Annotated in this window: 83 protein-coding genes and 9 pseudogenes (1 of these 92 cut by a window edge); 38 read left to right on the top strand and 54 right to left on the bottom strand. The window is 69.4% G+C overall.

Annotated elements, in window-relative coordinates; translation table 11 throughout:
• Positions 1–561 precede the first annotated feature (561 nt).
• The gene (locus tag ABZ098_RS38650) at positions 562–2,949 is read left to right on the top strand and encodes a Helicase associated domain protein (RefSeq protein ID WP_356598598.1); all 2,388 of its coding nucleotides are present in this window, start codon (positions 562–564) and stop codon (positions 2,947–2,949) included.
• Positions 2,950–3,191: 242 nt separating this feature from the next.
• Positions 3,192–3,731, top strand: a complete 540-nt coding sequence (locus tag ABZ098_RS38645) for a hypothetical protein (RefSeq protein ID WP_356598600.1) — start codon at positions 3,192–3,194, stop codon at positions 3,729–3,731.
• 88 nt (positions 3,732–3,819) lie between these two features.
• On the opposite strand, the gene ABZ098_RS38640 is transcribed toward ABZ098_RS38645, so the two are convergent.
• The 5 genes and pseudogenes from ABZ098_RS38640 to ABZ098_RS38620 form a co-directional block, all read right to left on the bottom strand.
• A complete protein-coding gene (locus tag ABZ098_RS38640; protein ID WP_356598579.1) occupies positions 3,820–5,247 on the bottom strand; it encodes an MFS transporter in 1,428 nt (475 codons plus the stop codon).
• Complete coding sequence (locus tag ABZ098_RS38635) at positions 5,244–5,900, bottom strand: TetR/AcrR family transcriptional regulator (RefSeq protein WP_356598577.1); 657 nt, start codon at positions 5,898–5,900, stop codon at positions 5,244–5,246. The genes ABZ098_RS38640 and ABZ098_RS38635 overlap by 4 nt, the downstream gene beginning before the upstream one ends.
• Positions 5,901–6,207: 307 nt before the next feature.
• Positions 6,208–6,447 (bottom strand): annotated as a pseudogene (locus ABZ098_RS38630) (DUF664 domain-containing protein); the annotation flags it as partial.
• Between the two features lie 552 nt (positions 6,448–6,999).
• Positions 7,000–7,239 (bottom strand): hypothetical protein, encoded by a 240-nt coding sequence (locus ABZ098_RS38625; RefSeq protein WP_356598575.1) that lies wholly within the window; start codon positions 7,237–7,239, stop codon positions 7,000–7,002.
• Between the two features lie 177 nt (positions 7,240–7,416).
• Positions 7,417–7,698 carry a hypothetical protein gene (locus ABZ098_RS38620; RefSeq protein WP_356598573.1) on the bottom strand — a complete coding sequence of 94 codons (282 nt, stop codon included), beginning with the start codon at positions 7,696–7,698 and terminating at the stop codon, positions 7,417–7,419.
• A 602-nt stretch (positions 7,699–8,300) separates the two neighbouring features.
• Here ABZ098_RS38620 and ABZ098_RS38615 point away from each other — a divergent pair.
• From ABZ098_RS38615 to ABZ098_RS38605, 3 genes and pseudogenes are all read left to right on the top strand, one after another.
• Entirely contained in the window at positions 8,301–8,774 is a 474-nt protein-coding gene (locus ABZ098_RS38615) for a hypothetical protein (protein WP_356598571.1), read from the top strand.
• A gap of 184 nt (positions 8,775–8,958) precedes the next feature.
• Positions 8,959–9,504, top strand: a pseudogene (locus tag ABZ098_RS38610) (Tn3 family transposase); the annotation flags it as partial.
• An 80-nt stretch (positions 9,505–9,584) separates the two neighbouring features.
• The gene (locus ABZ098_RS38605; protein WP_356598569.1) at positions 9,585–9,893 is read left to right on the top strand and encodes a hypothetical protein; all 309 of its coding nucleotides are present in this window, start codon (positions 9,585–9,587) and stop codon (positions 9,891–9,893) included.
• A 58-nt stretch (positions 9,894–9,951) separates the two neighbouring features.
• On the opposite strand, the gene ABZ098_RS38600 is transcribed toward ABZ098_RS38605, so the two are convergent.
• The 7 genes from ABZ098_RS38600 to ABZ098_RS38570 all read right to left on the bottom strand — a co-directional run bounded on the left by ABZ098_RS38600 (position 9,952) and on the right by ABZ098_RS38570 (position 15,999).
• A complete protein-coding gene (locus ABZ098_RS38600; RefSeq protein ID WP_356598596.1) occupies positions 9,952–10,509 on the bottom strand; it encodes a DUF6292 family protein in 558 nt (185 codons plus the stop codon).
• A gap of 76 nt (positions 10,510–10,585) precedes the next feature.
• Complete coding sequence (locus ABZ098_RS38595) at positions 10,586–11,020, bottom strand: hypothetical protein (protein ID WP_356598594.1); 435 nt, start codon at positions 11,018–11,020, stop codon at positions 10,586–10,588.
• A 374-nt stretch (positions 11,021–11,394) separates the two neighbouring features.
• Positions 11,395–11,529, bottom strand: a complete 135-nt coding sequence (locus tag ABZ098_RS38590; RefSeq protein ID WP_356598568.1) for a hypothetical protein — start codon at positions 11,527–11,529, stop codon at positions 11,395–11,397.
• A gap of 254 nt (positions 11,530–11,783) precedes the next feature.
• A complete protein-coding gene (locus tag ABZ098_RS38585) occupies positions 11,784–12,650 on the bottom strand; it encodes an alpha/beta hydrolase (RefSeq protein ID WP_356598566.1) in 867 nt (288 codons plus the stop codon).
• A 27-nt stretch (positions 12,651–12,677) separates the two neighbouring features.
• Complete coding sequence (locus tag ABZ098_RS38580; protein WP_356598564.1) at positions 12,678–13,565, bottom strand: VOC family protein; 888 nt, start codon at positions 13,563–13,565, stop codon at positions 12,678–12,680.
• A gap of 800 nt (positions 13,566–14,365) precedes the next feature.
• Positions 14,366–15,130 carry an IclR family transcriptional regulator gene (locus tag ABZ098_RS38575; RefSeq protein WP_356598562.1) on the bottom strand — a complete coding sequence of 255 codons (765 nt, stop codon included), beginning with the start codon at positions 15,128–15,130 and terminating at the stop codon, positions 14,366–14,368.
• Between the two features lie 227 nt (positions 15,131–15,357).
• Positions 15,358–15,999 (bottom strand): NAD(P)H-dependent oxidoreductase, encoded by a 642-nt coding sequence (locus tag ABZ098_RS38570; protein WP_356598560.1) that lies wholly within the window; start codon positions 15,997–15,999, stop codon positions 15,358–15,360.
• A 296-nt stretch (positions 16,000–16,295) separates the two neighbouring features.
• Between ABZ098_RS38570 and ABZ098_RS38565 the strand changes: the two genes are divergently transcribed.
• Positions 16,296–16,784 (top strand): MarR family transcriptional regulator, encoded by a 489-nt coding sequence (locus ABZ098_RS38565; RefSeq protein WP_356598558.1) that lies wholly within the window; start codon positions 16,296–16,298, stop codon positions 16,782–16,784.
• 24 nt (positions 16,785–16,808) lie between these two features.
• On the opposite strand, the pseudogene ABZ098_RS38560 reads toward ABZ098_RS38565, so the two are convergent.
• Positions 16,809–17,443: pseudogene (locus ABZ098_RS38560) on the bottom strand (4-hydroxy-2-oxovalerate aldolase); the annotation flags it as partial.
• A 637-nt stretch (positions 17,444–18,080) separates the two neighbouring features.
• Here ABZ098_RS38560 and ABZ098_RS38555 point away from each other — a divergent pair.
• On the top strand, positions 18,081–18,935 hold the full coding sequence (locus tag ABZ098_RS38555) for an alpha/beta hydrolase (RefSeq protein ID WP_356598556.1): 855 nt from the start codon (positions 18,081–18,083) through the stop codon (positions 18,933–18,935).
• A 272-nt stretch (positions 18,936–19,207) separates the two neighbouring features.
• Here ABZ098_RS38555 and ABZ098_RS38550 read toward each other — a convergent pair whose 3' ends face one another.
• Both ABZ098_RS38550 and ABZ098_RS38545 read right to left on the bottom strand, forming a co-directional pair.
• Positions 19,208–19,867 (bottom strand): response regulator transcription factor, encoded by a 660-nt coding sequence (locus ABZ098_RS38550; RefSeq protein WP_356598554.1) that lies wholly within the window; start codon positions 19,865–19,867, stop codon positions 19,208–19,210.
• Complete coding sequence (locus ABZ098_RS38545; RefSeq protein WP_356598552.1) at positions 19,864–21,060, bottom strand: histidine kinase; 1,197 nt, start codon at positions 21,058–21,060, stop codon at positions 19,864–19,866. The genes ABZ098_RS38550 and ABZ098_RS38545 overlap by 4 nt, the downstream gene beginning before the upstream one ends.
• A gap of 161 nt (positions 21,061–21,221) precedes the next feature.
• Here ABZ098_RS38545 and ABZ098_RS38540 point away from each other — a divergent pair, with 161 nt between their 5' ends.
• From ABZ098_RS38540 to ABZ098_RS38515, 6 genes are all read left to right on the top strand, one after another.
• Complete coding sequence (locus tag ABZ098_RS38540) at positions 21,222–21,968, top strand: ABC transporter ATP-binding protein (RefSeq protein WP_356598550.1); 747 nt, start codon at positions 21,222–21,224, stop codon at positions 21,966–21,968.
• The gene (locus ABZ098_RS38535) at positions 21,965–23,974 is read left to right on the top strand and encodes an FtsX-like permease family protein (protein WP_356598548.1); all 2,010 of its coding nucleotides are present in this window, start codon (positions 21,965–21,967) and stop codon (positions 23,972–23,974) included. Before ABZ098_RS38540 ends, ABZ098_RS38535 begins: the two co-directional genes overlap by 4 nt.
• 494 nt (positions 23,975–24,468) lie before the next feature.
• On the top strand, positions 24,469–25,077 hold the full coding sequence (locus ABZ098_RS38530) for an ABC transporter ATP-binding protein (RefSeq protein ID WP_356598547.1): 609 nt from the start codon (positions 24,469–24,471) through the stop codon (positions 25,075–25,077).
• Positions 25,074–25,940: an ABC transporter permease gene (locus ABZ098_RS38525; protein ID WP_356598545.1), complete on the top strand. Its 867-nt coding sequence runs from the start codon at positions 25,074–25,076 to the stop codon at positions 25,938–25,940. The genes ABZ098_RS38530 and ABZ098_RS38525 overlap by 4 nt, the downstream gene beginning before the upstream one ends.
• 15 nt (positions 25,941–25,955) lie before the next feature.
• Complete coding sequence (uppS, locus tag ABZ098_RS38520) at positions 25,956–27,770, top strand: polyprenyl diphosphate synthase (protein ID WP_356598543.1); 1,815 nt, start codon at positions 25,956–25,958, stop codon at positions 27,768–27,770.
• A gap of 186 nt (positions 27,771–27,956) precedes the next feature.
• Positions 27,957–30,527, top strand: a complete 2,571-nt coding sequence (locus ABZ098_RS38515; protein WP_356598541.1) for a SpoIIE family protein phosphatase — start codon at positions 27,957–27,959, stop codon at positions 30,525–30,527.
• 47 nt (positions 30,528–30,574) lie between these two features.
• Here ABZ098_RS38515 and ABZ098_RS38510 read toward each other — a convergent pair whose 3' ends face one another.
• From ABZ098_RS38510 to ABZ098_RS38495, 4 genes are all read right to left on the bottom strand, one after another.
• The gene (locus ABZ098_RS38510; protein ID WP_356598539.1) at positions 30,575–31,738 is read right to left on the bottom strand and encodes a substrate-binding domain-containing protein; all 1,164 of its coding nucleotides are present in this window, start codon (positions 31,736–31,738) and stop codon (positions 30,575–30,577) included.
• Positions 31,739–31,805: 67 nt separating this feature from the next.
• Positions 31,806–32,849 (bottom strand): ABC transporter permease, encoded by a 1,044-nt coding sequence (locus tag ABZ098_RS38505; protein ID WP_356598593.1) that lies wholly within the window; start codon positions 32,847–32,849, stop codon positions 31,806–31,808.
• Between the two features lie 59 nt (positions 32,850–32,908).
• Positions 32,909–34,450: a sugar ABC transporter ATP-binding protein gene (locus ABZ098_RS38500; protein ID WP_356598537.1), complete on the bottom strand. Its 1,542-nt coding sequence runs from the start codon at positions 34,448–34,450 to the stop codon at positions 32,909–32,911.
• A gap of 84 nt (positions 34,451–34,534) precedes the next feature.
• A complete protein-coding gene (locus ABZ098_RS38495; protein WP_356598535.1) occupies positions 34,535–37,393 on the bottom strand; it encodes a SpoIIE family protein phosphatase in 2,859 nt (952 codons plus the stop codon).
• An 826-nt stretch (positions 37,394–38,219) separates the two neighbouring features.
• Here ABZ098_RS38495 and ABZ098_RS38490 point away from each other — a divergent pair.
• Positions 38,220–38,492, top strand: a complete 273-nt coding sequence (locus ABZ098_RS38490) for a DUF4265 domain-containing protein (RefSeq protein WP_356598533.1) — start codon at positions 38,220–38,222, stop codon at positions 38,490–38,492.
• An 876-nt stretch (positions 38,493–39,368) separates the two neighbouring features.
• Positions 39,369–40,274 (top strand): alpha/beta hydrolase, encoded by a 906-nt coding sequence (locus ABZ098_RS38485; RefSeq protein ID WP_356598591.1) that lies wholly within the window; start codon positions 39,369–39,371, stop codon positions 40,272–40,274.
• Between the two features lie 26 nt (positions 40,275–40,300).
• Here ABZ098_RS38485 and fxsT read toward each other — a convergent pair whose 3' ends face one another.
• The 7 genes from fxsT to ABZ098_RS38450 all read right to left on the bottom strand — a co-directional run bounded on the left by fxsT (position 40,301) and on the right by ABZ098_RS38450 (position 50,000).
• A complete protein-coding gene (gene fxsT / locus ABZ098_RS38480) occupies positions 40,301–44,308 on the bottom strand; it encodes an FxSxx-COOH system tetratricopeptide repeat protein (RefSeq protein ID WP_356598531.1) in 4,008 nt (1,335 codons plus the stop codon).
• Positions 44,305–45,531 carry an FxsC protein gene (gene fsxC, locus ABZ098_RS38475; RefSeq protein WP_356598529.1) on the bottom strand — a complete coding sequence of 409 codons (1,227 nt, stop codon included), beginning with the start codon at positions 45,529–45,531 and terminating at the stop codon, positions 44,305–44,307. The genes fxsT and fsxC overlap by 4 nt, the downstream gene beginning before the upstream one ends.
• Positions 45,528–46,169 (bottom strand): TIR-like protein FxsC, encoded by a 642-nt coding sequence (locus ABZ098_RS38470; protein WP_356598527.1) that lies wholly within the window; start codon positions 46,167–46,169, stop codon positions 45,528–45,530. The genes fsxC and ABZ098_RS38470 overlap by 4 nt, the downstream gene beginning before the upstream one ends.
• Before the next feature lie 8 nt (positions 46,170–46,177).
• Entirely contained in the window at positions 46,178–46,993 is an 816-nt protein-coding gene (locus ABZ098_RS38465; RefSeq protein ID WP_356598525.1) for an AAC(3) family N-acetyltransferase, read from the bottom strand.
• Positions 46,990–49,242: an FxsB family cyclophane-forming radical SAM/SPASM peptide maturase gene (locus ABZ098_RS38460; RefSeq protein WP_356598523.1), complete on the bottom strand. Its 2,253-nt coding sequence runs from the start codon at positions 49,240–49,242 to the stop codon at positions 46,990–46,992. Before ABZ098_RS38460 ends, ABZ098_RS38465 begins: the two co-directional genes overlap by 4 nt.
• 12 nt (positions 49,243–49,254) lie before the next feature.
• On the bottom strand, positions 49,255–49,470 hold the full coding sequence (locus ABZ098_RS38455; RefSeq protein ID WP_356598521.1) for a hypothetical protein: 216 nt from the start codon (positions 49,468–49,470) through the stop codon (positions 49,255–49,257).
• Positions 49,471–49,817: 347 nt separating this feature from the next.
• Entirely contained in the window at positions 49,818–50,000 is a 183-nt protein-coding gene (locus tag ABZ098_RS38450) for a hypothetical protein (protein ID WP_356598519.1), read from the bottom strand.
• A gap of 164 nt (positions 50,001–50,164) precedes the next feature.
• Between ABZ098_RS38450 and ABZ098_RS38445 the strand changes: the two are divergent.
• From ABZ098_RS38445 to ABZ098_RS38430, 4 genes and pseudogenes are all read left to right on the top strand, one after another.
• Positions 50,165–50,317: pseudogene (locus ABZ098_RS38445) on the top strand (ISAs1 family transposase); the annotation flags it as partial.
• Between the two features lie 615 nt (positions 50,318–50,932).
• Positions 50,933–51,655, top strand: a complete 723-nt coding sequence (locus tag ABZ098_RS38440) for a hypothetical protein (protein WP_356598517.1) — start codon at positions 50,933–50,935, stop codon at positions 51,653–51,655.
• Between the two features lie 125 nt (positions 51,656–51,780).
• Positions 51,781–52,113 (top strand): hypothetical protein, encoded by a 333-nt coding sequence (locus ABZ098_RS38435; RefSeq protein WP_356598515.1) that lies wholly within the window; start codon positions 51,781–51,783, stop codon positions 52,111–52,113.
• Positions 52,114–52,374: 261 nt separating this feature from the next.
• A complete protein-coding gene (locus tag ABZ098_RS38430; protein ID WP_356598513.1) occupies positions 52,375–53,379 on the top strand; it encodes a winged helix-turn-helix domain-containing protein in 1,005 nt (334 codons plus the stop codon).
• A gap of 11 nt (positions 53,380–53,390) precedes the next feature.
• Here ABZ098_RS38430 and ABZ098_RS38425 read toward each other — a convergent pair whose 3' ends face one another.
• From ABZ098_RS38425 to ABZ098_RS38415, 3 genes are read right to left on the bottom strand one after another with little or no spacing between them, the layout of a single operon-like run.
• Positions 53,391–54,014, bottom strand: a complete 624-nt coding sequence (locus ABZ098_RS38425; RefSeq protein WP_356598511.1) for a hypothetical protein — start codon at positions 54,012–54,014, stop codon at positions 53,391–53,393.
• A 14-nt stretch (positions 54,015–54,028) separates the two neighbouring features.
• Entirely contained in the window at positions 54,029–56,260 is a 2,232-nt protein-coding gene (locus ABZ098_RS38420) for a glycoside hydrolase domain-containing protein (RefSeq protein WP_356598509.1), read from the bottom strand.
• Positions 56,261–56,288: 28 nt separating this feature from the next.
• Positions 56,289–56,762 carry a hypothetical protein gene (locus ABZ098_RS38415; RefSeq protein ID WP_356598507.1) on the bottom strand — a complete coding sequence of 158 codons (474 nt, stop codon included), beginning with the start codon at positions 56,760–56,762 and terminating at the stop codon, positions 56,289–56,291.
• A 198-nt stretch (positions 56,763–56,960) separates the two neighbouring features.
• Here ABZ098_RS38415 and ABZ098_RS38410 point away from each other — a divergent pair.
• A pseudogene (locus ABZ098_RS38410) lies at positions 56,961–57,041 on the top strand (IS5/IS1182 family transposase); the annotation flags it as partial.
• Positions 57,042–58,388: 1,347 nt separating this feature from the next.
• Here the strand turns inward: ABZ098_RS38410 and ABZ098_RS38405 are convergent.
• From ABZ098_RS38405 to ABZ098_RS38395, 3 genes are read right to left on the bottom strand one after another with little or no spacing between them, the layout of a single operon-like run.
• Positions 58,389–59,867 (bottom strand): NAD-dependent succinate-semialdehyde dehydrogenase, encoded by a 1,479-nt coding sequence (locus tag ABZ098_RS38405; RefSeq protein ID WP_356598505.1) that lies wholly within the window; start codon positions 59,865–59,867, stop codon positions 58,389–58,391.
• Complete coding sequence (locus ABZ098_RS38400) at positions 59,864–62,740, bottom strand: FAD-binding and (Fe-S)-binding domain-containing protein (RefSeq protein ID WP_356598503.1); 2,877 nt, start codon at positions 62,738–62,740, stop codon at positions 59,864–59,866. The genes ABZ098_RS38405 and ABZ098_RS38400 overlap by 4 nt, the downstream gene beginning before the upstream one ends.
• The gene (locus tag ABZ098_RS38395; protein ID WP_356598501.1) at positions 62,737–64,005 is read right to left on the bottom strand and encodes an aminotransferase class III-fold pyridoxal phosphate-dependent enzyme; all 1,269 of its coding nucleotides are present in this window, start codon (positions 64,003–64,005) and stop codon (positions 62,737–62,739) included. The genes ABZ098_RS38400 and ABZ098_RS38395 overlap by 4 nt, the downstream gene beginning before the upstream one ends.
• 346 nt (positions 64,006–64,351) lie before the next feature.
• On the opposite strand from ABZ098_RS38395, the gene ABZ098_RS38390 reads away from it, so the two are divergent.
• From ABZ098_RS38390 to ABZ098_RS38380, 3 genes are all read left to right on the top strand, one after another.
• On the top strand, positions 64,352–65,917 hold the full coding sequence (locus ABZ098_RS38390) for a PucR family transcriptional regulator ligand-binding domain-containing protein (RefSeq protein ID WP_356598589.1): 1,566 nt from the start codon (positions 64,352–64,354) through the stop codon (positions 65,915–65,917).
• A gap of 694 nt (positions 65,918–66,611) precedes the next feature.
• Positions 66,612–67,418, top strand: coding sequence for an SGNH/GDSL hydrolase family protein (locus tag ABZ098_RS38385; protein ID WP_356598499.1), 807 nt, complete (start codon positions 66,612–66,614; stop codon positions 67,416–67,418).
• A 185-nt stretch (positions 67,419–67,603) separates the two neighbouring features.
• Positions 67,604–67,765, top strand: coding sequence for a hypothetical protein (locus ABZ098_RS38380; protein ID WP_356598497.1), 162 nt, complete (start codon positions 67,604–67,606; stop codon positions 67,763–67,765).
• Between the two features lie 207 nt (positions 67,766–67,972).
• On the opposite strand, the gene ABZ098_RS38375 is transcribed toward ABZ098_RS38380, so the two are convergent.
• Positions 67,973–68,548, bottom strand: coding sequence for a PadR family transcriptional regulator (locus ABZ098_RS38375; protein WP_356598495.1), 576 nt, complete (start codon positions 68,546–68,548; stop codon positions 67,973–67,975).
• Positions 68,549–68,739: 191 nt separating this feature from the next.
• Positions 68,740–71,763 (bottom strand): RICIN domain-containing protein, encoded by a 3,024-nt coding sequence (locus tag ABZ098_RS38370; protein ID WP_356598493.1) that lies wholly within the window; start codon positions 71,761–71,763, stop codon positions 68,740–68,742.
• A 921-nt stretch (positions 71,764–72,684) separates the two neighbouring features.
• Between ABZ098_RS38370 and ABZ098_RS38365 the strand changes: the two genes are divergently transcribed.
• From ABZ098_RS38365 to ABZ098_RS38335, 7 genes and pseudogenes are all read left to right on the top strand, one after another.
• A complete protein-coding gene (locus ABZ098_RS38365; RefSeq protein WP_356598491.1) occupies positions 72,685–74,184 on the top strand; it encodes a family 43 glycosylhydrolase in 1,500 nt (499 codons plus the stop codon).
• 356 nt (positions 74,185–74,540) lie between these two features.
• Positions 74,541–74,910, top strand: a pseudogene (locus tag ABZ098_RS38360) (IS110 family transposase); the annotation flags it as partial.
• Between the two features lie 128 nt (positions 74,911–75,038).
• Positions 75,039–75,170, top strand: a complete 132-nt coding sequence (locus ABZ098_RS38355; protein ID WP_356598489.1) for a hypothetical protein — start codon at positions 75,039–75,041, stop codon at positions 75,168–75,170.
• An 829-nt stretch (positions 75,171–75,999) separates the two neighbouring features.
• Entirely contained in the window at positions 76,000–77,091 is a 1,092-nt protein-coding gene (gene chvE / locus ABZ098_RS38350) for a multiple monosaccharide ABC transporter substrate-binding protein (RefSeq protein ID WP_356598487.1), read from the top strand.
• A 163-nt stretch (positions 77,092–77,254) separates the two neighbouring features.
• Positions 77,255–77,413 (top strand): hypothetical protein, encoded by a 159-nt coding sequence (locus ABZ098_RS38345; protein WP_356598485.1) that lies wholly within the window; start codon positions 77,255–77,257, stop codon positions 77,411–77,413.
• 193 nt (positions 77,414–77,606) lie between these two features.
• A pseudogene (locus ABZ098_RS38340) lies at positions 77,607–77,789 on the top strand (TetR/AcrR family transcriptional regulator); the annotation flags it as partial.
• Between the two features lie 169 nt (positions 77,790–77,958).
• Complete coding sequence (locus tag ABZ098_RS38335; protein ID WP_356598483.1) at positions 77,959–78,549, top strand: TetR/AcrR family transcriptional regulator; 591 nt, start codon at positions 77,959–77,961, stop codon at positions 78,547–78,549.
• Positions 78,550–79,319: 770 nt separating this feature from the next.
• Here the strand turns inward: ABZ098_RS38335 and ABZ098_RS38330 are convergent.
• Positions 79,320–80,228 (bottom strand): SDR family oxidoreductase, encoded by a 909-nt coding sequence (locus ABZ098_RS38330; protein WP_356598482.1) that lies wholly within the window; start codon positions 80,226–80,228, stop codon positions 79,320–79,322.
• On the opposite strand from ABZ098_RS38330, the gene ABZ098_RS38325 reads away from it, so the two are divergent.
• Complete coding sequence (locus ABZ098_RS38325) at positions 80,218–80,544, top strand: hypothetical protein (RefSeq protein ID WP_356598480.1); 327 nt, start codon at positions 80,218–80,220, stop codon at positions 80,542–80,544. The two genes, ABZ098_RS38330 and ABZ098_RS38325, sit on opposite strands and share 11 nt — an antisense overlap.
• A 190-nt stretch (positions 80,545–80,734) precedes the next feature.
• On the opposite strand, the gene ABZ098_RS38320 is transcribed toward ABZ098_RS38325, so the two are convergent.
• From ABZ098_RS38320 to ABZ098_RS38280, 9 genes and pseudogenes are all read right to left on the bottom strand, one after another.
• Positions 80,735–81,214 (bottom strand): MarR family winged helix-turn-helix transcriptional regulator, encoded by a 480-nt coding sequence (locus ABZ098_RS38320; protein ID WP_356598478.1) that lies wholly within the window; start codon positions 81,212–81,214, stop codon positions 80,735–80,737.
• A 7-nt stretch (positions 81,215–81,221) separates the two neighbouring features.
• Positions 81,222–82,283 carry an alkene reductase gene (locus ABZ098_RS38315; RefSeq protein ID WP_356598476.1) on the bottom strand — a complete coding sequence of 354 codons (1,062 nt, stop codon included), beginning with the start codon at positions 82,281–82,283 and terminating at the stop codon, positions 81,222–81,224.
• Between the two features lie 74 nt (positions 82,284–82,357).
• Positions 82,358–83,263 carry an NADP-dependent oxidoreductase gene (locus ABZ098_RS38310; protein WP_356598474.1) on the bottom strand — a complete coding sequence of 302 codons (906 nt, stop codon included), beginning with the start codon at positions 83,261–83,263 and terminating at the stop codon, positions 82,358–82,360.
• Positions 83,264–83,619: 356 nt separating this feature from the next.
• The gene (gene ppk2, locus ABZ098_RS38305; RefSeq protein WP_356598472.1) at positions 83,620–84,630 is read right to left on the bottom strand and encodes a polyphosphate kinase 2; all 1,011 of its coding nucleotides are present in this window, start codon (positions 84,628–84,630) and stop codon (positions 83,620–83,622) included.
• Positions 84,631–84,692: 62 nt separating this feature from the next.
• Complete coding sequence (locus ABZ098_RS38300) at positions 84,693–84,935, bottom strand: DUF6411 family protein (protein ID WP_330262247.1); 243 nt, start codon at positions 84,933–84,935, stop codon at positions 84,693–84,695.
• A gap of 124 nt (positions 84,936–85,059) precedes the next feature.
• Entirely contained in the window at positions 85,060–86,823 is a 1,764-nt protein-coding gene (locus ABZ098_RS38295; RefSeq protein WP_356598470.1) for a thiamine pyrophosphate-dependent enzyme, read from the bottom strand.
• Positions 86,824–86,904: 81 nt separating this feature from the next.
• Positions 86,905–88,488 carry an FMN-binding glutamate synthase family protein gene (locus ABZ098_RS38290; RefSeq protein WP_356598468.1) on the bottom strand — a complete coding sequence of 528 codons (1,584 nt, stop codon included), beginning with the start codon at positions 88,486–88,488 and terminating at the stop codon, positions 86,905–86,907.
• Between the two features lie 140 nt (positions 88,489–88,628).
• Positions 88,629–90,608: an amino acid transporter gene (locus ABZ098_RS38285; RefSeq protein ID WP_356598466.1), complete on the bottom strand. Its 1,980-nt coding sequence runs from the start codon at positions 90,606–90,608 to the stop codon at positions 88,629–88,631.
• A gap of 445 nt (positions 90,609–91,053) precedes the next feature.
• Positions 91,054–91,277, bottom strand: a pseudogene (locus ABZ098_RS38280) (AbfB domain-containing protein); the annotation flags it as partial.
• A 471-nt stretch (positions 91,278–91,748) separates the two neighbouring features.
• Here ABZ098_RS38280 and ABZ098_RS38275 point away from each other — a divergent pair.
• On the top strand, positions 91,749–91,952 hold the full coding sequence (locus ABZ098_RS38275) for a cold-shock protein (RefSeq protein WP_097276311.1): 204 nt from the start codon (positions 91,749–91,751) through the stop codon (positions 91,950–91,952).
• Positions 91,953–92,612: 660 nt separating this feature from the next.
• On the opposite strand, the gene ABZ098_RS38270 is transcribed toward ABZ098_RS38275, so the two are convergent.
• Both ABZ098_RS38270 and ABZ098_RS38265 read right to left on the bottom strand, forming a co-directional pair.
• Positions 92,613–92,999: a hypothetical protein gene (locus ABZ098_RS38270; protein ID WP_356598464.1), complete on the bottom strand. Its 387-nt coding sequence runs from the start codon at positions 92,997–92,999 to the stop codon at positions 92,613–92,615.
• Positions 93,000–93,039: 40 nt separating this feature from the next.
• The gene (locus tag ABZ098_RS38265) at positions 93,040–93,924 is read right to left on the bottom strand and encodes a nuclease (protein ID WP_356598462.1); all 885 of its coding nucleotides are present in this window, start codon (positions 93,922–93,924) and stop codon (positions 93,040–93,042) included.
• A 265-nt stretch (positions 93,925–94,189) separates the two neighbouring features.
• On the opposite strand from ABZ098_RS38265, the gene ABZ098_RS38260 reads away from it, so the two are divergent.
• Positions 94,190–94,744 (top strand): PHP domain-containing protein, encoded by a 555-nt coding sequence (locus tag ABZ098_RS38260; RefSeq protein WP_356598460.1) that lies wholly within the window; start codon positions 94,190–94,192, stop codon positions 94,742–94,744.
• On the opposite strand, the gene ABZ098_RS38255 is transcribed toward ABZ098_RS38260, so the two are convergent.
• Positions 94,728–95,036 carry a hypothetical protein gene (locus tag ABZ098_RS38255; RefSeq protein ID WP_356598458.1) on the bottom strand — a complete coding sequence of 103 codons (309 nt, stop codon included), beginning with the start codon at positions 95,034–95,036 and terminating at the stop codon, positions 94,728–94,730. The two genes, ABZ098_RS38260 and ABZ098_RS38255, sit on opposite strands and share 17 nt — an antisense overlap.
• Positions 95,037–95,180: 144 nt before the next feature.
• Positions 95,181–96,086, bottom strand: a complete 906-nt coding sequence (locus ABZ098_RS38250; protein ID WP_356598457.1) for an oxidoreductase — start codon at positions 96,084–96,086, stop codon at positions 95,181–95,183.
• A gap of 72 nt (positions 96,087–96,158) precedes the next feature.
• Between ABZ098_RS38250 and ABZ098_RS38245 the strand changes: the two genes are divergently transcribed.
• Complete coding sequence (locus ABZ098_RS38245) at positions 96,159–96,782, top strand: TetR/AcrR family transcriptional regulator (protein WP_356598455.1); 624 nt, start codon at positions 96,159–96,161, stop codon at positions 96,780–96,782.
• 267 nt (positions 96,783–97,049) lie between these two features.
• A complete protein-coding gene (locus ABZ098_RS38240; RefSeq protein ID WP_356598453.1) occupies positions 97,050–99,203 on the top strand; it encodes an MMPL family transporter in 2,154 nt (717 codons plus the stop codon).
• A gap of 653 nt (positions 99,204–99,856) precedes the next feature.
• Here the strand turns inward: ABZ098_RS38240 and ABZ098_RS38235 are convergent.
• The 3 genes from ABZ098_RS38235 to ABZ098_RS38225 all read right to left on the bottom strand — a co-directional run bounded on the left by ABZ098_RS38235 (position 99,857) and on the right by ABZ098_RS38225 (position 103,758).
• Positions 99,857–101,305: a HAMP domain-containing sensor histidine kinase gene (locus ABZ098_RS38235; protein ID WP_356598451.1), complete on the bottom strand. Its 1,449-nt coding sequence runs from the start codon at positions 101,303–101,305 to the stop codon at positions 99,857–99,859.
• Positions 101,302–101,994: a response regulator transcription factor gene (locus tag ABZ098_RS38230; protein ID WP_356598449.1), complete on the bottom strand. Its 693-nt coding sequence runs from the start codon at positions 101,992–101,994 to the stop codon at positions 101,302–101,304. Before ABZ098_RS38230 ends, ABZ098_RS38235 begins: the two co-directional genes overlap by 4 nt.
• A gap of 798 nt (positions 101,995–102,792) precedes the next feature.
• Positions 102,793–103,758 carry a glycoside hydrolase family 6 protein gene (locus ABZ098_RS38225; protein ID WP_356598447.1) on the bottom strand — a complete coding sequence of 322 codons (966 nt, stop codon included), beginning with the start codon at positions 103,756–103,758 and terminating at the stop codon, positions 102,793–102,795.
• 380 nt (positions 103,759–104,138) lie between these two features.
• Here ABZ098_RS38225 and ABZ098_RS38220 point away from each other — a divergent pair, with 380 nt between their 5' ends.
• Together ABZ098_RS38220 and ABZ098_RS38215 are read left to right on the top strand one after the other, a co-directional pair.
• Positions 104,139–105,149, top strand: coding sequence for a LacI family DNA-binding transcriptional regulator (locus ABZ098_RS38220; RefSeq protein ID WP_356598587.1), 1,011 nt, complete (start codon positions 104,139–104,141; stop codon positions 105,147–105,149).
• A gap of 119 nt (positions 105,150–105,268) precedes the next feature.
• The gene (locus ABZ098_RS38215) at positions 105,269–105,418 is read left to right on the top strand and encodes a hypothetical protein (protein WP_356598445.1); all 150 of its coding nucleotides are present in this window, start codon (positions 105,269–105,271) and stop codon (positions 105,416–105,418) included.
• 361 nt (positions 105,419–105,779) lie between these two features.
• Here the strand turns inward: ABZ098_RS38215 and ABZ098_RS38210 are convergent, their stop codons facing one another.
• Complete coding sequence (locus tag ABZ098_RS38210; RefSeq protein ID WP_356598443.1) at positions 105,780–106,589, bottom strand: hypothetical protein; 810 nt, start codon at positions 106,587–106,589, stop codon at positions 105,780–105,782.
• Positions 106,590–107,319: 730 nt separating this feature from the next.
• Here ABZ098_RS38210 and ABZ098_RS38205 point away from each other — a divergent pair.
• A complete protein-coding gene (locus tag ABZ098_RS38205) occupies positions 107,320–107,880 on the top strand; it encodes a DM13 domain-containing protein (RefSeq protein WP_356598441.1) in 561 nt (186 codons plus the stop codon).
• Between the two features lie 24 nt (positions 107,881–107,904).
• Here ABZ098_RS38205 and ABZ098_RS38200 read toward each other — a convergent pair.
• Together ABZ098_RS38200 and ABZ098_RS38195 are read right to left on the bottom strand one after the other, a co-directional pair.
• Positions 107,905–108,012: pseudogene (locus ABZ098_RS38200) on the bottom strand (PucR family transcriptional regulator); the annotation flags it as partial.
• A gap of 6 nt (positions 108,013–108,018) precedes the next feature.
• On the bottom strand, positions 108,019–108,261 hold the end of the coding sequence (locus ABZ098_RS38195) for an MOSC domain-containing protein (RefSeq protein ID WP_356598440.1). Its footprint extends 300 nt past the window's final position; the window shows 243 of its 543 coding nt (coding positions 301–543); its start codon lies off the right edge, out of view; it ends in the stop codon at positions 108,019–108,021.

Genomic DNA, 108,261 nt, shown 5'->3' with positions numbered 1-108,261 from the left:
TTCCGATCTGAGCGGGTTATGCAGCGCTGGCGCGCTGCATAAGGAAACGGCTCCGCTGACGCTCCGCCAGCTTCCCGCGCAAGCGCGGGAAGCGAATTCCGCAAGCGGAATTCTGAGTGCGTGTCAATTCGCGCAAGCGCGAATTGATGGAATCCCGCAAGCGGGATTCCTGGGGGCTGGCGGTAAAGGGTGCGTGCATCACGTGCGGGACTGTAGGGCTTGGGATTCCCAGCTACTATCTCTGCATAAGATGTGACGGCCCGTCGGCCTGATGGGGTGTCGACTTTGTTGTAGTGAACGGGTTCCGCTGCGCTCCACCCTGAACCCCTCCCCCATCGTCTACCTGTCCCGGCATGTTCACCTATCACCCTGTCAGCATAGAGGGCAGTCGACTGTTCGTGGGTGAGGTTGAGTCACTATGTCATCCTCGGATGCATCACGAGTGGTGACTGTGTAGAGTCTGGGATCAGATGCTACACCCCTACCGCCGCGCACCTTGCGCCTGGATTCTATTTGCTATTACGCGCCGCATTCCGAGAAAAAGGAAGGAGAGCATGGGGCATGGCCGTGAATCTGCGTGATCACCAGATCGAGGCCGTTTCCGCCATTGTGCGGGGTCTTGATGTCCCGCCGGGCGGTATTCCCTGGAATGGTCTTCGCGGGCAGGTGCACGCGGCGTGCGGCACGGGGAAGACCATCATGGCTGCGGCGTCGGCGAGGCGGCTTGTGCCCCGGGGGCGTGTGCTCGTGCTGGTGCCGACGCTGGATCTGCTGGCGCAGACGGTGAGGGCGTGGCACGAGGCCGGGCACAACGGGCCGGCGGTTGCAGTGTGTTCGCTCCAGGACGATCCGGAGCTGTGGTCGTTGAAGGTGCGCTCCACAACGAACCCGATCCAGTTGGCGCTGTGGCACGGGCAGGGGCCGGTCACCATCTACGCCACCTACGCGTCTTTGGGTGTTCTGGCAGAGGCATTCGAGGGTGTCTACGGGCAGAAACTCGATCCACTAGACCTCGCGGTGGTTGATGAGGCCCACAGGACAAGTGGCTCAATGGGTAAGGCATGGGCGGACATCCACGACCAGAGCGTCATCCCGGCGTTGCGGCGGCTGTACCTGACGGCCACACCGCGGATCTGGGAGAAGCAGCTCAGCCGCGAGGTCGCCGAGGGAGTCCGTGACCCGCTGCCGCGGGAGATGGCGGCCTCCATGGATGACGAGAAGGTCTTCGGGCCCGTCCTGTACAAGCTCTCGCTCGCATCAGCCGTCTCCCGGGGCCTGTTGGCGCGGTACCAGATCATCGTCCTGGAGCTGAAGGACCCCGTCGTCACTCCCGAGCGGCTGATGGGCGAGGAACGGCACACGGAAGAGGTGCGGGGGCAAAGGCTCGGGGCGCTGCAGGCCGCGCTCCTGCACACGATGGCGCAGCACGACCTGTCGACGTGCATCACCTTCCACCACCGCACCATCGAGGCACAGGCATATGCGGAGGGTCTGGAGCGGGTGGCTGCGAAGCTGCACGCGGATCAGCCCGAGACGTACCCGAAGCGGATCTGGGCCAACTGGCTGTGCGGCGAGCACGTCCCTGAGCACCGGCGAGAGGTTCTGGGTTCGTTCGGGACCACGGCGCAGCGGGCCGTGCTCTCGAACTGCCGTGTTCTGGGCGAGGGCGTCGATATCCGCGCCGTGGATTCAGTGGCCCTCCTGGACCCCAAGGGCGCGCCGCACGACATCGTCCAAGCCATCGGCCGGGCACTCCGACAGAAGCCCGGACAGGGCAAACTCGCCTCCCTGATCGTGCCCGTCTTCCTCCAGCCCGGAGAGCAGACCGAGGACATGTTCACCTCCAGCTCCTACCGGCCCCTCGTGAAAGTCCTCGAAGGTCTGCGGGCCCACGATGAAGAAGCCGTGGAACTGCTCGCCATCCCCCAGGAGCCTCAGAAGGACGTCGTCCAGCCGTCCGTGAACATCGGTGTCGTCCCAGAAGAGGGCGAGGACGAGTCTCGCTTGCTGCTGCGTTTTGCCGCTCCACGCGACCCGGTGATGGTCGCCGACTGGGTCTCCTTCAACGTCATCGACACCGAACGCCAGGACTGGGCCCGCGCCTGGGCGAAACTGAAGACATACGTCGAACGGACCGGGAACGCCCGCGTGCCCTACGGACACCGCGAAGGCGCGACCCCCCTTGGACAATGGGTCGCAGAACAACGACGCGCCTACACAGCCGGACAGATGACCGGCCAGCGCGCCCGACGGCTCGAACAGCTCGGCATGGTCTGGTCGGTGGTGGATGAACGCTTCCAGGAAAACCTCGAAGCCGCCAAGGCCTACTACGACCAGCACTGGACACTGTGCGCTCCCAGGTCGGCAGCGATGCTGGACAGGCCGTTGGGGATGTGGCTCGCGAATTTGCGGCGCCCCGGCGCACTGGACGGACACCCCGACTGGGAGAGGGCACTGCGCGAGGTCGATGAGGACTGGAACCCGGCGTGGCCGGCCGAATGGCAACGCCACTACGCGGCGCTGCGGGAGCTGGTCGCCGACGAAGAGGGCCAGGCAGACGTCCTTCCTGGCCTCACGGTCCACGGCATGGACATCGGGAAGTGGCTGGCCCGGCAGCGGAAACCGGAGGTCTGGCAGGCCCTTCACAACGGGCAGCGCGAGCGCCTGGAGCAGCTCGGCATCACACCTCCAGCCCCAGAGCCCGAGGCGCCCGCGAAACCGTCCACCACGCCTGTGGGGGCCTTCGAACGGGGCGTGGCGGCTCTGGCGCAGTACAAGACCCGCACGGGCTCCCTGACCGTCTCACGAGGGCACGTAGAGCGGCTGGAGGACGGGACAGAGATCCGGCTTGGGGTGTTCCTGAGCAACAGCAAGAGCCGACGCGCCAGGCTGACCGCCGACAAACTCCAAGCGCTGGCCGACCTCGGACTCGACTGGGCGGCGACGTGATGGCCGGTGCCGGCGCTGGAGGCGCCTCCAGCAGATGAGGGGCAGGCCAACGAGACGAAGGCATCGTGGAGTTCGGTTCGGCGTTCCCAGCGGACGGTGAGGCATGGCTTCACTGCAAACGCGGTCATGCTCATCTGCCTGCGCGCGCGGCCCTCTTCCAGTCGCTGGCCTCGGGGGCCAGGGCCGACGTACGCAAGCTGGTCGTGACGGCCTCCGGGTGTCAGGCCGGTAGCGTCTGCCAAGTGACCGACGATGCCGTCATCTGGAACTGGCTCGCCGCTTTCCTGCCAGAGGCCGAAGCCCAGCAAGTCAAAGACTGCTGGGACATCGGAGAGCAGGAGGCGGGACTTGGCCTGCTCGTCTCCGGCCTCCTCGACCACCGAGTGCCGATCAGCGAGACAGCCAGGGCGCAGATCTCCGTGCTCGCGGAGATCTGGGGCGAGCGGGAGACGCTCACACCACGGATCCTTCAGTGCCGTAATGACGGCACATCGGGCAACCTGAAGCTGATCGAAGGCGACGAAAGCATCGTCCCCAAGGCAACAGGTGGGGCCGAACAGGACCCGGCCGGTTGTGTCCTCGTCCCCTGGATCGCCTGCACAAGATGTGGCCAGGTCCTAATGCGCGCCCATGCCCGAGAGAACTGGGGAGATCTCTCCTACCTGGCGCGGCACTACGTCATCACGACGCCGAACCGAGCCACCGTCCTGCGGCTGTTCCCTGCCGACTCCGCTAGCGCGGCCTTCGCTGCCCTGCAGCGGACGTGTTCACAAGCACCATAAGAAACGACCTCGTCGACTTCAGCTTGTTCTTTCGACGAAGATCGGTCTGGTACATGACCGGATCAGCGTGGCTGTGTTCGGCGGTTGCTCAACTGTTTGGGTGTCGAGTTGGTGCCGTCTGTGGTGTTGGTTCTTGCTCCGGGCGTGCGGCGGTCGTGTCGTCTCCTTCCTGGTGGGCCGGGCGCCGGGGCAGTCGCGACGCGGGCAGCAGGCCGAGGGCGGCGAGTGCGGCCAGGATCAGCACAGTGGAGCTCATGGTTGACGCAGCGGTGGCGGTTGCGCTGGCCGCGACGGCGATGCCGAAGGTCGGCCCGATGTTCATGGCGGTCTGCTTGAGTCCGCTGACGACCCCGGCGTACCCGGGCGGCGCGTCTCCGACGACGGTCCCGGTGGCGGTGACCATCACGGTGGCGAACCCGGCACCGATGGCGGCAAAGGCTGCAGCCATGGCCATCCCTGTGCTGGCGGGACCGAGCCGGGACAGCCCCGCGATGCCGACCACGACGAGGACCGTACCGGCGATCGCGGTGCGGCGCGCACCGTACCGGCGCAGTGCGGCCACCGCGGCGGGTGAGCCGAGGACCATGAGCACGGTCAGAGGAAGTACCCGCAGACCGCTGTCGAGTGGGTCGAGTCGAAGTACGTCCTGGAGGTAGAAGGTGGCCCTGAACAGCGCGCCGAACAGGCCGGCGGTGGTGACCAGCAGGATCGCCATCGACGCGGTCACCGGTACGGAGCGCGCTACGGCTGCGGGAACGATCGGGTGCGTGGTGCGGCGTTCTTGGCAGGTGAGCACCGTTGCGATGCCGATGACGGCGAGGAGTTCGAGCAGCGTCGGCGCGGCGGTCCACCCCCGGGCGGGTACGTCGGCCAAGGCGTGGACCAGGATGGCGAGCGCGACTGCCAGCAGGCCCGCGCTGGTGAGGTTGACTCGTGGAGAGTTGACACGTTGAGGTGCCGGCGTCCGTACGGCGAGGGCGAGGACGGCGATGATGAACGCGAGGGGCACGTTGATCCAGAACACGGCGCGCCATCCCAGGTGAGCCACGAGAACACCGCCCAGGAGCGGACCGGACCCTGCCGCTACCGCGATCGCACTGGTGCGGATGGCGATCGGCTTGCTGAGCCGGTCCGCGGGATACGCCAGCCGTAGCAGCGCGAGCGTCGCAGGTTGCAGGAACGCGGCGAACGCGCCCTGCACCGCGCGCAGGACGATCACCCAGCCGACGGTCGGCGCGAGCGCGATCCCGGCCGAGGCAGCCCCGAAAACGAGGACGCCGACGAACAGCAGGCGAGGGTGCCCGTATCGATCTCCGAGGCGCCCGGCGATCACGAGTAACGCGGCCACGGCGACCAGATAGCCGGTGCTCGTCCACTGGATCTGCGCCACGCTCGCGCCGAGATCACGCTGCATGCCGGGCTGCGCCATGAGCAGGATGGTTCCGTCCAGTGCGACGATCACCGCGCCGACCACGCTGACCAGAAGTGCGATCTGCCGCTGTGCGGGTGCGGTCATGAGGTCACCGGGCCGAGATGGGCGTCCAGAACTGCCGCGATGAGCCGGTCGCGTTGGGCGTCGCCGGGGTCACCGCCCAGCGGTGGGGCGCCGAGGGCGAGCTGCAGGCTGCCCCAGGCCCATAGCTGGGCCATGCCGTGCAGGTTCGACCACAGGGCGGCGGCGGTCACCGCAGGCGGCGGTCCGGCCTCATTCGGCCCGTCGGCGTTTCGCGCGGTATCCCGCTCCGATACGCATCGGGCGACGAGTCCGGTGAAGTGCCCGAACAGCGGGAGGGTCGACTCGCGCAGCCTCGGTTGGTCCGATGCCTGCGCCGCGCCGTCGAGCAGGTCGTGCCGCCACATGAGCTCGAACATGCCGCGGCGTTCCAGTGCGTACCCGATGTACGCCCCCGCGAGGGCCTCCAGCTGGCCGCGCGGTGTGGTCGTGCCGGCGACCGCGGCCTCGAACATGACTGCGAGGTCCTCGAAGCCGCGACGGCCGATAGCCGAGAGCAGCGCGTGGTGTGTGGGGAAGTACCGGCGCGGCGCCCCGTGCGACACCCCCGCTCGACGGGCTATTTCCCGCAGACCCACGGACGCGGAGCCCTCGGTCAGTACAAGGTCGACCCCGACATCGATCAATCGCTCCCGAAGAGAGCTCCCATCAGTCATAGACAGTGTCTACCGTGAATTCGTAGACACTGTCTACCGATTGGGTGGGTGATCATTGCCCCTCGGGGGAGAACCCGCCCACGGAAAAACAGCGGGAGGCGTCAGGTCATGGATCCTGGCCGAAGACCTGCGCCACTTCGACGCCTGACCGTCAGCCGGGCCGTTTGGCCATGATGACCAGACCGGGCCCGCTGCACTCCGCCGAGGGGAGCCGCAATGCGGCGACCGAGTCCAGGCCGGCTGCTCGATCACGTTGACGAGTTGATCCGGCCGCCACTTGGCTCCGCTCGTGACCAGCCGAAGGGGCCTAGACGCCGGTCCGTCCGTCGACGAGCTCTCGCACGATGTCGAGATGCTGGTTGTGCCGGGAGATCCCATCGGTGACGTGGAGGATCACCCAGCGGAGGTCCACGTGGCGGCCGTCGCTGATGGGCCGCTCGGCCCTCGAGTACAAGTCGTGGTCGGACAGCAGACGACGGTAGCGGTCGCTCTGCTCCTCATACGCGGCGAGCAGGTGAGGCAACGGGATGCCGAGGGCTGCCCGCATCCAGATGCAGGGATGACCGCGGCAACCATCGGAATGCACTACCCAGTTGAAACCCCCTTCACAAACGGAGCCTCGGGACCACATCGGCGGCGTGCCGGTGCGCGGGTATGCAGGTGGGGCCCAGGCGCCACCTGCTCCTAGCTCGGCTTCCAGACGGTAGCCAGAGGAGCCGGGCGGTGTGCATATATTGCGCTCCGCCGGCCACTGAACGCTGACGCCGGAACGTCCGCGTCGTGGACTTGATCCCCGCGAAGTCCTGTCCAGTTCCGGCACATCCGGATGGCGCCTCCCACCTTCTTCCGCACCATGACGGCGTTTTGAGAACGTCATGAACACCGAGCCGACGGAGTTGGGGTCGCCCTCGCCGTTGACGAGGCGTATCAGGGCCGAGCCCACCTTCGTCACCCGGGCGCCTCGTACGGTGGGGTGCAGGCCCCGGCACAGGGTCCTGCCTCCGGGCTCACGCTCTGCTCCACGTTGGCGAGGTCTGGGCCAAGTGCGAGTGGGGGTACGGGCCACCTGCTCGCTACCCGGTGTGGCGGACCGCCCTCTTCACCACTCGGTGTGGCGGACCGCCCTCTTCACCTCAAGCTCCACGCCGGCCCGCGCCGCGCCCTGCTCTTTCGCGTGCACGGTGACCGCGCCCTGCACGTCCTGCGCCAGGTCACGCCATACCTGCCACGCGGTCTCATAGGCGGGAGGGTCGCCTTGGGTGCGCAGCGCTTGGGCAGTCGCGTGCGCCTGGTCGGCGGCGCGTTGCTTCTCCACGAGTTCTTCGAAGGTGTGTGCCACGTAAGGACCTTAAGCCGTGCAGGGGCTGGTCCCTCCCCGCGACGTGCGCAGCAGGTAGCTCGCCCGTCTACGCATCGATGTGGGCCGTCGTCGCTCGCGATCTCGCAGTAACTCCCAAGCAGAACTGGGCCTTTGGGCATGGGCCGCCCATGCGCTGGTAAGAAAAGGTGCAGGTCATCAGAAGTTCACCGGCCAGGTCTGCCCGCCTAGACGTGCTGGTGCTGTCACGGCCGCCGCCCACTTGCGCAGCTGCTCCAGCCGCGCCGCCCACAGGTATGGGCGGTGCGCTGCCGGGCCGCGTCGACGGCCTTCCTTGCGGTCGCGACGGCTGTCCACACCGTTCGGATTGTGCTGGACCCAACGGCGCCCCTGCTCGATCTTGTACGCCCGCCGGGCCTCCGCCTCTGCTTCCTCGGTCCGCACGAATCGTCCGAGGGCGCCACTGCGGTACTCCGACATGGGCCTGCTCCACGACCTGGAGCGCGAGCGCGGACGCCGCCAGAACCGGGTCCGCGTCCAGCGCGCCCGGCTCGAGCAGCTCCTCGCGCTCCGCTCCCGGCGCCGTGCCACCGCGACCCGCCGCATCACGGTAGCCGCACGAGCATGCCGGACCTTGGCACGATCGGCCTCCAGCGTGGTGCGGCTGCGCAGCCGCCGTTCGCAGGCGGCCCGGAGCTCAGCAGTGCCAGCGCCCGACAGGTCCGCGGCGGCCTTCATACGGATCCTGGCCGTGGCTGGCGTTTTGGCCGCATCACGCCCGTATGCGGCCCGCACCGCCGCGACCGCCCGCTCGCAGATGCCGATCGTCAACCGCACACCCGGTCCGTTCCCACTCTCGGATCCGGTGCCGTCCTCTCGTAGCCGGTCCCGCCAGGGTGAGCTGGTGTGGCACCTCTACGCGATAGCCTCAACCGGCCGCGGTGATCGGCCCAGCGCCGTCCCGGACCGGATCGGCCGACATGAGGGCTCGATCTGGTGGTTTCACCCATTTTTCAGGCGTAGACAGTGATGTTCGGGGATCCTGCCGACGTCCTCCGAAATCCTCTGTAAGGAGACCCTCCGTGCGCCCCCCGACCCGGAAAGCCTTCGCCGCCCTCATCGCCGCAGCCGGCCTCGCCCTCCCCTTCCTCACCCCCACACCCGCCTCGGCTGCCACCCACACCAGCCGCTTCGCGAACTACCGCTACGGTGACTGCCTGCGCGAGAACTCCGAAACCGGCCTCAAGGGCGACCGCTGCACCACCGGACGCGGCAGCCTCTTGTGGCAGTGGAACGGCCGCCTCAACACCAACACCACTCTCACGAACAACTTCTGGGACCGCTGCCTCGACAGCAATGACCGGGGCGACGTCTACCCCCTGCGCTGCAACGGCGGCTCATACCAGAAGTGGCGCACCGTCCAGCCCGCCGCCCGCAGCGCCATCATGCTCCAAAGTGTCGGCACGGGCCGCTGCCTCTACCAGCAGGACGACGGCTACTACCGCACTGGCCGCTGCGACCGAGGCGCCCAGAACCAGCGCTTCACCATCGGCTGAACGGATCTCTCGACGGCCTCAAGAGCCGCGGACAAGCAGCTCTTCTTTACGCGAGTCCGCGAGGTGGTCCGTCTCGGCCTCCGAGGTCGCCGCGATAATCGAGAGCGTGCTGCAGCATTGCACGGACGTGGATTGACCGGCAGTACACCGACACGCACGACGCCCCCATCGTGGGTTCGCCTTCGCCCACATGCTCGGCTTCGACCTGGTGCCCCGGCTGAAGAACCTCGGCTCCGCTCGCCTGTACCGACTGGCAGCCGGGGAGGACGAGACGTGGCCGAACTTGGCGCCGGTCCTGTCGACCAAGACGATCGGCTGGGACCCGATCCACCACACGGGCCGGGTGGGACGGGCTGGTGCGGTGTGCGGGTGGCGGCCGGTCCGCCGCACACCCACACCATGGCCGTGCCGTGCAGATTGCGAACCCGATACGGGCGCTCCGTTACTGTTCGCCCACTTTGCTGTGACTCTCGCCTGCAACGTCCATTCATGCGTCGTATGCGCGAAGTTGACGCCCCGCCACACAGACACCCCGTACGGGGCTTGGCCGCCCGCGGCGACCGCCAGGACACGCCCCCCCGGCAGCTGCACGGCCCTCACCCGAAAGTGCGTAACAGCCCCACGGACTTGCGCAGGCCCCGGTGCCTGCCAGCGGCTGGTCAGGCGCGGCCGGCCTGCAGTTGTGCTGGTCGGAGAAGACGATGAGCCGCCGATGACGCCGTCGGCGTGACATCACCCGGCAACCGCAACCGCACACGGCCATCTCGGGCTCTCCTGCTGCACATCCACCCGCTGCTGAAGGAGACCGACGTGAGCATCACCCTCGACCACCACACGCCGCACACCTTCGTCGACCCCTACACCGCCGACCCGGCTGAGACCGCCTGGCCCCCGGCCGCCGGGCAGGACCTGGACTGCCTGCTGCCGCCGCCCAACCCCGCCGAGCGCCTCAGCATCCACATCACCCCCCGCGACCAGCACCGCCTGGCCCTGCACGCCGCGCTCACCGCCGCCGGCATCCCGCCCCGGCCCGAAGACCGCGACGCCATCGACCAGCTCAGCACCCTGCCTCCCAGCATCAACACCACCCTGCAGCGCTGGCTGAGCCACACGTCATGAGTACGTGTGCTAAGGAAGGCTGGCGCCAACTCGTGGTCACAATCCTGGCGTCGCGGACTCACGTCTGTAATCCACTCCCGTACGCGGCCCGCAGCGCCGTGACCGCCTGCTCGTAGGTGTCGGCCCGGGTGTCGATCGTCAACTGCACACCCGGCCCGCTCCCACTCTCGGAGCCGGTGCCGTCCTCTCGTAGCCGCAAGAGACCGAGACCCAGGCGACCGCGGCGGAAGTCGTCCGCGGCAGCCCGCACCTCCCGCCCGCCCTCCCACTCCTCCCGGTACTCCACATCCGGCAGCCGGCGAAAGCACACCAGCTCCTCCGCCACGTCCGCCACCCGCTCCGGGTCCGCGATCGGCGTGCGCAGTGCCGTGACCACGGTGTAGAAGAGCACGTCGTACGCGTGCAGGCCGGTCAGGGCGTAGTACCAGCCCTGGCGTTCCTCCCAGTCGAGCCGGATGCCGCCGCGGCCGCTGGTGCGGGAGACGTCCCAGGCGAGGGTCATGTAGGTGGTCAGGCCGCGCTCGAGACCGTGGTGGTCGGCCCGGACGGTGCCGTCCGGGACGCCGCGTGCGGTGAGGGCGTCGTCGACGGCCTGGACGTAGGGCCAGTGCGGCAGCCCCTGAGGTGCGCCGCGGGGTCCTGGCGGGGCCAGCAGCCGGGTCTACCTCCAGCGGGAGCAGGTCGGCGTGGGGTTATGAGGCGCGTCGGAAAACGGCGGCCGGGCCGATCACCTGCGGCCCGAACTTGTCGCGGATCCGGTCGACGGCGGTCTCCGTGGCAAGGCGGCCCTCGCGGGCGTCGTCGAGGGACAGCTGCCGGGGCGCCTGGTCGGCGTCGAGGAGGTCCTCGGCTTTCAGGACCAGACCGGTCAGGCGGCCGCGCTGCAGGCCTGCTGCGTCCATCAACTGGTGGGCGAGCTGGCGCAGGTCGTCCTCGTGGGCGGAAGGGGCCGTCAACCGGCGGGTCTTGTCCCAGCTGCCGCCGCCCGCGAACGTCAGGGACAGGGCCAGGGCGCGGGCGGCCTGGTCGCGGCCGCGCAGCCGGGTGCCGAGCCGGACCACCAGCTCGAGCAGGGCCGCGCGGACGACGGCGCCGTCCAGGGTGTGCTCAACGAAGCGGTAGCGCACGCTCGCCGTGGCGGGCACCGCGCGGGCAATGACGGGGCGAGGGTCGATGCCGCGGGCCCGGTCGGCGGCCACGGCGCCACGGTGCTGCGGGACTACGGCGTCCACTGCGTGGGCCTGCTCGCCCGCGATGGCGTACGCAGTCTCCGAGATCCGCCGCACGACCGGACGCCTGCTCGATCTCGACAACCCCGACCACGTCAGCCTGAACGACGAGAAGGCCTTCGAGATGATCCGGGCCTCGGACACTGTGGGCCTGTTCCAGCTCGATTCTGTGTCACGTCCCGGCGTGTTGCCCTTCAGATCTTATGGGCGGCGGTCACCACACTTTGTGGCCCCGAGGGCTCGCAAGCCGGAGCCTTTGCCAGGCGGGCCGATCAGAGAGTGGAGCAGTCGCCGACCAACTGCTCGCCGAGGCCGGGCACCGGCTCGGCCGCCCGCGCACCCGCATCGAGCGGGAAATCATCGCTGTCACCGAGGATGCCGACCTGCCCGTTGCCTTGAGCCGGCAAGCCCGCATGAGATTCATGCACGGTGCCGGGTGACTCATCGTCTTCACCGCACCATCGGCTTCAGCCGCATCCGGAGCGTCTCGGCGTGCCCGGTGGTTCGACGGCCCGTCCGGTCGCTTCGCAGATTTCCTTCACCCGCAGCGGCGTGTACGCGCCGGCGGCGGCGCCAAGACCGCTCAGTCGGTTCCAGGACGCCGCCTGTGGTTCCGGCAGGAGCGGGCGGCCCGTCGTGCGGGCCGCCCGCTCCGAGGGGGTCAGTGTGCCGAGATGAACTCGTGCACGACGCGGTTGAACTCCTCGGAGTGTTCCATCTGCGCCCAGTGGCCGCAGTTGTTGATGAGGTACAGCCGGGCAGACGGAATCATCGCCAGCAACCGCAGCGCGTTCTCGAAGTGGACGGCGCGGTCGTTCCGCCCTTGCACGATCAGCGTGGGCACGGTGAGCTCGGCCAGCAGCGGCGGCAGGGCCTGAAACAGCTGCGGCGGGCCATTGAGATCCCCGCTGGACAGTGAAAGCCTCATGTTCTCCAGATGGTCGGGGCGGGCGAGCGCAGCCTCCGACCGCGCGCGAGCGAGGTCGGCGTCCTCGGCGAGCGCCGGGTCGTGCGCGAGCGCCCCGACCATCGCCTGGAAGTTCGCCGGCGACGGGTCGAAATAGGTGCGCACCAAGGGGAGGATTCCCTCCGTCTTGTCGTTGGGCGGGCCGAGCACGTTGACCCCCGGAGCGGGGGCGCCCATCGGGATCAGGTGGCTGACGCGCTCGGGATGGTGCGCCGTGAACCGCAGCGCCGTCCTTCCGCCCAGCGAATTGCCGACGATGGCGACCTGGTCCAGTTCGAGCGCGTCCAGTGCCAGTTCCAGCGCCTCCACGTGGTCCCGGTCGCCCGGCACGGCGGTGTCGCTCTTGCCCCAGCCGGGCATGTCGATGGCGAACACACGGTAGTGGCGTGCCAAGGAGGCGATGTTGCTCGAGTAATTGCTCCAGCCACTGGCGCCAGCACCCCCGCCGTGCAGCAGGATCAGCGGGTGACCGTCACCGGCCTCGTTGTAGTGCAGCTTCCACTTGGTCGTCTGCACGTACTTGCTGGTCGCCGATTCGGTCAGGGCCTCGGTTGTGGGCATGGCTTTCCTTTTGTCTCCGGTGGCGGTTCAGGCGTCGGCCGCGATGTACTTGTGGCCCCAGGCGCTGATCGCGTCGTAGTGGGCGACCTGCCACGTGTCGTCGTCGATCACCACGCCGCCGCTGCCGTACTCGATCTGGAAACCGGACGGCGTGGTCACGTAGAACGAGGTCATGTGGTCGTTCGTGTGCTCGCCCAGCGTGATGATGACGCGGTCGGGATCGCCGCTGATCTGGCTCATGATGCGGCCGACGGTGGAGAAGTCGGAGACTTCGAGCATGAGGTGATCGAGGCCCGGGATGGGGCCAACGCCCTCGCCGACGCCGATGGAGTGATGGCGGGGGTTGCAGTGCAGGAAGTAGGCGTTCTCGTCCGATCCGAACTGAGCCATCGATATCGTGTCGGTCAGCCTGAATCCCAGCTCACGCTGGTAGAACTCGGCCAGCTCGCGCGCGCCACCCGGATTGGTCAGGAGGGCGTGCCCGACCCCCAGATCACCGGTGACGAAACGGACGCCCAGCGGGGACGCGAACGGAGTACCGGCGAGCGGCAGGCCGTGGACGGCCTCGATCGTCTGGCCTGCGAGGTCGGAGAAGACCCGCAGTCCCTCGACGCCCCGGCGGGCTCGCAGTTCCTCGTCCTCGCGGACGGTGATGCCCCGGGCGGCGAGGTGGGTTTCCAGCGCGGCGAGCGTGGCCGCGTCCGGGACGGTGAGGCCCAGTGCCATCAGGGACCGGGGGCCCGCGGGCTCGCCGTCCTCGACGAGGATGCGGTACGCGTACTCGTCGAGTCGCAGGCGCAGCTCGCCCGCGGCGGACGGCGAGGGTTCCGCGCCGATGGTCTGGGTGGCGAAGCGGGCCCACTCGTCAAGTGGACCACGGACCACGACATAGCCCAGCGATGTGAAGAAGTTCATGTGCTTTCTCCTCAGGTTGTCCGGGATGGTCAGTGAGCTGCGGTGGCGAAGGTCTTTCCGGCGGCCCGGCCGTCCTGGGGGGCGGGAATCCCGAGCGTGGGGGCGACTGCGTCGAGCGGCGCGCCGATCGGGGCGCCGACCGAACTGATGACGTTGACGCTAAGGCGGGAGACCGCGCCGACGAAGCGCGTGTTCCGGGAACCGGCACATCGTTCCGCCGGCGCTGCGCGTGTTCCAGGAACCGGCACAACCGTTCCGCCGCGAGCCGGGCCCGGCCTACTCTCTCCCCGCCACCTCAACGACCACGGAGAGGGCCCTTCCATGCACCGGACCGGCTGAATCGACGTCCGCGCCTCCACCTTCGACACCGCGCCCGCGGTCTTCCCGAGGCCAACGACGCCTCACCACGTAGGACACGGTCTTAGAGCACTGCTCAGTCGCGGTCCAGCCACCGGACTTCTGCACGTAGCCTGCCCACGGGTCTGGGTGCCCCCCGGCATCGGTGCACTTCTTATCCGCGGCCTTCTTGGCCGCGGCCGGCGTAGATCCGGTCCCCTGGACCGTCCAGTACCTGGTTGCCGCGCTGGCGGGGAGTGCGGTCGCAGAGCTGAGCGCGACGACCCCCGCCGCTATGGCACCCAGCGTGACCACCCTGGAGCGAATGTGTGGCATGTACGTCGGATTCCTCTCGAAGTGGCTCGTCAGCTGTCGGGCGACGAGCACTTGGTTGCCTTGCGGCTGGGGCGGACGCGGTGGAGACACCGTCAGGGATTGCTGCCGGCCGCCCAGCTCGCCCCCCGTCACGTCAGGACGCCGGGCAGTGCCCTGACGATCGACGACACCGTCCGTCGCAGGGGTGGCAGGAACACATCGGCCGACCCGTGTTCGGTGGGGAATCCGATCGACACCGCCGCCACCGCCTGGTCGCCGAAGACGATCGGCATGGCCACACACGACCGTCCGGGCGCCGCCTCCTCGACGTCGGTGGCGACCCCACGCTGCCGGACCCGTCGCAGCTCACGACGGAGCAGTTCCGGATCCCGCACCGAGTGCGCGGTGAGCGCGCGCAGACGACCCGTGGTGGTCGCCTCGACCAGGTCCGGGTCCGTGTGGGCCAGCAGCGCCTTGCCCACACTCGTGCAGTGAGCGGGCAGAGTCATCCCGACCTCCGTGGCGAACAACCGCGCCCGCGGCGTGTACAGCTTCTCCACGTAGACGACTTCCGGCCCGCGCAAGACGCCCAGATGGATGGTGTGCCCGACGGCCCGGTGCAGATCCAGCAGGTACGGAAGCGCGACGTGGCGGACCGCTCCTTCGGGGGACGCCGCACCGAGGACCATCATCCGGAACGCGATCCGGTAGCCGGTGCCCTCATGCTCCACCGCCCCGACCTGGACGAGCATCCCGAGGACGCGGTAGGCCGTCGACTTCGGCAGACCGGCGCGGCGCGCCACCTCACTCAGCGTCAACACGCGGCCGTTACGGAACACTTCCAGCAGATCGAACGCCTTCTGCATGACCGACGACGGAACGGCCGTCTCCCGCACTGCGGCCCCATTGCCCATGTGCAGTCCCTTCAGAACGCTTGAGAACAATCGTTCCAGGGTCTGTCTCGCAGATCAGTGCGGTGGCGAGCGGCCGTCCGCGTGGATGCCTGGCAAGGCGGCGGAGGAACGCCCGCCAGGGGATCCTCCGTGCGGCGATGCCAGCGCGGCCAGTCCCCCGCAAGCGGGATGTGCCGCGCGGAGGGGGCCCGCAGCCCGCGGTGATCTACGAGACAGGCCCCTGGGGGTCAGACCCTGCTCAGCTTGGCGATGCGCAGCCCGTGCTCAGCGGCATCCTCGTGCCCCGTCTTCATCGACTCCTCGGCCAGCCCTCGCAGGTGCGCCATCTCCGGATTCCAGAACGCGTGGGTCAGCTCTGCCTCGGCGATCTGCAGGTCGAGCCCGAAGACGTCGGCCAGGATCCTGCGCAGGTAGGGCGTGGCGTAGTCCCAGCCCTCCTTCGGGGAGCCGGGCCCGTAGCCGCCGCCCCGGCTCAACGTCAGCAGCGCCGGCTTGCCCTTGAGCGGCTGGTCACCGTGTATCCCCACCTGGTCGTGCTTCAGGATCAGGTCGATCCAGGTCTTGACCTGTTCCGGGACGTTCCAGTTGTACATCGGCACCGCGAACAGGAACGCGTCGGCGGCGAGGAGTTCGGCGCCGAGGCGGTCGAGGAGCTCGTGCGCCTCGGCCGGGGCCGGTGCGGCCGGGTTGACGACTTCGTGGGCGAGCGCGGTCCACGCGCCCCCCGGCAGCGGGTGCACCCCGAGGTCGCGCCGGGTCACGACGCTGCCGGGGTGCTCGGCGAGCCACGCCTTCTCGGCGGTGTCCGCGAGGGCGCGGCTCACCGATCCTTCGGTACGGATGCTCGCGTCGAGACGGAACAGGTTCATGGTGCCGGTACCTCCAACATAGTTCGGCTGCGATGCAGATAGTATGCACAACAGAACATCTGCTTTCAAGAAAAGTGTGGTGGCTAACAGTCCGGCATGAGGCGGGTGCCGGTGGCTCGCGACGAACTCCAGTCAGACCTCGGCTGGGGGCCGGGGGCGTCACCACAGGCGTCCTCGGCGGCCCCGCGGTCACCAAGGGTTCGGAGCCGGCACACCCCTACAAGGACACTAGGCAGACAAGATATTCTGCACACAAGACTATCTGTAGTCACGCCGAAAGGTGCTACGGTGATGTGATGCCCTCTGAACCCCGCGGCCGAGCGAGCGAAAGCGCCAAGTGTCTTGCCCTGGACAACGACCTGGTCTGGGCCATCCGCATGATCTCGGGGGCGCTTCGACGCGCTGCAGCCGAGGCCTCGGAGACGCTGCCCGGAGGATCACGGGCTTACTTGGTGCTCGTGGCATTGGCCGAGGCCGGGGACAAACCCCCCACACAACTCGAGCTGGCCGGCCAGGTAGGTCTCGACCGAACGGTGATGACCTACCTCCTGGACGACCTGGAGGGGCAGGGGCTGCTGTTGCGACGCCCGAATCCGCAGGACCGACGAGCTCGCCACGTGATCCTCACGGACGAAGGCCGATCGCAATTGCAGCGCATGCGAACGGAGGTCGCGGCCGCGGAAGCACGGCTGCTCGGCGAGTTGAGCGAGGAACAGCGGGCCCAGTTTCGAGACCTCCTGACCCAAGTTGCGCTCACCGCTCAACGGGGCACTGCCAAACCCTGAGGGGCGTGCTGTTGCTCTCTGAAATCAACTGCCAAAGAGTGGAACGCAGGCGCCGGCGAATCGGCGATCCCGGCCGCCGACCATGCGCCGTCGGCCGGCCTCGACGAGGATGCCTGCGGGTGTCCAGGCCGTAGCGCGCGGCGGCGGTCTCGGCGCGGCGCAGGAAGCTGGAATACACGCCCGCGTGGACGAGGCTGAGCGACTCGCGGTCCACCCTCACCTCGCGGTCCTTCAGCAGTCGTACGAGATCGTCGGCGGCGTCCATCAGCGGGAACAGGTCGCAGCCGGGCTCGATCCCCCTCAGGTCGGCGACCGCGATGAAAGCCTCGGGTGGGCAGTTGCGACGCGCCTGCCCCCTGACGGGCAAGCGAGGCGTCGACGCGGACAGCGCCGCTCGCGACGGCCCCGACGGTGTTCGCCACACCCAGGGCGAGGTTGCGATGGGCGTGGATGCGCAACTCCGTGACCGGGTCGAAGACGTCACGGTAGGCGCGGAAGCGGCCGCGGATACCGTCCATGGTGAGCCAGACGCCGGATTCGGTGACGTAGACGCAGTGCGCGCCGTACGACTCCATGAGCCGCGCCTGGCGGGCGAGTTCGGCCGGTTCGGCCATGAGGGACATCATCAGGAACCCGGCGACGTCCATCCCCAGCTCACGCCCGCGAGGCGGTGCCGATGACTGCCGGCATCGCCCGACCGCCGAGGCCGCACCGGACTCGACCAGGCCGGCCTGCGGTGTGGAGGCGGTAGCCGGACTCCAGGGCTCGCACGGTCTTCGGCTCGCTGCTGTCCACGCAACTTGCGTCGAGGTGGCGGCAACCACGATCCGACCGTCCACGGCGCGGCGGCGCGGCGGCGGCCGCGCAGGACCAGGCAGGTGGCGGCGGGCTTCTGCGAGCAGGTGTCGGCGGTGGAAGCAGCCGCCGTCGTTCATCACGAACGTCGCAGTGGCGTCGACAGCCGTGCCCGACACATCGGTCCGCGCACCGCGCTCCAATGGTTCCCCTTGCGTGCGCTGGGTGAGTTCAACCGACATGCGTTCCAGCGTCCACCGCGGCTGCGCAGCCCGCAGCGTCACCAGCACCACGGTCCTCCATAACCGCAGCCACGCGATCTCCGTGTCCGGCGCTGTCCGACCTGCGGGTTGTCCTTCGTGTACGTCAGCTGCTCCACGGTGCCCGGCTGCCAACTGTCCATGATTTCCTCACCGTTGACAGCTGCAAGGCGGACGAGCGGCGAGGCGATGGGGCGCTTCCGGAATATCGCACCGCAGCGTCAACCTCGGCCAGACAGACATGCATGTCGCCAAGCTCGGCACCGGCCCTGCCGTGCTCTTCCCGCACGGTTTTCCGACGCTGTGGATCACCTGGCGGCACCGGATCACCGTCCTGGCCGCGGCCGGTTTCCGGGCCATCGCCCCGGATCAGCGCGGCTACGGCGACACCTCCGTCCCGAGCGATGTCTGGACATACGGCATCGAATACCTGTCAGGCAACGTGGTGCGACTGCTGGACGCGCTCGATCTGGAGCATGTGGTCGTGGTCGGGCACGACTGGGGGACGATGGTCGCCTGGTACACAGCGCTCATGCACCCGGAGCGGGTCCGGGCCGTCGCCGGGGTGTCGGTCCCCTTCGTCCCGCGCACTCCCGTACCGCCCACCCAGTTCTGGCGCGAGACGCCCGGCGAGGACTTCTACATGCTCTGGCTCCGGGAACCCGGAGTCGCTGACGCGCTCTTCGACGCCGACGTCGAACGCGCACCCAACGGTCGCTGGGTCCTGGACCACGAGGCGTGGCATAACGGGCCGGCCACTGACAGGCTCACCGCCCCCACCCCCCAGGACCAGGCGCTGATCGACTCGCTGAAGCGGAACGGCTGGACCGGGCCGCTGAACTGGTACCGCAACTTCGACCGAAACTGGGAGCTGCTGGCCCCCCACAGCGGGCGCACCATCGACCAGTCGGCCCTGTACATCGGCGGCGAGAAGGACCCGGTACTGCAGTTCATGCCGCCGTCCCTGATGGACGGCCACGTCACCGACCTGCGCGGCGCCGACATCCTGCCCGGGGTGACGCACTGGATACAGGAGGAGGCTCCTGATCAGGTCAACCGACGTCTGCTGGACTTTCTGGCGGGAGTCTCGAAGTAGACCGATGGACAGGTACGTGCCGTGAGAGGCACGGCAGGAGGACCTCCTCAGACGGCCCCCGCTCCTTGGGCCGACCTGGCTGACCGACCAGGAGGCGTCAGCCGTCACGCCGTGGGCCTTGCACGGCGTCTCGCATCGGAGGCGGGGCAGGCTTCGTCGTCTACCGCCTCTCCCGTACCCCGAGTCGGGCGGTCGACCGCTTTCCGCCGCATCGCCCGCCTCGTGGTGCTCCGGTGCAGGTGCCCTCACCCGTAACGGCTGTGCAACCGCGCCTAGCGCTCCCGCACCATCCCGGTCTCCCACGCCCACGCGGCGATCTCGACCCGGTTACGGGCGTCGATCTTCTGCTGGATGCTGGCCAGGTGCGTCTTCACGGTGGACAGGGACAGTACCAACTGCTCGCAGATCTCCTGGTTGGTGCGGCCCACCGCGACCAGCCGGGCCACGTCCAGCTCCCGATCGGTCAGCGGGCAAGCGGCGTCCGGCTCGGGCCGCGCGGCGGACATCTGCTTCAGCAGCCGGACGGTGACGGCCGGGGAGACCAGCGCATCGCCGCGGGCGGCGGCCCGCACCGCCTCGATCAGCAGGCTGGGCGGGGCGTCCTTGAGGAGGAAGCCGCACGCCCCGTTGCGCAGCGCCGTGTGCACGTAGTCGTCCTGATCGAACGTGGTGATCACAACCACCCGCATGGGGTTGACGACCCCGGGCCCTGCCAGCGCCCGAGTGACGTCCAGGCCGTCCAGTTTCGGCATCCGGATGTCGACCAGGCACACGTCCGGCCGCAGCCGTCGGGCGAGTTCCACGCAGGCGGCGCCGTCGGCGGCCTCTCCGATCACCTCGATACCGGGCTGGGCATCGAGGATCAGCCGGAAGCCCATGCGGACCAGTTCCTGGTCGTCCGCGATCAGTACGCGGATCGCCGTGTCGTTCACGCCGGTGATCCTGCCACAGCGGCCAACACCGGGAAGTCGGCGGTCACTCGCCAACCACCGTCGCCGGTGGGGACGGCGGTCAGCGCGCCTTCCACCGCTTGGACGCGTTCTCGCAGGCCGACCAGTCCGAAGCCGCCACGGCCGCCGACCGGAACGGCGTGGCGTGCGGCCGGTGCCGTGTTGTGCACCTCGACCCGCAGCCGGGGCCCGTGCACGTCGACCCGTACGGCCACCGCGGCGCCGGACGCGTGCCGACGCACGTTGGTCAGGGCCTCCTGCACGACCCGGTGCACGGAAGTCTCCACCTCAGGGGCGAGTCGCACCTCGCGGGCCGCTGCGGCGACTTGCAGGTGGACGTCCGCTTCGTCTTCGGAGAACGCGGAGACCAGGCGGGCGAGTTCCGCCCACAGCTGACCGGGCCGGATGCCCGTGTGGTCGTCCTCGCGCAGGACCCGCACCAGGCGGCGCATCGAGTCCAGCGTCTCCGATCCGGACCGGGAGATGTTCTCCAGCAGCGGCCCGACCTGCTCCGGTGCGGTGTGCTGGAGGGTGAGCGCCGCGTTGGCCTGCACGATGATGCCGGTGATGTGGTGGGCGACGAAGTCGTGCAGGTCGTGGGCGAGTTCCAGGCGCTGACGCTGGCGCACGGCGGCGATGTCCCGCACCCGGTGTTCCTGCAGCAGCCGAGTGCGCAGGCCCCAGGCGAGAGCCAGGCCGACGGCGAGCGTCATCACCAGGCACCCGGTGACGGAGTCGTCGATGCCGTAATACAGGTCGGTCGGCAGCAAGCGCAGCGGGATCGCGATGATCGCCACAGCCAGTGCGGCCGCCACGGCCGCCCCCATCCTTGGGCGCGGCACCGTCCCCACGGCGCGGGAGAGCAGCACCAGCGCAGCGACACTCTCCAGCACTCCGAACGTGTCGTCCAGGTCCGGACTCGCCCAGGTGACGATCACGGTAGTGAGGGCCAGCGAGCCACCCGCGACGAGCGCGGCACGTACCTGCACGTTCGGCCGACGAGCGGGCCACAGCAGCGCCAGGCAGGCAAGCGGGCCGGACACCATCGTTAGCAAGCTCGTCCAGCGGAATTCGGGCACTCCGTGGACAAACGCGTCGAACAGGCCCAGCAGGCCCAGGAGGGTCCAGCCGGCGACGATCAGCGTCCGGCGGAGCAGCGAATTTTCGGAGTACACGCCCGCAGGATACGGAAGCTGCGATTCCCGGCGGCCTCGGCCGAATGGCCGATGTCCGGCCGCCACAACCGGCCATCCGGCCGAACCCGCCGGGTGCCGTACACCCCGATCGTGGACGGCATGCATCCGATGATCACCGTTTCCTCCGGGGAGTCAGCTCGATGAGCATCACCTCCGCCGTCCTGACCGGCACCGGCCTGTTCAAGTCCTACGGCACGGCCCGCGCCCTGGCCGGCGTCGACGTCGACGTGACGGCCGGCCAGTCCCTGGCCGTCATGGGCCCGTCCGGCTCCGGCAAGTCCACCCTGCTGCACTGCCTGGCCGGCATCGAACAACCCGACTCCGGCGAGGTGCTGCTGGACGGCAGGCGCATTGACCGGCTCGGCGAGCCGGCCCGCAGCGAGCTGCGCCGCACCGCGTTCGGCTTCGTCTTCCAGTCCGGCCAACTCCTGCCGGAACTGCCCGCCGACGAGAACGTCGCCCTGCCGCTGATGCTCGGCGGCATGGCACGCCGGACGGCCGTCGAGGAGGCCCGGCAGTGGTTCGGGCCGCTGGGCCTGCAAGGTCTGGAGGGCAGGCGTCCGGGGCAGCTTTCCGGCGGTCAGGCGCAGCGGGTGGCCATCGCCCGGGCCCTGGCCGGCCGCCCGAAAGTGATCTTCGCTGACGAGCCGACCGGCGCGCTGGACCAGGCCACCGGTATGGAGGTGATCCACCTGCTGACGGACGTCAGCCGCCGCCAGGGCGCCGCCCTGGTCCTGGTCACCCACGACGCGAACGTGGCCCGCTGGTGCGACCGCACGGTGCACGTCCGTGACGGCAGGCTGGCCGAGTCTCACGCAGATACAGAGACAGAGGCCGGGACCCGGACGGCTACCGGGACCGACGCGGAGGCGGGGTTCCGGCGATGAGGGCACTGGACCGCACCACCTGGGCACTGACCTGGCGGCTCACTCGGGCCGGCGGCCGTACCGGCCTGCTCGCCACCGGGCTCGCGGTCGCGGCCGCAGCAGTGTCCACCACACTGCTGCTGCTGTGCGTCGCGCTGAACCTCGGCTTCCAGCACCGCGCGGACCGTACCGACTGGCGCAACCCCGTGGCCTCCTCCCGCCCCGTGGCCGTCGAGGCGGTCGGGACCACGTTCACCCGGGGAGCACCCGTCACCGTCGTGGACGTCGCCCGACTGCCCGGCCACACGGCGCCCGCCCCTCCCGGCCTGGACCGCTTCCCCGCCCCCGGTGACCTGTGGGTCTCCCCGGCGCTCGGTGCCCTGCTCGACCGGCTGCCTGCCGACCGACACCCGGTGCCCGGCACACCCACCGGAACCCTGGGCCGCGCTGCCCTGGCCCACCCCGGTGAACTCGTCGCGGTGATCGGACACCGCTCCGGCGACCCGGCGGTCACCGCCGAGCGAGCACCCGACCCTCGCCGCGTCGGCGACATCGTCTCCCCCACTCGCATCGCGTCCTTCACCGGCACGCCGCCGGCGGACGGCATGGGCAGGGCGTACGAGTCCGTGGCCCGGGTCGCCACCGTCCTCGTCGTCGTTCCGCTGCTGGTGCTGGCGGCCTCCGCCGCGCGGCTGTCGATCTCCCGCCGCGACCAGCGACTGGCCGCGCTGCGCCTGATCGGCGCCACGCCGGGCCGTGTCGCCGGAATGACGGCCGCCGAAGCGCTGCTCACCGGAGCAGCCGGGGCGCTGCTCGGCGCTGTGGGATACGCCGTGCTGCTGCCGGCCGAGGCGAGCCTGCCGCTCGCGGGTGGCTCCTGGTACCCGGCCGATCTGTGGATCGGCGCGCGACCGCTGCTGGCGGTGACGTCCGGGGTTGTCGCACTGGTCGTCGTCAGCGCGCTCGCCGGGCTCCGCCAGGTCGTCGTCGGTCCGCTGGGCGTGGCCCACCGCTCCCGCAGTCGCGGCGCGAGCGCCGTACGGGCAGTGGTCTTCGTGGCCGTCGTCGCCGGATACGGCCTGATCAGCAAGGCGTACGGCAGCGACGACTCGATGGCGCTGTACGCGTTCGCCGCGGTCTTCCTGGCGCTGGCCGTGATCGGGCCCTGGGCGGTCCGGATCCTGGGCAGGATCGTCACCGCCCTGGCCAAGCGGCCCGCGACGCTCCTGGCCGGGCGCCGGCTCATGGACGATCCCAAGGCTGCGTGGCGGATCGTCTCCGGGCTCACCCTGGCCGGCTTTGTCGCCGGGTTCTTCGCCTTCCTTACCCTGAACGCCGCCTCCCCGTGGGGAGGACGCCCCGACCAGCTCGCCGTCGCAGCCCCGGTCCACAAGGTGACGCAGGTGCGGAAGCAGGCCGAACAACGTTTGCGCGCCGCCGACGTGAGCGCCGTGGTCGGCGTGGACGACGGCTTCGTGGCCACGGCTCCCTACGACAGCCGCCAGGTCACCGCCACCGTCTCCGGCGGCCCGGCCGAACTGGACCGAGCCCGCACCGCACTCACCGGCCTGGTACCCGATCAGTACCCCACCACCACCACGGACGTGAACTGGTCCGAGAACCTGTTCATCCAGGACTTCACCACCCTCACCCGCGTGGTGCTCGTGGTGACCTTCACGGTCGCCATCACTTCGGCAGGGATCACCGCGGCCGCCGCCGTTCTGGACCGCCGCCGCACCTACGCCCTGCTGCACTTGGCGGGGACCCCGCTGCGGATCCTGGACAGCGCCCGGAACCGGGAGACGCTCATCCCGGTCACAGTGCTGGCCGGCGGGGCCGTCGCGGCAGGGCTGCTGTGCGGGGGCTCGATGGTGCTGGCCGGCGGTGACTCGTCGTTCGACGCCCGCGGCCTGACCGTTCTGGCGGTGTGTTGCGCCGCTGGCGTCGGCGGGATCCTGGCGGCCGGTGGCCTGAGCCGCCCCCTACTGCGATCGGTCACACGGCAGGCGGGGGCGCGCGGCGAGTGACGCCGCAGTTGCGCCCACATTCACGTGTCCACAGCGCGGTGTCGGTGAGCTGATGGTCAGTCGGTAGCCACCCGCAGCCCCACCCCAGCGGCGGACGGGCCGCGCTGCTACGGCAGACCCGCACGGCCGAGACCTGCTGGCACCTGCCCTGCACACCCTCATCCCCAGCCCGCTGTGACCACGCAGCCTTGTCGGCAAGCGTCGACGGCGTGCTGTCCAGGTCAGCGAGCGTGACGCCTTTGAGTTGGCAAGCGCCACGCAGCGCAGTTGGCAGGTTTGTTCCCGCGAGAAGTGTTCCGTCACAGGAGGTATCGGAGTGGCTGGTTGCGGGGCGAGGTGTGGTTCAGCGACATCCCATGCGTGATCTCGGGGTGGGTTGGGCTCGGGCTGCGAGAAAACGGCTACGCCGGAGGCGTGAGGCTCGTGCCTGTTCCACTTTTTGATCGTTAGGCCGTTCGGGCACGGTCGTATCAGGTCGACAGGAGGAGGCAGGCATGGAGGTCGAAGGCATCTATCACGCCTACCGTCGGCGTGTGGTCTTGCGCGGTGTTGACCTACGGCTCCGGGCCGGAACTCTGTGCGGGATTGTCGGGGAGAACGGTGCCGGCAAGTCCACGCTGCTGAGGATTCTGTCCGGCGAACTGCGGCCCACACATGGATCGGTCCGTCACAGCGGCCGGTTCGGCTACTGCCCCCAGCACGTGATCCTCAACGACGCGCTGACCGTCCGGCAGCACCTGACGTTCTTCCAGACGGCCTACCGCCTCCCCGATGTGCGCCACGCCGAAGAGATCATGGATGTCCTGGGCTTCACCAGGTACGCCGACGAGCGGGCCGGGGTACTCAGCGGCGGCACGCGGCAGAAACTGAACGTGACGCTGGCGCTCATGCACGATCCGCAGGTCCTGTTACTGGACGAGCCGTATCAGGGCTTCGACTGGGACACTTACCAGCGGTTCTGGAACCTGGCCGCGCGGCTGCGGGACGCGGGACGCTCGGTCCTGGTCGTCTCCCACCTCGCGTACGACACCGAACGCCTGGACGAGCTGTGGCGCCTGGACAGCGGAGTGCTGCGCGCGGACACGGCAGGGGCCGCCGCGTGAGATTTCACCTGACCCGCTTCGCTGTCTCCACCCGGTTCACGCTCCTCGAACACGGCCGCAACCAATTCGCCGTGGTTCTAGTGATCCTTTTCGTCCCGCTGTGGACCTCCCTGGCGTACCTGGCGATGCCCGACACCCCGGCCCGGATGCGGCTTCGCGCCACCGGAGAAGCATTGACCCCGCACGGCAATGAACTGACCGCGATCAGCGGAGCGCTCAACGCCGTAACCCTCATCACCGGTTTCATGATGTTCGCCGCCACCTTCTCCGGCAGCGGCTTCGACCGCCGGCTGGCCATGGCCGGATACCCCCGCGCCCACCTCGTCCTGGCGAAGGTCACCGCTCTGGCTCTGGTCTCGGCGGCGGTCGCCGCTTATGCCACAGCGGTCATCTGCCTGGCCTGGACCCCCCGCCAGCCGCTCCTCCTCGCCGCCTCCCTGTTCTGCGCGGGACTCACCTACGGCGCTCTGGGAGTCGTCTTCGGGTCCCTGCTGCGCCGGGAAGTCGAGGGGATGTTCGCCATCGTGATGACCAGCATCATCGACCTCGCGCTGCAGAACCCCATCACGAGTTCCGGCGCCGACAACCCGCTCATGCGCTACCTGCCCTCGTACGGGGCCATGCAGGCCAGTACGGCGGCAGGATTCTCCACCAACCCGGTCCCCGGCCATCTGGCCCTCCAGTTCACCTGGTTCGGGCTGGCCGCCCTGGTCGCCCTGCTGGGCTTTCGCCACAGCACCCGCAACTGCCTGCCGACCGCCCCCACTCCGCCGCCCGGGCCAGGAAACAGCAAGGCCGACATCCCCGCACCCCGCCAAACTGCCGGCCCATCGGCCACGGCGTCCGACACGGAAACACACTGAGGGCCCGCTCCCCACATGCGCACCACCACGCACTCCACAACGCCAGACCTCGACGACCCTCTGCCCGCACAACGAGGGCGACCCACCCATCGCCCGCCCACCGGTGAAGACCCGTCTCTGCGGGCGGCGTACCGGCTGTGCCGGCGCACCACACGACAGCAGGATCCCGGGATCTACGCCCTCATCCAGCTGATGCCGAACGTACTGCGGCCGTCCTGCTGGGCCTTGTGGGCGGCAGCGACTGTCCTGGACGACCTCGCCGACCAGCGGGATGCGGAGCCGGCCGAACGTGCGGCCCGCGTCGAAGCGTGGACCCAAGCGCTTCAGTGCGACCTGGCGGCCGGCACCAGCACGGATCCGGTCCGGCACGCCCTGGTGGACACCGCCCTGCGATGGCGTCTGGATCTGTCCAGCCTCCAAGGCGCCATGACAAGCACACGCGATGACACCCGCGGCCGCCACTTCGCCGACTGGACCGCGTGGCGGGCCCGGTGCAGCGAGGAAGTCGTGCCCTGGGTCGACCAGGTACGGCACCTGTTCGAACGGGCCGGAGTGCCCATGACGCTCCGGCTGGACCGGCACCAGGACTACCAGCGGTTCGTCGAGGGCGCCCAGCTCACCGACATCCTCACAGACCTGGGCGCCGACGTCGCCCAGGGCGACCTGCTGCTGCCGCAGGAGGCCCTGGACGCCTTCCCCGGCGCCGAGGACGCCCTGCGGCAAGGGAGCTGGAGCCCGGCCGCAGCGGCTTTGGTGCGGGAGCTGACGGCTCTGGCCCGTCAATGGGTCACCAGGCCCGCCATGACCACGGGTATGCACCCGGGCGCTGCCACCGTGCTCAACACGGCCGCCTGCCTGATGCGCGCCCAGCTCGATGTCGTCGACGCGGCCGGCCACGCCCTGCTCAAGCGGGCCCCGCGCCCCTCTCTCGCGGCCCGCACCCGCATCCTCGCCTCCGCCCGCATCCGCTCGAAACTGGCCTGGAGCCTGACGCCCCTGACCGTGCCCGGACCCCGACGACCAGCGGTGACCGTAAGTGGTCCGAGCCCTGAAGAGAGGACCACCCTGCGGCCCCCGCCACCGCACCCCAACGGCGCCCGGCCCCCGCAGATCGCGGCCGACCGGATGCCCGCCCACGTGGCGGTCATCATGGACGGCAACGGCCGCTGGGCCGAGCAGCACGGTCTGCCCCGCCGGGAAGGCCACCGGGCCGGCACCGCCGCCGCCCACGAGATGGTCTACGGCGCCCTGGAGATCGGCCTGCGCCACCTGACCCTCTACGCGTTCTCCACCGAGAACTGGAAGCGCGACACCGAGGAGATCACCACAATCCTGGAAGCGATCCGACGCGACCTCGACCAGGGACCCATCCGCGACCTCGACGTACGGCAGCGCTGGTTGGGCCACCCCGACAAACTACCCGAGGAGCTCGTCCAGGCTCTCCTGCGCGAGGAGCACCGCACCCGCAACCGCACCGGACTGACCCTCACCGTATGCATCAACTACGGCGGCCGCGACGAGATCACACGGACAGCCGCAGCCCTCGCCCAGGCAGCCCACGCAGGCGCCATCGACCCCCACCTCATCGGTGAAAACGACTTCGCCCGCCACCTACCCCACCCCGACATGCCGGACGTCGACCTGCTGTGGCGCACCGGCAATGAACAGCGCACCTCCAACTTCCTCCCCTGGCACACCACGTATGCCGAGTTGTACTTCACCCCCGGCTACTGGCCCGACGTCGACCGGCGTGACCTGTGGCAGGCCATCACCGAATACAGCCGACGCCAACGCCGCCACGGTGCTGCCCTTTCCGGCCGCCGAAGCTGACGAGCTACCGGAACAGGCAGACCGCAGGCCATCCATCAGTCATCACATCCACTGCGAATTGGCACGCCTCGCCCGGGTCCCACCGGGCCGCCGCGTCGAGCGCGGTTTCGACGACACCAAGCAGACCTGCTGCTACCCGACCACAGCGAGCCGCAAGCCTGTCTAAAATGGAACAAATCTCCCAGGGTGATTGAGGGCAACGTGTCGGCCGACGGTGAGGCATCGAGCTCGTACCCGTTCGGCACCACACGTGTCGGAGAGGCGCCCGAGCGTGACGACGCGCTGCTCGGCGCCGCCGTCAGTGCCGTGGAGGTGACCGGAGCGCATGCCGCGAGTGTGTTCCTGCTCTCCGGCGACCGTCGCGCCCTTGTACTGGCCGCGGCGTGCGGAACGCCACCCTCCCTGCTGGGCGGGTGGCGTCGGATCCCGGTCGACAGCCGCATTCCGGTGGCGGAGGCGTACCGCTCGGGGCGCACTGTCCACCTGGCCGACGCGGAGGAGACGATGCGGCGCTTCCCCCAGCTCTCGGTCGCGGTGCCCTACCCGTTCGGCTCTGCCTCGGTGCCCGTGCGCGCGGGCGGGCGGACCTTCGGGGCCATGGCCGTGGTGTGGACGCCCGGGGCCGACCGGACAGGGCTGTCGAGGGCGCAGCGCCGGCAGCTGCGCTCCGCGGCCGACCGTCTGGGCACCACACTCGCCGGTCTGAGCGCGCGTCGGCTGCTCGGCGAGTTTGACGAGCGGACGGCTCCAGTGGTGGTCCCGATGCCGTCCGCTCCTCTGATACGGGTGGGCCTGTTCGACTGGAACCTCGACACCGGAACCCTCACGGCCGACGACGAACTGTGCGCGATCTTCGGTATCGCGCCCCGCGAGTTCGACGGGCGAATGGCCACCCTGACGGCCAGAATCGAACCGGCGGACCTGCCCGGCTTCCGGTCCGCCGCGCGTACCGCGGTCGAGGAGGGACATGTGCTCGCGCACTGCGTGAGCATCCGGGACGGCGGCGGGAGGCTTCACACTGTCGAGCTGTGGGGCCGGGTGCCCGAGGACCCGCACCACCCGCAGACGGCGTCCCACCTGGTCGGCGCCGTGCTCGACTCCGGAAGCGGCATGGCTGCCATGGCGGCGCTGGAGCGGCTCGCGGACGGCTTCTTCGCTCTCTCCCCGGACGGACGTGTCACCTACGCCAACCACAGTCTCGAGAATCTTCTCCGGGTCCGTCAGGAAGAACTGCTCGGCCGACGCCCCTGGGACGTGCTGCCCTGGCTGGCCGATCCCGTCTACGAGGACCGCTACCGGGCAGCCGTGGTCTCCCAGCAACCGGTCTCCTTCCTGGTCCGCCGCCCACCCGACGAGTGGCTCGTCTTCTCCCTGCACCCCGGCGGGCAGGGCATGACGGGGTGGGCGGCACCCGTGCGGCAGCCGTTGCCCGACGGAGCCGGACCGGGGACGTTCGTCGCGGAGGAGGGCCCGCCCGTCGCCTTGTCACGCGCACCCACGGCTCCCCGCCTGGGAGCCCTCTACCGCGTGCTCCAGCTGGGCAGCGCCCTCACCGGGGCGGTCACCGCGCATGAGGTGTTCGACGCCGTCGCCGACCAGCTTCTGCCCGCTTTCGGCGGCCAGAAGCTGGCGATGGCCGTCGTGGAGGAGCGGCGCCTGCACCTGCTCGCGCAGCGCGGTTACTCGAAGCGCTTCCTCGCCGCGTTCGAAGGGACCCCGCTGCATGTCCGACTGCCCGTGACGGACGCGCTGACCGCCGGGGCCCCGCTGTTCGTCGAGACCCGGGAGGAGCTCCTCGAGACGTATCCCGGAACCCTGGTCGGCCGCTCGAACTCCTGGGCGTTCCTGCCGTTGATCGCCTCCAACCGCCCGGTCGGCGCGTGCATGCTCGCCTTCGACGACGTCCACCGGTTCCCCGACGAGGAGCGTGGCGTGCTCACCGCGCTCGGTGGCCTGATCGCCCAGGCCCTCGAGCGCGCCAGGCTCTACGACGCCGAGTTCGCCCTCGCCCGCGGCCTGCAGAGCGCGCTGCTGCCCCACCGGCTGCCCACACTGCCGGGCCTCCGCGTCACCGGGCGCTATGTTCCCGGCACCAGGGGAATGGACATCGGAGGTGACTGGTACGACGTCATCCCCGTCGGGGACGAGGTCGCGTTGATCGTCGGTGACGTCGAGGGACACAGCGTGGCCGCCGCGGCGGCCATGGGCCAACTGCGCAGCGCGATGCGGGCATTCGCCACCGCCGGCCATCGCCCGAGTGACGTGGTCGCCAGCACCAACCGGCTCCATCTGGATCTCGACCCCACGCTGCTCGCCAGCTGCTGCTACGCCCTGTTCGACCCGCGTTCGGGTATCGCGCGCATCGTCCGCGCGGGCCACTGCCCGCCACTGCTGCGTCTGCCCGACGGACACGCCGAAATCCTGAACGTACCGGGCGGCCCGCTGCTCGGCGTGGAGGCGATGGCCGACTATCCGGAGTCGCGGATGCACCTCCCGCCCGGATCGGTCCTCGTCCTGTACACCGACGGGCTCGTCGAGAGGCGCGGCTCCGACATTGGTGCCGCCATCGGCAGGCTCCAGGCCTCCCTGGCCCGCATGGGCGGGGGCCGCCTGGAGGATCTGGCCGACGGCCTGTTGCAGGATGCCTGCAGGTCCCCCGACAGGATGGACGACATCGCACTCCTGCTCACCGAGTACGCCCCGCCACCGGAGAGGGCTGCGGACCAGCCGTCCCCGGGCGCTGGGTTCGGCCCGTAGCCACGAACTTGTGCAAGCTGGGCAGCGGCTCGGCAATCGCGCCGCTGTCACGTGCCCCAGATCTTCCGGTACGCCTCTCGGTAGCCCGACGGGTCCCAGGTCGTGGCACCGTGGCTGTTGTCGGCCGTGGTGATGTGGACCGGGGCTACGTATCCGCTGGCGGGACGGCCGGAGAAGGCGCGGTTGAACTCGTCGACGATCTGCCAGCCCTGCAGGGACAGCGGCTCGGGCACCGTGGCCGCCTGGTACTGCTCGTTGTTGATGCGCTGGAAGGCGGAGGGGTCGCCGTCCCCTGCGCCGATGTTGAAGGGCGGCCCGGAACCCTTCGTGCCGGCCGCGCGGAACGCCGGGGCGGCATCCGCGAAGTAGAGGTCGTTGATGGCCACGGAGTGGGTCCACCTGCTCTCGAAGCGGGCGAGGAGCGCGGAGATCTCCCGCGAGGTGCGGCTGCTCGCGTCCGGGATGGGGATGTTCTCGTACGCCAGCAGCTTGACGCCCGGGCAGGTGGCGAGCTCCTTCCTGATCAGCTCGGACTTGTTCTTGGCGAAGGGGATGGAGGCGTCGGTGAAGACCACGACCCCGGCGTGGCCGTTGGAGTTCGCGATGACCCATTGCCCGCTGACCCGGGCCACGTCCTCGACGTCGGTGGTGACGTTGGTGAAGAGCCGGGGCCGCCGACTGGGCCCGGGGTCAGCGACCGCGTGCCAGCCGACGAGCGGGATGCGTGCCACGTCGGCCCGCGCGACCTGCTGCGAGGTCGAGCCCGGGTCGAAGCCTCCGATGACGATGCCCGAGGGCTTGAGGGCCACGGCCTCGCTCATCGCCGCCTCGATGCCGGCAGGGGTACCGCCACCGTCGATCACCCGGACGTTCCAGCCGATGATCCGTGCGGCTGCCCTTACGCCTTTCGCGACGCCCGCCACTCCCGGATTGGTCATGGTCTGGGCAACGTAGACGATGGTCTTGCCGGACGTCGCCGACGGGCCGCTGGTCGGTCCGTTCCAGGGCACGGCCGTCTTCTGCGCCTGTCCGACGGCGGCCTGTGCCCTCGCCTGGACCGCGGGACAGCCGCTCGGACCCGTGGTGGAGGCCTGCGGGCCGCTCGACGAGCCGCGTTCGCAGCCGGTCAGGACGGTTGCCGCGGCCAGCAGGGCGGTCGCGACGGACCGGGTCTTGAGCGGGCCGGGGGTGACTGTGCGGTCGCGGTGCACGGGGGCTCCTCGCGGAGTTGAGCGGGAGGATGGGGCGGGAAGCACTCGGGTGGTGCCGTGACGTCGTTCATGGAGAGGCGTCTGTTGCGCCGCCGTCCCGCGTCGGGGAGGACGACGGTGCGGCGGGCGCGTCGCGGGCCCGGACGGCGCCGGTGCGCAGGCGGCGCGCGGAGTAGCCGGCCAGGCCGACGGCGATGAGCAGGGTGCCGCCGTAGAACAGTGGGACCGTCCAGAATTCGGCGCCCATCTGGGCGATGCCGGTGAGGCCCACGGAGAGGACGGCGACGGCGACGAGGGTGCCCATCGCGTTGGGGCGGCCGGGTCTGATCGCGGTGGAGCCGAGCAGGGCACCGACGAAGGCGGGCAGCAGGTAGTCGAGTCCGACGCTCGGATTGCCGATCTGCTGCTGGGCGGCGAGCAGCACACCGGCGAAGCCGACGATCAGCCCCGACGCGGCGAACGCGTAGATGCTGTACCGGCGGGTCGGAATGCCGACGAGGTCGGCCGCGCGCGGGTTCGAGCCGACGACGTACAGATACCGGCCGAGCGGCAGCCGCTCCAGCACCAGCCAGAGGAAGACGGCGACGGCGAGCACGTAGAAGGCGGGGACCGGCAGGCCGAGGAACGTGGAGTCGTAGATGTCGGTGAGGGCGACCGGGAGGCCCTGCGGGCCGGAAACGATGCGCCCGCCCCCGGTGATCCAGCCGGTCACCGCGTACATCATGCTGCCGGTCCCGAGCGTGGCGATGAAGGAGTCGATCCGGCCGAATTCGACGATGACGCCGTTGAGGACGCCCACGACCGCCCCTCCGGCGATCACCACGAGGCAGGCGAGCGGCCAGGGCCACCCGGCGTTGACGACGAGCTGCATCACCATGACGTGCGCCAGGCCGAGGCCGTAGCCGATGGAGAGGTCGAACGCGCCCGTCACGATGGGGACCATGGCGGCGAGCGCGAGAAGGGCCGGGATCGACTGGTTGGACAGGATCGAGTCGACGGTGTCCCGAGTGGGAAAGGTGCGCGGCAGGGTGAGGGAGAAGATCAGGAAGAGCAGGGCTGTGAGGGCGAGGAGGCCGTAGGCGCCGACGATGTGCCCGCCCGGGCCGTGCAGTCGGGCCGGGCGACCCGGCCCACGGCGTCCGCCGCGTTCCTTCGACCGGGGCGAGGCGGTCACGGGTTCGGCACAGTTCCGGAAGGGGGCAGGGCCGAAGCCGCCCGGGTGAGCCCGGCGACGGTGAGGTCCGGGCCGCTCAGCTCGGCCGTCACGGCCCCGCGGACGAAGACCAGGGCACGTCGGCACACATCCACCACCTCCTCGAAGTCGGTGGAGATGAGCAGCACGGCGAGGCCGTCGGCCAGTGCCTCGTCGAGCAGGCGGTGAACCGCGGCCTTGGCTCCGACGTCCACGCTCGCGGTCGGGTCCTCGAGGACCAGCAGGCGCAGGCCCGCACGGAGCGACCGGCCGATCATGACCTTCTGTTGGTTTCCGCCGGACAGGGTGGCGATAGGGGCCTCGCTGTCTCGGGGGCGCACCGAGAACCGTTCGATCAGGGCGGCGGCCTCGGCGCGTTCACGGCGGGGGCTGATCCAGCGCAGCGCCGGCAAGCCTCCCGTACGGGGGTTGGCGAGGAGGTTCTCCCGCACGGTCAGTTCAGCGAGGCAGCCCTCCTGCTGTCTGTCGTCAGGCACGAGGGCGACACCGAGCGCGACGGCGTCGGCGACCGTACGGGGACTGTAGGGGCGGCCGTCGAGAAGGGCACGTCCCTCGCGGATGGGCCGGGAACCCGCGAGGGCCCGGCCCAGGTCCGCGTGTCCGGCACCGGAGAGGCCGACCAGGCCCAGGGCCTCCCCGGCCCTGAGCTCCAGACTGACCGGCCCCGCGCCGGCGGTCCGTACGCCGTCGAGGGTCAGGACGGCCGGGCCGCGGACCGGGATGCTGGCACGGTGGTGGTCGGTCGGCTCCTCTCCGACGATGTCGTGCACCAGACGGGCAGGGCTCCGGCCCGCGAGTGCGCCCTGGCTGACGAGACGGCCGTCGCGCAGGACGGCGAAGGTGTCGGCGACCTCGTACACCTCGTCCAGGCGGTGGCTGACGTAGAGGATGCCGTGCCCCCGGTCGCGCAGGGTGTGCAGGACACCGAACAGCCGAGCGCAGTCCGCGGCGGGGAGCCGGGCGGTCGGCTCGTCGAGGACGATGAGCTTCGCCCGGGCGGCCAGGGCTCGTGCGATGGCGACCAGTGAACGCTCGGCCGGGGCGAGCCCGGCGATCGGTGCGTCGGGGTCGAGGTGTCCGGCGACGATGCGCAGGGCCTCGGTGCAGCGCTCTCGGTTCCGCCGCCAGGAGATCAGTCCGGCGCGCCGCGGATACCCGGCGGTCAGGGCGATGTTCTCCGCGACCGTCATCCACTCCACCAGACCGAGATCCTGGTGGATGAAGGACATTCCGCGGGAGGCGGCCTGGCTCCCGAGCTGGTGCCCGTCCACCGTGATCCGCCCTGCGTCGGCCTGGTGGACGCCGGCGAGCACCTTGATGAGCGTCGACTTTCCTGCTCCGTTGGGACCGAGGAGGGCGAGGACGCTGCCGGCGTGGACGTCCAGATCGACCCCGGCCAGCGCGAGGGTACCGCCGAACCGCTTGACGAGGCCGCGGACGCGGACCAGAGGTTCCACGGACATCTCCGGTGATGGGCCTGGCGAATTCCCGACTGTCATGAGCGATGCTATCCGGACGCATAACCAGATAGCAGACATTTACCATCGCTCGTGTCCCAGGCGGCTCAGCGCCGTGCTCGGACCTCACGGGCCGTCGAGTCCGCATTCGGCCCAGATGACCTTGCCTTCCGGGATGTAGCGGGTACCCCAGCTCTGTGACAACTGGGCGACGAGGAACAGTCCGCGGCCGCCCTCGTCGGTGCTGGCCGCCCGGCGCAGGTGCGGGGCGGTGTTGCTGGCGTCGGAGACCTCGCAGATCAGGGTGCGGCCGTGGAGCAGTCGTACCCGGATGGGTCCGGCACCGTGCCGGATGGCGTTGGTGACCAGCTCGCTCAGCATGAGTTCCGTGGCGAACACGGCCTCGTCGAGCCCCCAGTCAACCATCTGCCGGGCGGCGGAACCGCGGACCTCGCCGACGAGGGCCGGGTCGGCGGCCAGCTCCCAGGTGGCGATCCGACCGGGGTCCAGGGCGCGGGTGCGGGCGACGAGCAGAGCGACGTCGTCGTAAGGGTGCGGCAGTGCCACGGTGTCCAGGATCGCCTGACAGGTGTCCTCGGGTGAGCGCTCCGGCTGATGGGCCAGTGTGTCGCGCAGATGGTCGAGGACGACGTCGACATCGCGGTGCCGGTCCTCGATGAGTCCGTCGGTGTAGAGGACCAGTTGGCTGCCTTCCGGGAGGTGGATCTCCGCGGCTTCGAAGGGCAGGCCCCCCAGGCCCAGGGGAGGGCCGGCGGGCAGGTCGGGGAACGACACGTCGCCGTCGGGGTGGACCAGCGCGGGCGGGGGGTGGCCGGCGCGGGCCATGGTGCACTGCTGCGTGGTCGGGTCGTAGACGGCGTACAGACACGTCGCCCCGATGGCGCCGGACCCGTCGGAAGCGGGGTCCTCCCGGTCCAGGCGTCCCACGAGGTTGTCGAGGTGGGTGAGGACTTCGTCCGGGGGGAAGTCGAGTTCGGCGAAGCTGCGTGCGGCGGTACGAAGCTGGCCCATCGTGGCGGCGGAGAGCATGCCGTGGCCGATGACGTCGCCGACGAAGAGGCCGACGCGGGTGCCCGACAGCGGGATGACGTCGTACCAGTCTCCGCCGACGTCGGATTCGGCGGGCAGGTAGCGATGGGCGACCTCGACGGCGTCCTGTTCGGGCAGACCGTGCGGGAGCAGGCTGCGCTGCAGGGCCAGGACCATACTGCGTTCGCGCGTGTAGCGCCGGGCGTTGTCGATGGACAGCGCGGCGCGGGTGGCGAGTTCCTGGGCCAGCGAGCGGTCGTCGTCCCCGAAGGGAGCGGGGTCCTGCGCACGGTAGAAACCGGCGACGCCCAGGACGACGCCGCGGGCGACCAGGGGCACCGCGATGAGGGAGTGGACGTGGCTCAGCATCTGGGCGGTGCGCTCGGGGTCCTGTGCGAGCCAGCCCGCGGCAGCCCTGAGGTCCGGTTCCAGCACTGCCTCGCGGCTGGTCAGACAGCGCGCCTGAGGCGTGGTCGGGCCGTAGTCGATCTGCTTGCCGACGGGATGGAAGGGACAGTCGTCGCGGATGCCGTGGACGACGGTACGACGCAGGTCATGGCGGGCAGACGCGGACTCCTCACCGCGCAGTACGGGCTCGGGCAGATCGATGGTGACGAAGTCGGCCAGTCGCGGCACCGCCGTCTCGGCGAGTTCTTCGGCCGTGCGGCGCACGTCCAGGGTGGTGCCTATGCGGGTGCTGGCCTCGGACAGCAGCTCCAGGCGCCGTCGCGCGGCCAGGGCGTACGTCCCCACGTGCGGCTCCCCCACCATCACGAGCCCTCTGGCGGGGAGCGGGGAGCCGAGGTGACCGTGCGCCGCTCCGTCGGCATCGGCGGTCGTGACGCGTTCACCGGCCGCCGCGACCTGGCCGAGTACAGCCACAGAGAGATGCCCGGGCACCACGAGGCCGGGGACGCCCCCTGATGCCAGGCGACCGGAGGCGGCGGCAGGCTCGGCGAGGAGACCGGCCGGCACGTCGACATGCTGCGGCGCGGCGAAAGGCTCGCTCAGCAGAGGGGCGGGAAGGACGGCCTCGATGGCGATGCCCTCCACTGCGGAGGCACCGGTCACCGGACGGCTCACGAGCGTGACGTGACGGCCGTCGGACAGTGTCACGTCGACGGCGGCCCGCTGCCCGCGGGAGATCAGCTCGGCTGCCTTCTCCACGATGATCGCCCGGTCCCGGGGGTGCAGTTCGCGTGCTAGTTCTTCCACGCCGACGCTGCGGTAAGGGCCGGCGGCTTCGGCCGCGATGTCGCGGTACGCCCGCAGCAGAGCGCGCTCACGCGCGGAACTGTGCTCCAGCAGCCGCCGCTCGATGGCCCCGCCCGCCCTGCGTATCACGGCGTCCAGTGCCGGGTCCTCGGCGCTGCGCGGATAACCGAAGCACAGGACACCCTCGATGCGGCCGCTGAGCGGGTCCCGGACGGGAAGCGCGCGACAGGCGCTGCCCTGGGAGCGCTCGGCGAAGTGCTCGGCACCGTAGACCCGGATGAGTTGCCGCTCCGCCAGCGCGAGACCGATGCCGTTGGTACCGGCGACCTGCTCGGCGAAAACGAACCCCGGGACGCTCTGGATCGCCGGGAGACTTCGGGCCAGCGACGTCTCTCCAAAACGGCGCAGGAGAACCGTCCCGTTAGCATCGGCGACGGAGATGTTCATCGCGCTGTCCGCGAACTTGACCTGCAACCGGTCGAGCACCGGCACGGCCGCATGGACGAGCCGGTCGTCCGGATCGAAATCCTCCCGGAAGGGAAGATCGTTCTGGTCCGGCGACAGCCCCATGGACCGGCAGCGCTGCCAGGAGCTCAGGATCGAGGTCCGGACACCCGCCTCGACCTGCTCCCCCTGCAGAAACCGCTCACGAAGACTGGCGGGCCCCGTGCCGTCTGTCGCACGCCCCGTCGGTATCGGTTCGCCGCCGGACCGACCCACGCTCCGCCTCACTCACACCGTAGATAATCCATATCAAGAAATTATCTGGCATTCATGAGGATACGGTGATTATGAACGCGAGTCACGGTTGGTAAGGCCTCTCACACACGGCATCCGGACGGGGGGCTGCAGGACTGCTGCGCGCCTGACGGGCGAGCCGGTCCGCCCCAGCGGCCCCGGCCCGCGAAGACCGCGTTGGCTCAGCCTCCACAAGGCGGGTTCCAAGCACAGGGCGTATCAGAACGGTCGGCGCGTGACCTGGATGCCGCGCCACACCTCATCGCCGCAGCTCAGGGCGGCCTGAGCTGCTGAGCCCGCTGGTGGACAGGGCTTGAACGTGTCCATTGGCCGCGACGACATCGGCAAGTCCCCATGAGCCGCGGGTTCGGATGCCGGACGGTTGCGCTGCCCGTCACGGTTGCGTCGGTTGTCGTCGGCGCGGGAGCGCGGGGCGCAGGACATAGCCGCCTTTGGGGAGCGCGGTCCGTGCAGCAGCGGCAGGGTCATCGGGATCTCCACTCCCCACACCATTCGGGGCCCGCTCAGTGGTCTGCCTTGAGGGACGGACCGTACTGATGCGTACCTGGAAGCTGTCCATCGCCATGCCCAAGAGGTAGAGGAGACCGACGACTGGGATCAGCGCGCTCAACCTCCTCCAGCCGGTCAGAGTGAGCATTCCCTCGGGTTGCCGCCCCCGAGCAGGTCGCGCACCTGCTCGGACCAGTACGAGCGCGGCGGCCAGGCCGAATGTGCTGACGGCGATCCACTCGCTGACTGCCAGCACAGAAGTCGCCACTGAGCTGACAGATCAACACAGCCCTGGGCCGTGGACCTCGGCGATGGGACCGCGCGCGTGGACAACACCCCGTGGTTCGTCCGCGGGATCGCGAGCGACGACATCGTCAGAGTCGAGGTCGACGACGAAGGCCTGTGGTGGGCCGGGGAGACCGAGCAGTTCCGCATGGTCGCGCTGGACGTCCCGCCGACAGCGGACCTTCCCGGGATCCGCAGGCTGCTGGAACCCGGCGCAGCCGAGGAATGGTGCCCTTGGGAGGAAGGGTGCGTCACCGCGGCCTGGCGGGCTATGGCCTCGGACTAGAGCCGGAACCGTCGTGGTCTGCTCAAGCTCTCGGCCGGCTCGCGGGGGCCTGGGGAACGGTCAGGTTCTCGGCGTACCGCAACGCCGACACCGGCGCGGGTCAGGTCGGCGACAGATCACGGCGCCCGTAGGGCGGGCATCAGGGGGTGCGGCCCTTCTCCGTGCACAGTTCGTCCAGTCACGTCCCGCGCGCAGCTCGCCACCGTGGCTCGCGGGGTGCCGGCCCGCGTCATCCGCACGGTCAGTGGCGGGCCCATCCGCCCCGGAGCCCGACCCACAGCCACCACGCGGCCACCCCCGGCCGCTCCTTCCACACCGCACCCCACCAGTGGACCATGGCCTTTCGCCAACGGGGCCGAAAGCGGAGGGACTTCACCAGGACGTATGAAGATCGCCAACGGTATCCGAGGGCCCGAGCCGACTTTGCCACCGCCGCCCACACGGGGCGGCACGGAAGGCATCGCTGGGCAGAGGGCAAGGGGCGCATGCGCGCCCGCACGCGTCGCCCCGCTCGCGCGCCACAGGACCGGCGGTCGGCCCGAGGTCTGCGCGGGGCGGTGCACGCTCACCCCCACTTGGGGCCGCTCTCGCGGTACTCCGCCGTTCAACAAGGAAGGCGAATCGCGCGCCCTGCGCCCATCGGTTGAGGAAATGCCTCCTTCGGCGTATTGAACAACCCGACCGCCAGGCACGTCACTTAGAACATGCACTACCGTCAACGCGTCGCGTGACAGGGAGCGGCAAAGTACGGAGGTTTCGCCAGCAGGGTACGAAGTCCGAAACATACGTCGACGCGAGGTCACACGGCACAGATGCTGGTCTCGGGTCCCGCTCCGGACATCGACCTCTGGCAACGGGAGGTACCACGTGTTCAGGATGGTCGAGGCGGCTGGCTGCCCCGGCAGAAAGCTTGCCTGCGAGACTTGGGGGGATCCGAACGGGTATCCGGTCTTCTTGCTGCACGGAACGCCGGGCAGCCGACTCGGGCCGCGTCCTCTGCCCGCCTTCCTGCACCGGCTCGGCATCCATCTGATCGCCTATGACCGCCCGGGTTATGGCGACTCCGGGCGCTTTCCCGGACGCGTCGTCAAGGATGTGGTGGACGATGTCGAGGCCATCGCCACCGCGCTCGGTATCGAAGGCCGGTATTCCGTGGTGGGCCGTTCGGGAGGTGGCCCGCACGCCTTGGCCTGTGCCGCCCTCAATCCGGATCGGGTGGCCAGTGCGGCCTGTCTGGTGAGTCTGGCCCCACCCGACGCTGAGGGACTGGACTGGTATGCGGGGATGGCTGAGTCGAATGTACTCGCCTATACCCGGGCAAGGCTGGCGATCACGAAAGACCCCAAAGGGCTCAAAGAACTGACGGACAGTCTCGCCAGAAGCGCCGACGCCGTGAAGCAGGAGCCGGGTTCCCTGCTGAGCAATCTCGATCCCGAACTGCCGGCGGCCGACAGGGAGGTCGTCGAGGACGCCGGGATGCGGGGCCTGCTGCTGGACAACTACCTACAGGGTGTGGGCGAGTCCTCGGAGGGCTGGCTGGACGACGTCCTGGCCCTGTGCCACCCCTGGGGATTCGATCCGGTCACCATCAAGGACGTTCCGGTTCTGCTGTGGCACGGCGAGCACGACACTTTCTGCCCGGTGGGCCACTTCCGGTGGCTCGCCGATCGCATCCCCTCCGCAATCCCCGTACTGCAGCCCAGCGCCGCCCACTTCGCCGCCCTGTCCGCCCTGCCCGAGATCCTGGCCTGGGTCCGGGACCGGGGACACGGGCGGCACTGAGGGCGGTCGGTGTCCGTGAGACGTCTCTAGATGGGATGCGGGTCGAGTTCGAGCCCCGAGCGGTTCCATTCCCGCAGCGCCACGGTGTACGGGTGGTCCGCCCCCAGTCGGCGGGTCATGGCCCCCAGCGTCTCCTGTCGTTTGGCGTCGGCGACGGTCTCCTCGTGCAGTTCGTCCAGCAGGATCGCCATGTTCGCGCTGCACACCAGGGTGGCCGGGTGGTCGGGCTTGAGACTCTCGCGAAGCCGGTCGTAGGCCTCCTCGTACAGGGTCCGGGCGGCTGCCCTGTTGCCCAGCGAGGCCTGGGCGTTGGCGACGTTGACTCGGCACATGACCCCGAAGAGGTGGTCCTCGCCGAAGATGCTCTCGAAGGCCGCGGCGGCCTGCTCGGCACAGGTCAGTGATGCCGCCGCCTCACCGGCCGCGTACAGATAGACCGCGTAGTTCGTCATGCAGGTGATGGTGTGGGGGTGCAGTTCTCCGAAGCCTTCGGGGCGCTGACAGCCGGCGAGCACCGTTTGGGCCAGGTCGGCGGCCTCCTGTGCGCGTCCCTGAGCGGCAAGGTCTCCGGCGAGGCTGAGCTCCAGCAACAGCCGCTCCGGGGAGGCGTGTTCCTCCTCGTCGCCCATCGCCTCCAGGACTTTCCTGGTGAGTTCCTCCGCCTCCGCCGCCAGCCCGGCCCGGCGGAGCGAGACCGTCAGCGCCTTCGCCGCGTTGTGGGTGATCGGTGAACTCTCCCCGTAACCGGGGTCCTCGAGGCAGAGCTTGTAGGTGCTGCGCAGTTGGCGCACCGCCTTGTCGTACTCCCCGCAGTCGCACAGGTCACGGCCGTGGTTGATGGCGGACTCGATGGTGTTGGTGTGATTCGGACCGAAGATCGACTCCCGGGTCTCGAGGGTGCTCTGGTCCAGTTCGAGCGCCTCGTAGTACTGGCCCGACAACCTCAGCGACACCGCGAGGTTGCTGCTGGCCAGCAGGCTGCGCTGGTGGTCGTCGCCGTAGAGTTCGATGAACTTGCGACGGGTCTGTCGGTCATAGGCCAGGGCGTCCGTGAACCGGCCGAGGCCGCGCAGATCGGCGGCGTTGCTGCCCGCGGTCATCAGGATGTGCAGGTCGTCCTCGTCCTTGAGCGTCTCCCGTTGCCGGCGCAGTACGTCCTGATCGATGGCGAGGGACTCGGTGTACCGCCCCTGTGCCCGCAGGATGTTCGCGATCTGGAACTCCATGTGCAGCGCCCACCGCTCGTCGCGGCCGCCGTTCTGCGGCTTGCTCCATTCCGTCAGGACTCGACGGCTGAGATCCAGGGCCTGTTTCAGCTCGCCCCGTCGGCGCAGCTGGCGTACCCGGTCGACGATGAGCTTGCGGATACCGCTGGTGCGGGTCGACAGCGCCCAGGGAGTGCCGAGGTGCGGCCAGATGATGCGGTAACGCTCCCACGTGTGGTGATCCTCGGGGTCGTCCTTCTCGGGCCGAGCGGCGACCAGGGTGCGGTACACCGCCTCCGAGGTGGCGCGCTGCTCCTCCTCCGTCATCGAGGCGCGCACCGACATCTGCACCAGCCGGTGCACCTGCAGGCTCTGTGAGCGCCGGTCCACCTTGGCCAGCGAGTACCGGTTGAGTTCCTGGAAGCCCCTGGAGATCATCTGCGTGCTGTCCAGCACGGTGGATCCGCCCCGAAGGGCCCGGGCGATCTCGGTGCTCTGCAGCAGGTCGAAGGAGATCGGTTCCGGACTGAACCAGGAGGCGAGTCGCAACAGCTGCACCGCGGGCGGGTAGTTCTTGCTGAGCTGTGCGATGGCCACCCGCCATGCCTGTGACACGTCCAGCAGCTGATCGTCCGGGCTGATGCCCTCGGTGTCCGCGGCGGGCTGGTTCTGCAGCTGCGTCACGTACTCCTCGGTTCCGATGCCGGACTCCTTGAGCGCCGCGGCCGCCTGCTCCACGGCCAGCGGCAGGTCTCCGAGCGCGTCCGCCACCGCGTCGGCCTCTTCCACGGTGCATTCCGGAAGCCGGTTGAGCAGGTGGGTGATGCTCTCCCCGCGGTCGAACACGCCGACCTCGACGATCTCCGCGTGCCGGTCCCAGCCCTCGGAGCGCTGGCTGGTGACGATCACATGCCCGGATCCGCCGCTGACGAGCAGATCGGTCAGACTCTCGGGGCCTTCGGCGTTGTCCAGGATCAGCAGCCACCGGTGGTAGGGAAGACCGCGCCTGAGGGCGTCGCGCACCGCGGCCGCGGTGTCCGTGGGGTTCTTGCGCTCCTGTACACCGATCTTCGGGGCCAGCCAGGCGTACTGCTCCACCGCCAGGTTGCGCTGGTCGGCCTGGATGTGCCAGACGACGTCGTAGTCCCCGCGGAACCGGTGCGCGAACTCCTGTGCCAGGAGGGTCTTGCCCGCTCCTCCCATGCCCCGCAGCAGCACCGTGCCGCTGCCCCGCCGCAGTTGCTCGCGCAGGTCCTCCAGCATGCCTGCGCGTCCGGTGAACGCCGTGGTGCGCAGCGGCACCAGCCACACCGGGGGTTCGGCCCCCGGATAGCGTGGTCCGTCGCCGTCCGTGGTCGCCGGATGCACCCCTGACGGTGTCGCCGCGTCCAGCGCGCGCAGCAACGCCTCCGCGGCCTGGGCCTCATCGGCGCCGCAGGCGACGAGATCCGCGGCCTGCCGTTCCGAGTACGGAGCGCTCAGCCGGACGTCATCGACCTTGACGGGGATGAGGCTGCGCCGGCTGCCCAGCGAGTCGATGGAGGCGATCTTCTCCCAGACCGTCCGAGCCTGATCGGAGCGCAGATAGGCGTTGGACAGCACCGCGACCGTCTGGAAGGCGGAATCCACCCCCTGTTCCGTCTCGTCCTTGACGAGACGCCCGGGGACGGTGCCGCTGGGTGCGAGGTGGACCCGGAATCCCGTGGTGCGCAACACATGGGCGATCCAGTCCGCCCAGGTGCGGTCCTCCGGGACGAAACTGAGGTAGACGTCCGAGTTGCCGAGCGGCCGCTGCCGCTTGTAGCGCTCCAGTTGGTGCTGCCGGACGCCCTCGTCGATCCGGGTCAGCGAGGTCACCTCGCCGTCCGAGATGATCCCGGTCAGCCGCTCGCACGCGGCGAGCATCGACGAGTGGCTGCCGGGTGCGTCGCGGAACGGCGCGAGCATCTCCTCGTAGGCGTAGCTGGGACGGTAGGGGATCTCGGCCTTGCCCCAGTAGTCCAGCGGGTCCCGGTCGCTGTGGTGGCGGCGCAGCGTCTCGGCGAATCTGGACCGCACCTGCTGCCGGGTGGCCTCCAGCCGGTCCGCCTCGCCGTTGGCGTCCTCGACGCGTGTCAGTACCGGGACGATGCGGATGTTGCGGTACCCGTAGATGCCGTCGATCTTGCTCGCCACGGCGTGCGCGCCGTCGATGCCCTGGCTGCTGGGCGTGAAGCAGACCACCAGGACGTGCGGCAGCATCACCGTGCAGATGTCGGAGACGTCGTTGAGGCCCGTGCGGCTGTCGACCAGCACGTAGTCATAGTGCTGGCACAGCTCCTCCCGTAAGGCCTGCAGCAGACGCGGGCCGTGCCAACCGTCCCAGAACGGCATCCAGTTGAACTGCGAGAACGCCGCCAGATACTGGCTGTTCTGCGCCCCGGCGGAGATGAAGTCCAGTCGCCCCCGGCCCGGGAACTGCCAGTTCACCGGGATGACGCAGTGATTGAAGCGGGCCTGTTCGGCGACCCAGGCCGCTTCCTCCTCGCCGGGGTGTCCCTCGTCCACCCCGGTGGCCTGCTGCTTCTGCAGGTGCAGCCGTTCGGTCACCGCCTGGCTGAAGCTGCTGAACAGGTTGAGGACACCGGCCTTGGTGCGCAGTTGCTCCTGGTCCAGGAAGGGATGGAGGAACCGGTCCAGACCGGGAGCGTCCAGATCCCAGTCGACGGCCAGGACCCGCTGGCCTCCGGAGGCAAGGATCCAGGCGGCGTTGGCCAGCGCCATGGTCCGTCCGGTGCCGCCCTTGTAGGAGTAGAAGGTGACGATGCGCCCGTTGCCCTCGCCGCTCATTCGCCGGTCTCCGAATCGTCGTCCTTGTTCGGCCAGGAGCGTGGTGCCGGGGCGTGCTCCTGGATGCCACCCACATACCGCATATACGACCCCTGCGCCAACTCGGCGAAAATCAGACCGAATGCGTCCGCTGTCTCGATCCCGCGGGCGGCCGCGCGCTGGACGTTGCGACCCGCGTCGAGATGTCTGGGGAGCGCGGCCCTGAGCAGTGCGCGCAGTCGTTCCTCGTGCTGCCGGGTCTGTTCCTCGTCCAGGGCGAGCACGGCGAGCACGGCGACCCAGGGCCGGCCGGCCGCGTCGATGTCCCGGACACGCTCGGCGAGCCGGGGATCGCTGAGCGTCCAGGCGTCGATCACCAGCACCCAGGGGGCCGGTCCCGGGCCGGGGCTGACGAACTCTCCGTAGGCCTTCTCGAAGGGCACGGACTCCGGGCTGAACCCCAAGTTCCGGGCGACTTCGGCCATTTGGACGGCCACGGGTGCCTCGCCTGCCGACCGGTAGGGCCGCCAGTCGGTCGGCAGCGGTCCGTAGGCATCCGCATCGCGGCCCGGGGGAAGCCGGTCGCCCTGCGGGGCCAGCACGGTCAGACGCAGCACCGGGCGCGGTGGCGGCACCGCGAAGGCGTCGGCGACCGCGACGACCTCGCCGGCGTGCACGGGCGGCGCGGGAGAGGTTCGGGCCGCCACCGCCACCCGCCGGGCCAGCCGCTCCAGGATCCGCCGGTAGACCTGCCCGTCCTCGTCCACGTCCAGCAACTGGTAGATTCCGCCGTCCTCGTACCGTTCCTTCTCGTCCGCCGCGGCGGACGATGCCTCGTGCGGCTCGGGAGGGCCGAGCTCGACCGGGACGTCCAGCACCGCCAGGGGCAGCGCCGCAGCGGCCCGGCGCGGCGTCCACAGGACAGGGACCACCGACCCGGGGAAGCCGGCGCCCGCACGTCGCCGGAACGCGGCCCACTGCCGGCCGCAGACGGGGTCGGTGAAGTACCGTGGCGAGTACAACGGTACGAACACCTGGCAGGTGGCCAGGGCTCGCTGCGACTCGGCGAGGGTGGCGCCCGCGCGTTCCACGAAACCCGCCGCGACCTGCGGGACATCCAGGACGCGGGCCACAGCGCGCGACAGATCGTCGAAGAACTCGAAGACGGGCCGGTCCGGGTCGGGCCCGAACACCCGGCTGCCGGGCGTACGAGCATGGCTGAGGAAGAAAACCGGAGCCGTCACTGATCCTCCTGGAACACGTTCCTGAGGTCCTCGAACAGGGCGACGTCGCACGGATCGAGGCGCGCTGTCTCGGCGACCTCCACGATCGCCTGCGCGATGCCCCACACAGCCTGTCGATAGCGTGTCCTGCGCCCCTCCGCCATGAGGCCGAACAGGCCCTTCTGCTGGTACTCGCCGCCCAGATCGACATGCGTGTGCTGAAGGCCCCGGGCCACCGCCGGCACCCGCACCCGATCCGGGGACAGCCACCACACGGGGACGATTGGCGTCACCGTATGGGGCCTGGATTTGCGGTGGTGCTGCTGACGGCGCTCGAAGGCGTCCCACTCCTTGCCGCACCACTCGCTGTCGAAGTAGCGCGGAGAATAGACCGGAACAAATACCTGGCAGGTCGCCAGGGCGTGCTTGAGGTGTTTCTCCCATTCCGCGCCGAGCGGAATCCTGCGGTCCAGAAAAGCTTGCGTGCCGCCGGCGTCGACTGTGGTGAGCTGCATGATCAGATCGAACAACTGCTCGTAGAACTCCACCAGATGGCGGTCCGGGCCGCCCGGGTCCCCGCGCGCGATCGGCACATGGGCGTAGCTGAGAAAGAAGTACGGCGCTTGTCGGACCGAGTGCGATTCATGCGGTCCGCTCACTGTGCCCCCTACAGCCGCCTACGGTCTCCGAACCATTGGATCGCGAAATCGACGGTGGGGACCATAGGCAGGAAGCGGGCATTTGCCGAGCCGACCCGGCCGTGCCGCACGAAGAGCCCGCCGGGCCCTTCGGCCTTGTCCAGATCCGCACCGAGCGAGGCGAAATCGCTGTCGCCGAGCACGATGTCGGTGAAGGACCGCCACACCGCCCGGCCTGCCGTGGAGAACACGCAGTTGTACTTCGGGGTGGGTGTGCTGGGAAGCGAGTACTCGGCGAGATGCAGGGCCGTGCACCGGTCGTGGCCCACGCCGAGCAGGAGGATGCCCGCCGACGCCTCGTACAACCGGCCCAGCGGTGAACTCCAACCGTGATGACAGTCCAGCGCATGACCTCGGGTGATCCACTCCGCCAGGGGGCCCAGGGCCGCGAACGAGGTCTGCGGATGCGCGCTGCGCCGTGCCCCCGGCGCCCTTCTGAGCTGCTCCGCGAGTGCTCCCATCCCGGTGCTCGGTGTCGTGCCGACGTCGAATCCCGGCATGCCGGCGCGGTGTTCCGCCTCCTGCGCGGGCGTGAGGCCGGCCACCCGTGCGCGGTACGCGCGCGACGTCAGTGAATTGCCGGTGGTGTGCGTGGGCACGACCACGGTTCCCTGCGGGGTCACGGCCTCGCGCAGTGCCCGCAGCACGCCCGCGGGACCGTTCCGCGTCCGCCCCACGGCGCGGAGCGAGGCGTGCACGAGCAGGGTGTGTCCGGGCGTCACGCCCAGGCCGCGCAGATCCTCGGCCAGCGCCCGCACACGGTGCGCGGACTCGACACCGGTCATCCTCGTTCCAGCAGCGGACCGGTGCCGGCGGAGGAGCGCATGGCGGTGGCGAACCGCAGGCCGAGCGGAGTGAGACCGCCGCCCGCCAGCACGGCGTCCAAGGCGGTCACGGAGGCCGACCACCAGTGCCGGGCCTGCTCCGCCGCCTTCCGCCCGGTGCGCCGTCGCCACACCTCCGCGACGGCGAGATGGGCGTAGACCCCCTGGAGCACGGCCTCCGCGGGCCGGGCATCGGGCCGCCAGGCGACTTCGTACAGCTCCTCGTGGGCCGGGTCGACAAGGCCGTACATGTCCAGCAGGGCGCCGAGCTTCGCGTGCTGGATCTCATGGATCAGCAGCAGTGCCAGGTCCTCGGCCGTCTCCGGAAGCGCGACGGCCACGGCTCCGAAAGCGTGCCGGGAGGTGTCGCTGACCTTCCGTCCGGGCACGGGCAGCAGCGGTGTGATCGCACGCAGTCCGACGACCAGACTGTCCACATACCGCGGATGGTCGCGGCGGACGATGTACCAGGCGGCAGCGAACAACTCCTGCCAACGACCGAACTCCTCCTGCGACAACCGGGGCGCCGGCGGCCAGACATGACAGTCGCGGTACGGATCGGTGTCCTCCACGGCGACGCGGACACCCTCCGCGGTCAGATACCTCGTCGGCTCGAACGCGGCGTCGACGTCCCGTGCCCGCACCCGGCCGCCCTCGACGGACACCGTCACCTCGCCGCTCGCCGCAGCCGCGCCGTCCAGGACCGTCAGACGCCCTAACGAGGGCAAGTGGACGGCGCCCGACCGCAAGGGGACGGTGAGCTCCGCTCGGCGCCCGGACCGGACGGCGGCCGCCAACGCCATCTCTGTCACCCGCCCGGTGTCGAGGTCCGCCGCCCCCGTCGAGAGCGCCTCGCAGCACCGCACGGCCCAGGCCCGGACGTAAGGCTGGGCGAGAACGGCGTCCAGCGCGGACGCCTCCTCCCGCACGAGGCAGCGCCAGCCCTCCCCGGTCAGGGCGCCCGCGTTGTGGAGGTAGGCCAGCACCGAACGCCGGAGACTGATCTGTGCCTCGGCCAGCCGGCCCACCGCGGCGACGTCGGAGCCACCCGACGCCAGGGCCTCGAAGTCCCCTTCCGGCAGGCGGTGACGGCTCGGCGGTCGCTCCGCCGCGCGCACGTGCTTGATCAACCGCAGCAGGCCCGCGCAGTAGACGGAAGGATTGTCGAACCCGCTGCCGCCGCGGTACCGATGCCCGTACAGGCCGCCCCCGCACACGGTCACCACCTCGCAGCGACGGCACGGTCCCGGAAGCGCCCCTATACCCGGCGCCCGGGCCAGAAATCCGGGATGCGCCGCGGCCGTGTCGAAGCTGTCGGTGCGCACATGGAACCCGGTCGCCGCGGCTCCCGAGCCCACCGTCTTCAACCAGTCGGCCTGCTCGATCGCCCCGTTCGTCTCCACCACCACCAAGTCGGGGCTGCCCAGTCCCAGGGCTTCCGTGAAACCCGTTCGCCCCGTCCCCGCCGCCTCGATGGAGTCGAACATTCTGACAGGGACCGGGCGGCCTTCGGCGTTCCAGATGTCGAACACGGTCATCAGCCAGTTCGCGTAGTCGACCGCACCGCCAGGACCGGGCGGGGGACGGTCCCAGGTCGCGTGGGGCAGGAGGAAGTCGATGCGCGGCGGGCGCAGGTCCACCAGGGCGCGGTACACCGCCTCCGGGTCGTTGTTCACATCGACGGTGCACAGCAGGCCGGCGAAGGCCGCACGGTACTCGGGCCTGCTCAGCAGTCGCACCGCGCGGACCACGTCGTCGTAGCTTCCCGAACCGTCCGCCCGCACCCGGTGCCGGTCGTTCGAGACCCGGTCGCCGTCCAGGGAGACGCCGGCGACGATGCGCTCCTCGAGCAGCAGGGCACACCATTCCTCGTCGAGGAGCAGCCCGTTGGTCTGCATACGGAGGTCGAGGCTCGCCACCTCGCCCAGCGCCGACCTCAGTTCGCGCGCGATCAGGCGCAGCCGGTCCTTTCCGACCAGGAGCGGCTCTCCCCCGTGCAGCACGGCGCGCACCCCGTGCAGACGATGCGCTCGGGCATGCTCGGCGATGCGCATCGCGGTGGCGCGGACCGTCTGCGGGGCCATGACGCGCGGTTGGTGGCGCCAGCCCTGGTCCGCGTGGCGATACACGTAACAGTGGTCACAGGCGAGATCACAACGGCTGTGGATCTTGAGAACGAACTGCCGGAAGGGGCGGACCGTGGCGGCCATCGGCACAGCCGGTCAGAGCGCGGAGCTGAACCCATAGGACGCTGGTCCGCCCGCCGGTACGAGACGCTGCACTGCAAGTTCGTCCTCGGCACTCATCCGATCAAGAGGAACGCCCCGACGGTCCACGAGCAGACTGACCAGACCGTTGTCGGCGACGGCATCCTTCGATTCCTCGGGAGCTCCACACATCGCGGGCCCGGCGGAGCGGTTCAGCTCATCGCTGTCCATGACAGTTCCCCTCGGGTCTGCGCCACTGGAGCACTGCGTCCGCGTCGCTTCGTACCACGTTCGACCATCCGGCGGCGGCTCGAGCATCTCGATGTCTTCATGCTGTATTCCCACTCAGAAGCGGGGCAAGACCGACACCAGCCAACCAAGGGGTGGCGTCGGCCAACCGCCGTCGCGGGGTGGGATGCACACGTGGGCAAACGGAATGCCAGGCGCCGGTCCGGTGACACACGCCGCCGCGCAAACGCCGCACCGCACCGCCGTAGGGCCTCACCGGACTCCACGTCACGGGCGAACCCGACCCCGTCGACGGGGCCATCAGTTGCCTCGGGTCTCCTGGGGACGGTCTACCACCAGGAGGTGCAGTGCGCGTCCGTGCGTTCCGACGGGCTGAACATCAGTGCGAAGACCTGGAAGGACCGGCCCGCCGAGCCGCTGGTCGGGTAGGCCGGGGTCGTGATCCTGGTGGCGGCCGACGTCACCTCGAACGGACCGCACGTGATCGTTCGGTTGTTGTCAGTGACGTACATCCATCCGATGGCATGGACGCCGCGTTCCCAGTCGCTGGGTTTCGCGGTGCTCAGGACACCCACGCCATCTGCCTGCCGCGGACGTAGCCGGTCTGCATCCCGTACGAGGCGACAGCGTGCGGATTGCTCAGCGCCATCGCTCCCGCCTCGGGCCGGCCGCTGAGGTCCGCGACACCACCTTCGCCGAGGACGCCTCCCAACTGCGGACCGGCAACGCGCCCCGCGCGATGGCCACGTGGCGCAACCTCGCCATCGGAGCACTCCGCACAGCCGGAATGAAGAACATCGCGGACGGTCTCCGCCGCAACGCCCGCGACCCTCGCGCCCCTCGGCCTCGGATGATCACGAACCGGACGTCATGCGACTACACCGAAGCCCTGGGAGCGGGAGCAGCACGTCAGGTGACCGGTCTGATCGAGGGGGCGGGTGTTTATCTGGCCGCCGACGACGGGTCGACCGGGTGCGTGGTGGCCGACCGTAGATGTCAGCGAGCTCGCTGCCGAGCCCGGAGCCCCAATCGGGCGTGAGCGGCAGCAGCGCCGCGGTGCCGGGAATCGGCCCCCGTGCGCCTGATCTTCCGGCACTGTGTCCAACCTTTCGAACGTCATCGAAACCATTGCCGGCCACTGGCCGGTCACGCGAGCATCTGCCGACGATGTCAGATTGATGCTTTCGCGGCGGGGCGGGTGACCGACCGGGCTACGGCAAAGGAGGAAATGGTGACGGCATTCCGGCGAACTCCCAAGCTAAGAAACCGCGTTGTCGGGATCGGCGTCGCGTGCGTGATCTTGGCCCTGACAGGGGGCGTTCTTACGTTTACTGTTTCCCCGTCGACCTCCTCGACTGCTGCGGCTGGACGAGAACCGCGTGAGCCGTCACGGCAGGAGTTACTCCTTCTGCATGAAGCCGGACAGATTTTGCTGCGTGACTGCATGCAGCGGAAGGGCTTCGCATACCAACCGGTCAAAGAGAACCCGGTTCCGGAGGCTCGGGAGTTTCCTTACGTGCTCAACGACGTTGCGTGGGCCCGCGAACACGGTTACGGCACGGACATACAGCACGATCTATCCGAGCTGAGGAAAACAGATGCCAATCAGCGGTACTTTCGCGGGCTCCCGGCGAAGCAGCAGACCGCGGCTCTGACCGCAGCCAACGGTTCTCGCCCCCTGACAGTGACGGCCAAGACCCCCGACGGCATGCTGTACCAACGCAGCCCCAAGGGCTGCCAGTCGGAGGCAGATGCGACGCTCTACGGGAACCTGGAGGAGTGGTTCCAGGCGAAAGTCACCGTCGACGCGCTCACGGAGATCCGGCATGCCAGGGTCACCGAGGATCCGCGGTTCGTTGAGGCGGTCAAGCCCTGGTCCGCGTGCATGCGGGCAGCCGGTCATCCGTATACGAGCCCGGACGACTTGCGAACGGCGACCAGTTCGCGCAGGCATCCTCTTCCTAGGAACGAGGAGATCGCACTCGCCGTCGTCGAGGCACGGTGCGCCCACACCTCAGGGCTGGCCAAGACCGCTCAGGCTTTGGACCTTCACCACGCCCGCCGCCTTGCCCGGCAATACACGGCCGTCGCCACCTACCGGGAACTGCAACTGAACGCACTCCCCCGTGCCCGCCAGCTCACTCGGAAGGCCGGCACATCCTCATGAACCCGAAATCCGCAACGAGAGGACACAAAGTGGGCAAGGTACGCAGCACACTGATCGGTGCGGCTGTCGCCGTTGTGACGGTGGCAGCCACACCGATGACCGCTCAGGCATCGCAACCCGTTCCCGTGCCTTCAGAGAGCCGGCTCGCCGACGGCAATCTCCACGTCTACTACAACACCGGTTATTCGGGATGGTGCGACGACTGGTCGGGTGAAGCCCCGGACTGGGGCAGCTGCCGCAACCAAGTGAGTTCGCTCTGGAACAACGGCTACCCCGGCAATCTGGACGACGTCTGGGTGTACTGGGGCCTGAACTACACAGGTGCGCGCCGGGGCGTCTACAACGGCGTAGGTCTCAGCGACCTACGCCGGTGGACCTTCGACGCGAACACGGGCCCCGGTTCAGGGGAATGGCTCAACGACAACATCTCCTCGCATCGATGGACGAACCTGCCCTGAGGTGAGGCATCCAGAGTTCAATGAGTTCGTCGCGCGGGAGGGCTGAACTGAACTGCCGCCTCGTTTGCTTCGACAAGGCTCGAACGGCATTCCGGGCGCTGTCGAGGTCCCGGTCGACCCGCGCGGCGTTGGCCTCCTGAGCTGGCCTCTGGCCCGGGTGGGCGGTAACGCCGCTCGTCCCGCCGGCCCCAGACTTCGGGCCGGTGGTTTCGCCCTTATCAGGCTCTTGACCGGGGCCTGCGTCGCATTTCGGGGGATGACATGTTGACGTTCCATTTCACGGGCGCGGACATCGCTCGCGTACGGGTGGCAAGCAGACCGGATCCGATGTGGGAGCTGCTGCTCAGTCTGCATCTGATCAGGGGAGACGACGGCGCGGTGGTCTTCGGCCCGTGGAAGAGACAGGTGCGGTCGCGGCTCTCAGCTGCCGTCAATGTGCTCTTCGACCTCGCCCCACCCCGGGGCTACTCGGCCGACTTCCTTACCCCAGACGCCGGCGGGGACGGGCTGGAGGCGGGACTCGACGCCCTTCTGTCCACCCCGCGCCGAGTGCTGCGCCGGGACATCGGGGGGCTGGCAGCCGCCCGGCGTCCCGGCACCTGGATTCGTTCCCTCGCTGAGGGAGACCTCGACACCCTGAGCCGACTCGACCAGACCCTGCGCGAATACTTCGCCGTCGCCCTGCGGCCGTACTGGACCCGGATGCACACGGCCTTCGACCGCGACCGCGAGCTGCGAATGCGGGCCGTGACGGACGGGGGCGTCGATTGCCTGCTGGCCACCCTGCACCCGGATCTGCACTGGCATTCCGGTCTGCTGACCATGAACAGCGCGTGCGACCGCGACATCCACCTCAACGGGCGGGGCCTGCTCCTGCTGCCGTCGTTCTTCTGCTGGCGCACTCCGATCACCCTGCGCCATCCCGGTCGGCCTCCGGTGATCGTCCACCCGATAGCCCACGATCTGGGCTGGGCGCAGCCGAATGCCGAACTGCTCCGTGACCCGCAGGAATCCCTGCGCACCCTCCTGGGGCGAACCCGCGCCGATCTGCTCACCGCCCTCACCATGGGCGGCGGGTCGACCGGCGAACTCGCCCAGCGGCTCGTCGTCTCCCCCGCCTCGGTGTCGCAACACACCGCCGCTCTGCGTGACTCCGGGCTGATCGTCACCCGACGCCGCGGACCGGCCGTCCACCACAGCGCGACCCCGCTGGGGGAAACGCTGGTCAACGGCCGTCGCGGCATTCCACCGGTCACGACCGGATGACGCGCCCTCGCTCAGGCGCCCAGGGTGAACACTCCCGCGCCCTGACCCGGAACCTGGGTCCAGCCCTTGATCCGCAGGGCGAGACGGCGGAGCCGGGGATCACCCGGGCGTACGGCGATCTGGAAGTGCGCCGCGTGCGGTCGGCGCAGGCGGCCGCCCCAGGCCACCACTCCCCCGCACTCCTGGAGGATGTCCCGCACCATGGCCAGCTGTTGGGGGAACAGCACGCCGGTCGCCCCCAGAGGGTAGGCCGCCGGGCGCACCTCGACGGCCGTGCCGGAGGCGTAGTTGGTGGTGTGTCCCGTCAGTCCCGCGGCGGGGCGGTGCCCGGCGAGCTCGTGGCGGCCCACTTCCTCGACCTCGTAGTGGAAGCGGCGGATGACGTGCACGAGCACCGTGGAGACGTCACCCTCCAGCAGGGCGACGGAGGCCGGGGTGCCCGGCACCGGCAGGGTACTGATGCCGGTGGTGGCGAGCGGCCAGCCGTTGGTGCTGGTGGTTCGGGCCGCGGCCGAGGCGGGAGCGGCCGTCGGCAAGGAGATGCCGGCCGCCACCGCCCCCGCGAGTCCGGTGAGCAGCAGGGCCCGCCGGGGCAGGCCTCTGCCGCCCGGTGTGTCCGTGTCTCTCGTCTGCATGTCGGTTCCCCCCTTCAGCGGCGCAGGGCCGCGTTGTATGTCTCGAAGATGCTGTAGAGGTCGCGAGCTCGACGACCGTATTCGTCAGCGCCGTTGTACTGGGCGAGCACCGTGACGATCTCGGCGTCGGAGTAGCTCAGCCGGTCGGTGGCGATGCCGTTGATGGCGGCGGACCAGATGTGGATCAGCGGGACGGTGCTCACGTTGTAGTCGTCGTCGTTGCGCAGCTGGTCCCACACCGCCCGGCGCGCCCGCCAGTCCTCCGTGTCCTGGATCGGACCCGAAATCACGTCCGCGCGGATGCAGTGGTTACGGGCCTTGATCCCGGTCCTGCCGAAGATCTGGGCGACGCCCGTGCTGGAGTCGTCCTTGATCACGGTCGGCGGAGTGGGCGGTGATCCGACGGGGTCCTGCTCCCAGGCGGCCTGCGCCTCCTTCCAGTTGAAGTAGGAGTCGACCAGCACGTCCACGGCCTCGTCGGTGAAGTCGGCCTGGTACTCCCAGAAGACCACGGCCTGGATCAGCGACTTACGCATCCGGAAGGACCGGGCGAGACCTGTGATCAGCGCGTCCATGTCGAGGACCTTGCCGATGCACTCCGCGGGGGTGCGGTCCCGGTACCAGTCGTCGTGGCCGTTGGCCACGATGTAGGTGCCGAGATCCGTGGTCAGGGCACCCCGGCGGCTCATGTCGAAGGGCACGTCCAGCGCGGTGTCCGGTCCCCGGGGCGTGAACTGGGTCTGCCCGGTGTCGCGTCCGGACGCGACGTCCTTGTCGATCTCGATGAAGCCGGTACCCGAGCCCACGGTGATCGTCGCGATCTGGTCGAAGGCCCAGTCCTTCGGCAGCGGGAAACCCAGGTTGCCGCTGTATCCGGTCGACATGTCCGACACGAAACTGGACACGGTCAGACCGGCCTTGGCGAGCCGGCTGCAGATGTTGCGGGGCGCGTAGACACCGACGCGGTACTCGCTGCCGTAGGCGGCCATACGGCCCACCAGCCCGCGGAAGTGCGGGATGACCCGGCTGGTGATCTCCTCGTCGACGGCGTCGTAGTCGACGGAGAAGTAGATGGTGGTCCCGGCACGGAAGCCGTGCCCGCGGGCCGCCTCCAGCGCTGCCAGGGCGTCCGTCGAACCCTGGTGCGCGTTGAAGTACTCCGGATCGCCGCCGTTGGTCTGGTAGATCGGGAAGACCGACAGGCCGCCCGCGACGATGTTGGCGAGCTCGCCGGGCTGGATCTTCTTGTTCCTCGGGTTCGTGACGTTCGCGTTGGTCAAGTACCGCCCCACCGTGGTGTATCCGGCGGCGCGCAGCGACTGGGCGCGGGCCGGGGTGATCTCGGTGATGCAGTCGGCCGCGGTGCCGGGCCGGCTCGGGTCGCCGGTGCTGACCAACAGCGAGGCCCAGGTGCGGAAGTCCGCGGTGCCGGTGGTGGGCAGCAGCTGGGCGAAGCGCTGGAAGTCCACGACGGTACTGACCAGCGACCCCGAGTAGAAGCCGTCGAACGCGACGTCCCAGCCGTTGAACCGCATCGCCGCTTGGAACAGGTGCACGAATTGCTTGGCGCCGTCGGCCGAGCCGAAGTTGAGCATCGCCTGTGTCCTGATGCCGTCCTGCGTGCCGGGGCCGAAACGCCCGTTGGCGACGTCGTCGCTCATGCCGATCTCGTACTGGAGGGCGAAGACCAACGCCTTCTGTACGTCCCGGGAGAAGTTCCCGTCGGCCGGGCAGATGAAGAACTCCCGTCGCTGGACGTACCGTCCGTTGAGCCACTGCTGGATCTGGCGCACCTGATCGGTGCCGTTGCCGACCCGCACGTACGGGTCCATCGTGAGGAGCGCCTTGAACACCTTCGGCTGCAGGCCGCTGCCCGGATAGGTCCCGCCCACGCCCATGTCGGCCTTGAGCCGGGCCACCGAATCCGCGGTCCTGCCGTTGTAGGTGCCGTCGATGCCGCCGCCGTCGTACCCCTTGCAGTACAGGCCTGCCTGGATGACCCGGTAGATGTTCTCGTGCCGGGTCCGGTCGTCGATCTGCGCCCCGTACCGGGACTGGAGCTGGCTCAGCGTCGTCGGACCGAAGGAGTCCGACAGCGAGGTGATGCCCAGCTCGTACTGGAGCGCCCGGGTCAGGGCGTACATCACCGTCCAGCTGGTGCGCCCGTTCACCTCCACCTTCGGGATGCCGGGCACGTTGTAGGAGTTGATGAACTGCTGCGCTCGCTCCACCATCTCGTCGGCCATGTGCGCCTCTTCTCCGTGTGGTGGGGCGTCAGACCCAGTCCTGGTAGATGCCGCCGTTGCAGCGGGTGGTACGGAATCCGCTGTCGTCGCTGTCGTCGATGCAGTCGTCGGTGTACTGGTTGCGGAAGGTGAGGCGCACCGAGTGGTGGCGGACGACGTACCAGCTCACGTACTCGGAGCTGTCGCAGTACTGTGCGCTGAACCCGGCCGGGCCGTCGTAGAGGCAGCGTCCCGTGACCTTGTTCTGGAAGCGGCGCGTTCCGTCGTTGAATACGTGGACGTCCCACTGCTGGTAGGCACCGCTGTTGCAGGGGAACGTACGGAACCCGTATTCCCGACTGTCGTCCATGCAGCGCTGTGTACCGAGGCTCTGGAAGGTGTTCACGACCAGGACAGCGCTGCCGCCGTCCTGGGATTCCTGCACGGCCTCGGCGCTGCCGGTCGTGGTGACCAGCGCGCCTGCGCAGAGCAGGGCTGCCGCGGCCGTCTTGAGCGACTTCATGTCATCCCCCGGATGTGAAAGTGGTCGGCTCTCGCACGCCAAGACTGGGACTTGAGCCCCACAGCCACCAGACGTTTCAGCTATAACCGAATAGAGGGACAGCACCTAAAGAGTGCTGCACAAGGCGCTGAGTTGGGCATCTCCCTTGTATGGCTGGGGTTCTACGTGGTGAGCGGGTGCGGTGGCGGCACGCTGCGAGGCCGGCCGTGGTCGATGCCGTTGGCCGAGCGGGTGCGGGTGGTGGCCGTCCACTACCGCGCGAACCTGACCATGCGACAGGGAACTGCTTCTCCTGGAGGCCGATGTCGTCGATCGGGCCGAGGATCGTCCAGCCGGGCCCGAGGGGGCGGGTGGAGCGGAAGCCGTGGGCGTCCCCGTACTCCTCGTCCTTGGACTGGTAGAGGATCACGCTGACGCCCCAGAGCGCGTGGTACACCTTCTGATCGCGCGGGGGCTTCGTCGTGCTTGTGCCGGAGGGCGGCCGCAGGTCTGGGCCGACTCCGCCTATGCCGGCCAGCTCACCACCTGTCCGACGACTTCCTGAACATGGCCTTGAAGACCTTCTACCGACCCCGCGGCGCGAGGAGCTTCGTGGTCCTGCCCCGACGCTGGAAGGGTCGAGCGGACCCTGGGCTGGATCATGAAGTCACGGCGCAACGTCCACGACTACGAACGGCTGCCACAGCACTCAGAAGCGCACCTGATCTGGGCACTCATCACAATGATGATCCGCCGCCTCTCCGACACCTCCCGGTTCCCACGTTGTCAGTCGCCGGACGAGTACTTCCGCTGGAGGCTGTCGAGGTAATCGATGCGCTTCCTAGTCTGTTCGGGCGTCTCCACTTGCCTTCTCTGCTCACGTTGACGCGCGGTGAGAGGAATGCCGGCTGAGGGTGCGTTCCCCTCGCGGTCTGTCACTGTGAACTGACCGCCATGCCCTTCGCCTTCGTTCACATCGTTCTGCGCAGTTGAGAGGGTGGAAGCGCACACAAGCCCGACCGGCCTCGGTCAAGGACGTCGTAGCCGTTGGCGCGGGCCCATTCGCGGATGGTGTTGGTGTCGAACCACCGGCTCGCCGCAGTGGCGGCAGGTGCGTGGGCAGCATGGCCGGCCACAGCGCACCAGGTGAGGGGCGGCCAACTGCTCGCGGGTGGGGTAGAGCGCGGGCTCCACCGCCAAGAGCGGTTGCCGACCGAACAACGGCGCGGCGCTCGGCCCGGAGAGCGGAACCGTGCCGGGTAGCGTCGACCTCCTCGCGGCGTAGGGCGCTCTAGGCGCGTGGGGCGAGCCTTCCAGTAACCACCCGTCCACTCCATCACGGCGGGCGGGCGGGCGACGAACCGCTCGGGTAAACGCCAGGCCCCCGCACCAGGCGGAGCAGAGGGCCGCAGGTCGGAGCCAACTTGTCAGCCACGTCCGCCGTCCGGGCCATGCGACGGCCTACCAGACCAGCAGCGGGCCCCTGCACCCTGCGACACATGCGCAGCCTGCCTGCGCCGCAGTGACGGACCTGCGCTCGCCGCCCGGTGGAGGAAAAGCCGCCGCCCCGTGCCCGGCGGTGTGGAAACCGGGCACGGGGCAGCCCGTCGCGGTGCGCGATGCGGGGTAGTCAGGGCATGACCACCGTCATCGCACGGGCACCGCGAGGTACTGGTACTCCAGGAACTCGTCGATCCCCACCCGGCCGCCTTCCCGGCCGAGCCCGGACTGCTTGACGCCGCCGAAGGGGGCGGCCGGGTTGGAGACGAGGCCGGTGTTGAGGCCCACCATGCCGACCTCCAGACGCTCGCTGACGCGCAGGGCGCGGTCCAGGCCCTCGGTGAAGACGTAGCCGACCAGGCCCCAGGGGGTGTCGTTGGCCCGGCGGATCACCTCGTCCTCGTCGTCGAAGGTGAGGATCGCCGCGACCGGGCCGAAGATCTCCGTGTCCATCAGGCGGCTTTCCGGAGCGACGTCCGTGAGTACGGTCGGCGGGTAGAAGCTGCCCGGGCCTTCGGGCGTACGGCCGCCGACGAGCACCCGGGCACCCCGCCCCACCGCGTCCGCGACCAGGTCCTCGACCTTGGCCCGGCCGGTCCTGTCGATCAGCGGGCCGACGTCGACGCCGTCCCGCGTGCCGGGGCCCACGACCAGCGCGCCCATGCGCTCGGCAAGGCGCCGCCCGAACTCCTCCGCCAAGGAGCTGTGGACGAAGAAGCGGTTGGCGGCGGTGCAGGCCTCGCCCATGTTGCGCATCTTGGCGGCCAGCGCGCCGTCGACCGCCTTGTCCAGGTCGGCGTCCTCGAACACGATGAACGGCGCGTTCCCGCCCAGTTCCATCGAGGTCCGTACGACCGCGGTCGCGCTCTGGGCCAGCAGCAGGCGTCCGACGTCGGTGGAGCCGGTGAAGGAGAGCTTGCGAATCCTCCCCCAGCCTCCGGCCGGGGGGACCCCCACCTCGCTTCGCTCCCCGCGCAGGAGCGGTTCGCACACCTCCCCCGCACGGGAGGTGGTGACGACGTTCAGCACGCCGTCCGGCAGCCCGGCCTCCTTGAGGATCGCGGCGAGGGCAAGGCTGGAGAGAGGGGTCTGCGGGGCAGGCTTGAGGATCATCGTGCAGCCGGCGGCGATCGCCGGGCCGATCTTGCGGGTGCCCATGGCGAGGGGGAAGTTCCACGGGGTGATCAGCAGACAGGGGCCGACCGGGCGGCGGGAGAGCAGCATGCGGTTGCGGCCGTCGGGCAGGACGCCCGCGCCGCCGTCGATACGGACGGCCTCCTCGGAGAACCAGCGGAAGAACTCGGCCGCGTACGCCACCTCTCCCCTGGCCTCAGCGAGCGGCTTGCCCATCTCGGACGTCACCAGGTGGGCGAGCTCGTCGGTGCGGTCGAGGATGATCTCGTAGGCGCGGCGCAGGATCTCGCTGCGGGCTCGCGGTGCCGTGCGGGCCCACTCCTCCTGCGCCTGTACGGCCGCGTCCTCGGCAAGCCGGGCGTCCTTCGGCCCCGCGTCGGCGACATGACAGAGGATCTCGCCGGTCGCGGGGTCGTCGACGGGCATGGTGGCGCCGTCCGCGGCATCCAGCCAGGCGCCGCCGATGAACAACTGCGTGGGTGTGTCGGTCATGACGTCTCTCCTGGTCGAGCGGCTTGATCGGCGGCGGGGTCGAGGAGTTCCGCGAGATGCAGGGCGCGGATGCCTCGGTCTCCGGCGAGGTGGTCGATCTGGGTGGCGCAGCTGAAGCCGTCGGCCACGACGACGCTCGGAGTGTCCTGGCCGATGCCGTCGAGGCGTGGCTTGAGTGCCAGGTCGGCGACGGCCATCGAGGTGTCGTAGTGCTGCTCCTCGAAGCCGAAGTTGCCGGCGAGTCCGCAGCAGCCCTCGGCCTCGTCGACCTTGCCGACGCCCAGTCGGCGCAGCAGATCGGCGGGGCGGCTGCCTTTGAAGGTGGCGTACTCGTGGCAGTGGGTCTGCAGGGCGACGTTCTCCGGCAGTTCCGGCGGCGTCCAGTCGGCGGCGGCCAGGTCGGTCAGGGCGCCCGTGAAGGTGTGGACGCGGTCCGCGACCCGGCGGGCGGCGTCCGTCCCGAGGAGCTCGGGCACGTCGCGCTTGAGTGCGGCGGCGCAGCTGGGCTCGGCCACGATGATGGGCCGCTCGTCGCCGTTGTCGAGGTGGGCGACGGTGCGGGTCATGATCCTGCGGGCCACCGACAGCTGGCCGGTGCTGACCCAGGTCAGGCCGCAGCACAGGCCGTCCTGAGCCGTGCAGGGGATCCCGGCGTCGGCGAGCACACGGCTCGCGGCTCCGGCCACCTCGGGCCGGAAGGCGCGAGTGAAGCTGTCGACGAAGAGCAGGGCTTTCGCCGGTTCGCCGGTCTTCGCATCGCGCAGGACCCTGCGCAGGGCGCGCCGGGAGGCGAAGGCGGGGATCCTGCGCTGCGTGGTCACACCTCCGAGGCGGGCGAGGAGTCGGCCGAGCGGTCCGCGGAGCAGCGCGTTGAGCGGACGGGCGGCGAATCCGGCGAGGGCGGAGGTCAGGGGCAGCCAGCCCAGCGAGTAGTGGGAGCGGGGCCGGATCCTGCCCTTGTAGTGCTGGTGCAGGAACTCCGCCTTGTAGGTGGCCATGTCGACGCCGACGGGGCAGTCACTGGAACAGGCCTTGCAGGACAGACACAGGTCGAGGGCGTCGCGGACCTCCGTCGAGCGCCAGCCGTCCTGGAGGGTCTCGCCGCGCACCATCTCCTGGAGGAGGCGGGCCCGTCCCCGGGTGGAATCGTTCTCCTCCCCCGTCGCCCGGTAGCTCGGGCACATCACGCCGCCCGCGTCGCTGCGACATCGGCCGACGCCGACACAGCGGCGGGCCGCGCCCACGAAGCCGTCCTCGTCGTGCGGGAAGGTGAACTCCGTGGCCAGGGGCTGGATCTGGTGCAGCGCGAGATCGGCGTCGAGCGGGGCGGGAGCGACGATGACGCCGGGGTTCAGCAGCCCCTCGGGATCAAAGACCTGCTTGAAAGCGGCGAACGCCTGGATCATCCGGTGGCTGTACATGACCTCCAGCAACTCGCCGCGCGCCCGACCGTCGCCGTGCTCGCCGGACAGCGTGCCGCCGTGCGCGACGACCAGGGTGGCCGCCTCGTGCAGGAAGCGGCGGGCGGCGGCGCGGCCCTCGTCCGTGGCGAGGTCGAAGTCGATGCGCACGTGGACGCACCCCGCGCCGAAGTGCCCGTACATCACGCCCGTGAGCGCGTGGTCGGCCAGCAGCTTGCGGAAGTCCCGCAGATAGCCGGCGAGGCTCTCCGGTGCGACCGCCGAGTCCTCCCAGCCCGGCCACGACTCTCCGCCGTCGACGAGGCGGGCGGCCAGACCGGCCCCGTCCTCGCGGACCCGCCACAGGGAGCGCCGCTCGGCCGCGCTCTCCACAACCCGCCCGCCGGTCATCCGACCCTGTGCCTTGAGCACGTCGAGGAGCTCGGCCGCGCGCGTGTCGACCGTGGCCTGGTCGTCGCCGTCGAGTTCGACGTACAGCCAGGCCCGCCCCTCCGGCAGTCCGGTGACGGAGTCGGGACCACGCCGGGCGCGCATGGTGGCGACGATCGCCTCGTCCATGCCCTCGACGGCGGTCGGATTCCACCGCAGGATCTCCGGCACGTCCTCGGCCGCGTCGACGACGTCGTCGTAGCCGAGGGTCAGCAGCGCGGAAGCCTGTGCGGTCGCCACCAGGCGGACCGTCGCGGCGGTGACGACCGCACAGGAGCCCTCGGTGCCCACCAGGGCGCGGGCCATGTCGAAACCGCGCTCGGGCAGCAGGTGGTGCAACTGGTAGCCGGAGACCTGGCGCGGGATCCGGCCCAGCTCGGTCCTGATCGGCCCGAGGTTCTCGCCGATCAGACGTCGTACGTCCGCTTCGAGGCGGGTGACGCTGTCGGTGTCGCGTGGGTCGGCCGGGCGCAGGCCGGTACGGTCGGCGACGGCCCGCACTCCGTCGGCCGTCACGATCTCCAGGGCCTCGATGTGCCCGCTGGTCCGCCCGTGCCGCACCGACCGGTTGCCGCACGCGTCGTTGCCGATCATGCCGCCGATGGTGCAGCGGCTGTGCGAGGACGGGTCGGGGCCGAAGGAGAGCCCGTGCAGAGCGGTCGCGCTCTGCAGCGCGTCGAGGACGACTCCGGCCTCGACACGCGCGGTCCCGCCGGCCGGGTCGATGTCCAGGATCCGGTTCATGTACCGGGAGAAGTCCAGGACGACGCCCGGTCCGACCGCGTTGCCGGCCATGCTGGTGCCGCCGCCACGCGCGGTGACGGGGACGCCCGTCTCCTTGCAGGCCCGCAGCACCGCGACCACGTCGTCGGCGCTGCGGGGGAAGGCCACGGCCTGCGGGGGGACACGGTAGTTGGAGGCGTCGTAGGCGTACTGGCCGAGGGCACCCGGGCCGGATTCCACCCGCAGGCCGGGAGCGGTCTCGGTGAGCCGGGCGGTCAGCATCGCCACGCTGTCGCTCATCGCGGCGATGCTCCTGAGGTACCGGCTTCCACCGCGGTCGCCCACGCCTGGAGGGCCTCGTCCACCGCCGTCTCGTCGATGACGAGCGCCGGGATCATCCGCACCACCTGGTTCCAGGCCCCGCACAGCAGCAGGAGCAGGCCCTCGTCGATCGCGGCACGCTGCACACGGGCGGCGGTCTCGGGGTCGGGACTGCCGTCCTCGGTGACGAACTCGGTGGCCAGCATCAGTCCGAGGCCCCGCACGTCCCCGATGCCCGGGGTGCGGTCGGCGACCGCCTCCAGCCCGTGGCGCAGCCGCTTGCCCATCGCCTCGGCGTTCTCGACGAGCTTCTCCTCGCGTACGACGTCGAGGGTGGCGCAGGCCGCCGCGCAGGCCACGGCGTTGGCGCCGTACGTACCGCCCTGCGAGCCCGGCCACGCCTTCGCCATCAGCTCCTCGGAGGCTGCGATCCCGGACAGCGGGAAACCGCTGGCCAGACCCTTGGCGGTGACGAGGATGTCCGGGGTGACGCCGAAGTGGTCATGCCCCCAGAAGCGACCGGTGCGGCCGACGCCGGTCTGCACCTCATCGAGGATCAGCAGGAACCCGTGACGGTCCGCTCGCTCCCGCAGCCCCTCCATGAAGAGGCGGTTCGCAGGCACGTACCCACCCTCGCCGAGGACCGGCTCGACGATGATCGCGGCCGTGTCGGCGGGCGAGGAGATCGTCTGGAGCGTGTAGTCGAGCTCCCGCAGCGCGAAGCGGGTCGCGGCCTCCTCGTCCCAGCCGTAGCGAAAGGCCGACGGGAACGGGGTGACCACGACGCCGCTCATCAGCGGGGAGAACCCGGAGCGGAAGCGGGTGCCGGAGGTGGTCATGGAGGCGGCGGCGACCGTACGGCCGTGGAAACCGCCGTGACAGACGATGACGTTCGGGCGGCCGGTGGCCTGGCGGGCCAGGCGCAGCGCGGCCTCCACCGCCTCGCTGCCCGAGTTGGTGAAGAACAGGCTGTCGAGGCCGGCCGGCAGGACCTCGCCCAGCTTCTCGACGAGCCGCCGCAGCGGCTGGTGCATGACCGTCGTGTACTGGCCGTGGATCAGCGTGCCCACCTGCTCCTGCGCCGCCGCGACGACCTTGGGGTGACAGTGCCCGGTGCTGGTGACGCCGATACCGGCGGTGAAGTCGAGGTAGCGGCGGCCGTCCTCGTCGAAGAGGTGGACGCCCTCGCCCCGCACCGCCGTCACGGGGGTGGCCTGGCGAAGGTGCGGCGACAGTGCGGTCATGTTCGTCTCCCGGCGTGGGTCGTCGGACTGGTGCGCTCTGCCGAGCATCTCCGCCGCCCGGCGGCAAGCCAACGCGCGATCTGTCCGGTAAGGGCACGCTGTTCGGACGTTGTGTCAAGCACGGGCCGGGAAATCGGCGAGCGCTGCCTCATCCACCGAGGCAGGACTGCCCTTGCGCAGGTCAGCGAGGCTTGTCACAGTGGCCGGGCACTCCCCTCTCGGCTTCGCTCGGGCGTGGCACCCCCATGGAGACACCGTGAACGACAGCCGTTCGACGGCACGACCGCCGGACACGGGCGGCCCGGACCGCACCCCGCCCGCCCGCGCCCTCACCGTCGCCGACGTCCTGGCCCTGCCCGTACTGGCCGCCGGCCAGCCCCAGGTCGTCACCGGCGTAACCGAACTCGACCGGCCGGTCCGCTGGGTCCACATCACCGAGCTGACCGACCCCGCCTCCTTCCTCAAGGGCGGCGAACTCGTCCTGACCACCGGCATGCCCCTGCCCGAGGAACCAGCGGGCATCCGACGCTACGTCGACGAACTCGCCGGCGTCGGGGCGGCGGCCCTGGTCATCGAACTCGTACGGCGCTACCACCGCCCGCCCGACGCCCTCGTCCACGCCTGCCGCACCCGCGGGCTGCCCCTGATCACCCTCGCCAAGGACGTCAACTTCCTCGAGGTCACCCAGGTCGTCCACGGCCTCATCCTCGGCAACCAGGCCGAGGCGATGCGCCGCACCCAACGCGTCCACGAGGCGTTCACGACGCTGACCCTGCGCGGCGCCGGACCCGAGGACGTCATACGCGCGGCAGCCGAGATGAGCGGCCGCACGGTCGTCCTGGAAAATCTGGTCCACCAGGCACTGATCTGCGAACCCTCCGGCGCCACCCTGGAGGAAGCCCTCACCGACTGGGAGCAACGCTCCAGAGCGACCCCGCCCGGCGACCGCACGAGCCGACGCGGCCCGGAAGGCTGGCTCACCGCATCGGTCGAGTATCAAGGCGGACGTTGGGGCCGCGTGGCCATGCTGCCCGTCCCCACCACCGAACCGGCCTTCGGGCCAGAGCACATCACCGTCCTGGAAAGGACGGCGATGGCCCTGACCGTCGCGCGTCTCACCCACCCGACCCCCTGGGAAAGCACCGCGCACCGCAACGCTCTGCGCGACCTCGTCGAGCAGCGCCACCGCTCCGCAGCGGACGCCTGCGCCCGGCTGGCCGCACTGGGCCTGCCCACCGAGAACAGCCGCTACCTCACGGTCGTGGTGGACCTCCCCGCACAAGACACCACAACGCAAGCCGAGGCCCGCCTCTCCCAAGTCCTGCACGCCACAGGAATCCCGGCGCTCATGGGTGAACTGACCCCCGGCCGCCTGGGAGTACTGCTCGTCCTGAGCCCCTCACACGCCTGGCAACCCGCGGTCGAACGCCTGAGCCACGTGGCGCGCGACCTGTCCCCGCGAGCCGTCGTGAGCGTCGGCCTGGAGGTCGACCAGCTCACTGACACTCCCCGCTCCTTTCATCAGGCGAGCCGTGTGGCCGAGGCCACCCCGCCCGACCAACCTCTCCCCCCGGGCCGCTCCTTCCACGAACTCCGCGATGTCGACCTGCGCCGCCTGCTGTACGCGCTCCGCGAGGACACCCGGATCCAGGAATACGCCGAACGACGACTCGGCCGCCTCCTCGATCACGACGCCCGACACGGCACCGACCTGCTGACGACCCTCCGCCACTACCTCGACGTGGCCGGCAACAAAACCAGCGCCGCCCGCCGCGGCGGCCTGTCGCGCGAGACGTTCTACCAACGCCTGCGCACCATCGAGCGCCTGCTCGGCTGCGACCTCGAATCCGGCGAACAGCGCACCGCATTGCACGTGGCCCTGATGGCGCTGGACGTCTTGCGCACCGGCTGACCCTAGGCCTGGCCTGCGGATGTTCCGTCAAGGAACGGTCCCGATACTCGTCAAGCCGCCTGCGCGGTGATGTGCTGTGCGCGCTCGGGGTGTTCAGGGTCGCGACCCCCGACCGGGTACAGCGGCGGCCGGTCTCGCCGCACTTGCCCTTGCGGCACACTCGGCGATCGCATCTGCGGGGCAAGGCGCGGCGCGTTCGCCGAGAGCCTGGACCGGATCAGCACGGCCATCGGCACGCTGCTGAAGGCCCGGGCCGAGGCAGGCGTCCTGCGCTCCCGCGACTGCGCGGGCCGCATGCGCGAACTACTCCTCGACGGACTCCGCCACCGCGCCGTCTGAACTGGAGGCCGCCGGCGACTGGGCGTGCACTTCACCCGTTTCGACCACCCCGCCGGCCCGGCCGCCCTCGGACAGGGCAAGGCCGCCATCGCGCGCAGCAGGGTGCGGCGGCTCGGGGTGAAGCCGACCGTGTCCTTCTCAAGAGGAATGGGAGGTGAGGTCGGCACGGGACCAAGGCGGTGGACTGCGGCAGTGGAGCGCCCTCGACGGCCTCAGCTCCTGCCCGGGCGGCGTCACTTTGCAGGAAGGTGAGCCCGCAGCTACCCTCATACTCAACAATGCGACTAGGTGCCTAGTTGCTTAGCGATGGCGGTGCCACTTCCATCAGCAGCGTTGACGAGAGGCGGTCGACCCCGTGTCGAGCAGTGGGTATCTGCGCTTTGTCGCCCTGGGTGACAGCCACACCGAGGGGCTTGGGGACGGCGACGACGTCCGTGGTCTTCGGGGCTGGGCGGACCGGCTCGCCGAGCAGGTCGCCCGCCACAGCCCCGGCCTGCTCTACGCCAACCTCGCGGTGCGCGGCCGTAAGGCCGGTCAGGTGCGCGCCGAGCAACTGGCTCCGGCTCTCGCGATGCGGCCCGACCTCGCCACCGTGGTGGCCGGGGTCAACGACGTGTTGCGCCCGGGCTGCGACCTCGACGAGGTGGCCGACCACGTTGAAGCGATGTTCGCCGCCCTCACCGCGCAGGGCGCCACCGTCGCGACCCTCATGTTTCCCGACGTCGGGCGCATCACGCCGTTGGCCCGCCCGATCCGTCACCGTGTTCTCGCGCTCAACGCACGCATCCGGGAGGCCGCCGACCGCCACGGCGTGGTGGTGGCGGAGACGGCCGCGCACGCGGCGGCGACCGATCCGCGATTGTGGAGTGCTGACCGGCTGCACGCCGGCCCGCTGGGGCACGCACGCATCGCGGCTGCCGTGGCGCATGCGCTCGGCCTGCCGGACAGCGACGACACATGGACCCTCCCCCTTCCGGCCGAGAGGCCAGGCATCTCCGGCTGGAGGACCATGGGTGCCGAACTGCGCTGGGCCGGCACCTTCCTCGGCCCCTGGATCGGCCGCCGCCTGCGTGGCCGCTCCTCCGGCGACGGCCGCCAGGCCAAGCGGCCGGCCCTGCTTCCGGTGGCCGCGTCCACCGGGGACGCCTCCTCAGCCGTATGAGACTCCGCCCGCGACGACGCCGGCGGCTCCTCCTGCCGCACTTCCCTCTTCCTGGCACCGGAGCTGGAAATGAGTAACGCCCGCCCCTTCCGCGTCCTGCGCGCGAAGCGGCTGCGGACCGTCAAGGGCGTCATCGTGGGCTTCGTGGCACTGCTGTTCACGGTGTTCTGATCTTCTCCATCGCCATGGCGGTACCGACGTCCGGAGCCACGGTCCCCCTCCAAGCCCCCCCCGGTTTCTACCGCGTCCTCGGCGAGTTCGAGCCCCTGCGCCAGATCACGGACGCCGTCCGCTCGATCCTCTACTACGACGCCCAGGCCGACGCGGGTCTGCCCCGGGGCTGGTAATGCTGGGCGTGGGACTCGCGCTCGCGGGCCTCTTCGGCTTCGGCGTGACCCGGTTCTGCGACCGCAAGGGATTCCATCGCATTCCCGCCGACGAGGAACCGCAGCTGCTCCTCGTCCGGGCATAGTCCGACGACGGGTGAGGGGTGGAGTCGGGCATGATCGCCCCACCCCCTCTTCTTGCCGATCGTGCAGGTGGGATCGTCGCGGTCAGCCGTCGGCCCGCAGTGCCGCTGTGCGCTGTTCGAGCCTGCGCAGCGCCATGTCCCCCCACTGGAGGTTCTCCCGCTCGAACGACATCCCACGCAGCAGGGTGAGGTACGGGCCGATGTGCTCGGCCTCGGCGAAGTACGCCTCCTCAGAGCGCCCGTCGAGCAGGCGCTGCCGGAGTCTCTCGTAGCCGGCCAGCTTGGCGGTGGCCCACTGCATGCGCTCCGCGATGGCAGTCCGGACCGCTTCCATGTCGCCCACGTCCACGCACTGCACCTTGACAAGCAACTCGTCCCGGACCACCGCCGGTTTGCCCAAGGGCTCGGCGGTGTAGGCGTGGACGGCCTTCCGCCCGGCCTCCGTCAAGGAGAACAGCCGCTTGTTGGGGCGGCGCTTCTGCTCCACGACGCGGGCGGTGACGAGTCCTTCCGCCTCCATGCGCTCCAGCTCCCGGTAAAGCTGCTGGGGCGTCGACATCCAGAAGTTGGCCACCGTGGCATCGAACGCCTTCGCGAGGTCGTACCCGGACGCCTCGCCCCTCAACAGCGCGGCCATCACCGCGTTCCGCAAAGCCATGGATAAACGCTAACAGATTAATCAACAAGGTGACTAACAGTCATTTCTCTCCTATGGACAAGCCATAACAGGCACTCCAGCCTCCACCACACCTATTCGTATTGTTGACTATCTACCCCAATACCGACAGCGCCGGCCGGGACCCGGAATTCCGGACCCCGGCCGACGGCCGTACCGCGGTGGACGGGCGGTCAGGAGTTGAACGGTGTGGATCCGTCGGCTGCGGCGATGCGCCACAGGTGGTCGGCGGTGCCGTTGTCGTCCCACTGCACGGCCTGCGCCGCGGTTGCGGTGGACATGTCCTGGATGCCCAGGGCCATGCCGCTGTTCTTGTTGATGATCTTGCAGTAGCCGCCGCCCGCGTCCACCACGGACCAGAGGTGATCGGCGGTGAGCGTGTCACCCCACTGCAGTGCGGTGGCGCCGGCCGTCTTGGAGGCGTCCTTGATGCCGAGCACCTGCCCGCTGTTGGCGTTGAAGATCTTGTAGTAGCCGTTCTCGGCGGGAACGATCTTCCACTGGTGGTTGGCCGTGGCGTCGGCCGTCTGCTGCTGGGCGGCGCCTCCTGCGGCGATCGAGGAGCCGGAGATGCCGAGCTCCAGATTGCTGTTCTTGTTGACGATCTTCACGGCCGGTGTCTCCGGGTACCAGGACTCCAGCTCGGTGACGCCGACGAACTTGCCGGCCTGAGGGGTGAAGACGACCCGGAACTGGGAGGTCGTGATCGTCGGGAAGGTCACCTCGTTGGCGTCGTCGGCGACCGGGGTGGCAGGGCTCTTGGTCTGGTTCGGGACAGTCACCCACGAGCCGTTGCTGAGGTACTGGACGGTGTAGCTCGCCGGGACGCGGATGTTCGCGCCGTCGTCGTAGGTGTAGAACTTCACCTCGTTGATCTTCCGCGGTGCGCCGAAGTCGACGCCGAGGTGGTCGGTGGCGTTCGGCGAGCCGGAGTTGGTCCACCGGTCGTCGGGGATCTTGTCGTAGCGGATCCAGCCGTCGGTGGCCCGCAGCGGGGCGTCGAAGGTGGTGGGCTTGCAGGCCTGCCCGCTGTGGCAGTGCGGACCGTTGGAGACGGTGTTGGTGTAGGAGGCGAAGGCCTTCGGGTAGGGCTGGGTGATGGTCCGGCCGAGCCAGTCCTGCTCGGCGGTCAGCGGGTTGGCCGCCACGTTCATCAGCCGGGTGGCCGGTGCCGGGGTGACGGGGGCTGCCACGTTCACGGTGGTGTTGGCGAGCGTCGACGACTGCTGGATGCGCTGGCCGTCCTGGAAGATCTGCAGACCGCTCCCCTTGCCGTAGTGCGTGCCGTCACGGTCCCAGCGGATCGAGTAGGTGTGTCCGTGGTAAGGCAGGGACTCCACCGCGAAGTAGTCCCACGTCGACGGGACGAGCGGCTTCAGCACCAGCGTGTTGTTCGCCTGCGGCTTGATGCCCAGCAGACCGGTGAGCACCAGGTCGTTGAAGCTGGAGTGGTTGTAGTTCTCGCTGAAGTTGAAGCCGTCGTAGATCCACGCCCCGGTGTCGCCGTCGGCGGCCTCGGCGATGTAGGGCTTGCCGTCCTTGTGCTGGAGGTCGGCGAACTGCGCCAGCATCGTCTGGTAGTCCGCCTTGGTGACGTAGCTCTGCGCCGGATAGTCCTGGAGCAGGTTCGCCATGCCGGTCAGGACCTGGCTCGTCTGGAACGGCCAGCTCGGGCCGTTCCAGTGGCAGCAGTTGGCGTCGTCACGCTGCTGCGTGGCGGGGATCGCCTGGTAGTCGAAGTACGGGTTCGCCGTGATCCGGTCGAGCTCGGCGAAGCCGGTGCCCTTGGCGAACTTCAGCGTGTTGGCGCCGGCCTTCATCGGGACCTGCACGGTGACGGCCTGCGACTCCGAGAACTTCTGCCAGGCCCCGGTGGGCGCGTAGCTGACCGTGATCGGGTTGGCGGTGGCGTCGTTCACGATGAGCTTGTGGGTCGACGTGCCGCTGGTGCCGTTCGCGTAGTACACGGTCACGGGGTACGTCCCGGCGCCGGGCGCGTCCACGGTGAAGGTGACGTAGCTGTCGTCGAAGTCGATCTGCCCGACGTACTGCCCGTTGGAGGCGGTCGACGAACTGAACAGGTTGGCGTGGTTGCGGGTGGCCTGCTCCGCCTCGAAGTCGTGCACCCGCTCCAGCGTCGTGGGTCCGAACGGCGCCTTGAACCGCTTGGAGTCGGTCAGGTACTTCCACGCCGACGAGTACTGCGCGTCGGGCAGGTTGAACGCCCACGGGGCGTAGCCCATCAGCTCCCGCCAGGTCGTCCTGGTCTGCTTCAGGGTGCCGTTGGTGGTGTCCGTGTTGTAGACCTGCATGAAGAAGTTGCGCTGCGGGTCCCACAGCGAGTTCTGCACGGCCGACTTGAGCTGCGCGGCCTTGGCGTCGTAATCGTTCGCAGTCGCCGTGTCGCCGTTCAGCGCGGCGATCTTGCTGATGGCCTGGGCGGCGCTGAACATGTACGCGTTGATCGTGGGCCGGTAGCCGCGGCCGCCGCCGAACCAGTCGCTGCTGTGCATCGACGTCTCGGTGTACTCGGTGGCGTCGGACAGCGGGGTCTGGTGGTACAGGTCGCTGGTGGACTGCGTGCCGTTCACCGTGACGTCGGCGTTGAAGTTCGAGTCCCAGCGCTTGTACAGCGCGATGAGGTGAGGGAGCGCGGACTTGATCTGGGCGGCGTCGCCCGTGACGAGATAACGCTGGTACGCGGCGCTCGTGATCCACTCGCTGAAGTTGCGGGCGCCCGAGTTGCCTGCCCCGTGCAGCCAGAAGTCCAGGTAGTCACCGGCGTAGTCCCGGTTGCGCAGCCAGCGCCCGTCCAGCAGGTGGTAGCCGGCCGCGTCCGGGAGCGCGGTGTACGGGTTCCCGGCGTAGCCGATCGGCACGTCGTACTCGGTCGACACATAACCCGTACCCGGCACCGTGTAGCGGAGCGCACGCTTGTAGGTGCTCCACCGGTAGTAGTAGACATCGTCGATGTCGTTGTCGGGGGTGTCGAGGAAAGGGATGTTGTCCTTGTACCACTGCCGCTCGTCGAGCTGGTTGGCGGCGAGGATCTCGTCCTTGTCGAGCGCGACCGCGTTGGGGTCGTCGGCCGCCTGGGCGGGGGTCGCCCCGGGTCCGCCGGTCAACAGGGCCATGGACAGCGTCGAGCCGCACAGGGCGGCCACGAGGCGGGTGCTGGGTCTGGGGCGATGACGCATAGAGGTGTCCTCCATTGGGCACTCATGCGAGATATTTGTCGTTCGAAATGCCGAACGTCGTTCGAAATTCTGCCAGACGGTAATGACGGACAGCAGAGCAAGTCAATAGATCCGGCAAAGCGAGCTGACAGGGCGGGCAACTCGGCGCCAACGCGTCGGCACTGGCAGGTCGCCGTACGGGTCGGCTCCTCCGACGGTCCCGCGGGCGGCAGGAACGCGCACGACATCGACACCGTCGGCAACGCCAACCTCGCCGAGGCCGCCCACCGCACCGGCATCCGCCGGTTCGCCCTGACCAGCATCCTCACCGCACAAGAAGCTCGCCGAAGACGAACTCGAACAGCTCGGCGTCCCGTCTCGACGAGCGGCTCGGCATCGCCCACGGTGAGCTCGCGGACGATCCGCCAGTCGTCGCTGCCCCGGGTCAGCCCCTCGTCGGAGTGCTGGGCCCAGACGACGTGGCCCCCTTCCCGCCGCGCCTTCGCGACCAACAGCCAATGTTCGCGACGACCGCGTCGTGCCCGTGAGCCTCCTCGACGACGCCTTGGTGCACGTCGACGACAAGAAGTGCGGTGTTCGGCCGGTTCTCGAGTGTTGTCATGGCCTCTCCTCGCTCACGCAGGGGCCCACGGTCCCCCGCACAGCAGTCCCGGCCACAGCCAGTCGAGGAGGCGGCCTCGGCCCGCCCCGCGCGCACCCCTCAACTCCCGCCTTGAAACCGGTGCTTGAGGAGCACGTCGGACTGCTCCATCAGGCTGAGGTGAGAGCCAGCCGGTGAGCGGCTCCGTCACGCCTGGCACGCGGGACGGATTCGCACAGGTAAAGCGCGTGTGACGAGAGCGTTGACGGAACCTTGGACCCCGCTTATCTTCTGACCGAATTTACGAACTGTGTTCGAAATTACGGACAGGACGGTCCCGCATGCCGAAGATGTCAGAGCAGCCCCCCGTCAGATCCCTGATTCTGTGCGTGCTCGCCGTACTGATCGCCATGGTGGCGGCGACGACCCCGGCCACCGCCGCCGAGGGCCGCCCGTACACCAACCCCATCAAGTCGCAGAAGGGAGCCGACCCCTGGCTCGAGTACTACAACGGCAACTATTACCTGGTCACCACGTCCTTCACCGGCGTGCTGACCATGCGGAAGTCGCCGACCCTGGCCGGGCTCTCCACCGCCGCCAGTGTCCAGATCTGGAGTGACACCACCTCCACCCGCAACACCAACATCTGGGCGCCGGAGATCCACTTCCTCGACGGCCACTGGTACCTGTACTACTCCGCGGGACAGAGCGGTGTCGCCTGCTGCGGCTCCCAACGCACCCACGTCCTGGAGAGTGCCGGAACCGATCCGATGGGCCCGTACACCTACAAGAACCAGCTCAGCGGCTCCAACCTCACCCCTGGCGGCTGGCTCATCGACGCCACAGTCCTGCAGAACAACAACAACCTGTACCTGATCGGCAGCGGCTTCATCAACGGCAGTACGCAGAGCCTGGTCATCGCGCCGATGAGCAACCCGTACACACTGGCCAGCAGCACCTTCACCATCATCTCCAGCCCCACCGCGAGCTGGGAGACCTCGGGCGGCGCGGTCAACGAGGGCCCCGAACCCCTGTACCACGACGGCCGCACGTTCCTCACCTTCTCCGCGAGTCACTGCAAGACCGCGGACTACAAGCTGGGCCAGCTTGAACTGACCGGCACCGACCCGCTGAACCCCGCCTCCTGGACGAAGAAGTCCACGCCGGTCTTCCAGCGCGACGACGCGGCAGGTGTCTACGGCCCCGGCCACAACGGCTTCTTCACCTCTCCGGACGGCACCGAGAACTGGATCGTCTACCACGCCAACGACTCCGCGACCGGCGGCTGCGGCAACGGCCGTACGACGCGGGCGCAGAAGTTCACCTGGAACGCTGACGGCACGCCGAACTTCGGCACCCCGGTGGCGCTCGGCACGACACTGCCCGGCCCCTCGGGCGAAACGGCGACGACCCCGACCGCGTACACCCTGGTGAACCGCAACAGCGGCAAGTGCCTGGACGTCGAGGGCGGCAACACCTTGGACGGCACCAACATCTTCCAGTGGAGCTGCAACGGCGGCGCCAACCAGAAGTGGCGCGTCGAGGACCTCGGCAACGACACCAGCCGACTGGTCAACGTCGCGACCGGCAAGGTCGCGGACACCGCGGGCTGCGCGACGGCCGACGGCACGGACATCGCCCAGTGGTCCTGGCTGAACAACAACTGCCAGAAGTTCCGTCTGGCCTACACGGCCACCGGTGACTACGTGCGGATCGTGAACGAGAACAGCGGCAAGGTCGCCGACGTCGCGAACTGCGGCACCACGAACGGGGCCGACGTACGGCTGTGGACCTGGCTGAACAACAATTGCCAGCAGTGGCGCCTCGTCCCCACGACCTGACCTGCCTCCGCACCCCGCACCCCGCACCCCGGGATCGGGAGAAACCCGTTGAGACGCAATGCCGTACGGCTGCTCACGGCCGTCCTCTTCGCCTTGATGGGCCATCACCTCGCCCCCCGTTGCCTTTCTCGCGGCTCCGCAATGGGGCCTCCGACCTTCGGGTCCGGCATGACTTCTCCCCCTTGTTGCGGTTGACGATCCGGGGGTTGGGTCACCGGGCCCGGAGGCATCGACAGACCGCTGATGAGGGGCTTGAGCACCGGCATCACCCGAGCCGAAAAGGCTCTCCGTAACGTGGATGTGGCAACTCGGTGCCCTGGCAAGGCCGGACGAAAGCGTGATGGAGGGGCTTGCATGTGATCGACACCGGCGACATCCACGTCTTCCGCGGCCTGGACGTCGGCGACGGCGAGCACCACGCCACTGCCGTCAGCCCGGCGGGAAGAAGGCGTTCGACAAGCGCCTGCCCAACACCGAACCCAAGCTCGGCGAGCTCTTACGGTCGCTCACCTGCCCGGGCTGACGATGCGGCGGATCGCCGAGCTCTACCCTGGTGAGGCGAAAACGGACGCAAGGGACGCGTTCATCATCGCGGACGCTGCCCGCGCAATGCCTCATACGCTGCGGGCGATCGACGGCGACGACGAGACGATCGCCGAGCTGGAGATGATCGTCGGCTTCGACGACGACCTGGCCGACGAGGCCACCCGGGTCGCCCACCGGCTGCACGACCCGGGAGGGCGACCTCGGTGGCGCAGGAGGTGATGGCGCCAATCCCGTCAGGCGCCTCGACGAAGGCCTGGGCGGCCGCAATGGCTTCGGCCGGCTCACCGGCCAGCAGGTGGAGGTCGGGCTTGGGGCGGATCATCGCGATGACCGTCTCGCTGACCGGCATCGCGTGCGAAGCCCCCGAGCGTCCCGCGCTCTTCTCCTCCGGCCCCCGGTCCAACTCGAAGCTCCAGCGGCGGTCAGGCCGTCCGTGGTGACAGGCGTACCCCCGCTCCCCCTCGGGTGCGACCGCCGCCGACGGACGGGCCGTGCCTGCGCAGGTCGTCAGGCGAACCGCCTACAAACGAGCTCCTGGAACAGGCACTCAGCACCCCCGCCCTGCTGACACCTGACCGATGCCACCAGCGCGCCCGCCCACAGCCGAACGGCATGGAGATGCCTGGGTTCTAAACGTCTCTCTGTAACCGTTCCAGTTCACCCCGTTGACACCCTGTACACGGCCCCTTACTGTCACGCCAACTTCCGAACGCTTGGCGATATTTCGAACACGCGAAAGGCGATTGCCCTGTGCACCCCCGGAATCAGCACGCATGTGGCCGGAACGCCGTGGCGCAGCCCGACGTAGGCACAGAGCACGCCGGCAAAGGGAGTACGAGAGTCGGCGATGCCGGGCCGTAGCAACGCACTGATCGGCGATGTGCGGGATGCCGAGGCGTCTGAGCACCGACTCGATCAACGTGCCGGGCGGCCTGACCGCAACCGTGGGAGCGAGGTCCGCCGGTTACTCGCTCGCCTTGAAACCCGTGCACCAAGACCCTGACGACCTCGGCTGCTGCGTGCGGATCGGCGAGGGCGCCGAAACTGATCCGACCCGGTGCACCGCTCAGTCCGAAGTCCGGTCCGCCCGGGGATCTACCCGTACGGGACTCGTCCGCGACGCCTGCCCCTGCCACAGCGCCCGGGCGCAGCATCGCTCCGACTCGCTCTCGACCTGCCTGCCGAGCGCCCGGCTCATTCCACCGCTTCCCCCTCGACGTCTGGTCCGCCGCAATTCCTCAACGATGAGAAGGACAAGGAACGATCACCATGCTCAACCGAAGAACCGCCCTCGCCTCCCTCGCCGGAGCCGCCTCTCTCGCGCTCACCGTGTCCGCCTGCGGGCAGAGCAGCGTGCGCACCTCCGAGGGCACGTCCGAGGGCGGTACCGTCGGCGTCGCCATGCCGACCCGGTCCTCCGACCGCTGGCTCACCGACGGCAGGAGCATCGTCAAGGACCTGAAGGGCCAGGGGTACAAGGCCAAGCTGGTCTACGGCGACGACGACCCGAAAGCCCAGGTCTCCCAGATCGAGAACCTGATCAAGCAGGGCGTGGACGCACTGATCATCGCGGCCATCGACGCCAAGTCGCTGAACGGCGTGCTCCAACAGGCCGCCGCCGCGCACATTCCGGTGATCTCCTACGACCGGCTCATCCTCGGCACCAAGAACGTCGACTACTACGTCTCCTTCGACAACGAGATGGTCGGCCGGATGCAGGCTTCCCACATCATCAAGAAGCTCGGACTGGAGGGCGGCAAGGGCCCCTTCAACATCGAGCTGTTTGCCGGCTCCCCCGACGACAACAACACCAAGTATTTCTTCGAAGGTTCGATGGCGCGATTGCAGCCGTTCCTGGACAGCAAGCAGTTGGTCGTTCCGTCGGGTCAGACCGAGCTCAGCCAGATCACCACGTTGCGCTGGGACGGGCCCACCGCGGAAAAACGTATGCGCGGCATCCTCGCCACCTGGTACCACAGCAAGAAGGTCGACGCGGTCCTGTCGCCCTATGACGGTATCTCGAGGGGCGTCCTGTCCGCGCTGAAGTCCAACGGCTACGGCTCCGGCAGCGGGCTCCCGGTCATCACCGGTCAGGACGCCGAGCCTGCCTCGGTGAAGTCGATCATCGCGGGTCAGCAGTCGGAGACCGTCTACAAGGACGTCCGCGAACTCGCCGGGGCCGCCGCAGACATGGTCGACGACATACTCAAGGGCCGGCTTCCGCGGATCAACAACAGACGCGACTACAACAACGGCGTCAAGGACGTGCCCGCCTACTTGCTGCAACCGCAGAGCCTCGACAAGACCAACTATGACGTTCTGATCCGGGACGGTTACTACACGGCCGATGAGCTCAAGTAGCGACGGGCCTTGGCCCTCGAATCCCGGACATAGGTCAATCCCGCTGGCGTCAGCGTAGTTGCTGTTGTTCGGGACGCTGTTTCGTAGGCGATCGGGCTGAGGTCGGTGTCGACGCCCTCATAACCTGTCACCCCATTACAGCGTCTCCGGGGCGACGAGGCTGATGCACCGACTCCGCTTCAGCCCGCAGGTCCCCGCGCGGAAGGAGGCGACCTGGACCGAGGCGAGAGAGCCCGGGCGGCTCACGGAGGCTACGTCTGTTTCGAGACGAGGCAGGCTTCACCCGACGGCCGCCCATAGGACGGACCCGGGGCCGGCGTAGCGTGACTCCGGAAGTGGCGGTCAGCGGGCGACACTCGGGGCGGCTGTCGGTGGCCGGGCTGATCGCGATGCGGCCCGGCTCCCGCACCGGCTGTGCCACCGCCTGCGCGTCCACCCCACGGGCAAAGGCAAGCGCCGCAGCATGGGCGAGCGCGACTTCATCGCGCTGATCGACGGCGTCCACAGGCGGCTTCGCCGCCCGTCTGACACCCCACGACCCGCCCTCGGCCCGCCTGAAATCACTCAGCCTCCTCGGCATGATGGCCGGCACCCTGCAACTCTCCCGCGCCCTGACCGACCGGCAACTCGCCGACCGACTCCTCGAACAGGGCATGCGCAACGCCCTCGCCCTGATAGACGCCGAAGAGCACACCTGATGCGAAGATCCGCCGTCGAGTGCGGGATGGCCAGCCCTCACCGACGAAAGCCCCACACTCGCTCGCGCGTCGCCACTGCCGACCCTTTGGATTACGTTTGCAATACAATAGGCTGGCTGAGTCGGTGAAGGGCAACCGGTCCTGCCGGGCCGGCGAAGGAGCGTGTGGCATGGTGCGGTACGGCAAAGAGCACAAGGCGGAGACCAGGCGACGGATCATCGAGACGGCGGGCCGCCGGTTCAAGCAGGACGGTATCGACGGCTCCGGCGTCTCGACGCTCATGAAGGACGCGGGGCTGACCAACGGCGCCTTCTACGCTCACTTCGCATCCAAGGACGACCTCGTCACCACGGCAATCGCCGACCAGTTGAAGGTGCAGGCCGAGAGTGTCGTCGCGCTGGCCGAACCCGGCCGTGCCGGACTCGAACAGATCGTGCGGGGGTACCTTTCACCCCAGCACCGCGAAAGGCTCGCCGACGGCTGCCCCAACGCCGCCCTGCTCGACGAAATCGGGCGCTGCACCGAGACGACCAGGCAGGCGTACACCGACGGTGTACTGATCCTCGTCGAGGGCATCGCCGAACGCATGGCGCCCGCGGACCCGTCCTCCGCACACGTGAAGGCACTCAGCCTCCTCGCCATGATGGCCGGCACCCTGCAACTCTCCCGCGCCCTCACCGACCGGCAACTCGCCGGCCAACTCCTCGAACAGGGCATCCGCAACGCCCTCGCACTCCTGGACGCCGAGCAGCACAACTGAGACGCCGTCCGCGCACCGATCAGAAGCTGCGTCACTCTCGGCACCGGCCACCCCACGAGGGGAAAAAACGAGGACCATCGCGCATCGTGCGGAGCGAGAAGTGGCGCGCGACCGATCAGGACCGGGCGTCACCGTTCAGCGGATCGTCGTGCCCGGGCCCAAGGACGCACCCCCCGTCTCGCTTCGCGTCTTCCAGCCCACCGGCCTGCTCGACTCCGAGGGAGCGGTTGTTGCTCCCGCGGGCATGCTTCGCCGAGCTCCAGGCGTGCCCGCGTCCGGCGACGACGATCCGTTCGTATGGGGTGGACTGGCCGCGGTGGTGGAGATTCCTGGCCGGGTGGGGAGGTGGACCGGGACCGGGCGACGCGTCAGCATGCGCGGGACTTCGCTCGGTTGATGCAGGGCGCGCCGAAACCCGCCCCAATCCACTGGCGCTATCGAGGTGCCGACGAGCTGTCGCCCGCGCCGGCAGCTCGGAGAGCGGCAGGTGCGCAAAGCGTCGTCACACCTGCTGACCAGGAGTTCGCTGCGGGAGCGACCGTGGCGCGAGGCTAGCCGATAGGGCTCCATGCGGCTCAGCGCCGGGTCCGTTGACGCTGAGCCGTGCAACAGGAGCAACAGGTGTCGTGGTATCGCCAGTTCAGGTGAAGCCGCGGCTGCAGCCGGGCCAAAGGGTTCCAATCCGGGGGTGAGAACGTGTGGTGATCTGACACAGCGGTTTTCCACCCATCGGTTGGCCCCCGCCCGGGGGCGACCGGGATGCGGGCCCGTCACCGGTGCTGCGCCGTGCCCAGCTCGTCGGTGTACCGGGCGAGGGCGTCCTCGGCGGTGGGGACGGGGCCGAACAGTTGCTCCTGACGGTGAGGGTCGGCGACGTAGCGGCCGCTGTCGAACCAGCCGAACATCGCAGCCATGTCCTTGACCAGGGGCATGAAGCGACCGGCGACGCCACCTGCGGCGCGGGCGACGGCGGACGGGACGGCCCACACCTTGATTTTCTTTCCGGCTCGGTTGCCCATCAGGTCGGCCATCTCGCGCATGCTGACCGGACGGTCCCAGCCGATGTCGATGCGCTCACCGTTGTCTGCCTCGGCGTCGACGGCGGCCGCCAGGTACGCCGCGAGATCGGAGGTGTGGACGAAGGTCAGCGGGACGGTGGTCTTGCCGATCCACGTCAGGCGGCCCTTGTCGATCGGGTTGCCCGCCATGGTCGCGATCTGGTCGAGGAAGGCTCCCGGGCGCAGTGCGAGGAACGGGACGCCGAGCTGTTCGAGCTTGTCCTCGGCGAGCTTCTTGTGCCAGAAGTGCGGGACGTGGGGCGTCTGGTCGCTGGTGAGGATGCTGGTCAGGACGAACCGCCGGATGCCGGTGCGGTGGGCGGCCTCGGCGAGGTTGGCGTTGCCGACGGTGTCGATGTCGTGCGCGTTCTTGCCGCCGCGGGTGTAGCCGGCGGCGGTGGTGACGACGGCATCGGCGCCGTTCATTGCGGCCACGAGCGAGTCGAGGTCGAGCATGTCGCCGCGGGCGATCTCGACGCCCCGCTTTTCGAGCCTGCTCGCGTCGCTGGTCGGCCGGACCAGGGCGCGGACGTTCTTGCCGCGCCCCAGCAGTTCGTCGACGACCTTGCCGCCGAGGGAGCCGGTCGCGCCGACGACAAGGACGGGGAGAGTGGTGGTCACGGAAGTCTCACTTTCCATCAGGTCAGGGGTGGGGGGTTGGGTGGCCGTCGGCGTGGACGCCGTCGGCCCGGGTTACTCAAGGGGCGGGCCCGTGATGGGCGGATCCGTGGCTCGGGTCGTCGGCGGCCTGCGGGAGCTTGTGGAGGTCGACGGTGACGCGGGTGATGCGGCCGCCCTCGACGTGCGGTCGGCCGACCACGGTGAAGGGTTCGACATCCCCGTGGGAGAGGTGTTGCTGCCTGCACTGGGACGGCTCGCGCTTGCCCCGGACGTTGAGGTTCCGCTCATCCCCGTTCTCCCTGACGTACGGGGGTGAGTACGGGGGTGAGCGGGGGTCCCGGCACATCGGCCGGCTCAGCTCACCGGGCGTCTTCCGGCAGTTGGGGAGGCTGGATCCGTTCAGCACGGGCCTTCGTGAGCCGAGTTGCTCTGCCGCTCCGCCACTTCGCTGGAACGCTGGAAACGATTCGCACTCCAGGCCGGAACCGGGTGCACGCCGAGGTGAGTTACTCGGATTCTTCCTGCGGAAGAGCGCTGCTGTTGATCGCGTCGGCGATGGCGTAGGCGATGCGGACGAAGGACTCTGCCTGCTGCGCCGACAGGTCCCGCGCGGAGGTCTCCTCCAGGGCTCGCCACATGGCGGCGATGGGCTCCCGCAGGGCACGGCCCTTGTCGGTGAGATGGACGACCATGACGCGCCTGTCGTGTTCGGCCGGCTCGCGCACGAGCAGGCCGGCGTCCTGCATGCGACGCAGGGACTTGGAGACGGTGGAGTGGTCCAGGCCGACGCTTTCGAGCAGTTCGGACTGGGTCTGGCCGTCCCGGTCCAGGAGTTGCATCAGCAGCAGTTCCTGTCCGGGATGCAGATCCATCTCGCGGAGCATGGCGGCGGCGCGGGCACGGTGGGCGCGGGCGAGCTGGAAGATCGCGTAGCTCATCGGCCCGTCGCCGGCCGTGGAGGGGGTGCGGTGTGTGGGGGCGGGCATCGGTTCCTCAGACGGTGTGGGTGGGGTAGTCGGTGTAGCCGGCCACTCCGCCGCCGTAGAAGGTCGCCGGGTCGGGGGTGTTCAGCGGCGCGTCAGAGCGTAGCCGCTCGACCAGGTCCGGGTTGGCGAGCGCGAGGGCGCCGACGGAGACGAGGTCGGCCGTGCCGTTGTCGACGTCCTTGGCGCGGGTGGGCAGGTCGGTGCCGGCCCGGTTGAGGATCAGCGTGGTCGGCCACAGCGTGCGCAGGGTGCTCAGCAGCTCCTCGTCGCCCGCGTGGAGGATGTGCAGGTAGGCGAGGCCGAGCGGGCTGAGGGCGCGCAGGAGTGCCGGGTACAGCTCGGCGGTGTCGGACTCGGCGATGTCGTTGTAAGGGTTGCCGGGCGAGATGCGCAGGCCGGTGCGGTCGGCGCCGATCTCGTCGGCCACAGCGGTGGCGACCTCGACGGCGAAGCGGATGCGGTTGTCGATGGAGCCGCCGTACTGGTCGGTGCGCTGGTTGGTGTTGTCGGCGAGGAACTGGTGCACGAGGTAGCCGTTGGCGCCGTGGATCTCCACGCCGTCGGCGCCTGCCGCGACGGCGGCCGCCGCGGCGCGGCGGAAGTCGTCGACGGTCGCCACGACCTCCTGCGTCGACAGCGCACGGGGCGTCGGCATCTCCTGGGGCCCGGACGCGGTGAACATCGCGCCCTGCGGCCGGATGGCCGAAGGGGCGACCGGCCGGCGCCCGTGGGGGGTGTTGTCGGGGTGGGCGATGCGCCCGGTGTGCATCAGCTGGATGACGATCCGGCCGTCGGCCGCGTGCACGGCGTCGGTGACCTTGCGCCACCCGGCGATCTGCTCGTCGTTGTGGATGCCGGGGGTGAGGAGGTAGCCCTGGCCGTCGGCGTTGGGCTGGGTTCCCTCGGTGATGATGAGCGCGTGCGAGGCCCGCTGGGCGTAGTACTCGGCGTTCAGCTCGCTCGGTACGCCTTCGGGGGTGGAGCGGTCGCGGGTCATGGGGGCCATGACCAGGCGGTGCGGGAGGGAGATGTCGCCGACGGTGGTCGGTGTCCACAGGGCGTTCAGCATGAGTGGTCCTTCGGTGCGGTGATGGTCAGGTGATGAGCAGGACATGGCAGAACAAGAGGGAAGGGCGGGCGTGATCAGTCGAGGGTGAGGACGAGCTTGCCCTGGACATGCCCGGCGTCGCTGACCTGCTGGGCCTTGGCGGCCTGGGCGAGTGGGTAGGCGGTGACGGTGGTGACGAGCTTGCCGGTCGCGGCGTCCTGCGCCAGGGCGGCCAGGCGGGCGGCCGAGCGTTCCCGGCCACCGGTGGAGAAGGTGATGCCGAGCTGGTGTGCGCGGAAGTCGGCGATGGTGACGATGCGTTCGGTGCCGCCGCGCAGGGCGATGGAGTCCTCGAGGGCTCCCTTCCCGGCCAGGTCGAACACCGCGTCGACGCCGTCGGGGGCGAGCGCCCGGACCCGCTCGACCAGGCCCTCGCCGTAGAGGGTCGCGGTGGCGCCGAGCGAGGTGAGGTAGTCCTGGTTGGCGGGGCCGGCGGTGGCGATGACACGCGCTCTGCGGGCCGTGGCCAGCTGGACCGCCAGGGTGCCGACCGCTCCGGCCGCGCCGTGCATCAGTACGGTCTCCCCCGCGGTGACGCCGAGCAGGTCCAGGACCCGCTCGGCCGTCTCGGCGGCCACCGGTAGCGCGACCGCGTGCTGCCAGTCGAGGCCCGCGGGCTTGGGGGCCACGGTGGTGGCCAGCGCGTACTGGGCGTACGAGCCGGTGTCGGACCAGCCCAGCACCTCATCGCCCACCTTCACGTCCTGCACGCCCTCACCCAGGGCGTCCACCACGCCGGCGAGCTCGGCACCGGGGACGGCGGGGAGCGGCGTGGGGAACGCGGCCTCCAGGGCCCCGGAGCGGATCTTGCCGTCCAGCGCGTTCAGCCCGGCCGCCTTGACGCGGACGCGAATCTGCCCGGGGCCGGGCTGCGGGACCTCAATGTCCGCCTCGTGCAGCACTTCCGTGCCGCCGAAACGGTCGAACAGGATGGCCTTCATGACGACTCCTCCCGTGCCCCACCCATTTAGGTGGCTGGACACATAACTACCGTACAGCAAATATGTGGCTAGCCAAGTATTGGCCGCTGGGGTGCCGCGAGATCGGTCACGGTCGCGCGGTCTCCTCGGGATGGCCGGCCGTCGAAGCGGGGGGCGCCCCGCCAGAGCGCGCCTTGCGCGGCCACGCCTTCAAGAACACCTGGCAGCGGCCGTCAAGGACTGGCAGGCCCGGCATGAAAACGGATCACCCAGGTAGCGGCACGATGCCTGCCAGGGAAGGGCCGTAGGTCTTCGGTCCGGTGGGAGCGCGGTCTTCGGTCCGGTGGGAGCGCGGCCGGTAAGCCCGACGCCGTGGCTCAGCGCTGCTCGTCGTCCGCTCTGGCCGGGTGGTTGCCGGGACCGCGGTCGTACCCGGTCAGGGGGGTCGGGGAGAGATCGGTGGGTTCCTCACCGGCTTCCAGCAGCGTGTCCGCGGCGCCCACGATCAGGGGGTCGGGCTTGCCCACGGCCGTGTGATCCTTGGTCGGATAGTCGCAGCGGTCCAGGAGGCTGCGCATCGCTTCCAGCCGGCCGCGGCGTTTGTCGTTGTTCTTCACCACGGTCCACGGGGCGTGGGGCGTGTCCGTCGCCCGGAACATTTCGACCTTGGCCGCGGTGTACTCGTCCCACAGGTCGAGCGAGGCGAGGTCCGTCGGGGAGAGCTTCCAGCGGCGTACGGGGTCGACCGTGCGGATCGCGAAACGGGTCCGCTGCTCGGCCTGGGACACCGAGAACCAGAACTTCACCAGCAGGATGCCGTCCCGGGTCAGCATCTCCTCGAACAGCGGGGCCTGCTCCAGGAAGGTGCGGTACTCCGCCTCGGTGCAAAAGCCCATCACTCGCTCGACTCCGGCCCGGTTGTACCAGGACCTGTCGAAGAAGACGATCTCACCGCGGGAGGGCAGATGCGCCACGTAGCGCTGGAAGTACCACTGACCCGCTTCCCTCTCGGTCGGCTTCTCCAGCGCCACGACGCGGGCGCCTCGCGGGTTGAGCCGCTCGGTGAACCGCTGGATCGTGCCACCTTTGCCGGCCGCGTCACGGCCCTCGCAGAGCACGACCACCCGCTGGCCGGTCTCCTTCACCCAGCGCTGCATCTTCAGCAGCTCGACCTGCAGAACGCGCTTGGTCCTCTCGTACTCGGACCTCTTCACCTTCCGGTCGTACGGGTAGTTCTCCAGCCACGTGTCCACCGGACTTCCGTCGGCGTCCAGGAGGATCGGCTTCTCCGGCCGGCGTTCGTCCACACGCAGGCCGTCGAGCAGCTCTGCCTCGACCCGGATCTCCTCGTCCTCGTCCGGCCGGGTCTTGTCGTCGTGCTCCGACATCACCAATCTCCTGATCATCCTCATGTGCCGACGCCGGTGACCGTTGCGACGGCCGCCACCCCTCAGAACGGAAGGCGGCCTCGCGCCCGGCGGCCGGCGGAGCCGCTGCGGCCGACCGCGCGGGAGCTGGAGCTGAAGGGTTTGCTCAGCAGCCGTCCCAGGACCCCGGGCGCCTTGGACCCGGCCCGCGAGCCGGCCCCGAGACCACGCTGGGCACCGTTCTGCGGATGCCGGGAAAGGCGCGGCAGGAGGAAGGCCAGCACGGCCAGGAGAACACATGCGGCGATGACAACGGCGATGACCATCAAGGGCTCCGGGGTCGGTGGGAATCTTCGCTCTTCTCCGCTTCTGCTGGACCGCGTGCCCCGTCCACCCGCAATCACGCCGCACCCGTTCCTCCCGGTCGGTTCACTCACCTGCGGGGCGGTCTCAGCGCGGGCTGTCGTCTCCGTGGCTGCGCACGATCTCCTTGACCTTGGCCACGGCGAAGCCCCAGCCCTGCTCGACGGTCGGCTTGGCCGGCACCGCGACCTCGTCCGGGTTGGTGAGCACGTCGAGCAGCACAGGACCGGGGGTGTCGAACGCGCGGCGTACGGCCTTCTCCAGGTCGGCCGGGTCGGTCACCCGGATTCCGGGGATGCCCATGGCCGTGGCCACGGCGGCGAAGTCGGGGTTGTCCAGGACGGTGCCGAACTCCGGCAGTCCGGCCTGTTCCTGTTCGAGTTTGACCATGCCCAGGCGGCGGTTGTCGAAGACGACGAGCTTCACGGGGAGCTGGTGCGTCTTCAGTGTCATGAGGTCGCCGAGGAGCATGCTCAGCCCGCCGTCCCCGCAGAAGGCCACGACCTGCCGCTCGCGGTCCAGGCACTGGGCGCCGAGCGCCTGCGGCATCGCGTTGGCCATCGAGCCGAGGTTGTAGGAGCCGATGAGCCGCCGCTCGCCCCGCATCTCGACGAACCGGGAGAGCCACACCGTCGCCATGCCAGTGTCGGAGGTGAAGATCGCATCGTCGTCGGCGAGCCGGTCCACCACAGCCGCCAGCGCCTCCGGCCGGATGTCGTGGGTGCGGTTGTCGAGCGAGGAACGCACCCGGCCGAGCAGGCCCTTGTCGTGTGCGGGGTCGGCCAGCCGTGCCTGGCCCTCGCGCCACCGCTCGAAGCGCTCACGTGCCTTCTCCAGGTGCGTGCGGTCCCGCGCACCGTCCGTCCCGGCGGGTGCGGCGGCGAGGTGGGTGAGGAGGTCCCGGACGGTCGTGCCCGTGTCGCCGACGAGACCGACGTCGACCGGCACGCGCCGCCCGATGTGGGCGGGCTCGGTGTCCACCTGGATGACGGTCTTCCCCTCCGGATACCAGTCCCGGTAGGGGAAGTCGGTCCCCAGGAGCAGCAGGGTGTCCGCGTCCTGCAGGGCCGACGCGGCGGCCGGGTTGCCGATCAGCCCGGTCTGGCCGACCTGGAACGGATTGGTGTCGCCCTCGAAGCCCTCCTTGGCCTTGAGGGTGAGCACCATGGGTGCGGCCAGCCGGTCGGCGAGGGCCAGCACGTCCTCGCGTGCGGCGCGTGCGCCCCGTCCGACGAGCAGCGAGACCCGCTCGGAGCGGTCCAGGAGTTCGGCCGCCCGCCGTACGGCGGATTCGTCGGGTCGGCTGAGCGGGGCGTTCAGGGAGAACCGGGCCGGGCGGTCCGAGGTCAGTTCGCGCTCGCCCAGGTCGCCGGGCACGGTCAGGACGGCGACGCCCTTGCGGCCGAGGGCGTGCCGTACCGCTGTCTCGAGCATCTGCGGCAGTTGGTCGGGAGAGGTGATGGTCGCCCGGAAGACGGCGACGTCGCTGAAGAGCGCGTCGTTGTCGACTTCCTGGAAGTAGTCGGTGCCGAGTTCGGCGAGCGGTACCTGCCCGGCGATCGCCAGGACGGGGGTGTGGCTCTTGGCCGCGTCGTACAGTCCGTTGAGCAGGTGGACGGAACCGGGTCCGACCGTGCCCATGCAGACACCGAGGGTGCCCGAGAGCTGCGACTGGGCGCTCGCGGCGAACGCCGCCGCCTCCTCGTGCCGGCACCCCACCCACTCCAGGTTCTCTGTGGTGCGGATGGCGTCCGTCAGGGGGTTCAGCGCGTCTCCTACGACGCCGAACACCTGGTGCACGCCGAGTTCGCTCAGTGCGTCCACGATGACGCGGGCGACGGTGCGGGCCACGTGAGTCCTCCGGTTTTTCAGACGGTGAATCGGTCGGGGTCGGCGGCGGTCAGACGGTGAATCGGTCGGGATCGGCAGCGGTCAGACGGTGAATCGGTCGGGATCGGCGGCGGTCCAGTCGGCCGCCCAGGCGGCAGGCGGCTCAGCGAGCAACTGCCCCGGGTCGAGCCACTCGTACAGCTCCTCGTAGGAGCGCTCGGTGTAGGGATCGATGCGCCGACGCAGCATGTGCGGGCGCAGGTCGGCGGGATCGGTGACGCCCATGGAGGCCATGAGCTGCAGGGCGCTGGCCACGGTCGCTTCCTGGAAGCGCTGGACGCGCGGCGTCTTGTCACGCACGTCCAGGGCGCGGGCGCGCCGGGGGTCCTGGGTCGTCACCCCGGTGGGGCAGGTGTTGGTGTGGCAGCGCTGGGCCTGGATGCAGCCGACGGCGAACATCATCGCCCGCGCCGCGTTGCCGTAGTCGGCGCCCTGCACCAGGCGCTTCACCAGATCGGTACCCGTGGCGATCTTGCCGCTCGCTCCGATCCTGATCCGGTCGCGCAGGCCCGCGCCGACGAGGGCGTTGTGCACGGTGAGCAGGCCTTCGGTCAGCGGGGTGCCCACGTGGTCGGCGAACTCCAGAGGAGCGGCTCCGGTGCCGCCCTCGCCTCCGTCCACGATGATGAAGTCGGGGGCCGTGCCCTCCGCCAGCATGGCCTTGCACACGGCGAGGAACTGCCGGCGCGAGCCCACGCACAGCTTGAATCCGGCCGGCTTGCCGCCGGAGAGCTCGCGCATCCGGGCGATGAAGCGGACGAGTTCACGCGGGGTGGAGAACACCTTGTGGTACGGCGGCGAGATCACCGTCCGCCCCTCGGGCACGTCCCGCACCTTCGCTATCTCGGCGTTGACCTTCGCCCCCGGCAGGACTCCGCCGATGCCCGGCTTGGCGCCCTGCGAAAGCTTCAGGGACACACACTTGACGTGATCGTGGGCTGCCTTGTCGGCGAACTCGGCGGGGTCGAAGTCGCCGTCCGGGGTGCGGCAGCCGAAGTAGCCGGTGCCGATCTCCCAGACCAGGTCCCCACCCGGCTTCAGGTGGTACTCCGACAGGCCGCCCTCCCCCGTGTCGTGGGCGAAACCTCCGGCCGCCGCGCCGCCGTTGAGGGCGAGGATCGCGTTGGACGACAGCGAGCCGAAGCTCATCGCCGACACGTTCAGCAGTGCCATGTCGTAGGGGCGGGAGCAGTCGGGTCCGCCGATCCGCACCCGCGGAGGCGTCTTCGGCACCGGGCACGGCGCCATGGACGGCACCAGGAACTCGTAGCCGGGCAGATAGACGTCCCGTTCGGTGCCGTACGGCTGCTCGGCGTCGGTGCCTTTCGCCCGCTCGTAGACGATGGTGCGGACATCCCGGTCGAAGGGTCGCCCGTCGAAGTTCCGCTCGATGAAGTACTGCTGCAGCTCCGGGCGGATCCGCTCCAGGAGGAAGCGGGCGTGGCCCAGAACGGGATAGTTGCGCAGCACCGAATGCCGGCGCTGCAACAGGTCCGCCGCACCCAGCAGACCCAGCAGGGTGAGCGGTACGGCGACCGCCCACCACCAGGGTGAGAGACCTACCGCGGCGACAACCGCCACGATGCCGGCGGCCAGAGCGAGGACGACGATCGCAATGCGTTTCACTTCTCGCTCATTGCCCTGCGTCGGATGTCCAGTCCTGCCCTTTCGTCAAGAAACCTGCAAGACAGGACCACTGGGCTCGGCGTGAGAGCCGGATTCCGGCCGCCGCCGCACCCTGGACAGCCATGGTTCCGACCGCGGTGTCAGCCCGCGACGTGGATGCCGGGGCGGCGGGCGGGGTCGGGCTGGTGCCGGCGGATGATCTCGCGGGTGACGGGGGCCGTGTCTCCACGTCCGAGGAGGAAGTAGCGGAACATGTGGGTCAGAGGGCTCCCCTCCGCCCAGGCGAAGTAGCAGTGCGGCTGGACGCCGGTGGTGTCGTGGAGGGTGAGAAGGATCGCGGCGATGGCGTTCGGAGCCGCGGGCGCTTCGGCTCGCAGGATCCGGTGCCCGTCGACTTCGACGCCGTGGACGGTGAGAGTTTCGCTGAAGTCGGAAGGGTCGACGACGTCGATCTCCAGGAACAGGATGTCGGCGAGGCCGGGCACGGGGTTGATGGCACGCTGTTCGCGTTCCTTGTCGGCGTACTCGGCGCCGTCCCCGGCCTCGCGGCGGTTGGCGACGATGTTGATGGCGTTGTCGTGGGCGAGGGTGTCCCTGATGAACTGGCGGGCGGCCTCGTCGAACACGATTTTGTCCGCGCGCAGCTCGGTGGTGCGTGAGATGCGGGAGATCAGCGAGATGGTGATGATGCCGACGATGAACATCGCGGAGATGGTGATGCCGTTCGGCTTGTCGATGATGTTGGCCACCAGCGCATAGAGGAGCACCGCGGTGAGCGCGGCGAATCCCACGCACAGGACGCGTTGGCGGCGGCGCAGCGCGGAGACGGTGACCGCGAAGGCCCCGGAGACCATCATGGCGAGGATGCCGGTGGCGTAGGCGCCGGCCTGGGCGTCGATGTCGGCGTCGAAGGCGATGGTGATGACGACGCACAGAACCGTGTAGACCAGGACGACGGGGCGCACCGCGCGACCCCATTCGGGGGCCATGCCGTACGCGGGGAGATAACGCGGGACGATGTTGACCAGTCCGGCCATCGCGGAGGCGCCCGCGAACCAGAGGATCAGAATGGTGCTGATGTCGTAGGCGGTGCCGAAGGCTTCTCCGACGTGTTCGTGTGCCAGCCAGGCCAGGGCCCGGCCGTTGGCCGCACCGCCCGCCTCGAACTCCTTGTGCGGAATGAGGACGGTGGTCACGAAGCTGGCGGCGAGCAGGTAGACGCTCATGATGAGCGCGGCCGTGGTGAGCAGTCTGCGGGCGTTGCGGATACGGGACTTGAGCCGCTGCTCGGCGGTCTCGCCCTCGGCGGAGATGAGCGGCATCATGCTCACTCCGGTCTCGAAGCCGGACAGACCCAGCACCAGCAGGGGGAAGGCCAGCAGCGCGGGCTCGGCCAGGTCACCGAGCCCGCGGCCTTCGGTGAGTGCGCCGGTCCAGGCCGAGAAGGCGTCCGGGCTGGCGAACACGTCCACCAGGCCGACGCCGATGGTCACCGCGTTGAGCGCGAGGAACACGGCGACCAGGGGGATGGCCACGCTCACCGCTTCGCTGAACCCGAGCAGGAAGACCCCGCCGAGGAGCGCGAGGAGCGTCACGGTGATGACGACCTCGTGACCTTGCAGAGCATGTGGGGCGTAGGAACTCTCCACCAGGTGTACGGAGGCGTCGGCCGCGGAGAGGGTGATGGTGATGATCCACGAGGTCACCACGAACCCGAGCAGGACCAGGACGAACAGTTTGCCCCGCCAGAAGGGCAGCAGGTCCTCGAGCATCGCCACCGATCCGGCCCCGTGCGGACTCTCGCCGGCCACCCGCCGGTACATCGGCAGCATCCCCACCAGGGTCAGCACCACGAGCAGAAGCGTGGCCAGCGGCGAGACCGCACCGGCCGCGAGCGCGGCGATCGCCGGCACGTAGGCCAGGCTGGAGAAGTAGTCGACGCCGGTCAGGCACATCACCTTCCACCAGGCGTGAGACTCCCCGGCGCCTGCCTCCGCCGCCGGATTGACCGCCTGCACCCGATGTCGCAGCAACCACTGTCCCAGAGCGCCACCTTGGCGCCCCGTTGTGTCAGAATCCTCCACCACGTCCACAGCGGCCAGATCGTCCACGTCGGTCATGTCTCCCCACACCCTTCAACCCGCCCAGCGTGCTGGGCCCCACAGCCCGCAACGATCACCGAGTATGCGGCCTCCGGCAACCCTCTCCCTACCAGGGGTGGAGGCGCGCAGCAGAGCGCGCGTCACCGGCCTTCTTCCCCGCCACGCCGTCGTTGTGCCCGCTGACCACAGGGCCCCTTCCACGAGGCCGGAAGCGGCGGCGGCCCACAGGCTGTGCCGTGAGAGGAACGGCAGTTGGAACGCCAACCGTCACCCCGCGGGCACACCGGACCCAACGGGCGCTACCGCATCCAGCGCTGCGGGGGCGCTTCATCCGGCCCTCACAGGCGGCACTCGCCCCCTGGACACCCCATGAGGCCGACGCTCGCTGCCGGCCGAGCGACGCCATCCGCCCGACAAGATCGTCGTACAGGTATTGCTCCTCCCCAGGCCGACAGCGGTGCGCTCAGCTCCATGCCACCACCGGCACGAAAGAACTGTCCTGCCGGACCAGTCCGTTCCCGCCGTCCGCTCCAGCCGGAGCTGGTAGTTGTAGGGGCGCAGGTAGTACCCCGGGTAGTTGAACGACTCCCAGCGGATCGCCCCCGAGGACGTGCAGCGAGGGCTGGTCTGCCAGTACCGCGCGGTGTAGTTGGCCGACCGGAAAGACCGTGTGACGTTCTTCCGCAGGGGACTGACCGCCGACCACAGCGAGATCGACACCCTCAACGTCTACGCCGACGGACCATGTCAGATGACCGTCATCCACTACATCCCGGCGCCGTGACGCCCACCCGGCCGGGGGTTGCTCCAGCCCCGCCCCCGGTGCCGGGTCGCCGGTGGTTTGTGGCACATGCGTGCGCGGTGTTGGACTCGGTGAGCCCAAGGCCTCGAAGTGGCGCGGTCACGAAAGGGCGTGCGCGCATTGCTGGCCCGGACGACGGAGGGCACGACCGGGTGGGCTGGGCGCACTTCTGGCAGCAGATGGCGTGAATGGCGAGGGATCTGCTGTCGGGAGGCAGGCGGGCTTGGCATGTGTCGTGGTGTCGGTCGGATAAGTGGTGTGATCGGGGGTACAACGGCTGCAGGCTCGTGCGGTTGCGGGCCGGAACATGCCCGGTTGGACGGGCTGTTTCCAGGCATGAACGAAGGATCGACGGTATGGCCAGCGGCACCGTGAAGTGGTTCAACTCCGAAAAGGGCTTCGGCTTTATCGAACAGGACGGTGGGGGCCCGGACGTCTTCGCGCACTACTCCGAGATCGCGGGCAACGGGTACCGCGAGCTGACCGAGGGCGAGCATGTGACCTTCGACATCGGCCAGGGGCAGAAGGGACCACAGGCGCAGAACATCGTCCGGGGCTGAGCGGGCCACGAAGCGCAGGGCGAGGCGGCTGACCGGTTCGGCAGCCGCCTCGCTCATGCAGCGCCGTAAGGCGTGAAGCGGTCCCTCCCGGCAACAGGACCCGCGCTTGGGGGACGCACTTGGCCCTGACCAGAATTCGGTCAGGGCCACAGTCGTGCTTGTGGGGGTGAAGGGCGGTCGCCTACGCGGCGAAAGGCTCTGGGGGGCTTCAGCCGGACGATCGTCCCCGCAGGCTGTAGGTGAGGCCCGGGGACGCTGTCCCGTTCACTCCCACGCCTTCCACAACAGCCCTAAGGGGCAAGCCATTTGGGCGCGCTGCCTCATAGATCCACGCCGTCTACGAGGTGCGCATTTCCAGGCCCCCGCTGTAAGGATGCCGATGGCCGCCGCCGACAGGCAGTCGACAACCGGCGGCTCATCCGACAGGTGTGGGTCAGACCCTGCACTCGGGCACCGGATCGAATCCGCTGAGATCCCGTGACTCGACGGCTTTGCCCGCGTTCCCTGTGATGGACCCGGCCCAGCGACGGGCATGGGCGGCGAGCGCCAGGGACTCCGCCCAGCCGTCCGTGCCGGGCATTGCGCGGGAGGTCCCAGCTACCGCCCCTGCACATCTCGTCACCACACCGTCGTGCCCATGAGGACGGCACGCGCCGGGATTCACGCGTACCCGCGAAGTGCCTTGTGGGCGCCGTAGGCCTCGATGAACCCCTGGACCGCTTCCAGATCAAAGGCGGACCGCCACTTCGACTTGCGGCCGTCGAGGTAGCGCAGGTCGACCCAGGTGGAGACGGCAGCCGACGAATCGGAACTGGCCACTCGCAGCTTCATGCTGGCCAGGTCCTGGAAGAAGACGATCGTCAGCGGCTTGCGTTCGCTGATGTACTCGACGGAGCCGTCCAGCGTAATCACCAGCAGGGGGTCCGGATCGTTCGACGTCCCGCGGAAGAAGCCGGACAGCGCGCCCCGCTTCTTGGTGAACACGCGCCACTGCGCCGGCACGGGGCCTTGGCGCGCCTGCCACAGGATCGTTCGTGGATCCGTCATGGCACCTCCGCACAGGTGATGGCCGGTCGGCTCCGGCCGTCTACTTCTCCACGAAGATGATCTCTTCGGGCTGGTGGGTCATCCTCACGGTGTTGCCGTTGGTGATCTCGATGGCGTGTTGCAGGCCGGTGATCTCCTTTGAGGTCGGCGGCATGTGGAATTTGTCGGCGCCTCCGCCCAGGTAGGAGGGGAGGCAGGCCAGGGACGGGCTTGTGGGGTTGAGGTCCAGGTATTCCTTCAGCCGGCGGAACAGCTTGGGGAGGATGACTGCTCCGTCATCGGCCGTGAGCGAGGCCATTCCGGTGATCTTCACTCCGGACTGCGTCACATCCTTGGCCCACACACCCAGCGGCGGTGTGGACTGACGCGCCTGCTGGGCTGCGGCGGCGAGGACATTGCGCAGGGAGACGGGAAAGCCGGTGTAGAAGGTCGGGTAGGCCAATCCCAGCGAGAGCAGGTGGTGGTTGGCGGTCTTCTTCACCAGGGCGTCACTGACATTGATCTCGTAGCCGCTGCACCCGGGCGGGGTGCCGCGGCCGACCAGGGCCACGCACCGGCCGTACACGTCGGAACCGCGAGTGAGGATGAAGCCGGGCACGCTGGTGGGGGTCAGGGTGACGGTCTCGTCCGGATTGCGGATGATGCTGGTGAAGCCGAGGAACGTCAGCAGTTCGTCCGCGGCTTGGTGCGCGAGGCCGATCGGCTGGTGCTGATCCGGTCCATAGCTGCCCCCGTAGTGGGTCTCCAGGGCGTCGATGCCTTCGAGCCGGACGTTGGCGTGGCCGTCGGCGGCGGGCAGAATCGGCTTGCACCCGGGTACGAGCTTCCAGTCGGCCACGTTGTCCGGGATGAACGAGACGGTGTCACCGTCCGGCTTGGCCTTCTCCGACACCTTGAACGAGCCCTTGATGAGCAGCATGGGCATGACGACTCCCCTCACGGGTATCACTCTGTGCATCCGATAATGACACAGAGTGTTTTCCGTGGTGTCGCGTGCACCCTCCCGCACCGGACCCGGCCCTGCCACAGTCACCCGCATCCATACAGGTCAGGGGAAGACCAGGAGGCGAGCACGGAGCTGGCGGCCACTCGGGCGACACGTGGAGACGCCATGCCGCATCCGAGCATTTTTTTGATTACGGCGATGCAGGGACGCGCGTCACAGGGTGGACGCACGAGAGAGACAGGAGGTGCGCAGCAGTGGATTTACTCATCTGCCCGTCGCCTCGGGCTATTCGGCCCGCTACGGCGCATCACTCCCCGGCGCCCTGGTCCAGCGTGCCGCCGAGCGCGGGGTGACGACGCTCGCACTGACCGATCAGGACACCGTCGCGGGCACGGTCCGCTTCGCCACCGCCGATGCGGTCACCGGTGTCCACCCCGTCTTCGACGTCGACGTCGCTGTCGCCCCCTCAACTCACCCGACCCGGTCACCGGACCGCGGCGAGGTCCGACAATCAGCTGCGCCCAGCGTCGACACAGTGGATGTGGGCCTGGATCCACGCGGCGCAACGGGCTCGGCACCGGGTCGACCCCGGCATATTAACCTTCTGGTGACACCGCAGAGCCGCGTCGCACGGCTCCTAGCCAACCCCGTGGCCGCCAGCTTCCGTCCGCACGGCGGCATCACGGCCATCTGCCACGACGTGGGCCGCGTCCTCGCGACCCGTGACGCCCACTCCCGCACCGCTCACCACCAGAAGGGAACCAAACCCAGACGCAGCACGACTATCCCAGCAAGGTGAGTGGCACATCGCGTCCGTCCAGGACATCCAGCCAGGTGACGACTGAATGGGACGGATCAAGGCGCACCAGGAAGGCCGCCTCATCTCCCTGCTCCAGCTCCATGACTGACGGAGTAGGTGTTCCCTCGGGAGCGGTCAACACATAGCCATGGCAGACACCATGGAAGGGCAAGTCCGCGATCGAGTCTGCGATCGGATCTTGTGGAGACGCTTCCCGCAGCAGAGTTACGACGTCCTTCACAAGATCGGGACTGACATCCCCCAGACGCGGCAAGCCCTTCGTATGACTCATGGGCGACTCCATGTCTTGCATCATGCCACGCCGGCCGGTCACGAGCCCGACACCCGGGAGGTACCGAGGTCGCCGTGCAGCACCGTGCAGGCCGGGGAGCGGGTGAGCGGGCTGCGGTTTCTTCGCCCATCCGACGGGCCGCACTCAGCCGCGTACGGCTGTCTCGAGCGGGAACCGTGTCCCCGTCAGCTCCTCCGACACCGTCCACAGCCTCTTCGCCGCCTCCGGATCGCTCGCCGCCGCGCTCCGGCCGACCAGGGTGGGCGCACCGCGCAACTCCTGGAAGCCGTCCGGGCCGACGTAGCTCGCGCCGGGGAGGTCCTGCGTTGCCGCGTACAGGGTGGGCAGCGCGCCCGCCTTGTCGTCCTGGGCCATGAACCGGTTGCCGAACTTCATGAAGAGCCGGGACAGCAGGCTCGCCGCGTGGCTCTGGAGCTTGGTGGCGGCGTACCCGGGGTGGGCGGCGGTGGCGCGGACCCGGGAGCCCGCGTCCGTGAGGCGGCGCTGGAGTTCCAGGGTGAAGAGGAGGTTCGCGAGTTTCGACTGGGCGTAGGCGCCGGTGGGGCTGTAGTTGGCCGTCCGGTTCAGATCGGCGAAGTCGATCACTCCAGTGCCACCGCGGTGCAGGCCCGAGGAGACGGTGACGACCCGGTCGGTGATGTGCGGCAGCAGCAGGTTGGTCAGGGCGAAGTGCCCCAGATGGTTGGTGCCGAACTGCATCTCGAAGCCGTCGCGCGTGCGCTGCTCCGGCAGCATCATCACACCGGCGTTGTTCAGCAGCAGATGCAGTTCGCCCTGCCAGTCCGCCGCGAACTCCCGCACCGAGGACAGGTCCGCCAGATCGAGGCGGCGGACCTCCGTGCTGCCGTGGACGGTGGCCGCCGCCACGCGGCCGCGCTCCGGATCCCGTACGGCGAACACGACATGCGCGCCTGCGTGGGCCAGTGCCTCCGCCGCCTTGAGACCGATACCGCTGTTGGCTCCGGTGACCACGGCAGTACGGCCCGTGAGGTCAGGGATGTCGGTCGCGTTCCACTTGTGAGTTGCCATGGCCCCCAATGTAGGCATCGACAACAATGATGTCAATGACAACAATGCTGGCGCCGTCTACATCCGGATACGATGGTGCCCATGCCGTCCGAGAAGTCCGAGAGCCGCGAGACCCGCCCCTACCACCACGGAGACCTCCGCTCCGCCCTGCTCGCAAGCGCGGAGCGCACCCTGCGGGAGAAGGGGGCCGGGGCCCTGTCCCTGCGGGAACTGGCCCGGGACATCGGCGTCAGCCATGCCGCCCCGGGGCGGCACTTCAAGGACAAGCAGGCCCTGCTCAACGCCCTGGCGCTCGCCGGCTACGAGCGGCTGACCCGGGCCCTGACCGCCGTCGACGACCCCACCCTCCCGCTGGAACAGCGGCTCGTCGCCCTCGCCCGGGCCTATCTCGGCTTCGCCACCGAGAACGCCGAGCTCCTGGAGCTCATGTTCGCCCGCAAGCATGACCCCGACGCCTCCGAGGAGATGGCCGCCGCCGTCGACCGTACGGTGGGGGCGCTGGAGCGGATCATCGCGGACGCCCAGAGGCGCGGGGAGATCATCGAGGGAGACCCCGCCCATCTCACCCTTGTCGTGGGCGCCACCCTCCAGGGCGCCGCCACCTTCGCCGCCAACGACCGGCTCGACGCGCAGACCACGTTCGACGACGTCCCACAACTGGTGCACCTGATGCTCTACGGCCTCAAGCCCAGGTGAGTGACGCGCCCTTGCGTGAAGACCACAACCACAACGGTTCCGGGTCACTGTCGCTCGGCAGGTGGTCCACGACGAGGCGGATTGGGACCGGGCGCCCGCCGGCACCTGCCGAGTGCCTCTGACCGGGATTCCACAAGGCATCAATGATCGACATCGCCCTCTACAGCGGACGCCGGTTGCTTCACAGGCTCTAACGGTGGTCTCAGCTTCGCTCATTAGGAAGTAGGCATCAGATGAGCGATGCAACGCGTGTGTAGGAGGCTAGTGATGACAGTCAACGCAGCGCCGTCCGGGGCAGCGCCGACCGGTCGGTTGGCAGGCCGGTGGGTGCCGTGGTTAGTGATCGGCTTGTGGGTGGCGCTGGCGGTGTTCATGGTGCCGCTGAGCGGAAAGTTGAGTTCGGTCACCACCGACAGCGCCGCTGACACCCTGCCGGCCAGCGCCGAGTCCACCAAGGTCGCGGTACTGGAGGACAGTCTCCCCGACGGTGACGACAACGAGTTCGTCTTCGTGTACCACCGCGCCGGCCGCATGACCCAAGCCGATCGCGCGACGGTCGAGCGCCACTACAACACCCTTGCCAAGCGGTACCCGCCGAAGGTGGCGGCCCCGGCCGATGGCGACGACGAGGAGGGCCCATCGACGAGTGTCTCCACCGACGGCAAGGCGATGGTGTTCACCCTCGAGGTGAGCACGACCTACGGCGCACCGGAGGACATCGTCGGCCCGCTGCGTGATGCCACGAAGGACCGCCCCGACGGCCTGGAACTCGACGTGACCGGCCCGGCCGCGATCGACGGCGACATGGACGCCGTCTTCGACGGCATCGACGTGCAGGTCTTGCTCACCACCATCGTCGTCGTCACGCTCCTGCTCATCCTCACCTACCGCAGTCCGGTGTTGTGGATCATCCCGCTCGTGGCCGTGGGCGCGGCCGCACTGACCGCGATGGCGACCGTCTACCTGCTCGTCAAGGGCTTCGGCATCGTGGTCAACGACCAGAACTCGGCGCTGCTGACGATCCTGGTGTTCGGCGTCGGCACGGACTACGCGCTGTTGCTCATCGCTCGATATCGGGAGGCACTGCACCACCACGAGAACGTCCGGGTCGCGATGGTCCACGCGCTGCGCAGCGCGGCGCCGGCCATCGTCGCGTCCGCGGCCACCGTGATCGCCGGCCTGCTCTGCCTGCTCGTCGCCGACCTGAACAGCACCAGCGGGCTGGGCCCGATCGGCGCGGCCGGCATCCTGTGCGCGCTGGTGGCCATGCTGACGCTGTTCCCGGCGGTGCTCGTGGTGCTCGGCAGGCGGATCTTCTGGCCGGCCGTCCCGCGGTTCAACACGGCCATGGAGCAGAAGCCGGGGCTGTGGGGACGGCTCGGCGCCGCCATCAGCCGCCGCCGGTGGGTGGCGACGCTCGGCTCGCTCGGAATCCTCGGCGTGCTCGCCCTCGGGTTGGCGGGCAACACCGGCAACCTGCGGGAACAGGACCAGTTCCTGTCCGCGCCGGAGTCGGTCACCGGCTTCACCGTGCTCCGCCAGCACTTCCCGGAGCTCGGCGGCCAACCGATGACGATCTTCACGCGGCCGGCGTACCAGGAGCGGGTGCTCGACATCGTCAAGGACACTCGCGGTGTGGCCCTGGCAATCCCGGGTCGGGCCAGCGGTGGCTGGGCCGACATCTCCGTGTTCCCGAAGGACGCGCCGGACACCGTCGCCGAGTACGACACGATCAAGCGGGTGCGCAGCGCCGTGCACCCGGTGAGCGGGGCGGAGGCGATCGTCGGCGGGCCGAGCGCGGAGAACCTCGACACCGAGGTGACCACCAGCCGCGACGAGAAGCTGGTGATCCCGCTGGTGCTCGCCGTCGTCCTGATCGTCCTCGGACTGCTGCTCCGAGCAGTCGTGGCCCCGCTGGTCCTGATGGCCACCGTGATCGTCTCGTTCGCCGCGGCCTTCGGCGGCAGCGTGTTCGTCTTCGACACGATCCTCGGGTTCAAGGGCGTCGACAATTCGGTGCCGCTGCTGGCATTCCTGTTCCTGGTGGCGCTCGGCGTCGACTACAACATCTTCCTGGCCAGCCGGGCCCGGGAGGAGACCGTGCGTCTCGGCACCAGAGAGGGCATGCTCAAAGCCCTCTCCGCCACCGGTGGCGTCATCACCTCGGCAGGCCTGGTCCTGGCGGCCACGTTCGCGGTGCTCGCCACACTTCCGCTGGTGATGCTGGTCGAGGTCGGGTTCCTGGTCGCCTTCGGCGTGCTGCTCGACGCCCTGCTGGTGCGGTCGGTCCTGGTGCCCGCCCTCACCCTGCTGATCGACCGGCGGATCTGGTGGCCGAGCCGACTGTCCCGTCCAGCGGTGGAACTGCCGGAGGGTCAACAGCCGCTCGCCGACGACGAGGAGCCCGCGCTGCAACGGTGAGCCTCGGCGGCACGCACGAGATCCGGGACGGGCATTCAGGCCCGTCCCGGATCTTTTCATGGGCCGACAGCCGCCGCCCTTTGGCCCTGCGCCACGCGCCGGGGGCTGGCGGCGGCGCATCGCGGTGTCATCCCCGGTGGTGGACCGCTTGTCCTGCGCCGTGGGGCCGGGGTTGGGGTCGGCGCGCAGTGGTGTCCTGCCCCGACGGCGAGCCGCGCGTGGCCAGCCCGAGGGCCTCCGCCCCTGGTCCTGCGCCGTGCGGCCGGGGCTGGCGTCGGGCACCGTGATGTCCTGCCCCGACCGTGAGCCGCGCGGGGCCAACCCGAGGGCCGCCGCCCCTGGTCCTGCGCCGCGCCGCCGGGGCTCGCGTCGGGCACCGTGATGTCCTGCCCCAACCGCGAGCCGCGCGGGGCCATGCGGAGTGCCCGCCGCCCCTGGTCCTGCGCCGCGCCGCCGGGGCTCGCGTCGGGCACCGTGATGTCCTGCCCCAACCGTGAGCCGCGCGGGGCCAGCCCGAGGGCCTCCGCCCCTGGTCCTGCGCCGCGCCGCCGGGCCTCGCGTCGGGCACCGTGATGTCCTGCCCCGACCGCGAGCCGCGCGGGGCCAGCCCGAGGGCCACCGCCCCTGGTCCTGCGCCGTGCGGCCGGTGCGGGTCAGCGCACCGCAGTGTCCTCGCCGGCGGCGCGCCGCGCGATGGGGTCGGGCGGGGCCGCGGCCGGAAGGTCGACCCGAAGCAGCGCGCCGCCGCGTGCGGAGCGGGCGACGGTGGCCCGGCCGCCGTGGGCGTCGACGACCCGCTGCACGATCGACAGCCCCAGCCCGGATCCCGGCAACGCCCTGGCGCTGTCGGCACGGTAGAACCGGTCGAACACCCGCGGTACGTCGGCGGCGTCGATGCCCGGCCCGGCGTCGTCGACCTCGAGCACCGCCGACGCACCCTCGGCACGGAGCCGGACCTGGACCGGCTGGTCCTCTGGCGACCACTTGCCGGCGTTGTCGATGAGGTTGAGCACCGCCCGCTGGAGCGCAGCGGGACGCCCGCTCACCCACACGGAGGTCACGTCGAGCGCGACCTCGATGTCGGGCATGCGGGAACGCGCCCGGATCGCGGCGGCCACGACCACGTCGGCGAGGTCGAGCAGCTCGGTGTTCTCGTCGCTGACGTCACCGCGCGCCAGGTCGGTCAGCTCGGCGGCAAGGGTGCCCAACTCGGCCACCTGGGCGCCGAGATCGTTGAGCAGCCGGGTCCGGCTCTCCGCCGGCAGGGCGCTGTCCAGGTTGCCGCGCCGATCGAGCCGGATCAGCAGCTCGACGTTGAGGCGCAGGCTGGTGAGCGGGGTCTTGAGCTCATGGGCGGCGTCCTCGGCGAGCAGCCGCTGGGCCCGCCGGGAGTCCCGCAGCGCGGCGAGCATGTCGTTGATCGACCGGATCAGGCGCCGGATCTCCCCGCCGCCCTCATCCGGGATGTCGGCGTCGAGATCCCGAGTGTGCGCGACACGTACCGCGGCGGCAGTCAGCCGGTCGATCGGTGCCAGCCCGGTCCGCGCCACAGTACGCCCGACCAGGGCGCCGCCGGCCACGCAGAACAGCCCGATCAGCAGCATGCCGAAACCGAACCGGTTGATCGGGCTGTCGTCGGCGAGGCGGGCCACCTGGACCGCGCCGTCGCCCGCCCGCAGCGTGTAGATGAGGTAGCCCTCCTCGCTGTCGTTCGACTCCATCAGGTCGGCCGACGCGCCCTGCGCCACGCGACTGGCGTGCTCGCTGACGGGGGGCAGCGCGGGCTGGCCGGCCGGCGTCCGGGTCGAGCCGTCGGGCAGAATGACCCGCACCAGCCGACCGGATCCGGGATACGACGGTAGCTGGACCTGCGCCAGACCGACGCGCCGCGCGTCCGTCGCCAGGACGCGGGAGTCGGCGCGCAGCTGGTTCTCGGCGGTGTCCCGCAGTTCCCAGTCCATTAGCTCGCTGGCCACCTGGAAGGCCACGAACACGCTGACCGCGATGGCCGTCGCCGCGATCACCGTCAGCCTGGTCCGCAGGGACCGCCGGCGCCACCATCGGGTCAGCCGGCGCGGTTCCCGGCCGGCGGGCCCGCTCACGGAGGAGTCTCCCGCAACGTGTACCCCAGGCCGCGCAGCGTGTAGATCAGTCGCGGCTCACCCTCGGCCTCCATCTTGCGGCGCAGGTAACTCACGTATACCTGGAGGTTGTTGGCGGTGGCGCTCATGTCGAAGCCCCAGATCGCCTCGAACAGCGCGTCGCGGGTCAGGACCCGGGTCGCGTTGCGCATGAGGACCTGCAGGAGGGAGAACTCGGTCCGGGTCAGGCGCAGTGGCCGTTCGCCCCGCCACGCCTCGAACCTGTCGGGATCGAGCCGGACGTCGGCGAACGACAGGATCTGCGACTCCTCGTCGGCCGGCGTGCGCCGGCGCAACAGGGCCCGAACCCGGGCCAGCAACTCCTCGGTGGCGAACGGCTTGGGCAAGTAGTCGTCGGCGCCCGCGTCCAGCCCCGTGACCCGGTCGGAGACCTGGTCACGGGCGGTCAGCATCAGCACCGGAAGATCCCGACCCGCGGCCCGCAACCGCCGGCAGGTCTCCAACCCGCCGAGGCGGGGCATCATCACGTCGAGGATCAGCAGATCCAGCGTGTCACCGTCGGCACCACCGAGCCCGTCGAGCACGGCGAGACCGTTGGAGACGGTGCTGGTGTCGTACCCCTCGACCTGGAGCACCCGCTCCAGCGACTCACGGATGGCCACTTCATCATCCGCGATCATGATCCGCACGCCGGCCCCGCCCCCTTCCAGTCGATGCTTTTTGCCGCTCATTGTCCCCGACCAACCTGAGGCCAGGCTTAGAGCGTCGCTGGGGACCGCGCTCTTAGCTCGACTCTTTCGGGCATCTTGGGGTCGTCCAGGTCAACTGCCAAGGGTTCGCCAGCAAGTGAGCCGGGGGGATCTTGTGCTGTCGGGATAGCTCTGCAAGGCCGTCGGCTGTGGGGCAGGAGCTCCCCTCCGTTCGGTGAAAGTCCGCTGAGGCGCTCGATGTTGATGGCGATGGCGGTCAGACGTGCTGGGCATGGGACTTGCTCTGACCTCGACACCCGACCACGGTCTGGGCCCTGGTCGGGTGTCGATTCACCTTGGTCGGCCTCATGGTCGGGGCGTATCGCAGGGGTATTACAGGCGACAGTTGGCACCGATATCAACCAGCAACGGGCTGCGCTCGAACACCAGTTAGGCCACCTGGTTGGCCACACCGCACGTGGAACCCGACCGGTCCGGGCCGCACCGGTGCCCGGCCAGCGGCGTCGACCAGGACCAAGTCGCTGAGACGCCGGAAGGGTCGGGGTGGGCGGTGGGCGGTGGGCCGAGGGTGCACGTGTACGGCGGTCGCGGCATTCGGCGTGCGGCCTGCGCGAGGGCACCGGCAGTCGCGTTGGATCACTGCGGGAGGCCCATGGCCCGGCCGGGCTGCCGACCGCCGGTGCGCGAGACGGCCGGCGGTCGGCTCGGCCGGGTGTGGCGGGCGGTGCCGTGGCCTGACGGGGGGGGCAGGGCGTGCCAGGCCACGGAGGTCCGGGATCAGTATCCGTAGATCATCTTGTAGGCGACCTCGGGGAGGAACTGCCCGGCCGAGGAGCCCCCTCCGACGCCGCAGTTGCCGTCGGACTCGCCCGGAACCTTGATCCACAAGAGCATCTCGGCGCCTCCGCCAAGCTGGGTGGGGGTGCCGATACGGCGGCCGGAGGGGTTGCACCACTGGCCGTTGGAGCCGTTGCCGTTGCGGCTGCTGTCCACGACGAACGGCTTGGTGTAGCCGTAGCGGGCCCCAAGCTCCCTGTTGACGGCGTTGCCGTAGGCGGTGTTCTCGGCGGTGGAGAAGTAGTTGGAGACGTTGAGCGAGAAGCCGTGAGCCTGTCGCAGGCCCGCTTCGTGAAGGCGCCGGGCCATGGTCGCCGCGCTCGCCCAGCCCGGGTTGCCGGCGTCCAGGTACACCCAGGTGTTGGGGGCCTGGCGACTGAACTCGGCGAGGGCACCGGTGAGCATCCCCGCACGCTCGTCGATCTGAGCCTGGGTCATGCAGCCGTAGTCGGCGAGGGAGTCCGGTTCCAGGATGACAACGGCCGGGCGACTGGCGATCCCACCCGCGAACTGGGCGATCCAGCTCCTGTAAGCGGACGGTGAAGCGGCTCCGCCCGCGGAATGGCCGCCGCAGTAATCGCGGTTGTAGATGTTGTAGGCGACGAGGAGAGGCAACTTGTCGACCTGGTCCGCCGCTCCCACGAACCCGCCCGTGGCGGTGCCGACGGTGCCACTCCACGCACCGAACCAGCGGGCCATCGGAGTGTTGGCGATCGCGGAACCGATCGCGGGCGCCCGCCCATCACGCGGATTGGCGGCAACCCACCTCTTCGCGCTTGAGTCGGGGTCGACATAAAACCCACTGGTCATGGTGGTGGGATCCGCCGCGTGGGCGGACGGTGCGACGGCGAACGCCAGCGGCAGAGCGAAGAGCGCTACGGCCAAGGCGCGGAGTCTGCGGCGCATGACTGACCTCGTTTTCCTGGCAGGGGTGCGTCGCACCCTCTGGTCCCGAGCGTGCGACCTGAGCAAGAGCGGTGTCACCACGCGATCTTGGGAGCGCTCCCACTGGAAGCGGTCCCAGAGAACTGGAAAATCGTCGGGGTGGCTTTGTGCATGGTGTTGCGCCGTAGTTGAGCTGTCAAGAGCCGATGCACCATGCCCCTATGGCGAAAACAAGCCTGATGGGCCAGAAAAACTGGAAGCGCTTCCAACCCGGATCCGGTCGGCGCGATGAAGGGTTCCGTCTGGCTGACTGTCCGTCTCATGACGTCACCCGGGGTGGCAATGCCGTGGTCCGGGGTGAGACGCTTCCCGTCCGGTCGCGAGGGAGGGGCTCGTCGTTCATGACAGTTGCGCCGCGTCGGCAGCCGACGCTCGAGGAGGTGGCCGAACGCGCCGGAGTTTCCCGTTCCGTGGCCTCCCGCGCCCTCAACAACGCTCCGCATGTCAGCCCCGCCAAACGGGAGGCGGTTGAACGGGCCGTCCGGCAACTCGGTTATGTTCCCAACCCGACCGCCCGTGCTCTGGCCACGCGTCAGACGGGAGCGGCCGCCCTGGTCGTCTCGGGAGAGGATCCGTCGATTTTCGCGGATCCGTTCTTCGCGCAGGTGATCGTGGGGGCCTCGACCGCTCTGGAGGACGCCGATCTGCATCTCATGCTGTGCCTGGCCGCCTCCGACCGGGGCCGCAAACGGGTGGAGGAACTGTTCCGCTCCAAGGGTGCCGACGGTGTTCTGCTGATGGCCCTGCGCGAGAGCGACCCCCTGGCCGCAATGGCCCAAGAGGCGAAGGTGCCCGTCGTGTTCGGAGGACGCCCCGTCGGTGTGACTCCCCGGTGGTATGTCGACGTCGACAACGTCGGCGGAGCGCGCGAGGCGACCGAGTACCTGATGTCACGCGGCCGGACACGCGTGGCCGCGATCTGCGGGCGTCTGGACACCGAGGCCGGACGCGCCCGGTACCGCGGCTACCGGGACGCCCTGTTGGGAGCCGGCCTCGATCCGCTGCCGCCGCAGGAAGGGGACTTCACCGAGCCCAGCGGAGCCGCGGCCGCGGCCGTCCTGCTGAACCAGCACCCCGATCTGGACGCAATCATCGCTGCCAACGACAACATGGCTGCGGGCGCGTTGCGCACGTTGCGCGCGGCCGGCCGGGCGGTCCCCGCCGACATCGCTGTGGTGGGTTTCGACGACCTGACCGTCGCACAGGTCGCCGATCCGCCCCTCACCACCGTCCATCAGCCCATAACGGCTCTCGGACGGGAGATGGCGCGCATGCTCGTCGCGGTCATCAACGGACACGACCCCACCCCGTTGATCCTGCCCACGCGCCTGGTCATCCGCGCTAGCGCCTGACGGTCCTGATCTCGGGCCAGGAAGAGCAGCCTGCACGGAACGCGAAGACGCCGTATTCGTGTGGGGCGCGGCCCGCACGGCAGTTGGTGCACAGCCGTGCGCACGGCGCCGTCCTGGCGATGACGGCGCGGCCGTGGCGCAGCGGCGCGCGCGGGATCGCCCACTCCCGCAGGCTCAAGGGGCAGCAGTGGCCCGGCCGGGCCGGCAGCCGGCTCGCGATCCGTGTCGTGGTCAGGAGCAGCGGTCGGTCCGCGCCGTACGCGTGGTGAACCAGGTGGGGCCCAACGGGTGGAGCCCAACGGGCGGTGCGGAGACGGTCCTGCGGGCTGCGACCGCGTCGAGGAGCCCTCCTCCACAAGGCGCTTGGCCATGGAGAATGCCTGCTCAAAGTCGAGGGTAACCCTCGTCCGCCACGACACCGTGTTTCTGCAGCCACGTCGCCTGGTCCAGCGCAGGCGCCGCCACGACTGTCAGCGCCTCGATCAGAAGGCGCCGACGAAACGAAGAATCAGGAGTCTCCACAGCGAGATCATCCCACCCTTCCCCCTGAGCAAGGGATCCGCCTGTTCGACCGCCTCCAGCAGCCGACTTGACGCGCTAACCGCCTGAGGTGTCCATACGGTCAGAGCCCTAGCCGGGAGGCTGTTCGCCGGGCGTCAGGCCGATCCACGTGTTGGCGTCTTCCAGAACGACGTAGATGGCGTCCTTCTCAGCGTTCCAATCCGTCGGCACAACGAGGTAGCGTCCGTTGCGTTCGAGGAGTAGCCGCAGGTCCGTGTAGCGATATCGGTGGCGCCAGCCCGGCTCGAAGGACTCCTCGGTCACTGACCGCGTGGGGAATGTCAGCCGCTCGCGGCTGAGGACTACGACCCCCGTCCAACCGACGACCTCGCGCGCGTGCGTGCGGGCGTCGTGGTCACCCATCTGCCAGGCAGCCTGGGTAAGCGTCCAGAACAGGAACACAGCAGCAGCCAGGATCAGCACTGCCCTTCGACGCAACCTCTGCGGCGGGCCGGCTTGGGCGTGGTGGCTCTGTCCCAGTAGAAGGCCGGCTGCGATGGTGAGGGGCGCCGCCCACCCGTACGGCTGGATTCGCGACCACATCAGCAGCAGGACCAGCCCAGCAGCAACGACGACGACGTGCCATCGTGTCGTCAGTAGCCATGCCTTAGCAACGCGGCGGCTCAGCGAAGCCGGAAGACGCCGAGTGCTTGGGTCACCTGAAGCGGCGAGGATCAACAGACCGACGACCACCGCAACTAGCACCTCGAACCTCAACAGATGCAGACTCTGCAACGCCAGCTGAGCGAAGCCGAGACCGAGGAAGTGCAGCGAGACGTGGAAATAGGTGTAATAGCCGCTGCTGTAGATCGCTCCTAGATAGAACATCAGGGCCGCGATGAAGGATGCCTGGGCCACGACTGCCTTGCCCAGCGTCATCGCGTCGGATACTCCCCGCTTCTGGGCCTCTACAGCGACGGATCCCATGGGGTTAGGTACTGGGTCCATCGGTGCCGTCAGGGGCTCCCAGGCGAAACAGGGGTCACCCCTGGTGGCAATGTCTCGGACGGCGCGATTGAGGGCCCGGACGTAGTTCCCCGGGGGCGGGTCGGCGGGGGCGGCGGCGGCGGGATTTCTCCTCCGCTGATGTTTGCCGTCGGGGATGACGCGCTGGAAGTTGGTGTTTCGCTGGTTGCCGTTGCCGTGTGGCTCGACGGCCCCGGCGAGGACGTCCTGCCACGGCCGGGCTCGGACGAATCGTCGCACGCGATAAACAAGCTGAGGCCCCAGAGGGCCACTACACAACTCAGCAAATGCCTCGTTCTCTTACGCATTGAACCTCCGTAGCAACAGAGCGTAGCTAAATGCTTGTCATCGGCCCGATAGCGCGCCAGCGTGAACTCCTGCACCGCTCGAACGGTGGACAGTCAAGGGTCCAAGGACGCTCCGAGCCGGCAGCTCCGCACGGTCCGCGTGGCCGGCACTCTGATGGGCTCACTGAACACCTACCTGTTATAGCGGTGCATCGCCGAACGCGCGGACGCCGCCGAAGGCGGCCAGATTCGCGGGTACCAGGCGACGTAAGACTTCCGTCATCCGCGTCGGGGTACACACCGCCCGCGTGCGCCGTTGAAATGGAGGCGGGAAACTCTCAGGGATCGAGGCGGGCATGGGGCGTGGACGGAAGACGCGGGGCAGGCCATGGGTCATCGGGGTGCTGGTGGCGGCGCTCGCCGGTGTCGGCTTCGGCTTGCACTGGTTCCAGCCGTGGAAGCTGTGGCAGGACGAAACCGTGCAGGAGGCCCTGCCCAGTGCCGTCGCCCCTGTGGCCCCTCCGGGCGGAGCGCCGTCCGCGTCACCGTCTCCGGCACCCCGGCTCCGGACGCTGGCGGGCGGCGAACTGATCAGCCACGAGCACGCCACCTCGGGCAAGGTGAAGCTCGTACGACTCGCCGACGGATCCCATGTCGTACGGCTGGAGGACCTCGACACCAGCAACGGCCCCGATCTGCGCGTGTGGCTGACCGACGCGCCGGTGAAGGAGGGGCGTGCCGGGTGGCACGTCTTCGACGACGGCGCGTACGTGAGCCTCGGCAAGCTCAAGGGCAACAAGGGCAGTCAGAACTACACCGTGCCCGCCGACGTCGACCCGTCCCGGTTCACCAGCGTGAGCATCTGGTGCGACCGCTTCGACGTATCCTTCGGCGCCGCCGAACTGGCCCGCACCTGAGCTCGTCCCCGTCCGGAAGGCGCGTCAGAGTTCCTGGGCCGGCCAGTCCAGCAGGTGCGCGCCGATCACCGCGGTCTGCAGCATGTAGCGGTGGACCGGATCGGCCGCATCGGCGCCGGTGAGCTTGCGCAGAAGGCGTCAGACCCGGTCCAGGGGCCGGTGCGGACCGCTGGGAAGTTCCATCTCGATCGTGTCGCCAGGGCGTACCGTGCCGGCTTCCTTCACGATGCTCATGATTCCGGCTTTGCGCACGATGTTCCCCGCCTCGTCGCGGCCGACGACCTGCTTCAGCAACCCGTCCTGGAAGGTGTCGATCTGCAGGCAGGGGTTGCGGAGCCCGGTGACTTCCAGGACCGCGGAGTCGCCGATGCGCAGCAAGGT

Source organism: Streptomyces sp. NPDC006335 (assembly GCF_040612795.1).
Classification (GTDB): Bacteria; Actinomycetota; Actinomycetes; order Streptomycetales; family Streptomycetaceae; genus Streptomyces.
This window is presented reverse-complemented; position numbering and strand designations above follow the sequence as displayed.

Excerpts from the sequence above, each read along its gene's own strand:
- ABZ098_RS38250 (WP_356598457.1), bottom strand. The coding sequence starts at position 96,086 with ATGGCAACTCACAAGTGGAACGCGACCGACATCCCTGACCTCACGGGC.
- ABZ098_RS38565 (WP_356598558.1), top strand. The coding sequence starts at position 16,296 with ATGCCCTCTGAACCCCGCGGCCGAGCGAGCGAAAGCGCCAAGTGTCTT.
- uppS (WP_356598543.1), top strand. The coding sequence starts at position 25,956 with ATGCGCACCACCACGCACTCCACAACGCCAGACCTCGACGACCCTCTG.
- ABZ098_RS38465 (WP_356598525.1), bottom strand. The coding sequence starts at position 46,993 with ATGACCGGTGTCGAGTCCGCGCACCGTGTGCGGGCGCTGGCCGAGGAT.
- ABZ098_RS38485 (WP_356598591.1), top strand. The coding sequence starts at position 39,369 with ATGGTCGAGGCGGCTGGCTGCCCCGGCAGAAAGCTTGCCTGCGAGACT.
- ABZ098_RS38255 (WP_356598458.1), bottom strand. The coding sequence starts at position 95,036 with ATGAGTCATACGAAGGGCTTGCCGCGTCTGGGGGATGTCAGTCCCGAT.
- ABZ098_RS38620 (WP_356598573.1), bottom strand. The coding sequence starts at position 7,698 with ATGTCGGAGTACCGCAGTGGCGCCCTCGGACGATTCGTGCGGACCGAG.
- ABZ098_RS38575 (WP_356598562.1), bottom strand. The coding sequence starts at position 15,130 with ATGGGCAATGGGGCCGCAGTGCGGGAGACGGCCGTTCCGTCGTCGGTC.
- ABZ098_RS38370 (WP_356598493.1), bottom strand. The coding sequence starts at position 71,763 with ATGCGTCATCGCCCCAGACCCAGCACCCGCCTCGTGGCCGCCCTGTGC.
- ABZ098_RS38555 (WP_356598556.1), top strand. The coding sequence starts at position 18,081 with ATGCATGTCGCCAAGCTCGGCACCGGCCCTGCCGTGCTCTTCCCGCAC.
- ABZ098_RS38570 (WP_356598560.1), bottom strand. The coding sequence starts at position 15,999 with ATGAACCTGTTCCGTCTCGACGCGAGCATCCGTACCGAAGGATCGGTG.
- ABZ098_RS38205 (WP_356598441.1), top strand. The coding sequence starts at position 107,320 with ATGGGGCGTGGACGGAAGACGCGGGGCAGGCCATGGGTCATCGGGGTG.
- ABZ098_RS38240 (WP_356598453.1), top strand. The coding sequence starts at position 97,050 with ATGACAGTCAACGCAGCGCCGTCCGGGGCAGCGCCGACCGGTCGGTTG.
- ABZ098_RS38365 (WP_356598491.1), top strand. The coding sequence starts at position 72,685 with ATGCCGAAGATGTCAGAGCAGCCCCCCGTCAGATCCCTGATTCTGTGC.
- ABZ098_RS38405 (WP_356598505.1), bottom strand. The coding sequence starts at position 59,867 with ATGACCGACACACCCACGCAGTTGTTCATCGGCGGCGCCTGGCTGGAT.
- ABZ098_RS38215 (WP_356598445.1), top strand. The coding sequence starts at position 105,269 with ATGACGGCGCGGCCGTGGCGCAGCGGCGCGCGCGGGATCGCCCACTCC.
- ABZ098_RS38210 (WP_356598443.1), bottom strand. The coding sequence starts at position 106,589 with ATGACGCTGGGCAAGGCAGTCGTGGCCCAGGCATCCTTCATCGCGGCC.
- ABZ098_RS38425 (WP_356598511.1), bottom strand. The coding sequence starts at position 54,014 with ATGCAGACGAGAGACACGGACACACCGGGCGGCAGAGGCCTGCCCCGG.
- ppk2 (WP_356598472.1), bottom strand. The coding sequence starts at position 84,630 with ATGTCGGAGCACGACGACAAGACCCGGCCGGACGAGGACGAGGAGATC.
- ABZ098_RS38395 (WP_356598501.1), bottom strand. The coding sequence starts at position 64,005 with ATGACCGCACTGTCGCCGCACCTTCGCCAGGCCACCCCCGTGACGGCG.
- ABZ098_RS38585 (WP_356598566.1), bottom strand. The coding sequence starts at position 12,650 with ATGCCCACAACCGAGGCCCTGACCGAATCGGCGACCAGCAAGTACGTG.
- ABZ098_RS38450 (WP_356598519.1), bottom strand. The coding sequence starts at position 50,000 with ATGTACGTCACTGACAACAACCGAACGATCACGTGCGGTCCGTTCGAG.
- ABZ098_RS38270 (WP_356598464.1), bottom strand. The coding sequence starts at position 92,999 with ATGACGGATCCACGAACGATCCTGTGGCAGGCGCGCCAAGGCCCCGTG.
- ABZ098_RS38460 (WP_356598523.1), bottom strand. The coding sequence starts at position 49,242 with ATGGCCGCCACGGTCCGCCCCTTCCGGCAGTTCGTTCTCAAGATCCAC.
- ABZ098_RS38225 (WP_356598447.1), bottom strand. The coding sequence starts at position 103,758 with ATGCGCCGCAGACTCCGCGCCTTGGCCGTAGCGCTCTTCGCTCTGCCG.
- ABZ098_RS38640 (WP_356598579.1), bottom strand. The coding sequence starts at position 5,247 with ATGACCGCACCCGCACAGCGGCAGATCGCACTTCTGGTCAGCGTGGTC.
- ABZ098_RS38455 (WP_356598521.1), bottom strand. The coding sequence starts at position 49,470 with ATGGACAGCGATGAGCTGAACCGCTCCGCCGGGCCCGCGATGTGTGGA.
- ABZ098_RS38430 (WP_356598513.1), top strand. The coding sequence starts at position 52,375 with ATGTTGACGTTCCATTTCACGGGCGCGGACATCGCTCGCGTACGGGTG.
- chvE (WP_356598487.1), top strand. The coding sequence starts at position 76,000 with ATGCTCAACCGAAGAACCGCCCTCGCCTCCCTCGCCGGAGCCGCCTCT.
- ABZ098_RS38535 (WP_356598548.1), top strand. The coding sequence starts at position 21,965 with ATGAGGGCACTGGACCGCACCACCTGGGCACTGACCTGGCGGCTCACT.
- ABZ098_RS38310 (WP_356598474.1), bottom strand. The coding sequence starts at position 83,263 with ATGAAGGCCATCCTGTTCGACCGTTTCGGCGGCACGGAAGTGCTGCAC.
- ABZ098_RS38335 (WP_356598483.1), top strand. The coding sequence starts at position 77,959 with ATGGTGCGGTACGGCAAAGAGCACAAGGCGGAGACCAGGCGACGGATC.
- ABZ098_RS38400 (WP_356598503.1), bottom strand. The coding sequence starts at position 62,740 with ATGAGCGACAGCGTGGCGATGCTGACCGCCCGGCTCACCGAGACCGCT.
- ABZ098_RS38315 (WP_356598476.1), bottom strand. The coding sequence starts at position 82,283 with ATGCTGAACGCCCTGTGGACACCGACCACCGTCGGCGACATCTCCCTC.
- ABZ098_RS38650 (WP_356598598.1), top strand. The coding sequence starts at position 562 with ATGGCCGTGAATCTGCGTGATCACCAGATCGAGGCCGTTTCCGCCATT.
- ABZ098_RS38285 (WP_356598466.1), bottom strand. The coding sequence starts at position 90,608 with ATGACCGACGTGGACGATCTGGCCGCTGTGGACGTGGTGGAGGATTCT.
- fxsT (WP_356598531.1), bottom strand. The coding sequence starts at position 44,308 with ATGAGCGGCGAGGGCAACGGGCGCATCGTCACCTTCTACTCCTACAAG.
- ABZ098_RS38265 (WP_356598462.1), bottom strand. The coding sequence starts at position 93,924 with ATGCCCATGCTGCTCATCAAGGGCTCGTTCAAGGTGTCGGAGAAGGCC.
- ABZ098_RS38375 (WP_356598495.1), bottom strand. The coding sequence starts at position 68,548 with ATGGCTTTGCGGAACGCGGTGATGGCCGCGCTGTTGAGGGGCGAGGCG.
- ABZ098_RS38275 (WP_097276311.1), top strand. The coding sequence starts at position 91,749 with ATGGCCAGCGGCACCGTGAAGTGGTTCAACTCCGAAAAGGGCTTCGGC.
- ABZ098_RS38530 (WP_356598547.1), top strand. The coding sequence starts at position 24,469 with ATGGAGGTCGAAGGCATCTATCACGCCTACCGTCGGCGTGTGGTCTTG.
- ABZ098_RS38380 (WP_356598497.1), top strand. The coding sequence starts at position 67,604 with ATGGCGGTACCGACGTCCGGAGCCACGGTCCCCCTCCAAGCCCCCCCC.
- ABZ098_RS38300 (WP_330262247.1), bottom strand. The coding sequence starts at position 84,935 with ATGGTCATCGCCGTTGTCATCGCCGCATGTGTTCTCCTGGCCGTGCTG.
- ABZ098_RS38500 (WP_356598537.1), bottom strand. The coding sequence starts at position 34,450 with ATGACAGTCGGGAATTCGCCAGGCCCATCACCGGAGATGTCCGTGGAA.
- ABZ098_RS38345 (WP_356598485.1), top strand. The coding sequence starts at position 77,255 with ATGCACCGACTCCGCTTCAGCCCGCAGGTCCCCGCGCGGAAGGAGGCG.
- ABZ098_RS38245 (WP_356598455.1), top strand. The coding sequence starts at position 96,159 with ATGGTGCCCATGCCGTCCGAGAAGTCCGAGAGCCGCGAGACCCGCCCC.
- ABZ098_RS38540 (WP_356598550.1), top strand. The coding sequence starts at position 21,222 with ATGAGCATCACCTCCGCCGTCCTGACCGGCACCGGCCTGTTCAAGTCC.
- ABZ098_RS38580 (WP_356598564.1), bottom strand. The coding sequence starts at position 13,565 with ATGAACTTCTTCACATCGCTGGGCTATGTCGTGGTCCGTGGTCCACTT.
- ABZ098_RS38420 (WP_356598509.1), bottom strand. The coding sequence starts at position 56,260 with ATGGCCGACGAGATGGTGGAGCGAGCGCAGCAGTTCATCAACTCCTAC.
- ABZ098_RS38440 (WP_356598517.1), top strand. The coding sequence starts at position 50,933 with ATGCAGCGGAAGGGCTTCGCATACCAACCGGTCAAAGAGAACCCGGTT.
- ABZ098_RS38320 (WP_356598478.1), bottom strand. The coding sequence starts at position 81,214 with ATGCCCGCCCCCACACACCGCACCCCCTCCACGGCCGGCGACGGGCCG.
- ABZ098_RS38415 (WP_356598507.1), bottom strand. The coding sequence starts at position 56,762 with ATGAAGTCGCTCAAGACGGCCGCGGCAGCCCTGCTCTGCGCAGGCGCG.
- ABZ098_RS38220 (WP_356598587.1), top strand. The coding sequence starts at position 104,139 with ATGACAGTTGCGCCGCGTCGGCAGCCGACGCTCGAGGAGGTGGCCGAA.
- ABZ098_RS38635 (WP_356598577.1), bottom strand. The coding sequence starts at position 5,900 with ATGACTGATGGGAGCTCTCTTCGGGAGCGATTGATCGATGTCGGGGTC.